Annotated in this window: 92 protein-coding genes (1 of these 92 cut by a window edge); 31 read left to right on the plus strand and 61 right to left on the minus strand. The window is 66.1% G+C overall.

The genetic code is table 11. The features are described 5' to 3' along the window. Positions 1-11 precede the first annotated feature (11 nt). From AC3WMU_RS25700 to AC3WMU_RS25715, 4 genes are all read right to left on the minus strand, one after another. Positions 12-1,022, minus strand: coding sequence for a 2Fe-2S iron-sulfur cluster-binding protein (locus tag AC3WMU_RS25700; RefSeq protein ID WP_492283145.1), 1,011 nt, complete (start codon positions 1,020-1,022; stop codon positions 12-14). Positions 1,023-1,034: 12 nt separating this feature from the next. Then, complete coding sequence (locus tag AC3WMU_RS25705) at positions 1,035-1,514, minus strand: GlcG/HbpS family heme-binding protein (RefSeq protein ID WP_006226812.1); 480 nt, start codon at positions 1,512-1,514, stop codon at positions 1,035-1,037. Positions 1,515-1,543: 29 nt separating this feature from the next. After that, a complete protein-coding gene (locus tag AC3WMU_RS25710; protein ID WP_006226811.1) occupies positions 1,544-2,977 on the minus strand; it encodes an aldehyde dehydrogenase family protein in 1,434 nt (477 codons plus the stop codon). Positions 2,978-3,174: 197 nt separating this feature from the next. Further along, positions 3,175-4,707, minus strand: a complete 1,533-nt coding sequence (locus AC3WMU_RS25715) for a hypothetical protein (protein WP_006226810.1) — start codon at positions 4,705-4,707, stop codon at positions 3,175-3,177. Positions 4,708-4,933: 226 nt separating this feature from the next. Here AC3WMU_RS25715 and AC3WMU_RS25720 point away from each other — a divergent pair, with 226 nt between their 5' ends. Further along, positions 4,934-5,677 (plus strand): sulfite exporter TauE/SafE family protein, encoded by a 744-nt coding sequence (locus AC3WMU_RS25720; protein ID WP_006226809.1) that lies wholly within the window; start codon positions 4,934-4,936, stop codon positions 5,675-5,677. Positions 5,678-5,756: 79 nt separating this feature from the next. Further along, entirely contained in the window at positions 5,757-6,470 is a 714-nt protein-coding gene (locus AC3WMU_RS25725) for a GntR family transcriptional regulator (RefSeq protein WP_035213942.1), read from the plus strand. Positions 6,471-6,506: 36 nt separating this feature from the next. Here the strand turns inward: AC3WMU_RS25725 and AC3WMU_RS25730 are convergent, their stop codons facing one another. From AC3WMU_RS25730 to AC3WMU_RS25745, 4 genes are all read right to left on the minus strand, one after another. Next, positions 6,507-6,857: a 2Fe-2S iron-sulfur cluster-binding protein gene (locus AC3WMU_RS25730; protein WP_315134838.1), complete on the minus strand. Its 351-nt coding sequence runs from the start codon at positions 6,855-6,857 to the stop codon at positions 6,507-6,509. After that, positions 6,854-7,180, minus strand: coding sequence for a hypothetical protein (locus tag AC3WMU_RS25735; protein ID WP_006226806.1), 327 nt, complete (start codon positions 7,178-7,180; stop codon positions 6,854-6,856). The genes AC3WMU_RS25730 and AC3WMU_RS25735 overlap by 4 nt, the downstream gene beginning before the upstream one ends. Before the next feature lie 5 nt (positions 7,181-7,185). Continuing rightward, positions 7,186-7,485, minus strand: a complete 300-nt coding sequence (locus AC3WMU_RS25740; protein WP_006226805.1) for a 2Fe-2S iron-sulfur cluster-binding protein — start codon at positions 7,483-7,485, stop codon at positions 7,186-7,188. Between the two features lie 71 nt (positions 7,486-7,556). Then, entirely contained in the window at positions 7,557-8,288 is a 732-nt protein-coding gene (locus AC3WMU_RS25745) for an iron-containing redox enzyme family protein (protein ID WP_006226804.1), read from the minus strand. 249 nt (positions 8,289-8,537) lie between these two features. Here AC3WMU_RS25745 and AC3WMU_RS25750 point away from each other — a divergent pair, with 249 nt between their 5' ends. Next, on the plus strand, positions 8,538-8,750 hold the full coding sequence (locus tag AC3WMU_RS25750; protein ID WP_006226803.1) for a hypothetical protein: 213 nt from the start codon (positions 8,538-8,540) through the stop codon (positions 8,748-8,750). Positions 8,751-8,799: 49 nt separating this feature from the next. Here AC3WMU_RS25750 and AC3WMU_RS25755 read toward each other — a convergent pair whose 3' ends face one another. Then, positions 8,800-9,231, minus strand: a complete 432-nt coding sequence (locus tag AC3WMU_RS25755) for a ribosomal maturation YjgA family protein (protein WP_052017925.1) — start codon at positions 9,229-9,231, stop codon at positions 8,800-8,802. Between the two features lie 736 nt (positions 9,232-9,967). Between AC3WMU_RS25755 and AC3WMU_RS25760 the strand changes: the two genes are divergently transcribed. Beyond that, positions 9,968-11,659: an MFS transporter gene (locus tag AC3WMU_RS25760; RefSeq protein WP_492283146.1), complete on the plus strand. Its 1,692-nt coding sequence runs from the start codon at positions 9,968-9,970 to the stop codon at positions 11,657-11,659. Positions 11,660-11,675: 16 nt separating this feature from the next. Beyond that, positions 11,676-13,778 carry a site-specific recombinase gene (locus tag AC3WMU_RS25765; RefSeq protein WP_492283147.1) on the plus strand — a complete coding sequence of 701 codons (2,103 nt, stop codon included), beginning with the start codon at positions 11,676-11,678 and terminating at the stop codon, positions 13,776-13,778. Here the strand turns inward: AC3WMU_RS25765 and AC3WMU_RS25770 are convergent. From AC3WMU_RS25770 to AC3WMU_RS25780, 3 genes are read right to left on the minus strand one after another with little or no spacing between them, the layout of a single operon-like run. After that, positions 13,775-14,512 carry a phosphoribosyltransferase gene (locus AC3WMU_RS25770; protein ID WP_088589648.1) on the minus strand — a complete coding sequence of 246 codons (738 nt, stop codon included), beginning with the start codon at positions 14,510-14,512 and terminating at the stop codon, positions 13,775-13,777. The two genes, AC3WMU_RS25765 and AC3WMU_RS25770, sit on opposite strands and share 4 nt — an antisense overlap. 19 nt (positions 14,513-14,531) lie before the next feature. Beyond that, a complete protein-coding gene (locus AC3WMU_RS25775) occupies positions 14,532-15,731 on the minus strand; it encodes a M20 aminoacylase family protein (RefSeq protein WP_492283148.1) in 1,200 nt (399 codons plus the stop codon). Between the two features lie 29 nt (positions 15,732-15,760). Further along, on the minus strand, positions 15,761-16,744 hold the full coding sequence (locus AC3WMU_RS25780) for a Bug family tripartite tricarboxylate transporter substrate binding protein (RefSeq protein ID WP_492283149.1): 984 nt from the start codon (positions 16,742-16,744) through the stop codon (positions 15,761-15,763). A 126-nt stretch (positions 16,745-16,870) separates the two neighbouring features. On the opposite strand from AC3WMU_RS25780, the gene AC3WMU_RS25785 reads away from it, so the two are divergent. Then, positions 16,871-17,812, plus strand: a complete 942-nt coding sequence (locus AC3WMU_RS25785) for a LysR family transcriptional regulator (RefSeq protein ID WP_424625633.1) — start codon at positions 16,871-16,873, stop codon at positions 17,810-17,812. Between the two features lie 7 nt (positions 17,813-17,819). Here AC3WMU_RS25785 and AC3WMU_RS25790 read toward each other — a convergent pair whose 3' ends face one another. From AC3WMU_RS25790 to AC3WMU_RS25805, 4 genes are read right to left on the minus strand one after another with little or no spacing between them, the layout of a single operon-like run. Next, a complete protein-coding gene (locus AC3WMU_RS25790; RefSeq protein WP_006226794.1) occupies positions 17,820-18,815 on the minus strand; it encodes a Csu type fimbrial protein in 996 nt (331 codons plus the stop codon). Further along, positions 18,812-21,157 (minus strand): fimbria/pilus outer membrane usher protein, encoded by a 2,346-nt coding sequence (locus AC3WMU_RS25795; protein ID WP_280027341.1) that lies wholly within the window; start codon positions 21,155-21,157, stop codon positions 18,812-18,814. Before AC3WMU_RS25795 ends, AC3WMU_RS25790 begins: the two co-directional genes overlap by 4 nt. Before the next feature lie 51 nt (positions 21,158-21,208). After that, positions 21,209-21,922, minus strand: a complete 714-nt coding sequence (locus AC3WMU_RS25800; RefSeq protein WP_035213916.1) for a fimbrial biogenesis chaperone — start codon at positions 21,920-21,922, stop codon at positions 21,209-21,211. Between the two features lie 9 nt (positions 21,923-21,931). Continuing rightward, positions 21,932-22,453, minus strand: coding sequence for a Csu type fimbrial protein (locus AC3WMU_RS25805; RefSeq protein ID WP_006226791.1), 522 nt, complete (start codon positions 22,451-22,453; stop codon positions 21,932-21,934). Between the two features lie 444 nt (positions 22,454-22,897). On the opposite strand from AC3WMU_RS25805, the gene AC3WMU_RS25810 reads away from it, so the two are divergent. Together AC3WMU_RS25810 and AC3WMU_RS25815 are read left to right on the plus strand one after the other, a co-directional pair. Further along, positions 22,898-24,277, plus strand: coding sequence for an MFS transporter (locus AC3WMU_RS25810; RefSeq protein WP_280027339.1), 1,380 nt, complete (start codon positions 22,898-22,900; stop codon positions 24,275-24,277). 151 nt (positions 24,278-24,428) lie between these two features. Beyond that, complete coding sequence (locus AC3WMU_RS25815) at positions 24,429-26,027, plus strand: methyl-accepting chemotaxis protein (protein WP_424625638.1); 1,599 nt, start codon at positions 24,429-24,431, stop codon at positions 26,025-26,027. A 6-nt stretch (positions 26,028-26,033) separates the two neighbouring features. On the opposite strand, the gene AC3WMU_RS25820 is transcribed toward AC3WMU_RS25815, so the two are convergent. The 8 genes from AC3WMU_RS25820 to hutC all read right to left on the minus strand — a co-directional run bounded on the left by AC3WMU_RS25820 (position 26,034) and on the right by hutC (position 36,071). After that, complete coding sequence (locus AC3WMU_RS25820; protein ID WP_280027337.1) at positions 26,034-26,798, minus strand: carbon-nitrogen hydrolase family protein; 765 nt, start codon at positions 26,796-26,798, stop codon at positions 26,034-26,036. Between the two features lie 141 nt (positions 26,799-26,939). Then, positions 26,940-28,157 carry an imidazolonepropionase gene (hutI, locus tag AC3WMU_RS25825; protein ID WP_006226787.1) on the minus strand — a complete coding sequence of 406 codons (1,218 nt, stop codon included), beginning with the start codon at positions 28,155-28,157 and terminating at the stop codon, positions 26,940-26,942. 22 nt (positions 28,158-28,179) lie between these two features. Next, on the minus strand, positions 28,180-29,610 hold the full coding sequence (locus AC3WMU_RS25830) for an amino acid permease (protein WP_006226786.1): 1,431 nt from the start codon (positions 29,608-29,610) through the stop codon (positions 28,180-28,182). A gap of 121 nt (positions 29,611-29,731) precedes the next feature. After that, positions 29,732-31,261, minus strand: coding sequence for a histidine ammonia-lyase (gene hutH, locus AC3WMU_RS25835; RefSeq protein WP_492283150.1), 1,530 nt, complete (start codon positions 31,259-31,261; stop codon positions 29,732-29,734). A gap of 44 nt (positions 31,262-31,305) precedes the next feature. Continuing rightward, a complete protein-coding gene (locus tag AC3WMU_RS25840) occupies positions 31,306-32,718 on the minus strand; it encodes a purine-cytosine permease family protein (RefSeq protein WP_492283151.1) in 1,413 nt (470 codons plus the stop codon). A gap of 118 nt (positions 32,719-32,836) precedes the next feature. Further along, positions 32,837-34,516, minus strand: coding sequence for a urocanate hydratase (gene hutU, locus AC3WMU_RS25845; RefSeq protein WP_006226782.1), 1,680 nt, complete (start codon positions 34,514-34,516; stop codon positions 32,837-32,839). A gap of 212 nt (positions 34,517-34,728) precedes the next feature. Beyond that, positions 34,729-35,331: a HutD/Ves family protein gene (locus AC3WMU_RS25850; protein ID WP_492283152.1), complete on the minus strand. Its 603-nt coding sequence runs from the start codon at positions 35,329-35,331 to the stop codon at positions 34,729-34,731. Next, on the minus strand, positions 35,328-36,071 hold the full coding sequence (hutC, locus tag AC3WMU_RS25855; RefSeq protein WP_175216767.1) for a histidine utilization transcriptional repressor HutC: 744 nt from the start codon (positions 36,069-36,071) through the stop codon (positions 35,328-35,330). Before hutC ends, AC3WMU_RS25850 begins: the two co-directional genes overlap by 4 nt. Before the next feature lie 162 nt (positions 36,072-36,233). Here hutC and AC3WMU_RS25860 point away from each other — a divergent pair, with 162 nt between their 5' ends. The 4 genes from AC3WMU_RS25860 (at position 36,234) to AC3WMU_RS25875 (ending at position 40,353) form a co-directional block, all read left to right on the plus strand. Continuing rightward, positions 36,234-36,524 carry a metal/formaldehyde-sensitive transcriptional repressor gene (locus tag AC3WMU_RS25860; protein WP_006226778.1) on the plus strand — a complete coding sequence of 97 codons (291 nt, stop codon included), beginning with the start codon at positions 36,234-36,236 and terminating at the stop codon, positions 36,522-36,524. A gap of 28 nt (positions 36,525-36,552) precedes the next feature. Next, positions 36,553-37,662: an S-(hydroxymethyl)glutathione dehydrogenase/class III alcohol dehydrogenase gene (locus tag AC3WMU_RS25865; protein ID WP_006226777.1), complete on the plus strand. Its 1,110-nt coding sequence runs from the start codon at positions 36,553-36,555 to the stop codon at positions 37,660-37,662. Positions 37,663-37,834: 172 nt separating this feature from the next. Next, the gene (locus AC3WMU_RS25870; protein WP_454676017.1) at positions 37,835-39,772 is read left to right on the plus strand and encodes a bifunctional metallophosphatase/5'-nucleotidase; all 1,938 of its coding nucleotides are present in this window, start codon (positions 37,835-37,837) and stop codon (positions 39,770-39,772) included. A gap of 98 nt (positions 39,773-39,870) precedes the next feature. Beyond that, on the plus strand, positions 39,871-40,353 hold the full coding sequence (locus tag AC3WMU_RS25875; RefSeq protein ID WP_006226775.1) for a DUF2165 family protein: 483 nt from the start codon (positions 39,871-39,873) through the stop codon (positions 40,351-40,353). A 31-nt stretch (positions 40,354-40,384) separates the two neighbouring features. Here AC3WMU_RS25875 and AC3WMU_RS25880 read toward each other — a convergent pair whose 3' ends face one another. The 4 genes from AC3WMU_RS25880 to AC3WMU_RS25895 all read right to left on the minus strand — a co-directional run bounded on the left by AC3WMU_RS25880 (position 40,385) and on the right by AC3WMU_RS25895 (position 45,110). Beyond that, positions 40,385-41,530 carry a glycosyltransferase family 4 protein gene (locus AC3WMU_RS25880; RefSeq protein WP_492283153.1) on the minus strand — a complete coding sequence of 382 codons (1,146 nt, stop codon included), beginning with the start codon at positions 41,528-41,530 and terminating at the stop codon, positions 40,385-40,387. Continuing rightward, the gene (locus AC3WMU_RS25885) at positions 41,527-42,540 is read right to left on the minus strand and encodes a WaaZ-like lipopolysaccharide core biosynthesis protein (RefSeq protein ID WP_492283154.1); all 1,014 of its coding nucleotides are present in this window, start codon (positions 42,538-42,540) and stop codon (positions 41,527-41,529) included. The genes AC3WMU_RS25880 and AC3WMU_RS25885 overlap by 4 nt, the downstream gene beginning before the upstream one ends. A 315-nt stretch (positions 42,541-42,855) precedes the next feature. Further along, positions 42,856-43,689 carry a phytanoyl-CoA dioxygenase family protein gene (locus AC3WMU_RS25890; RefSeq protein WP_424625645.1) on the minus strand — a complete coding sequence of 278 codons (834 nt, stop codon included), beginning with the start codon at positions 43,687-43,689 and terminating at the stop codon, positions 42,856-42,858. Between the two features lie 17 nt (positions 43,690-43,706). Continuing rightward, complete coding sequence (locus AC3WMU_RS25895; protein ID WP_492283155.1) at positions 43,707-45,110, minus strand: amino acid permease; 1,404 nt, start codon at positions 45,108-45,110, stop codon at positions 43,707-43,709. Between the two features lie 152 nt (positions 45,111-45,262). Between AC3WMU_RS25895 and AC3WMU_RS25900 the strand changes: the two genes are divergently transcribed. The 3 genes from AC3WMU_RS25900 (at position 45,263) to AC3WMU_RS25910 (ending at position 49,071) form a co-directional block, all read left to right on the plus strand. Further along, positions 45,263-46,372: a YcjF family protein gene (locus tag AC3WMU_RS25900; RefSeq protein WP_315134788.1), complete on the plus strand. Its 1,110-nt coding sequence runs from the start codon at positions 45,263-45,265 to the stop codon at positions 46,370-46,372. Positions 46,373-46,568: 196 nt separating this feature from the next. Further along, complete coding sequence (locus AC3WMU_RS25905; RefSeq protein WP_492283156.1) at positions 46,569-48,653, plus strand: putative bifunctional diguanylate cyclase/phosphodiesterase; 2,085 nt, start codon at positions 46,569-46,571, stop codon at positions 48,651-48,653. Positions 48,654-48,858: 205 nt separating this feature from the next. Continuing rightward, positions 48,859-49,071 carry a DUF1059 domain-containing protein gene (locus tag AC3WMU_RS25910; protein ID WP_006226768.1) on the plus strand — a complete coding sequence of 71 codons (213 nt, stop codon included), beginning with the start codon at positions 48,859-48,861 and terminating at the stop codon, positions 49,069-49,071. An 11-nt stretch (positions 49,072-49,082) separates the two neighbouring features. Here the strand turns inward: AC3WMU_RS25910 and AC3WMU_RS25915 are convergent, their stop codons facing one another. The 3 genes from AC3WMU_RS25915 to ocd all read right to left on the minus strand — a co-directional run bounded on the left by AC3WMU_RS25915 (position 49,083) and on the right by ocd (position 53,718). Then, complete coding sequence (locus AC3WMU_RS25915) at positions 49,083-50,963, minus strand: hypothetical protein (protein ID WP_131224908.1); 1,881 nt, start codon at positions 50,961-50,963, stop codon at positions 49,083-49,085. Positions 50,964-50,999: 36 nt separating this feature from the next. After that, positions 51,000-52,490, minus strand: a complete 1,491-nt coding sequence (locus AC3WMU_RS25920) for an EAL domain-containing protein (RefSeq protein WP_006226766.1) — start codon at positions 52,488-52,490, stop codon at positions 51,000-51,002. A gap of 175 nt (positions 52,491-52,665) precedes the next feature. Continuing rightward, complete coding sequence (gene ocd, locus AC3WMU_RS25925; protein ID WP_006226765.1) at positions 52,666-53,718, minus strand: ornithine cyclodeaminase; 1,053 nt, start codon at positions 53,716-53,718, stop codon at positions 52,666-52,668. A gap of 124 nt (positions 53,719-53,842) precedes the next feature. Between ocd and AC3WMU_RS25930 the strand changes: the two genes are divergently transcribed. The 3 genes from AC3WMU_RS25930 (at position 53,843) to AC3WMU_RS25940 (ending at position 57,044) form a co-directional block, all read left to right on the plus strand. Further along, a complete protein-coding gene (locus AC3WMU_RS25930; protein ID WP_006226764.1) occupies positions 53,843-54,268 on the plus strand; it encodes an Lrp/AsnC family transcriptional regulator in 426 nt (141 codons plus the stop codon). Between the two features lie 289 nt (positions 54,269-54,557). Then, positions 54,558-56,027, plus strand: coding sequence for a dihydropyrimidinase (hydA, locus tag AC3WMU_RS25935; RefSeq protein ID WP_006226763.1), 1,470 nt, complete (start codon positions 54,558-54,560; stop codon positions 56,025-56,027). Positions 56,028-56,111: 84 nt separating this feature from the next. Beyond that, complete coding sequence (locus AC3WMU_RS25940) at positions 56,112-57,044, plus strand: N-carbamoyl-D-amino-acid hydrolase (RefSeq protein ID WP_006226762.1); 933 nt, start codon at positions 56,112-56,114, stop codon at positions 57,042-57,044. On the opposite strand, the gene AC3WMU_RS25945 is transcribed toward AC3WMU_RS25940, so the two are convergent. Beyond that, positions 57,041-57,997, minus strand: a complete 957-nt coding sequence (locus AC3WMU_RS25945; protein ID WP_088589677.1) for a LysR family transcriptional regulator — start codon at positions 57,995-57,997, stop codon at positions 57,041-57,043. The two genes, AC3WMU_RS25940 and AC3WMU_RS25945, sit on opposite strands and share 4 nt — an antisense overlap. Before the next feature lie 78 nt (positions 57,998-58,075). On the opposite strand from AC3WMU_RS25945, the gene AC3WMU_RS25950 reads away from it, so the two are divergent. Then, positions 58,076-58,732: an aspartate/glutamate racemase family protein gene (locus AC3WMU_RS25950; RefSeq protein ID WP_035213932.1), complete on the plus strand. Its 657-nt coding sequence runs from the start codon at positions 58,076-58,078 to the stop codon at positions 58,730-58,732. A gap of 81 nt (positions 58,733-58,813) precedes the next feature. Here AC3WMU_RS25950 and AC3WMU_RS25955 read toward each other — a convergent pair whose 3' ends face one another. The 5 genes from AC3WMU_RS25955 to AC3WMU_RS25975 form a co-directional block, all read right to left on the minus strand. Next, positions 58,814-60,574, minus strand: coding sequence for an ABC transporter ATP-binding protein (locus tag AC3WMU_RS25955; RefSeq protein ID WP_006226758.1), 1,761 nt, complete (start codon positions 60,572-60,574; stop codon positions 58,814-58,816). A gap of 12 nt (positions 60,575-60,586) precedes the next feature. Beyond that, positions 60,587-62,041, minus strand: coding sequence for an amidohydrolase family protein (locus tag AC3WMU_RS25960; RefSeq protein WP_006226757.1), 1,455 nt, complete (start codon positions 62,039-62,041; stop codon positions 60,587-60,589). Between the two features lie 71 nt (positions 62,042-62,112). After that, the gene (locus tag AC3WMU_RS25965; RefSeq protein WP_280027313.1) at positions 62,113-63,690 is read right to left on the minus strand and encodes an ABC transporter substrate-binding protein; all 1,578 of its coding nucleotides are present in this window, start codon (positions 63,688-63,690) and stop codon (positions 62,113-62,115) included. A gap of 46 nt (positions 63,691-63,736) precedes the next feature. Then, positions 63,737-64,642: an ABC transporter permease gene (locus AC3WMU_RS25970; protein WP_234704841.1), complete on the minus strand. Its 906-nt coding sequence runs from the start codon at positions 64,640-64,642 to the stop codon at positions 63,737-63,739. Further along, positions 64,639-65,577 (minus strand): ABC transporter permease, encoded by a 939-nt coding sequence (locus tag AC3WMU_RS25975; RefSeq protein ID WP_424625654.1) that lies wholly within the window; start codon positions 65,575-65,577, stop codon positions 64,639-64,641. The genes AC3WMU_RS25970 and AC3WMU_RS25975 overlap by 4 nt, the downstream gene beginning before the upstream one ends. 402 nt (positions 65,578-65,979) lie before the next feature. Between AC3WMU_RS25975 and lhpI the strand changes: the two genes are divergently transcribed. Then, entirely contained in the window at positions 65,980-66,936 is a 957-nt protein-coding gene (gene lhpI, locus AC3WMU_RS25980) for a bifunctional Delta(1)-pyrroline-2-carboxylate/Delta(1)-piperideine-2-carboxylate reductase (protein ID WP_492283157.1), read from the plus strand. 207 nt (positions 66,937-67,143) lie between these two features. Here lhpI and AC3WMU_RS25985 read toward each other — a convergent pair whose 3' ends face one another. Beyond that, on the minus strand, positions 67,144-67,818 hold the full coding sequence (locus AC3WMU_RS25985; protein ID WP_424625656.1) for a hypothetical protein: 675 nt from the start codon (positions 67,816-67,818) through the stop codon (positions 67,144-67,146). 21 nt (positions 67,819-67,839) lie between these two features. Further along, positions 67,840-68,775, minus strand: coding sequence for a LysR family transcriptional regulator (locus AC3WMU_RS25990; RefSeq protein WP_424625657.1), 936 nt, complete (start codon positions 68,773-68,775; stop codon positions 67,840-67,842). 97 nt (positions 68,776-68,872) lie between these two features. Here AC3WMU_RS25990 and AC3WMU_RS25995 point away from each other — a divergent pair, with 97 nt between their 5' ends. Next, positions 68,873-70,093 carry an MFS transporter gene (locus tag AC3WMU_RS25995; RefSeq protein WP_492283158.1) on the plus strand — a complete coding sequence of 407 codons (1,221 nt, stop codon included), beginning with the start codon at positions 68,873-68,875 and terminating at the stop codon, positions 70,091-70,093. A 30-nt stretch (positions 70,094-70,123) separates the two neighbouring features. Here AC3WMU_RS25995 and AC3WMU_RS26000 read toward each other — a convergent pair whose 3' ends face one another. Beyond that, on the minus strand, positions 70,124-71,017 hold the full coding sequence (locus AC3WMU_RS26000) for a DUF4261 domain-containing protein (protein ID WP_006226749.1): 894 nt from the start codon (positions 71,015-71,017) through the stop codon (positions 70,124-70,126). Positions 71,018-71,101: 84 nt separating this feature from the next. Then, positions 71,102-72,016, minus strand: coding sequence for a LysR substrate-binding domain-containing protein (locus AC3WMU_RS26005; RefSeq protein ID WP_492283159.1), 915 nt, complete (start codon positions 72,014-72,016; stop codon positions 71,102-71,104). A 123-nt stretch (positions 72,017-72,139) separates the two neighbouring features. On the opposite strand from AC3WMU_RS26005, the gene dkgB reads away from it, so the two are divergent. The 6 genes from dkgB to AC3WMU_RS26035 all read left to right on the plus strand — a co-directional run bounded on the left by dkgB (position 72,140) and on the right by AC3WMU_RS26035 (position 79,670). Beyond that, positions 72,140-72,943, plus strand: coding sequence for a 2,5-didehydrogluconate reductase DkgB (dkgB, locus tag AC3WMU_RS26010; RefSeq protein ID WP_280027307.1), 804 nt, complete (start codon positions 72,140-72,142; stop codon positions 72,941-72,943). Positions 72,944-72,955: 12 nt separating this feature from the next. Then, a complete protein-coding gene (locus AC3WMU_RS26015) occupies positions 72,956-73,924 on the plus strand; it encodes a TIGR03571 family LLM class oxidoreductase (protein WP_492283160.1) in 969 nt (322 codons plus the stop codon). Then, positions 73,899-75,023, plus strand: a complete 1,125-nt coding sequence (locus tag AC3WMU_RS26020) for an alkene reductase (RefSeq protein WP_006226745.1) — start codon at positions 73,899-73,901, stop codon at positions 75,021-75,023. Before AC3WMU_RS26015 ends, AC3WMU_RS26020 begins: the two co-directional genes overlap by 26 nt. Then, positions 75,020-75,913 carry an NAD-dependent epimerase/dehydratase family protein gene (locus AC3WMU_RS26025; RefSeq protein WP_492283161.1) on the plus strand — a complete coding sequence of 298 codons (894 nt, stop codon included), beginning with the start codon at positions 75,020-75,022 and terminating at the stop codon, positions 75,911-75,913. The genes AC3WMU_RS26020 and AC3WMU_RS26025 overlap by 4 nt, the downstream gene beginning before the upstream one ends. Before the next feature lie 171 nt (positions 75,914-76,084). Further along, positions 76,085-77,392: a chloride channel protein gene (locus AC3WMU_RS26030; protein ID WP_492283162.1), complete on the plus strand. Its 1,308-nt coding sequence runs from the start codon at positions 76,085-76,087 to the stop codon at positions 77,390-77,392. A 7-nt stretch (positions 77,393-77,399) separates the two neighbouring features. Further along, positions 77,400-79,670, plus strand: coding sequence for an FdhF/YdeP family oxidoreductase (locus AC3WMU_RS26035; protein WP_492283257.1), 2,271 nt, complete (start codon positions 77,400-77,402; stop codon positions 79,668-79,670). A 19-nt stretch (positions 79,671-79,689) separates the two neighbouring features. On the opposite strand, the gene AC3WMU_RS26040 is transcribed toward AC3WMU_RS26035, so the two are convergent. Next, positions 79,690-80,466, minus strand: a complete 777-nt coding sequence (locus tag AC3WMU_RS26040) for a fused MFS/spermidine synthase (protein WP_492283163.1) — start codon at positions 80,464-80,466, stop codon at positions 79,690-79,692. Positions 80,467-80,651: 185 nt separating this feature from the next. Here AC3WMU_RS26040 and AC3WMU_RS26045 point away from each other — a divergent pair, with 185 nt between their 5' ends. Next, positions 80,652-86,825 (plus strand): autotransporter outer membrane beta-barrel domain-containing protein, encoded by a 6,174-nt coding sequence (locus AC3WMU_RS26045; protein ID WP_006226740.1) that lies wholly within the window; start codon positions 80,652-80,654, stop codon positions 86,823-86,825. A 23-nt stretch (positions 86,826-86,848) separates the two neighbouring features. Here the strand turns inward: AC3WMU_RS26045 and AC3WMU_RS26050 are convergent, their stop codons facing one another. The 6 genes from AC3WMU_RS26050 to AC3WMU_RS26075 form a co-directional block, all read right to left on the minus strand. Then, positions 86,849-88,369 (minus strand): serine hydrolase, encoded by a 1,521-nt coding sequence (locus AC3WMU_RS26050; protein WP_006226739.1) that lies wholly within the window; start codon positions 88,367-88,369, stop codon positions 86,849-86,851. A gap of 64 nt (positions 88,370-88,433) precedes the next feature. Then, positions 88,434-89,603 carry a hypothetical protein gene (locus AC3WMU_RS26055; protein WP_006226738.1) on the minus strand — a complete coding sequence of 390 codons (1,170 nt, stop codon included), beginning with the start codon at positions 89,601-89,603 and terminating at the stop codon, positions 88,434-88,436. Positions 89,604-89,626: 23 nt separating this feature from the next. Then, positions 89,627-90,772: a D-alanyl-D-alanine-carboxypeptidase/endopeptidase AmpH gene (gene ampH, locus AC3WMU_RS26060; protein ID WP_280027298.1), complete on the minus strand. Its 1,146-nt coding sequence runs from the start codon at positions 90,770-90,772 to the stop codon at positions 89,627-89,629. Between the two features lie 140 nt (positions 90,773-90,912). Next, entirely contained in the window at positions 90,913-91,830 is a 918-nt protein-coding gene (locus tag AC3WMU_RS26065; protein WP_488703428.1) for a GAF domain-containing DNA-binding protein, read from the minus strand. Between the two features lie 220 nt (positions 91,831-92,050). Continuing rightward, entirely contained in the window at positions 92,051-92,518 is a 468-nt protein-coding gene (locus AC3WMU_RS26070; RefSeq protein WP_006226734.1) for a bleomycin resistance protein, read from the minus strand. 26 nt (positions 92,519-92,544) lie between these two features. Further along, positions 92,545-93,501 carry an AraC family transcriptional regulator gene (locus tag AC3WMU_RS26075; protein ID WP_427939786.1) on the minus strand — a complete coding sequence of 319 codons (957 nt, stop codon included), beginning with the start codon at positions 93,499-93,501 and terminating at the stop codon, positions 92,545-92,547. 100 nt (positions 93,502-93,601) lie between these two features. Here AC3WMU_RS26075 and AC3WMU_RS26080 point away from each other — a divergent pair, with 100 nt between their 5' ends. Further along, complete coding sequence (locus tag AC3WMU_RS26080; RefSeq protein ID WP_424625665.1) at positions 93,602-94,852, plus strand: MFS transporter; 1,251 nt, start codon at positions 93,602-93,604, stop codon at positions 94,850-94,852. Between the two features lie 18 nt (positions 94,853-94,870). Here the strand turns inward: AC3WMU_RS26080 and AC3WMU_RS26085 are convergent, their stop codons facing one another. The 9 genes from AC3WMU_RS26085 to AC3WMU_RS26125 all read right to left on the minus strand — a co-directional run bounded on the left by AC3WMU_RS26085 (position 94,871) and on the right by AC3WMU_RS26125 (position 108,246). Beyond that, positions 94,871-96,061 (minus strand): pectate lyase family protein, encoded by a 1,191-nt coding sequence (locus AC3WMU_RS26085; RefSeq protein WP_424625666.1) that lies wholly within the window; start codon positions 96,059-96,061, stop codon positions 94,871-94,873. Positions 96,062-96,089: 28 nt separating this feature from the next. Beyond that, the gene (locus AC3WMU_RS26090) at positions 96,090-97,991 is read right to left on the minus strand and encodes a Vi polysaccharide transport protein VexE (protein WP_492283164.1); all 1,902 of its coding nucleotides are present in this window, start codon (positions 97,989-97,991) and stop codon (positions 96,090-96,092) included. Next, positions 97,984-99,033 carry a KpsE/RkpR family capsule polysaccharide export protein gene (locus AC3WMU_RS26095; RefSeq protein WP_427957440.1) on the minus strand — a complete coding sequence of 350 codons (1,050 nt, stop codon included), beginning with the start codon at positions 99,031-99,033 and terminating at the stop codon, positions 97,984-97,986. The genes AC3WMU_RS26090 and AC3WMU_RS26095 overlap by 8 nt, the downstream gene beginning before the upstream one ends. Before the next feature lie 103 nt (positions 99,034-99,136). Continuing rightward, complete coding sequence (locus tag AC3WMU_RS26100) at positions 99,137-99,853, minus strand: P-loop NTPase family protein (protein ID WP_088589703.1); 717 nt, start codon at positions 99,851-99,853, stop codon at positions 99,137-99,139. A 9-nt stretch (positions 99,854-99,862) separates the two neighbouring features. After that, the gene (locus AC3WMU_RS26105; protein WP_280027288.1) at positions 99,863-101,203 is read right to left on the minus strand and encodes an ABC transporter permease; all 1,341 of its coding nucleotides are present in this window, start codon (positions 101,201-101,203) and stop codon (positions 99,863-99,865) included. A gap of 7 nt (positions 101,204-101,210) precedes the next feature. Further along, on the minus strand, positions 101,211-102,365 hold the full coding sequence (locus AC3WMU_RS26110) for a polysaccharide biosynthesis/export family protein (protein ID WP_035213923.1): 1,155 nt from the start codon (positions 102,363-102,365) through the stop codon (positions 101,211-101,213). 41 nt (positions 102,366-102,406) lie between these two features. Beyond that, positions 102,407-104,470 carry a glycosyltransferase gene (locus AC3WMU_RS26115; RefSeq protein ID WP_006226725.1) on the minus strand — a complete coding sequence of 688 codons (2,064 nt, stop codon included), beginning with the start codon at positions 104,468-104,470 and terminating at the stop codon, positions 102,407-102,409. Next, the gene (locus AC3WMU_RS26120) at positions 104,467-106,947 is read right to left on the minus strand and encodes a hypothetical protein (RefSeq protein WP_492283165.1); all 2,481 of its coding nucleotides are present in this window, start codon (positions 106,945-106,947) and stop codon (positions 104,467-104,469) included. Before AC3WMU_RS26120 ends, AC3WMU_RS26115 begins: the two co-directional genes overlap by 4 nt. A 39-nt stretch (positions 106,948-106,986) precedes the next feature. Next, on the minus strand, positions 106,987-108,246 hold the full coding sequence (locus tag AC3WMU_RS26125; protein WP_280027283.1) for a nucleotide sugar dehydrogenase: 1,260 nt from the start codon (positions 108,244-108,246) through the stop codon (positions 106,987-106,989). A 724-nt stretch (positions 108,247-108,970) separates the two neighbouring features. Here AC3WMU_RS26125 and AC3WMU_RS26130 point away from each other — a divergent pair. Then, positions 108,971-109,561, plus strand: a complete 591-nt coding sequence (locus AC3WMU_RS26130; protein WP_492283166.1) for a hypothetical protein — start codon at positions 108,971-108,973, stop codon at positions 109,559-109,561. Positions 109,562-109,681: 120 nt separating this feature from the next. On the opposite strand, the gene glmS is transcribed toward AC3WMU_RS26130, so the two are convergent. Then, positions 109,682-111,514: a glutamine--fructose-6-phosphate transaminase (isomerizing) gene (gene glmS, locus AC3WMU_RS26135; protein ID WP_492283167.1), complete on the minus strand. Its 1,833-nt coding sequence runs from the start codon at positions 111,512-111,514 to the stop codon at positions 109,682-109,684. A gap of 150 nt (positions 111,515-111,664) precedes the next feature. Between glmS and AC3WMU_RS26140 the strand changes: the two genes are divergently transcribed. After that, entirely contained in the window at positions 111,665-112,153 is a 489-nt protein-coding gene (locus tag AC3WMU_RS26140) for an Lrp/AsnC family transcriptional regulator (RefSeq protein ID WP_006226720.1), read from the plus strand. Between the two features lie 18 nt (positions 112,154-112,171). Here AC3WMU_RS26140 and AC3WMU_RS26145 read toward each other — a convergent pair whose 3' ends face one another. From AC3WMU_RS26145 to AC3WMU_RS26155, 3 genes are all read right to left on the minus strand, one after another. Then, positions 112,172-113,230, minus strand: a complete 1,059-nt coding sequence (locus AC3WMU_RS26145) for a glycosyltransferase family 4 protein (protein ID WP_088589724.1) — start codon at positions 113,228-113,230, stop codon at positions 112,172-112,174. Then, positions 113,227-114,549 carry a UDP-glucose dehydrogenase family protein gene (locus AC3WMU_RS26150; RefSeq protein ID WP_006226718.1) on the minus strand — a complete coding sequence of 441 codons (1,323 nt, stop codon included), beginning with the start codon at positions 114,547-114,549 and terminating at the stop codon, positions 113,227-113,229. The genes AC3WMU_RS26145 and AC3WMU_RS26150 overlap by 4 nt, the downstream gene beginning before the upstream one ends. Positions 114,550-114,649: 100 nt before the next feature. Continuing rightward, on the minus strand, positions 114,650-115,343 hold the final stretch of the coding sequence (locus AC3WMU_RS26155) for an MFS transporter (protein ID WP_006226717.1). Its footprint extends 704 nt past the window's final position; the window shows 694 of its 1,398 coding nt (coding positions 705-1,398); its start codon lies off the right edge, out of view — the gene reads right to left on this strand; its stop codon occupies positions 114,650-114,652.

The raw sequence follows: 115,343 nt of genomic DNA on the forward strand, positions 1-115,343 counted from the left end.
GCGCCGCCGCGTCAGCCCGCGGCGGTCAGCGCGTGCTGGAAGGTGAAGCTGTCGGCGTACATGTGGTCCAGGCTGGCGCCGCGTCCGGCCAGCAGGTGCTTGGCCTGCTGGATCATGGCGGGCGCGCCGCACAGGTAGATGGCGTGCTCGGACAAGTCGTCGTGGTCTTCGAGGACGGCGTCCTGCACATGGCCGCGCCGGCCCTGCCAGCTTGCGCTGGCGCGCGACAGCACGGGCACGAAATTGAATTCGTACAGCCGCCCCGCCCAACCGGCGATCTCGTCTTTCAGATACAGGTCTTCCTCGGTGCGCATGCCCCAATACAGGCTGACGGGCGGGCAGTCCTCTTTATCCAGCAAGGATTCCAGGATCGCCTTGATCGGCGCGATGCCGGTGCCGGTCGCCATCATGATGAGCGGGCGCCAGTCTTCTTCGTGATAGCTGAATACGCCCAGCGGCGCTTCGATCGTGAGCGCCGCGCCGGCTTGCGCCTGCCCCAGCCAATGGTCGGTATAGCGGCCGCCCGGAATGCGCCGCACATGGAAATCTACCTGCTGGCCAGCCGATGCCGACGCCATGGAAAAGCTGCGTGTCTCGCCATCGGGCAGCAGCACGTTCATGTACTGACCCGGCACGAAGTCCAGCCCGGCATCCGGCAGCGCCAGCGTCAGATGAACGATGTCTTCGGTAACCGCTTCGATGCGCTGCACGGTGGCCGGCAGGCGGCGCGGTTCGGGAAACACCTGCCGGCTGCTGGCCACGCTGATGCACAGGTCGCTTTCGGGCCGCGCCTGGCAGGCCAGCGCATAGCCTTCAGCCGCCTCTTCCGGCGTCAGCGCCATGGGGAATTCCTCATAGCGCACGGTGCCTGAGGCCAGCTTGATGCGGCAGGTGCCGCAGCCGCCGAAGGTGCACTCGTGCGGCAGCTTGACGTCTGCGCGCCCGGCGGCCTCCAGCACCGATTCGTCGGCATCCACCTCGAAGGCGGCGCCGGTTTCCAGGATGTGCACGCGGTATGCCATGGCCGGCCTCGCTTATTTCTTGATGTCGGCCTGCACCAGCACTTTCATGCCGCGCGGCTCCAGCAGTTCGGCCAATGCCGCCAGCGCGGCGACGCCTGCCTGCGTGTCCTGTTCGCCGTTGCCGCCGCTCAGTCCGATACCGCCGATCACCTCGTCGTTCACCACGATGGGAAAGCCGCCGACGAACACGGCGAACTTGCCCTCGAAGCTCCACTGGATGCCGAAGGCTTCGTTACCGGGCAGCGCAGGGCCATTGGGCGGGGTGTTGAACAGATGGGTCGATCGCTTGTGCCCCGCTGCGGTGAACGCCTTGTTCCAGGCGATCTGCGGGCCGGTGATGCGCGCGCCGTCCATGCGTTCCAGGGCGATGGGGTAGCCGCCGTCGTCCACGATGCAGATGGATTCCAGCACGCCGATCGCTTCCGACTTGGCGATGGCCGCCCGCACCATGACGCGCGCTTCTTCCAGTTCCAGGCGATAAATCTGTTTCATAGGGATAGCCTCTTCGGTTGTCCGCGGCCTTAGCCGGCGCGGTAGACGGTCTTGATCTGCGTGTAGAACTCCAGGCCCACGCGGCCGGACTCACGGAACGTGGAGGTGCTGGAGTGCTTGAGCCCCCCGAAGGGCGCGTTGATCAGGTTACCGGTGGTGGTGCGGTTGATCTTCACGGTGCCTGCCTGAATGTCGCGGGCGAAGCGGTGCGCATAGCGCGCATCCGTGGTGGCGATGGCGGCCGACAGGCCGTACTCGGTGTCATTGGCCTTGGCAATGGCGTCGTCATAACCGTCGACTTCGATCAGTGCGATGACGGGGCCGAAGATCTCTTCGCGCGCGATGCGCATCTGCTGCGTCACGTCGGTAAAGAGCGCGGGCGTGACGTAGTAGCCGCGCTCGAAACCCGGGCCGGTCAGCACGTCGCCGCCGCACAGGTGGGTGGCCTCTTCCTTGCCCACCGCCACGTAGCTCAGCACGTTGTCCAGCTGCTTGCGCGTGGCTAGCGGGCCCAGGTCGAAGTTGCCGTCCAGCCCGTTGCCAAGCGTAAGCGTCTTGACCCGCGCCACCAGCTTGTCGGTGAACGCCTGGCGCACCTTCGCGTCCACCAGCACGCGGCTGGTGCCCGTGCAGGCCTGGCCGCTGAGCGAAAAACCGCCCTTCACGGCCAGGTCCACGGCGCGGTCCAGGTCGGCATCGGCCAGCACGATCAGCGGATTCTTGCCGCCCAGCTCCATCTGCGTGCGGGTGGTCAGGCCCGCTCCGCGGTGGATCTGTTCGCCTGCCGCGGTAGACCCGGTAAAGGAGATCGCGCGCACCGCGCGCGCGGTGGTGATGGCGGGCCCAACGGCGGCGGCGGGACCCACCACCAGATTCAGCACCCCCGCAGGCAGCCCCGCCTGCACGAACGCCTCGGTCAGCCGGTAGCCAGACAGTGGCGCGTCGGACGACGGCTTGAACACCACGGTGTTGCCAGTGATCAGCGCTGGCGCGATCTTGCGCGCCGGGATCGAAATGGGGAAGTTCCACGGCGAGATCACCGTGACCACCCCCAGCGGTTCGCGCTGGCTGTAGACGACCATGTCGGGATCGTCGTTGACGAAGGTCTCGCCAGTGAAGCTCTGGCCTTCCACCGCATAGAAGCGGATCGTCTGCGCCGATCGCAGCACTTCGTCTTTCGCCAGGTTCAGGCCCTTGCCCTCTTCCCGGGTCAGTTCGCGCGCGAAGGCGTCGGCGTGGTCTTCCAGGTATTGGGCGGCGCGGAAAAGGATGGCGGCCCGCTTGGAGATCGGCGTGTCGCGCCAGGCGGCGAACGCGGCATCGGCCGCCTCGACCGCGCGCCGGGCGTCTTCGGCGTCCGACACCGGGAAAAGCCCCACTACGTCGGACGTATCCGCCGGGTTGAGGTTGGGGGCAGTCCGGCCGGTGGCGCTGGGCACCCAGGCGCCGCCGATGTGGTTCATGAATGCTTGCTGCGAGAGATCGTCCACGGGTGCGCGTCCTTTACCTGTACGGGAATGGCCGGAAATCGGTCGTCTTAGATAGCTTCTGAACATTGTATACTTTAATCACTTTGTGACGATACGTGGAAACCCCAGGCTTTCGGCGTGAAAAGGGGCCCCGCAGGGCCCCTTCCGCAGGGTCCGGATCCATCCTGGGATCAACTCCAGATCAATACGGCGCAGATGGTGGAGACGAAGAGCGCCAGCAGCACGGGCAGCAGCAGCGCGCGCACCAGCGACAGCACGTTCACCCGGGCAAACCCCGCCACCGCGATCAGCGACGACCACGCGATCAGGGTGCCGCCCCCGGTCCAGACCGCGCCCATCTGGCCCACGGCGGCCAAGGTTGCCGGGTCCACGCCCACCACCGGGCCCAGGGCGCCGGAGAGCGTGCCGGTCAGCGGCAGTCCGGCAAAGCCCGAACCGTCGATACCGGTGATCATGCCCACCAGCAGCACGCCGAACGCCACCAGGAAATGGTTTTCGGGAATCAGGTGCTGGCCGGCGGAGATCACTTCGAACAGCAGGCCAGGCGCCTGCGCCTGGGGCACGCCCAGGATCTGCGCGGCGGTTTCATTGGCGCCCACGAAGAAGAAGCCGGCGATCGGCAGCACCGAACCCATGGCCTTGAAGGCGAAGACGAAGCCGTCCGTCACGTGCTCGGGGCACACGTCCAGCATCTTGCGCGGGCCCTCGGCGGCCAGCGTCACCAGCATCATCACCACGAAGGCCACGCCCCCGACCAGCGCCGCGGCGTCGCCGCCACGCAGGGCGGGCACCGACGGGAACAGGCGCGGCACCACCATCACGGCGATCACGGCCAGGAACGCCAGGGGCGTCACCACGGCAAACGTCTTGGACCAGCGCACGCGGCGGCGCTCTTCGTCGTCCAGCACGGGGCCTTGGGGCAGCGCCGGGTCCGCGCCCATGGTGCCGCGCGCCAGTTCCGCCTTGTCGAACGAGCCCGATTGTTCGATGCGCGCCAGGCTGCCGTCCTGGGCGCGGGCCTGCCACGCATCCAGCAACGCGGGGCTGGCAGGCACGATGTGCTTGCGGATCAGCAGGTAGGCCACCACCAGCGCCACGGCGCCGGTGATCAGCGACAGCACCAGCGCGCGGTCGGCCACCACGGCCGCGCTGACCGCCGCGCCCGCCGCCTTGGCGCTGATGCTGGGCGCCACGCCGATCACATAGTCCGACGACAGCGCCATGCCCTGGCCGGCGATGGCGATAGCCATGGCGCCGGCCAGCGGCGGCAGCCCGGCGGCGATGGCCGCGGGCAGCAGGATGGCCGACACCAGCGGCACGGCCGGCGTGGGCCAGAAGAACAGCGAAATGACATAGGTACAGAGGGCGATGATCACGAACGAGGAATGCCCGCCGCGCATGACACGCCGGAACGGCTGCACCATGCGCACGTCCGCCTGCAAGGTCTTCAAGGCGTTGAGCAAGGCAGTCATGAAGGTGATGACCAGGAAGATGTTGAACAGCTCTTTGGCTGCCACGAAGCTGGCCGAAAAGATGCCGATCAGCGCGCTGATCGGGTTGCCCGTGATGGCCAGCACCACGAGGAAAGTGCCGATTACCGATGGCACCACCACGTTGGCCCGCAAGATCATCGTCAGGATGATGGCGGCCACGCTGAGCAGGTACATCCAGTGAGCAGCGTTGAGCACGACGTCGGATTGCATGCGCGATTCCCCTTGTGACGTGGCTGTTAAGTCGCCACAATCGGTATACTATATTTCGTTTTGAGCCATACCAATCGAAATATGCACCGCCTAGGGAAACCGATAATTCTGAAAAACCCATGAATAACGGCGAAAAATCAGGGGGTTACCCTTGCATTTCCTGTTTTCACCGGAACCACCATGGTCACGGATTGACTATCGTATACATATAAGGCTACATATCCCCATGCTGCCCACCTTGCCGTTTCCGGATCTCTGGCACTACGCCGCCATGGCGCTGGTGGTGTTCGGCGCCGCGCTGGCGCAAGGGGTGGGGGGCATCGGCTTCGCGATGTTCGCCGCGCCCGTGGCCGCCATGTTCTTCCCGCAGTTGGCGCCCGGGCCGCTGCTGACGCTGGGCGGCTTCATCTCGCTGTTGACCGCGCTGCGCGAGCGCGCCTTCATTGACTGGTCTGCCGTGTCGTACGCGCTGGCCGGCCGCGTGGTGGGCACGCTGATCGCCATCTACGCCATGGCGCGCTTTGCGCCGCAGGCGCTGGGCGTGCTGTTCGCCTGCCTGATCCTGGCGGCCGTCGCGCTCAGCGTGGCGGGCCTGCGCTTTACCGCCACGCCCGGCCGCGTGTCGGGCGCCGGCGTGGCTTCCGGCATCATGGGCACGATGACGTCCGTCGGCGCGCCACCCATCGCCATCGTGCTGCAGCACACCGCGCCGCCGCGGCTGCGCGCCACCCTGGGCGTGGTGCTGTTCCTGGGATCGATCTTCTCGCTGGCCATGCTGGCGTTGGCCAACCGGTATACGGCTTACCACGCCGGGCTGGCGCTTAGTCTCGCTCCTTTCCTGCTGGCCGGTTTTGCGGTCTCCAACCGGCTGCGCACCCTGTTGCCGCCGCATGCCGTGCGCAGCGTATTGCTGGCGGTGTGCGCACTCGGCGCGGTGGGGGTGCTGGTCAAAGCCTTCTGGGGCGCCTGATGCGGCGCCTTCGCAACGGCACGCGGCTACACCCGGTAATACAATGGAGACTGTATCCATTAATCCATACATGCTCGCCATGACCACTTCGCCCGTCAGCCCGCAAGCCGTAGAGACGCAGTCTTCCGCTCCGCTGAAGATCGGCGAGCAGCATCCGCAGTTGTTCGCCGTCATCCGCGACAAGTTGCGCGAACGCATCCTCAGCGGCGAGTTCACACCGGGCGACCGCCTGGTCGAAGGCCGGCTGTCCGAGGAAATGGGCGTGTCGCGCATCCCGGTGCGCGAGGCGTTGCGCGCGCTGGCGGCCGAGGGGCTCGTCACCATCGAGCCGCGCCGCGGCGCCTCCGTGTCGGTGCTGTCCGACGCGGTGGCCTACGACATGGTGGAAGTGCGCGCCACGCTGGAAGGGCTGAACGCCAAGCTGGCGGCGCAACGGCGCGACGCGAAGACCGTCGAACGTCTGCAGGCCTTCCTGCGCGAAGGCACGGAAGCCGCGCGCAGCGAACAGCTGGACAAGTTCCTGGCGTTGAATTCGCAGTTCCACGAAATGCTGGCCACCATCGGCGGCAACGTGGTGCTGACCGACCTGATGCGTTCGCTGCGCGACCGCACGGCGCTGCTGTTCGCGCCCAGCAACATGCACCGCGCCAAGGCGAACTGGGACGAGCACTCACAGATCCTGAACGCCGTCATCGCGGGCAACGGCGACCTGGCCGCACTGCTGGCCAGCCAGCACGTGCACAACGCGGCCAAGGCCTATACCGACACCCAGCAGCACGCCTCGGCGGACTGACGCGGCAAAGGCCGGGCGGCATCGCCGCCCGCGCGCTCAGCTGGCGGCTTCGACGGGGTCGGACGCCGCGCCCACCACTACGCCCTTGCCGTTCTGCACCACCCACGAGACTTTCACGTCGCCATTCACGAACGTCTGGCACGCCATGCGGTAGCCGGCTTCGAAGTCTTCGGGACGCAGGTGCTTGCGCTCTTTCGGCTTGACCGCATCGGTGTTTTCAAGCCCTTCCTCGATGCGGCATTTGCAGGTGCCGCACAGGCCGCCCCCGCATTTGAACGGGATGCCGCCCTTTTCCTTCAGTGATACGCGCAGCAGATTGCTGTTCTCGGGCGCGGTCGCCACCTTGCCGCCGTTCGAGATGAAAGTGATCTGGACCATGTCGTTCAATGCTCCGCCACTGCGGTATCGGCCCGCAGCGTCAACGTGGATTCCATGCTGCCAAAGCGCGTGAGGTGGGCGAGTTCCTTGCGGGCCGCCTCGACCGAGGCGAACTTCTCCAGGAACTTGGACGGCACGCGGTTCACCACATAGGGCGGTGTCTCTTCCGTGACCACCAGCCGCGTGTCGCCATGCAGCCGGGCGATGCGAAACACCGCCAGCGCGCGCCCGTAGAACACGTAGTCATAGGTTTCGATGATGTCGACGTCCTTGCCCACCTCGGTGCGAAACACGCCGGGCTTGGTCGTCAGGATGACGTATACGGAGTCCATGGCTGCTAGGCCTCCATATCCTGAAGCAGTTCGATGTCGCTGCTCAACCACAACTGGCAGGCCAGCCGATAGCCTTGGTCGATGCGGTCGCCCAGCTGCTTTTTCTCTTTCCAGTTCACCGGCGGCAAATGCTCGGCGCCGGCCAGCACGCGGCACGCGCACTTGGCGCACTTGCCCATGCCGCATTCGTAGCGCAGGTGCGGATACGGAAACTGCTTGATGCCGGCCCGCACCACCAGATTGGTGTTGTCCTTCACCACGTCGGTGAAGGTCTGGCCGCCTTTATGGAATACAACGGTAGGCATGGGTCTGTCATCCAGAAGCTGCGGGCCGGCCGCGCCCGCCATGGCGCGCGGCCGGAAAAGCTGGGCAGGGGTCAGGCGGCCAGGCCGAGTTCGGGCAGCTTGATCTCGTGCTGCACGTAGTCGGTGTAGAGCGCCGTGGTGTACAGCAGCCGCATCTGAGCGCCGATCTCGCAGATCTTCAGGCAGCGCTGCTGCAGCTCGACGGTGTTGGCGTGCTCCAGCACGATCTGATAGCCGCGTTCGCCATGGATTTCGTCAGACACGATATGCAGGTCGAAGAATTCGACCTCTTCATCGGTAAAGCCGTACTTCTCGCGCAGCGTCGGCGTCTGCTTGCGGTAGATGGACGGCACCTGCGATTCCAGGCCGACGACCAGGCCCGCGACCGCCACGATGGGGTCTTCGCGCATGGCCACGGCGTAACACCAGCTTTGCAGCGCGCGCGTCGTGGGCGACATGTTGTCGGGGTTGGTAACCCGTTCGCGGGTGGTGCCGCAGGCTTCGGCAAAGCGGATCAGCAGATCGGTATGGCGGTCGCCGCCGATTTCCTCTTCATACATGTTGGCCAGCAGGAAGTCCTTGGCCTCGGTATAGGTATCCGGCGTGCGGGCATACAGGTAGCCCAGGTAGTCGGCGAACGGACCCACATAGTGATAGTGGTTCTCTGCCCACCGCGACAGGTGCTCGCGGCTGAGCTTGCCTTCAGCCCAGGCGATGGAAAAGGGCGAAGCGTTGGCGCTCTTGCCCTTGATCGCGTTTTCCAACGCGGTACGGAATTCATCTCGGTTCATCAGTTCTGCCATGACGCGCTCCAGTCCAGTAGGGAGGGGATTCCAGGCTGGTCTAGCCCGGCCATGAAGAACATTGTATACCGTCTACCGTTTTCAACTGCTAGGGCAATCCCGGAGAACCACGATCAGTCATTGCATAAAAGGGGCCAGACCCTTTGAGATCAAGCACTTGACCTGGCGAAAGGCCGGCGCAGGGCAGGGTGGACGAGGCAGGGTCCGCCTAGTACAATGAATACACTTTCAATGCAATACGGAAATACCATGAATACCCGCCACCCCCTGGGAGACGCCCCGATCGGTCAGCAACTGCTGACGCATTACGCCCGCCGCGACGCGGTGCGCCACGCCACGCCCCTGTTCCCGTCGTCCTGGGCCGAACTGTTCGCCCCCTTCCGCAACGCCCGCCTGCAACCGCTGCGCGCAAGCGCCCCCGCGGTCCGTCGCAACGACGACGAACCGATCTGCCAAGCCTGATCCTTCGGAAGACGCCGGGGCGCTTGCCCCGGCCTGGACACCCCGCCGCTTAACGGCGAGCGCGCAGACTCGCCCGCGCCCGGGCATCCCGCAACGCGGCATTGCGCGCACGGTGCGCATTGGCCAACGCCAGCACCAGCACCACCGCGAACCCCACGGTGTACGCCACCACATCCCACCAGTCCGGCACGCTGCCCAGCACCACGCGCAGCACCGGCTGCTCGATCTGCCACCCGTACTGCCGCGCTAGGTACTGGCCGAACTCCACCGCATACCCCGTCAACAGCGCCGCCACCGCCAGCACCCCGACGCTTGCGCGGATGAAGGTCCGGTACACCAGGTACACCCAGCCAACAGCCACCACATCGCCGACGAATCCGCGCAAGAACGGATAGGGCGCGCCATACAGGGCAATCAGCGCCAACAGGGCGGTCACGGCAAGCAGGGCGGCAAACGCGCGCCCATTGAACGTCAGGGTCATGGCAACAAACAACAAAGAGTGAAAGGGCGGACGCGCCAGGCACGTCCATCGCGCCCGCGACTCAGCACGGCCGGGGCAACGGGGCAGGGTACTAGAAATCCACGGGAAAACCCGATACCCCACGAGACACATGCGTCACCAAAGGTTATGCCCCCAAAGTTATCCCACCTTATCCACCGCCTATCCACCGGCTATCCACCCCCAATCCACCGACTTACCCACACCCTTATCCACCGCAAAACCCACGCGCCCTCCAAGCGCGCGCAAGCGCACCCCCTCCCACCCAGCACACCCCCATAAGCCAAAAAAGGCCGCCCGCGCGGCCGACTTTGGCGTCCCTGCACACTCGTTCCCACCCCGCCACCAGACAGCAAAATGCCAAGCACACCACCCGCCCCGGCGATGCCCGATTCCGATGCACCGCAGCTCGGCGTGGCGGGGGCACGGGGTGCGCGGGGAGTCGATGCGCCCGAGGGAATCTGAAGGGAAGGCCGCAGGCCTGGACGAAGATGACGACGGGGCAAGTCCGGAGCGAAGGCTCCGGACCGCAATCGTTGACCCGCGCACCCCGTGCCCCCGCCACGCCGTGCGGCCCAAGAACCCGACCCGCCGCGCCGCAGCCCCCCGGCAATCTCCCGACAAACCCAAACACACCCCAGCAACACAACAGGCGTACCATTACCCCACCCCAAACGCCCTCCCGGCACCCCAAAAAAGACGCCCCAGAGCCCTCCGTATGCTCACCCCCGTCTCCCCCTCCGCCGACCTCCCACCCGGCGCCCCCGCTGCGCCCGCTGCCCCTCTTACCGTCAGCACGCTTTCCCCCTTCGCCTTCCCCGCGTTCCGCATCATCTGGATCGCCAACCTGTTCGCCAACCTGGGCACCTGGGCGCAATCCGTCGCCGCCGCCTGGATCATCACCACCGAACAGAGCAGCCCCCTGATGGTCGCCATGATCCAGGTGGCCGCGGCCTTCCCGCTGGTAGCCCTGTCCATCCTGACCGGGGTGCTTGCCGACAACTATGACCGGCGCAAAGTCATGCTGACCGGCATGCTGCTGGAACTGACCGGCGGCGTCTTCATCACCATCCTGGCGTTCGCCGGCCTGCTGCACCCGATCACGCTGATCGCCTCCGTCTTCTGCATCGCCATCGGCAGCGCCATCGTCACCCCCGCCTGGCAGGCCGCCGTCGGCGAACAGGTCCCGCGCGCCCACGTCGGCAGCGCCGTCCTGCTCAACAGCGTCAACTACAACGTCGCCCGCGCCGTCGGCCCCGCCATCGGCGGCCTGCTGCTGGGCGCCATGGGCGCGCCCTGGGTCTTCCTGCTGAACTGCTTCTGCTATGGCGGGCTGATCTGGGCGATCTGGCGCTGGCAGCGCGACCTGCCCGAGCGTCGCCTGCCGCCCGAAGGCCTCTTCGAAGGCGTGGTCGCCGCGTTGCGCTACACCCAGCATTCCACCGTGACGCGCGTCGTCATGCTGCGCTCGTTCGCCTTCGGCCTGTCGGCCAGCGCCTTGTGGGCGTTGTTGCCGCTCCTGGCCCACGAGCAGGAGGAAGGCAGCGCCCTGCTGTACGGCTACATGCTGGGCGCGCTGGGGGTCGGCGCAATCCTGGGCAGCGCCTTCGTGCGCCGCGTGCAGGCCGCCTTGGGCGCGGGCGGGCTGGTCACCGTGGCCGCTGCGCTGCTGGCCGCCTGCCTGCTGGCGCTGGGCCTGACCAGCACTCTGTGGGTCGCGTTTCCGGCGCTGCTGATATCCGGTAGTTGCTGGATCGGCGTGCTGGCCACCTACAACACCACCGTCCAGATGCTGGTGCCCGACTGGGTCAAGGCGCGCGCGCTGGCGCTGTACCAGACCGCCATCTTCGGCGGCCTGGCGGCCGGTTCGTTCATGTGGGGCCACTTCGCCGGCACCATGGGCGTGTCCGGCGCGCTCAGCACCGCCGGCATCATGCTGGGCATCACCGTCGCCCTCTTGTACCGGTCGCGCCTGCCCGAACATGTGGACACCCAATCGCTCGCGCGCGTGGACAGCACAGAACCCGCGATGGCCGCGGCCGGTTTCAATACCCAGCACGGCTCGGTGCTGGTGGCCGTGGAATACCTGATTGAACGCGACAAGCTGTCGGCGCTGATCAGCGCCGCGCATCCGCTGCGGCTGCTGCGCCTGCGCAACGGCGCGCAGCAATGGCAGCTGTTCCGCGACCTGGAACGCGAAGGCGTATGGCGCGAAGTGTTCCTGGTCGAAAGCTGGATGCAATACCTGCGCATGATCGACCGCATGACGCTGGCTGACAAGATGGTGCTGGACGAAGTGCGCGCCCTGCACAACGGCGACAAGCCGCCGGTGGTGTCGCGCAACGTCAGCTACCTGGCCATGAACGAAGCGCAAGGCTTCTCCCTGCGCCGAGACCCCGAATCCCTGTGACCCGCGAGGCCCGCCCATGCTTACCTCTCTTTGGCGCAAGTGGCGGGCCTCGCGGCATGGCGGCCCGCAGCTGGACGTCATCCTCGCGAGCGCCGATCCCGACGCCCCGCTAGCCGAGCGCAACCTGTGGATGGTGGACCTGAGCCGGTGGCTGGACCGCCCCGGCCGGCCCGCCACGGCCACATCCACCGCACCCGGCACGCCCGCCCCCGACGCAGACGCCGTCCGCCATCCGCAGCACGCCCGCCTGCGCTACCTGCTGCAGGTGCTGGAAAACAACCCTGAACGCGCGGCGCCCGTCGCCGCCACGCTGCGTTCGCTGGTGGCGGACAACGATCCCACTTCGCTGCTGTGCGACACCGGCGTGGCCTCGCACCCCGGCTTCTGGGGCGAATTCTGGGACCGCGCGCAAGCCCGGATATTGCCGCCCCCACCCAACCGCAGCGACATGTTCGGCCTGTTCTCGCTGATCTTCCGCCGGGCCGGCGACGCGCAGTGGATCGAATCGCTGGACGACGACACCCTGGCCCGCATGCGCGCGCTGTACCGCCAGGGCGACGGCCTGGCACGCCTGGACCCCACCGCCCCCGAACCGCCCGCGCCGCGACTGGAAGCGGCGCTGACCAGCAGCATCCAGGTGCTGGTCAGCCAGGTGCGCGCGACGGGACTCGCCCAGGACATCCGGTCGCGCCTGCCGGGCCGCGTAGAGGACTCGCCATTCTTTGCGCTGGCCGGCGCCGCGGCCGAACTGTGCGACAGCGGACCCGATACGCCCCGCGAGGTCTTCGGCCGCCGCCTGAACATGTTCCGCGCCCTGCTGGACGGCTGCCGCGCCGCCACCCAAGGCGTCTACGACGAACTGGAGAAGAACGGGGTATCGGTTGAAGTGGTGTTCCAGATCGAACGCATGAAGCTGCGCCTGGACCGCATCGAACTGCTGCTGAGCGTCTGGGTGGACCCCACGCAGCGCCACAAGTACGTGCACCTGACGGCCGAACTGATCCGCTCCACCCAGGCCCGCAGCAGCATCCGGCACCTGGCGGCCTCGTCGTTCGCGCAGCTGGCGCGCCGGGTGATGGAACGCACCGCTGAAACCGGCGAACACTACATCGCGCGCGACGCCGCGGAATACCTGACGATGCTCAAGGCGTCGCTGGGTGGCGGCTTCATCATGGTGTTCACCGTCTACCTGAAATTCTTCATCGTCTCGCTGCACCTGGACAAGTTCATCGAAGGCCTGCTGGCCTCGCTGAACTACGCCGGCGGCTTCCTCGTGATCCACTTCGCGCACTTCACGCTGGCCACCAAGCAACCGGCCATGACGGGGCCGGCACTGGCCCATCGGCTGGACGACGCCTATACACCACAAGGCCGCGAAGCCTTCCTGGACGACACGCTGGCCATGATCCGTTCCAACGCGGCGGCCATCCTGGGCAATCTGGCGGTGGTCTTCCCCTTGGCGTGGGCCGTGCAATGGATCGCCCTGAACGGCCTGGACCGGCCGCTAATCAGTGCGGACAAGGCGCAGGAAACACTGGCCTCGTTCTCGGCCTGGGGGCCCACGCCCATCTATGCGGCCGCCACCGGCGTGTTGCTATGGCTGTCCAGCCTGATCGCCGGCTGGGCCGACAACTGGTTCGCGCTGCACCGCGTGCACGACGTGATGGCTTACAACCGGCGCGCCCGGCACCTGCTGGGCGAGCGCGGCGCAGTGCGCTGGGCCGGCTTCTGGCAGCGCAATATCTCGGGCATCGCGGGCAACGTGTCGCTGGGCCTGATGCTGGGCCTGGGCCCGGCCATCGTGAGCTTCTTCGGCCCGCATGTGGAAGTGCGCCACGTGACGCTCAGCGCCGGTCAGATCGGCACGGCGCTGGGCACGCTGGGATGGGAAGTCGTGCACACGCAAGCGTTCTGGATGGCCGTGGCCGGCACCGCGATAACGGGGCTGCTGAACGTGGTCGTGAGCTTCGCGCTGGCGTTCAATGTGGCGCTGCGCTCGCGCAACCTGCGCCGCGGCGACCGCGATTCTCTGTCGGCGGGCGTGCGCCAGCGCATCTGGCAGCGTCCGGCCACGCTGTTCTGGCCGGTCAAGCCCCGACCCGCGCCCGAGCGTCCTTAAGCGCCGGGCTCGGGCGCCCAGCCGTGCGCGACCCGCCGCAGGCGCGGCGACTCGAACGCGCAGGCCACTGGCAGCGGCACGCCTTGGGCGTCGACCAGCCGGCTGCGCCAGCGCGTGCCCTGGCACATGGCCACGACGATGCCCGCCACCTCGGCGCCGCAGCGCGCCAGCAATGTCAGCGCGGACACCATCGTCTGCCCGGTGCTGACGGCATCATCCACCACCAGCACGCGGCGACCGCGCAGGCTACCCGCCAGATTCGGGTCCACGTACAACAACTTTCCGGCCTCCGGCGTGGTCAGCGATTGCACCGGCACCGACAGGTTTTCGTCATACCAGTACTTGCGGGAATAACCGAAGGGCACGTAGCGCGTAAAGCCCAGCCCGCGCGCCACCAGCGGCGCGAACGCCAGGCCCAGCGTGGGCAGCCCCACGACCACGTCGGCCTGGAAGGCGCGCGCCCGGTCCGCCATGAACCCGGCCAGCGCCTCGACCACATCCAGGCTGGCATGGTTGGCGATCAGCGAGGCTACGCAACGGTCCGGGTCGCCGGGCACGCCCCGCAGCGGCAGCACCAGGTAGCGGCCATCCGGCAAGCGTGCCGGATAGCCGCGGGAATAGGGCGGTTCAACCGGCACGGGCAGCGCATCGGCGCTGACGATCTCTTGCCAGTAGCCAGTGGTGGCGTCGAAGGCTGATTCGTGAGCGGCGGGGGATACAGGGGAAGCAGTCATACGGAGCCTGAAGCGGCATTCAAAACGCAGGGGTATCGGCGGCCAGAAAGCGCTCGGCCAGTTTCACCCAGTAGCTGGCCGTGACCGGCAGGATGTCGTCGTTGAAATCGTAGTCGGGGTTGTGCACCATGCAGCCCCCTTCGCCCTCGCCATTGCCGACGATGAAGTAGCTGCCCGGCACGGCCTCCAGCATGAAGGCGAAGTCGTCGCTGGCCTGCAACGGCTGCAGGTCGGGGATCACCCGTTCCGCGCCCAGCCAGTCCTGCGCGACGGCGGCCGCGAATTGCGTCGCGCCGCGGTCGTTGACGACCGGCGGGTAGCGCCACCGGTAGTCGACCTGGACGGTGGCGCGGTGCACGGCGGCCTGCGCCGTAGCGATGGAGGTGATGCGTTCACGCAGCAGGGCGCGCGTTTCGGGGCGGCGGGCGCGCACGGTCAGGCGCAGTTCCACCGACTTCGGGATCACGTTGGGCGCATCGCCGCCATGGATGGCGCCGATGGTCACCACCGCCATGTCGTTGGGGTCCACTTCGCGCGACACGATGGTCTGCAGGGCCAGCACGATGCTGGCGGCCGCCACGATGGGGTCCACCGCCACGTGCGGCATCGCGCCATGGCCGCCCACGCCGCTGACCGTCAGCACCACGGTATCGGACGAGCTGTACATGACGCCGGCGCGGAACCCGAAATGCCCGGCCGGATAGCCCGGTTCGTTATGGAAGCTGTAGACGGCGTCGCACGGGAACCGGTCGAACAAGCCGTCGGCGATCATCTTCTGCGCGCCGCCGTGGCCTTCTTCGGCCGGCTGGAAGATCAGATGCACGGTGCCGTCGAACTGGCCGCGCTGCGCCAGCGCATGGGCCGCGGCCAGCAGGGTGGCCGTATGCCCGTCGTGCCCGCAGGCGTGCATCTTGCCCGGGTGCTGGCTGGCGTAGGGCAAGCCGGTGGTTTCATGGATGGGCAGGGCGTCCATGTCGGCGCGCAGCCCCAGCCGGCGCGCGCCCGTCCCGCGGCGCAAGGTGCCGACCACGCCGGTCACGCCCAGGCCGCGGTGCACCTCGTAGCCCCAGGCGGTCAGGCGTTCGGCCACGAGGTCGCCAGTGGCGACTTCCTGGTAGGCCAGTTCGGGATGCGCATGGATCTGATGGCGCAGCGCCACCATCTCTTGCTGAATGGCCTGGATTTCAGGCAGCACGGGACCAAGCGCGAAAGCGTTCATGTCGTTGGGCATCCTTGAGGTCAGCAGCCTTATTCCTGCTGGATGTTGGCGCTTTTCACGATGTGCGCGTACACGGCCTTTTCCTTCTTCAGGAAGGCGGCGAAATCTTCCGGCGTGCCTTCGCCCGCGATAGCCCCGCCTTCGGCCAGGCGCTTTTGCACGTCGTCCAGCTTCAGCACGGCATTCAAGGCCTGGTTCAGCTGCCGCACCACCTGCGGGTCCGTGCCAGTCGGCGCAAACACGCCCATCCAGGTGTTCAGTTCAAACCCTTTGAGCTCGGCGGTTTCGGCAAAGGCCTGCACGCCCGGCAAGGTGGCGACGCGCTCTGCGGAGGTCACGCCCAGCGCGCGCAGCTTGTTCTGCTGCACCAGCGGCGTGGCGCTGGTGGTGACCAGAAGCCCCAGGTCCACCTGGCCGCCCATCACGTCGTTGGTGATCTGCGCCCCGCCGCGATAAGGCACGTGGACCAGTTTCACCTTGGCCTGGTCCTGCATCACTTCCATCGACAGGTGCAGCACCGTGCCGACGCCCGAGGACGCATAGGTCAGTGTGTCCGGCTTGGCGCGGGCCAGCGCGATCAGCTCATCCATGTTGTTCACCGGCAGGCCAGGGCGGGCCAGCAGCACGACCGGCGCGGTCGTCACCAGCGCCACCGGCGTCAGGTCCTTCTCGGCGTCGTACTTCACGGCCGAATTGATCAGGCGGGCCACGCTGATGGGGCCGTCAAAGCCCATCACCAGCGTATAGCCATCAGGCGCGGCATGGGTGGCGCGGGCCACGCCCAGCACGCCGCCTGCGCCCGCCACGTTGTCCACGATGATCGATTGGTTCAACCGTTCGGCCAGCTTCTGCGCAACCAAACGCGCCGTGGTGTCCACGTTGCCGCCCGGGCTGAACGGCACGATCAGGGTCAGCGGCTTCGCGCCCGGCCAGGGCGTTTGGGCACAGGCGGCAGGGGCGATGCACAGCGCGGCCGCCAGCACGGACACGGACAGGAACAGGCGTTTGAACATGGTGAGGGCGATCAGGGCGGATACGCGCGCCCAGGCAGGGGCGCGCCGGAGGGCGACGGCGCCATCCTACGCAGCTCCGGGTAATAACTGAAATGGTATATTTTTATAGATTCATCAGGTAAATCTATGACTAAGCGCCCCGAGCCGGACCGCCCGGCCACGCCGCCGCGCCAACCCACCTTGCGCCAGTTGCGCGGCTTCAAGGAAGTGGCGCGCCATGCCAGCTTCAGCCGCGCCGCCCAGGCGCTGTCGCTAAGCCAGCCCGCCTTGTCATCCGCCATCCGTGAACTGGAAACGCTGATGGGCGTGGCGTTGTTCGAGCGCAGCACCCACCACGTGCGCCTGACCCCCGCGGGGCTTGCCGCCCGCGCCCAGATCGAATGGCTGCTCAATACCTACACCCAGGGCGCGGACGACCTGCAGCGCCTGCTGGATACGCAGGCCGCCACGGTGCGCATCGGCTGCATCCCGTCCACCATGCACCTGCTGGCGCCCGCCGTGGCGCAATGGCGCTTGCGCCATCCCGAAACCGTGCTGGTCTTGAGCGACCACCTGAACGACGAACTGATGGCCGCCCTGAACAACGGCGAACTGGACATCGGCCTGGGGCTGGATTTCGGCCTGATGCCCGGCGTGGCCGCCGCCTTCGTGGCCGAAGACGAACTGGTCGCGGTGCTGGCCGACACGCACAGGCTGTCGCGCCGCGCCGCGGTCACGTGGCAGGACCTGAAGCACGAACCGCTGGCCGTACTGTCACGCGGCAGCACCTACGAGATGATTGTGTCCACGCTGCGCCAGCAAGGCGCGGATTTGGCTGCGACCGACACGCTGAACTACACCGATACGCTCTACAGCCTGGTGCGCGCCGGGCTGCGGGTGGGATTGATCTCGCGCTTGTACACCCAGGGCCAGCGCGGTGACGGCCTGGCCATAGTGCCCGTGCAGCGCCCGCAGATGACGCGCCGCATCTGCCTGATGACCCGCGCCCCCGAAACGCAGGCACGCGCCGCAGTGCAGCGCTGCTACGCGGAACTGGCGGCCATGCTGCGGGACCGCACCGGACGTTAGGCAAGCCTCAGAAAGTGATGGTGGCGGTGACGACGTCCTTGTAGTCCCCCGGCCGCGGCGTCGTCTGTGCTGGCACGCGCCCATACACCGTGAACGTCTGATTGGAGCCAGTGCCCGTCCCCGTGCGCGGGCTGCCGCCCGAGGCGTCGCCCCAAATAGTGGCGTAGTTGCCGTCCTGATAGAGCTGATAGCCCACGGTATCGGCGGCGGTCGAGTGCTTCATTTTGCGGGCCAGCACATTGTTGGCGACGGCGCCTCCGTTCAAGGCCACCGAGAACGCATTGTTGTTGGTGCATTTGACGGTGATCGTGCTGGTACCCGTCGTCGCGGCGTTCAAGACGCCCCGGGGCGGGAACATCAGATCCGTGGCGTTGATCGTGCAATTCTTCTGCACCAGTGCCGTCACGGTAAGCGGGACAAGGATCCGTTGCGTCGGCGTCACCGGGCAGTTTGCCAACCCGCCCAGGCCGAACACCACATCCACCGTCGCGGTGGTCGCATAGTTTTCCGAGTATTGAGTGTTGGCGTTGTTTACCGTCGAGACCAACGGCTGGTTACCCGGCAACTTTCCGTAGAACCTGAAGGTCGTGGACACCGGCCCCCCGCCGACGACGAGCGGCCCGGTCAGCAGCACGGAGGTAGGGCCCGAACTGGTGGACGTGCCCCACACCTGGGAATGCGCCGCGTCCGTGTACAGGTTGTAGTTCATCCGGTTCGTGCCGGCGCCCAAGGTGCGCGGGTTGATCGAGGTGCTGGTGTCGCCCTGGCCCAGGTTGAAGCACACCCGCGCGAAAAGGCCGAGCAGGGTGAAAGTGCAAGTCACCGCGATTTGCCCGCCATCGCTGAAAGTGTCGGCAGGCAGCAGTGGATTGACGGTGCCGAAGTTCACCGTGTAAGTGGTGGCGGCGCCCAGCGCGCAGGAACTGGCCTCGGACGCGCCGGCATATCCCAACGACAGGGCCGTCAGCGCCTGCAGCGCAGGCCGGATCAGGCGCGTCCTCATGGTCCCCCCGCGCCAGGCGGCAGACAGGGGAAGGGCCCCAAGGTGGGCATGGGCCGGTTGGCCGCATGCGCATAGTCGAACGCCACCGCGCAGGAAACGCCCGCCCCCTTTATTCTCAGGTGATTGCGCGGCTGCAAGTCCTCGACGAACGTCAGTCCGTCGTAGCCCACGACAGAGTGCTTGCCGCTTTCGGCGTGCGCCACTTCCGCCCCCACGGGCACGAACCCGCCGTCCGGCATTGTCAGGATGACCGAGGCCGCCGCGTATTGCTCGACCTGGAACTTCGCCAGCACGCCAGCCCCCGCCTGCGGCACGACGACCACCTTGGTGGTGTCCAGCTTCACGTCCACGGGCAGGTCTTCGGGATCGATCGCGATGCGGTTCGACTGATAGGAATTCAGATCCGGCACCAGCAGATAACCGCTGCCGTTGGTCCGGCCCAGCTTGCGGTTTTCGTGCAGCACCGCCACATCGGGCGCGCCGTCCGTGGACACCAGCGCGAAACTGTCATTGATGCGGCGCGAGGGCAGCACCGTGCCGTCCATCAGCGTGATTGATCCCGACGCTTGCGCCGCGGCCATCGTCTTGCCGCCGTATTCCTGCACGATGCCGGCCAGCAGGCCGTACCGGCCAAGGTACTGCGCCTGCCCCTGGTTGTATTGCATGCCGCCCGACCGTCCGTTCTGCACCGCCCAGCCCCAGCCTCCCTCGTACGCCACGCTGCTTTGCGCACCGAGGCTGTACGCATCCTGCCCGCCTTGCCTGCTGACCGAGGCGGTGGCCTGCGTCCGGTCGCCCAGCATGAAGGACAAGCCCAGATAGACTCCGCGCGAATCGGATTGAGTGAAATCGTTGTAGGCGCTCAGCGTCATGACGACCCGGCTGTGCAGGTTGACGGTGTAGGACGCCGACCCCAACTTGGCTGCCGGCACATGCGGCATGCGGTAGCCGATATAGCTGAACGCCACGCTTTGCGACGCCGTCAGCGGCACGGACACGGTCACCCGTTCGGTCTGACGGGGCACGGGCGCGTCTTCGCGCGATCCCAGGTCACCGTAGTCGCCCAGCACGCGCGTGGCTTGCGCATCCACGCTGAATGCGGGCTGCACGTATTGGTAGCCCAGGCCGACCTGCCCGCCGTCATAGCGGCCCGCGCTGCCCGCCAGGGACCCGCTGACCACCCCAGCCTGACCCAATTTCACCAGGGCGCCGGCGCCGATGTTGTACAGGCCTGCCGTGGCTTCGCCATGCCCCTCCCACGTCAGGGTGTCGCTATAACCGTAGCGCCCCGATGCCGCCATCACCGGCTGGTTGTCGTAGTCGAAAGAGCGCACGCTGAACAGACGGCGCACGAATCCCGCCTCCACGGAATAGCTGGACAGCCCGGCAGCCAGCATGCGCGTATCGATATACAGCGGCACCGACGTGCTGACCGTGCGCCCCAGCGCGTCGCGCGTGACCAGCGTGGCCTGGCCCGCACCGGTAATGCCCGGGACCTGGTTCACCACGAACGGCCCCGGCGGCACGTTGCCGGAATACTGCTGCACGCCATTGACGTACAGCGCCACGGAGGACGGCACGACGGACGAGGCGCTCAGCGTGGACACCGGAAACGTGACCAGGTCCGGACGCAACGCAAAGTTCCTGCCCCACTGGATGCCCGCCACACGCACGGAACGCGACCAGTTCAAGGACGAGGTGATGGTGTCGCCCAAGCGCAGGGTCCGCATCGTCTCCTGGTCGGATCGCGCCCAATACGTGTCGTAGCGCACGTAGCGGTCGCCGGCGCCGCCCAGATACGACGTGCCGGTGTTGCTGAACGTGCCAAACCGGTCGAAGTAGCGCTGCTCGGTGAAGAGCGCCACCCGGTAGCGCGAATCGGTCTGCGTATAGGCGTCGTAGTTCAGCAGCAAACCACGCCCGGCCGTGGCCATCGGCGTCTTCGTCGCCCCCTGCGCGCCCAGTTCATAGGGCAGGCGCAAGGCATCGGGCAACACGATATCCACGGACTGGGCCGCCGGATTGTAGGCATACCGCAGGCCGGCGACCCCGTCCAATGCGATCTCGCCCGTATCCGGGATGTCGATTCGGGACAGGTCGACCCCTACTGACCGCAAGGCGCTGCCGCTGACGGACAAACGGCCCTGCGCATCCCGGAAACGCAGCAGCTGCGAAGTATTGACGCCGTTGATACTCACCTCCAGGAACACGTCGCGCTCGGCAAGATTGCCGAAGGTCAACAATAGGTCGGGCGGGTTCGCCGCCTGGGCCTGCGCACCCAGCAAACACAGTGCGAAGCACCAGGCGCGTCGCCCGCGAACACGGGAAGCGCGCACTGCCATGGCCTGCCTTCCTCTTGCTCGCCGGTCCGCACGAAGGCGGCCGGCACGCGATCAATCAACGCGTGGGGATACGGTGACGAGGTCACCGTTGATCAGGGCTTTGATCCGCACCGCTGCCGGTGCCTTTTGTTTTGCGGGGATGCGCCATTCGCGCGCGCGCTGTGCCAACGCGTATCCCAATAATCCATCGACATTCGCCACGGGCCTGCCCGCGGCATCCAGAATCTGCAGCGCCGCGACCTGCGCGTAACGCGTCCCGGTGTTTGACAGGCGCAGCACCCAGGCGTCGCCCGCCCGCTGCACTTGCCACGCCAGATCGGGCGCCGGAGAGGGAGCAGCCCCCGCGACGAAGACGGGCACGGAATAGCGCAGCCGCAACACCACTCCGTTGACGCCTGGCGAGGCCGGGTCGGGAATCTCGTCGATGATCAGACGGTAACTGCGCTCGACCGGAGCGAGTTCGCGGGACGCCCGGACCAGCCGCACCAATTGTTCGCCGCCCGGTGCAACCTGGATAATCGGCGGGCTGGCCTGGACTTCTTCGGTAGCAGTCAGGACATCATCGCCATCCGCCTGTTCCCAGCGATAGATGCGGACTTGCCCATAAATGGGTGTATTGCCGGGATTGCGCAACATAATGCCGCTGGCTGGCTGCTGCGGCGCCATCTCCACCAATACCGGTGATATTTGCAGCGCCGCCCCGAAGGCCAGGCCGGTCCACCCTGTGATGCACAACGCCAATATGGCCGCAAGGAGTGCTTGCATTCGCACGCCCTAGAAATAGACCGTGGCAGTGACCGTGGAAGAGTAATTATCGGGCGCCGGCGTCGTCTGGACGGGCACGGCGCCATTGACCACCAAAGGCTGCGCCGAGCCATTGCCGACCCCGCTGACGCGATCGGCCACTTGGGCGTCGCCCCAGACCACCGTCTGGCTGCCGGGCTGGTACAGCTGATAAGCCACCGTCTGGGTATTGCTGCCGGTGCCGCTCATGAACCGCGTCGTCCCTGTCGACCCCGTCCCGGTGCCGGCGCTCAATCCGACGGTATAGGGCGTGGTGTTGCTGCACGTGACGTTCAAGGTGGTATTGCCGGTAACCGCAGTGGCCAATACGCCGTGACTGCCGAATGCCAGATTATTGGCAGCGATCACGCAGTTCGCGGTGATGGTGAGGGTGACGTTGAAATTCGCCGTGGGGCCGGCTTGCGCCGCTGCCAGCCCCGGCGCGGCGCTGGCGCAAATCAATGACAAGACCGCTGCATGCAAGGACAAGCGTTTCATCGTGAAACCCTCCATCGAACGAGTTGCACCGCCGAATCTGATTGGAATAATCGTACGTCGAATAAATCGATCAGGCACCAAATAGTTTCATCTATTCATTTTTATTATTACGAAATCTTAATAATCTGCCCGCTCCCGGCCTGATTTTCAGTACCCGCTCCCTCTACAGCAGGGGGCTGACTACCGTCGTACAAGTCGTTGTATTTACGCTATTTTGTTAGTTTCAATTAGTGACACGATTCGATGCGAATTAATTACCGTCAATTAATGCATCGGATAATCACGCCCATTATTCGATGTGACCGAGCGGTCTCATTATGGAATTTTTGATTGCGCATCGGCGAAACGCCACTGGCGCATCGCGCCCAGGCTGACGAAGCGTTGAATCCCGATGCGGCATTAGAATCAGTCCTCCTGATTCCGGACGCTCCGTCCGGACGCCTCGCCCGCCGACGCCCCATGCTCTCGTTCTCCCGCAATACCGTCTATCCGGCTGGTGCCGGCTTGCCTGCTTCCGAACGCCTTGGCGCGCTGCTGGCCGTGATGCTGGCGGTCTGCATGGCCAGCCTGGACACGGCCATCGCCAACACCGCGTTGCCCACCATCGCGCGCGATCTGCAGGCCAGCGACGCGGGGTCGATCTGGGTCATCAGCGGCTATCAGCTGGCCATGGTGGCGGGACTGCTGCCCGCGGCCGCGCTGGGCGAGATCCTGGGCCACCGGCGCGTCTACATCGTAGGGCTGGTGATGTTCGTCGTGTCGTCGCTGGCCTGTGGCCTGGCGCCGTCGCTGCCGGCGCTGGTGGTGGCGCGGATCCTGCAAGGCCTGGGCGCGGCCGGCGTGATGAGCGTGAACGGGGCGCTGCTGCGCTTCATCTATCCCTCGCACATGCTGGGCCGCGGGCTGGGCCTGAACGCGATGGTGGTCGGCCTGTCGTTTGCGGCCGGCCCCACGGCGGCGTCCGCCATCCTGCTGCTGGGGTCCTGGCACTGGCTGTTCCTGATCAACGTGCCCATCGGTATCGTGGCCGCGGTGCTGGCCCTGCGCGGCCTGCCCGAGACGGCGCGCGCCCCCCACGGTTTCGACGGCATCGCCGCCTTGCTGTGTGCGCTGACGCTGGGCCTGTTCGTGCTGGGGTCCAATGAACTGGCGCACGGCGCGCCCTGGCCGCGCGTCACGCTCGAATGGGGCGGCGCCATCGCCAGCCTGTGGCTGCTGATGCGCCGCCAGGCCGGCCACCCCGCGCCGATCCTGGCCGTGGACCTGCTGCGCCGGCCCTTGTTCGCGCTGTCGGCCGCCACGGCGGTCTGCGCCTTCGCGGCACAGGCGCTGGCGTTCGTGTCGCTGCCCTTCCTGTTCCAGTCCGTGCTGGGCTACAGCCAGGTACACACGGGTTTCCTGATCACGCCCTGGCCGGTCGTGGTGGCCATCATGGCGCCCATCGCCGGGCGCATGTCCGACCACTATCCGGCCGGCATCCTGGGCGGCATCGGCCTGGCGCTGCTGGCCGTGGGGCTGGTGCTGCTGGCCCTGATGCCCGCCGCGCCGTCGGTCTGGGACATCTCGTGGCGCATGGCCATCTGCGGCGCGGGATTTGGCTTTTTCCAATCGCCCAACCTGCGCGCCATCATGACGTCGGCGCCCGCGTCGCGGGCCGGTGGCGCCAGCGGCATGATCGGCACCGTGCGCCTGTTGGGCCAGGCCAGCGGCGCGGCGCTGGTGGCCGCGTGCTTTCATGTGTCCTCGACGCATGGCGCAATCGCCGCCTTGTGGCTGGGCGGCTTGTGCGCCGGGCTGGCCTGCATCGCCAGCTTTTCCCGCTTGCGTTTCAACGCGTGAAAACGCTAACACGCAATATTGTTGCGTGATTTTTCGATATATTCTGCGATCGAGCCGATATATTCGTAAGTTGTGAAACAGCGGCTAAATATCGCCGAAGCCGGGTCGTTGTTGTCGATGCAGCACTCGCTGTATCGGGGGTACGACTCGCATGACACAGTTCTTGAAAGACATCACCATCCGCCGCATGATCCTGTGCACCCTGCTCATGATCAGCGCCTTGCTCACCGGCCTGTCGGCCATCAGCGTCAACGGCCTGCACAGCGCAGGCGAAGCGCTCGCTGCCAGCAACGAACTCCTGCACGAAGTCTCCGCCCTGTCCCGGGTCAACGATCAGGTCATGCGCGCGCGGCTGCGGCTGTCGCGCCAGCTGGAATATGCAAGCGCAGGCCAGACCGCCCAGGCGGCGGAAGAAGGCCGCAGCATCGACGCCGCGCTGGACGAAGCCCGGCGGCAGCAAACGGCGTTTGTGGCGCTGGCGCGCAAGGATGCCCCGGCCGCCCTCCTGGACCCCATGCAAGCCAGCTTCGACGCCCTGGTCACCGGCGGCATCGCGGTGCAGCGCCAGCATCTGGAAGCCGGTGACATTGCGCGCGCCCGCGCGCACGCCGCCAGCGCCGTCGTGACGGCGAGCCGCGCCTTCGGCAAGAGCATCGAGGACTACGAGGCCTACGCCAAGCAGCGTGAAACCCTGCTGTGGGACGACGCCGCCGCCAAGCGCCAGCATGCCTACATCGGCATGGGCATCGTGCTGGGCATCTGCCTGTTGCTGCTGGTGCTGGGCGACCGCTACGTCGTGACGTTCGTGCGGCAACCGCTGGAGACGATCAAGGACCATTTCCGCCGCATCGCCAGCGGCGACCTGACCACGCCCATCGCCTCCTATGGCCGCAACTGCGCCGGCCAACTCATTCCCTACCTGCAGGACATGCAAGCCAGCCTGGTGCGTACGGTCCACGCGGTGCGAGACGGCGTGGTCGAGATCAATGCCGGATCCAGCGAGATCGCCGCCGGCAACCAGGACCTGTCCAGCCGCACTGAACAGCAGGCGGCGTCCCTGGAGCAGACCGCGGCCAGCATGGAGCAACTGCTGTCCACCGTCACCAGCAACGCCGAAAACGCCCGCCAGGCCAACCAGATGGCCGCCGTTGCCAGCGATGTGGTGCAGCGCGGCGGCCACGCGGTGAAAGAAGCGGTCAGCACCATGCGCGAGATCGCGCAGGACGCCGGCCGCATCGAAGACATCGTCAGCGTCATCGACGGCATCGCCTTCCAGACCAACATCCTGGCGCTGAACGCCGCGGTGGAAGCGGCCCGGGCCGGTGAAGAGGGCAAGGGCTTCGCGGTAGTGGCCGCCGAAGTCCGCTCGCTGGCGCAGCGCAGCGCGGGTGCGGCCAAAGAGATCAAGCAATTGCTCAGCGCATCGGGCGCCACCGTGCAGGCCGGGTCGGCCCAGGTCGAAGCCGCCGGCCGCACGATGGAGGAGATTCTGGCGACCATCGAACGCCTGACGCTGCTGGTCAGCGAGATCGCGACCGCGTCGCAGGAACAGGTGACCGGCATCGACCAGGTGAACACGGCGGTGAACCAGATGGACCAGGTGACGCAGCAGAACGCCGCGCTGGTCGAAGAGGCCGCGGCGGCCGCGTCCTCGTTGGAGACGCAGGCGCAGCGGCTGCAGGGCGCCGTCAGCGCGTTCCGGTTGCCCTCGTTGGTGCAGGACCAGCGGGCGATCGCGATCGCAGCCTGAGCCGCGTCACTCCCGCACGTAGCACGGGTACAGCGCCTGCTGCGCCCGCGACCGGGCCGGATCCACGTCGATCACCACGATCGATTCGCTGTCGGTCGACTGCGCCAGCAGCTCGCCGTCGGGCAGGAAGGCGAAGGCGCGGCCGCCGAACACCTGTCCGTCGGCCGTGCGGCCCGCCCGGTTGGAACTGACCACATAGCAGCCCGACACCAGCGCCGCCATCGCGCCCGCCGTCATCCAGCGACCGATGGAGGCGCCGCTTGCGCGCGGCACCACGATCAGTTCAGCGCCCTCACGGCCATAACGGCGCGCGCGCTCGTTGAACATCAGCTCGGTGCACAACTGCACGCCCAGACGGATGCCGCCCACCTCGACAACGTCGAAGCCCGCCAGCGCGGGTTCAAACCACGTGGCTTCGAAAAAACCCGGTTCCTGCGGAAAGTACTGCTTGTGATGCAGCCGGGTGTAGCGTCCGCCCTGCAAGGCAAAGGCCTCGTTGGCCAGGCGGCCGCCGGCCGGCACCGGGCGCGAGGACACGATGGCGGGCACGTCCAGCGCCGCCAACGCCGCCAGCCCGGCCTCGTGGATGCGCACCGATTCGCCGGCCAGCGCCGGGTCATAGTCGGGCAGCGCCGCCAGCCAGGAGCCGAAGGGCATCTCGTTGGTGACCAGCAGGTCGGGCGCCAGTTCGCTGATGCGCTCGGCGATGCCCTCCCAGGTGGCGCCTTCCGGCGCCAGGTCTACCGGCCCCTCCATCATGCAGATCCGCATACGTGTTCCTCTACGCTGTCGTCTTCGCGCGTCCGCCATCGGACGGCTTCGCCCACATCGTAGAACGCCGCCACGCCAAACGGCGCCGCCGCATCGCATCTGGTCCGGATCGGACGCCTGTTGGTCCGAATCCGCCGCCGCTCAAGACAACGCGGCCACATCCACCACGGCGCCGTGCCGGACGATGCGCTTGGGCAGGTCCCCGCCGATCCAATACGCCAGCTCCGATGGATGCGCGACCTCCCACGCCACGAAGTCCGCCACCTTGTCCACGGCCAGCACGCCGTGGGTGGCCTGCAACCCCAAGGCACGGGCCGCATGCGTCGTGACGCCGGCCAGCGCCTCTTCGGGCGTCATCCGAAAGAGCGTGCAAGCCATGCTCAGCATCAGCCGCAAGGACAGCACGGGCGAGGTCCCGGGATTCAGGTCGGTAGAGATCGCAATAGGCACGCCGTGACGGCGCAGCAGGTCCAGCGGCGGCAATTGCGTTTCACGCAAAGCGTAGAAAGCGCCCGGCAACAGCACGGCCACCGTGCCGGCTCCGGCCATCGCCACCACGTCGCTTTCCGTGAGGTATTCCAGGTGGTCCGCCGACAGAGCGCCGTAGCGCGCCGCCAGCGTGGCCCCATGCAAGGAAGAAAGTTGCTCGGCATGCAGCTTGACCGGCAGGTCCAGATGCGCCGCGGCCTTGAACACGCGCTCTACTTGTTCGGGCGAGAACGCCAGATGCTCGCAGAACGCGTCGACCGCATCGACCAGCCCTTCTGCGGCCAGCACCGGCAGCATGCGGCGCGCGACTTCGTCGATGTAGTCGTCGGCGCGCCCCGCGTACTCGGGCGGCAAGGCGTGCGCGGCCAGACACGTGGCCTGCACCGTCAGCGGCAGCGTCTGGCCCAGGCGCCGCGCCACCCGCAGCATCTTGCGTTCGTTGGGCAGGTCCAGCCCGTAGCCGGATTTGACCTCCAGCGTGGTGACGCCGTCCGCCAACAGGTGCAAGGCCCGCCGGCGCGCACTGACGTAAAGCGCGTCTTCGGAGGCGTCGCGCGTGGCGCGCACGGTGCTGGCGATGCCGCCGCCCTGCGCCGCGATCGTGGCGTAGTCCACGCCTTGCAGGCGCTGCTCGAACTCCAGGCTGCGGTTGCCGCCGAACACCAGGTGCGTGTGGCAGTCGATCAGGCCCGGCGTGACCCAGGCGCCGCCCAGGTCGTGCTCATGCGCCGCGTCGGCGGCCGGCAAGTCCGCCTCGGGGCCGATCCATTCAATGCGATCGGCACGCGTCACGATGGCGGCCCGCTCGATCGCCGAGTAAGCGCCATCCGCCATCGTGGCGACATGGCAATTACGCCAGACCTGTCTCATCCCATTCTCCTGAAAACCGTAATCAATCGGACCCCTGCGCCACCGGCACCGGGAGGCCGCCATCGGGGCGGTTGGGGTACACCCACATGCGGTACGCCACGCACAGCAAGGCGATCCACACCACACCCACCGCCAGCGCCGCCTGCGTGCGGGGGAAGTAACCCAGCACCCCGAACACGAACAGCATGAACAAGATCGCCGCGATCGGCCCCGCCGGCCAGAACGGCACCGGGAATTTCAGCGCGGCGACGGCCTCCGGACTCATCTTGCGCCGCATCGCCACTTGCGACAACAGGATCATCAGCCAGACCCACACGGTGGCGAAGGTGGCGATCGAGGCGATCAACAAAAACACACCCTCGGGGATCAGGTAGTTCAGCACCACGCCCAGCAGCAGCGCCACCGACATCACCACGACGGTCATCCAGGGCACGCCGTTGCGGGATACCGCCGCAAAGCCGCGCGGCGCCTGGCCCTGCTGCGCCATGCCGTACAGCATGCGCCCCGCGCCGAAGATGTCGCTATTGATTGCCGACACCGCCGCCGAGATCACGACGATGTTGAGGATGGTGGCGGCCGAGCTGATTCCCAGGCTGTCGAAGATCTGCACGAACGGGCTGCCCTTGCTGCCGATCTGCGTCCAGGGGAAGATGGACATCAGCACGAACAGCGTCAGCACGTAGAACAGCAGGATGCGCAGGGGCACCGCATTGATGGCGCGCGGCAGGGTGCGGCCGGGATCTTTCGCTTCGCCCGCGGTAATGCCGATAATCTCGATGCCGCCAAACGCGAACACCACCACCGCCAGCGACGCGACCAGTCCGCCCACGCCGTTGGGCATGAAGCCGCCATGCGCCCACAGGTTATGCACACCCGTCGCCGCGCTGTCGGCGTTCAGCCCGAAGCCGAACAGCATGATGCCCAGCCCGCCGGCGATCATCGCGATGATGGCGCCCACCTTCAGCAGCGACAGCCAGAACTCCAGTTCGCCGAACACCTTGACCGAACACAGGTTGATCGCGCCGATGAAGCACACGATCGACAGCACCCAGATCCAGCGCGGCACGTCGGGATACCAGAAGCCCATGTACAGCCCGAACGCGGTGATGTCGGCCAGACAAACGATGATCATCTCGAAGGCATAGGTCCAGCCCGTCAGGAACCCGGCGACGGGTCCCAGATAGCTGGTGGCGTACTGGCCGAACGACCCCGACACGGGGTTGTGCACCGCCATTTCGCCCAATGCGCGCATCACCATGTAGACGGCCGCGCCTGCGATCAGGTAGGCAAGCAGCACGGACGGGCCGGCTTCCTGGATGGCCTTGGCCGAGCCGTAGAAAAGCCCCGTCCCGATCGCCGAGCCCAAGGCCATGAAGCGGATGTGCCGGGCATTGAGTCCGCGTTTAAGGTCCTGCGTCTTTACCTCGGGTTGTGCCTGTCTTTGTGCCTGCATTCCTGTCTCCGTACGCTTGTTATCCGCGAGCACCGTCAACCGCCCGGCGCGCGCCATCTGCGGGCGTCGTCACAAGGCGTGGATTCATCGCGGCCCCGGAAAGGGGCCGCATGATTCGAACTTAAAGGCTGGGCAAGAGGCCTGCCGGCATCAGGCCGTTCAGGACCTGCGCGGCGATCAGACCGCTGGCGGCGGCGATGTCCGGCGCGAAGAAGCGGTCTTCTTCGTAATGCGGCACCTGTTCGCGCAAGGCGCGGCGCGCCTGCTCAAGCTGGGGCGAGGTCTTCAGTCCTTCCCGGAAGTCCAGGCCCTGGCACGCGCCCAGCCATTCGATGGCCAGGATGTCGCGCACGTTCTCCGCCATGGCCCAGAGCCGCTTGCCGGCGTTGGGCGCCATGGACACGTGGTCTTCCTGGTTGGCCGAGGTGGGCATGCTGTCGACGCTGGCGGGATGCGCCAGCGCCTTGTTGTCGCTGGCCAGCGCCGCCGCGGTGACCTGCGCGATCATGAAGCCGGAGTTCACGCCGCCCTTGGCGACGAGGAACGGCGGCAGCTGCGACATGTGCTTGTCCATCATCAGCGCAATGCGGCGTTCCGACAGCGCGCCGATCTCGGCCAACGCCAGCGCCAGGTTGTCCGCCACCATCGCCACGGGCTCGGCATGGAAGTTGCCGCCCGAGATCACGTCGCCCTGGTCCACGAACACCAGCGGGTTGTCCGATACGGCGTTGGATTCGATCTGCAGCACCTCTGCGGCATGGCGGATCTGCGTCAGGCAGGCGCCCATCACCTGGGGCTGGCAGCGCAGGGAATAGGGGTCCTGCACCTTCTCGCAGTCCGCGTGCGAGTGGCCGACCTCGCTGTCGTTGCCCAGCAGCTCGCGGTACACCGCGGCCACGTCGATCTGCCCGATCTGGCCGCGCGCGGCGTGGATGCGGGCGTCGAACGGCACGCGCGAGCCCAGCATCGCTTCCACGCTGAGGCTGCCGCACACGAGGCCGGCGGCCATCATGTCTTCGGCTTCGAACAGGCCGCGCAAGGCGTAGGCGGTGGACACCTGCGTCCCGTTCAAGAGCGCCAGGCCTTCTTTGGCGGCCAGGGTCAGCGGCGTCAGGCCCGCGCGGGCCAGCGCCTCTTTCGCGGGCAGCCATTCACCCTGGTGGCGGGCGCGGCTTTCGCCCAGCAGCACCATCGACATATGGGCCAGCGGCGCCAGGTCGCCGGAGGCGCCCACCGAGCCCTTTAGCGGAATGTGCGGATAGACGCCGGCGTTCACCAGCGCGATCAGGCTGTCGATGACTTGACGGCGGATGCCGGAGTAACCGCGCGCCAGGCTGTTGATCTTCAGCACCATGATCAGGCGGACCATGGCGTCGTCCATTGCCGCGCCTACGCCGGCGGCATGCGAACGCACCAGCGAACTTTGCAGCGCCTCGAGGTCTTCGCGGGCAATCTTGGTGGACGCCAGCAACCCGAAACCCGTGTTGATGCCATAGACCGTGCGGCCTTCCGCGATGATGCGCTCGACCGTGGCCACGCTGGCATCGATGGCGCCGCCGGCGGCAGGGTCCAGCGTCACGCGGACCGGCTGCTGGTACACGCGCCGCAGATCCGACAAGGTCAACTGGCCGGGTTTCAAATGCAAATCCATTCTGGGTCTCCTGTGCCGGTTGCCGGCGTCATGCAAATTCGTTGTCACGCCGGCTTTCGCACCGGATCGTGGAGGGCGGGCCGCGTACCGCGGCGCGCGAACAGGTAGTAAAGGATGCTGGGGACGATCAAGCCGATGATCCACGAGATATCCACGCCGCCCAGCCGTTCGACCATCGGCCCCGTATAGAGCTTGGTCGAGATGAAGGGCATCTGCACCAGCACGCCGAAGGCGTAGACGAGGATGCCGGGCATGTTCCAGCGACCGTAGCGCCCGTTCGGATCCGACAGCGCCGCGACGTCATACTGGCCGCGGTTCACGAAGTAGTAGTCCACCAGGTTCACCGCGCTCCAGGGCACGAAAAACGCCAGCAGGAAAAGGATGAACGACTTGAACGCGTTCAGGAAAGAATGCTGGCCGATCAACGCCACGGCCGTCGCCGCCGCCACGATCAGCACCACGGCCACCGCCCGCTGCCGGTGCGTGATCTGCACCTGGCCCCGGAAGCCGCTGGCGATCGTGGCGATGCACATGAAGCTGCCGTAGGAATTCAACGTGGAGATCGTGATCTTGCCGAAGGCGATGCTGAAGTACAGCAGCGCCGCCATCGTGCCGGTGCCGCCCAGGCCTACGATGTAGGCGACTTCGCGCCCCGCGAACTGGCCGGCGGCCATGGCGGCGGCCAGCACCCCCAGCACCATCGCGATTTGCGCGCCCACCACCGACCCCAGCCCCACTGCCAGGAACGTCTTCGTGGAAGACGTGGCGCTGGGCAGATAGCGCGAGTAGTCCGCCACGTACGGGCCATAGGCGATCTGCCACGACGCCGCCAGCGACACCGCCAGCAGGAACGAGCTCCAGCTGAAGTGCCGGATCTGCAACAGCTGGCCCACGTCGCCCACCGCCATCACGCGGCTGAACAGGTACACGAACGCGATGATGCCCAGGATTGTGGCGATCCGTCCGATGATGTGGATCACGCGGTAGCCGAACAGGGTGGCGGCGATGATCACCGCCGCGAAGATCAGGATGCCCGTGGTGTCGCTGACGCCGAACAGCTGGCCCAGCGCCTGGCCCGACAGCACGGTGCCGGTGGCCGTGAAGCCCAGGTACATCAGGCACACCAGCACGATGGGAATCGCCGCGCCGTAGACGCCGAACTGCACCCGGCTGGAGATCATCTGCGGCAGGCCCAGCTTGGGGCCCTGCGCCGCATGCAGCGCCATCACCCCGCCGCCCAGGACCTGGCCCACGAACAATCCGATCAGCGACCAGAACACGTCGCCGCCCAGCACAACGGCCAAGGCGCCGGTGACGATGGCGGTGATCTGGAGGTTGGCGCCCATCCACAGCGTGAACTGGCTGTACAGCTTGCCGTGCCGTTCGGATTCGGGGATGTAGTCGATCGAACGCCGCTCGATCAGCGGCGCGGATACTGCTTCACTGTCCTGAGCCATCGCATTGCCTCGAAGGTGGCGGGAAGCGGCATCACGCCGCCGCGATTCCCGCGTGAAAGTATTGATTGGCGACATGCGGGCAGCGAGAACAGCCCTGCCCGCATGCCGGGTTGCCGACCTAACGCTTGCCGGTCACCATCGGCAGGTTCAGGCCCTGTTCCTTCGCGCATTCGATCGCGATCTCGTAGCCGGCATCCGCATGGCGCATGACGCCCGTGCCGGGGTCATTGGCCAGCACGCGGGCAATGCGCTCGGCGGCTTCGTCCGTGCCATCGCACACGATGACCATGCCGGAATGCTGCGAGAAGCCCATGCCCACGCCGCCGCCATGGTGCAGCGACACCCACGTCGCGCCGCTGGCAGTGTTCAGCAACGCGTTCAGCAACGGCCAGTCGGACACGGCGTCCGAACCGTCGCGCATGGATTCGGTTTCGCGGTTGGGGCTGGCGACGGACCCGGAATCCAGGTGGTCGCGGCCGATGACGATGGGCGCCGACAGTTCGCCGGAACGGACCATTTCATTGAACGCCAGGCCCAGCTTGGCACGCTGGCCCAGGCCCACCCAGCAGATGCGCGCCGGCAAGCCCTGGAAGCTGATGCGTTCGCGCGCCATGCTCAACCAGTGGTGCAGGTGCGCGTCGTCCGGGATCAGCTCCTTGACCTTGGCATCGGTCTTGTAGATGTCTTGCGGGTCGCCCGACAGCGCGGCCCAGCGGAACGGGCCCACGCCGCGGCAGAACAGCGGCCGGATGTAGGCGGGCACGAAGCCGGGGAAGTCGAACGCGTCCGCCACGCCTTCTTCCTTGGCCATCTGGCGGATGTTGTTGCCGTAGTCGAAGGTGGGGATGCCCTGGCGCTGGAACGCCAGCATGGCTTGCACGTGCACGGCCATCGATTGCTTGGCGGCCTTGATGACGGCAGCCGGTTCGCGCTTGGCGCGTTCGCGGTAATCCTGCCAGGTCCAGCCCGACGGCAGGTAGCCGTTCAGGGGGTCATGCGCGCTGGTCTGGTCGGTGACCATGTCCGGGCGCACGCCGCGGCGCACCAGTTCGGGCAGGATGTCGGCGGCATTGCCGCACAGCGCGATGGAAACGGCGCGACCTTCCTTGGTGTACTTGGCGATGCGCGCCAGCGCGTCGTCCAGGTCGTCGGCCTGCTCGTCCACGTAACGGGTGCGCAAGCGGAAATCGATGCTGGCCTGCTGGCATTCGATGTTCAGCGACGAAGCGCCTGCCAGCGTGGCGGCCAGCGGCTGCGCGCCACCCATGCCGCCCAGGCCGGCGGTCAACACCCAGCGGCCCGTGAGGTTACCGCCGTAGTGCTGGCGGCCGGCTTCGACGAAGGTTTCATACGTGCCTTGCACGATGCCCTGGCTACCGATGTAGATCCAGCTGCCGGCGGTCATCTGGCCGTACATGGCAAGACCCTTGGCGTCCAGTTCGTTGAAGTGTTCCCACGTGGCCCAGTGCGGTACCAGGTTCGAGTTGGCGATCAACACGCGCGGGGCGTTGGCATGGGTCTTGAACACGCCGACCGGCTTGCCCGATTGCACCAGCAGGGTCTCGTCGTCGTTCAGGTTGGTGAGCGATTCGACGATCTTGTCATAGCAGTCCCAATTGCGGGCGGCGCGGCCGATGCCGCCATAGACCACCAGTTCCTTGGGGTTCTCGGCCACGTCCGGGTCGAGGTTGTTCATCAGCATGCGCAAGGGGGCTTCGGTCAGCCAGCTCTTGGCCGTCAGTTTGTGGCCGCGCGGGGCACGGATGACGACATCGCGGTATCGGTTCGATTGGTCCAAGAGACTCTCCTTGATCGGTTCAGCTGCGCGCGTATCGAATGCGCGCCGGTTGCCTGCATCATAGGATGACTATGCTTGTATATACAAGATAGGTAGACCAGAATTTTGGTCAGGGATTTCCCTAGCGATGAAACCAAAATGGCAGGCGCCTGGCTGCGGACGGAGGGCGAAAAAAAGGGCCGCTCAAGGCGGCCTCAGACATATCAGGGTGTTCAAGCCCTTCGCGGCGACAGCTCGATCACGCAGGCGTCCAGCGGGGCCGCGCCTTCCAGCCGATATTCGGCCAGGCCTTCCTGCCCCTCGACGTGCAGGCAGTCGTAGCGCGACGGCAGCGTGTGCACCGCAGCATCAATGCCTACCGTGAGCGCCGCACCGGCGTTCAGTACCAGCACGCTCCGCGCGGCGCTATGGAAAGTCCACGGGCCAGCGCCCGTCACCCATTGCAGCCGGGCGTGGCAGCGTGCCGGCGCGTAGATCAGGTTGAAATCCCGGATCGGGCCGTCCAGCAAGCGGCACTGCACTTGCGCGTCGCCCGAAAACGCATAGGCCTGGCGCGGCGCCAGCGGCGCTTGTTCGCGGCCTTCCACGGTCAGCTGAATCCCCCGGCCTTCCAGCACGGTGATGATGCGCTGCAAGCCAGTGAAGGCTGAAAAGCCACCGTCCTGCGCCACGTCGGCGATGGACAGGCGCCAGTCGAAATCGGCGGCGCTGCCGCCGGGATTGCAGGCGACCTCCTGCGTGGTGCCGGCGCCGTTGCGCCACGGCATGCGCGGATAGTCGGCGGCGCGGTAGAGACGGACTTCGGCTTGCTTCATGTCGTGAACTTGCCTTCCAGACGGTGGCGCGAACCCGGGTGGATCAGACGGGCGAGCGTGACGGCGCGGTCGCCGGACCAGGTGCGGCGGCTGATCAGCAGACAGGGTTCCTCGCGTTCGATCTGTAGCAGCTGGCATTCCCGGGGCTTGGCCAGGATGGCCTCGACCACGTGTTCGCCTTCGCTCAGCGGGGCCACGCGCGTCAGGTATTCGTACGGCGTGCTTTGCGTGAAATCCTGCTTCAGGTAGTCGGGTGCAAGGCCCACATTCACATAGCGGTCTTCCAACTGGATGGGGACGTCGTCTTCGTAATGCACGATGACCGAGTGATAGACCGGTTGGCCGGCGCGGATCTCCAGCGCCTGCGCCTGCTCGGCGCCGGCCGGCTCTTCGGCCAGGCGCACCACGCGGCTGTGATGGCGATGGTTGCGCGCCGCGATCTCGTCGGCGATGTTGTTGACGGCAAAGAGCGCCGAGCGCGCCTTGGGCTGCGCCACGAAGGTGCCCACGCCCTGCATGCGTACCAGCAAGCCTTCGGAAGTCAGCTCGCGCAGCGCGCGGTTGATGGTCATGCGGCTGAACCCAAGTTCATCGACCAGCTCGCTTTCCGAGGGCACCCGGTAGTGCGCGGGCCACGCGCCGCTGCGGATCTGCTGCGCGATCATCTGCTTGACCTGCGCGTACAGCGGGGCGGGCAGGGCATTGGCCTGGACGGGCAATCTGGGAGGGGAAGAGGCCACGGGGAAATCCTGTTGGGCGCCGAAAGAATTCGCAAATCGTTCGGGATCAAGTATAGACAGGTACAGAGGTCTTGCGAACCGCAGTAGTGCGCCGCCCCCGCACTGGACGGCGGGCCGCCGCCTCATCTATACTCCCCCCCTGTATCGTTCTCGGAGCCTGCCGTGCCGCACTCGCCGGAAGAGAAAAAGCGTGTCGTTACCCGCCTGCGCCGCATCCAGGGGCAGGCGTTAGCATTGGAACGCGCGGTGAACGTTGGCACGGAGTGCGGCGCGTTGCTGCAACAGCTGGCCGCCTTGCGCGGCGCCGCCACCGGCCTGATGGCCGAAGTGCTGGAAAGCCATCTTCGGGAAACCTTTCTGCAATCCGCCCAGGGCGGGCCGCAAAACGCCGCGATCGACGCCGAAGCCGAAGTCGACCAGCTGATGCGCATCGTCCGTTCCTATCTGAAATAACCCCAGCCGACATTCGTGGAGTAAAGCTATGAAATCACGCGCAGCAGTCGCATTCGGACCCGGCAAGCCGCTGGAAATCGTTGAAATCGACGTCGCGCCCCCGCAGCGCGGCGAGGTGCTGGTGCAGATCACGCACACCGGCGTCTGCCACACCGACGCCTTCACCCTCAGCGGCGACGACCCCGAAGGCCTGTTCCCGGCCGTGCTGGGCCACGAAGGCGCAGGTATCGTGGTGGAAGTCGGCGAGGGCGTCACGTCGCTCAAGCCGGGCGACCACGTCATCCCGCTCTACACGGCCGAGTGCCGCGAGTGCAAGTTCTGCCTGTCCGGCAAGACCAACCTCTGCCAGAAGGTGCGCGCCACCCAGGGCAAGGGCGTCATGCCCGACGGCACGTCGCGCTTCAGCTACGAAGGCAAGCCGCTGTACCACTACATGGGCTGCTCGACGTTCAGCGAATACTCCGTGGTCAACGAGATCTCGCTGGCCAAGATTAACCCGGCCGCCCCCCACGAAAAGGTCTGCCTGCTGGGCTGCGGCGTGACGACCGGCCTGGGCGCCGTGCACAACACCGCCAAGGTCAAGGAAGGCGACACCGTCGCCGTGTTCGGCCTGGGCGGCATCGGCCTGGCCGTGATCCAGGGCGCAGTGCAGGCCAAGGCTGGCCGCATCATCGCCGTGGACACCAACCCGAACAAGTTCGTGCTGGCCAGCGCCATGGGCGCCACCGACTGCATCAACCCCAAGGATCACGACAAACCGATCCAGGACGTCATCGTCGAACTGACCGACGGCGGCGTGGACTTCTCGTTCGAGTGCATCGGCAATGTGCACGTGATGCGCGCCGCGCTGGAATGCTGCCACAAGGGCTGGGGCGAAAGCATCATCATCGGCGTGGCCGGCGCCGGCCAGGAGATCAGCACCCGCCCGTTCCAGCTGGTCACCGGCCGCGTCTGGCGCGGTTCGGCCTTCGGCGGCGTCAAGGGCCGCACGCAATTGCCGGGCATGGTGGAAGACGCCATGAGCGGCAAGATCGACCTGGATCCGTTCGTGACGCACACGCTGCCGCTGGAACGCATCAACGAAGCCTTCGACCTGATGCATGAAGGCAAGTCGATCCGCACCGTGATCCACTTCTAAGCCTTTCCCCCCTCGGCAGTCACTTGCAGGCCCGGTGCGTCAAGCGCCGGGCCTGCCTGTTTTCATGACATCGGCAAGACAGCGCCGCGCGCGTTGATGACAGCCCTGTCATTCATCTTCACGTCATCTTCGGCCGCAACCATTCGCCCTTCATAAATGAGGGATCACACGAATGATTACGTGGAAGAGGAATGCGGGCGCCGCGATGCTGAGCGCCTTATTGCTGGCCGGTTGCGGCGGCAGCGATGACGACGACAACGATACGTCCGCCCCGGCGCCGGAACAGCCCGCGCCGGAGCAGCCGGCGGCCAGCCGGCCGATGGAGCTGACGATCCTGCACATCAACGATCATCACTCCAATCTGGACAGCAGGAAGAAGGACCTGAAACTCAAGAACGCCGCCGGCACGCCGGTGGCGGTGAACGTGGAAGTGGGCGGCTTTCCGCGCGTGACCGGCGCCTTCAACGCGCTGTCGGCGCAGTCGGCCAACGTGCTGAAACTGCACGCGGGCGACGCCAACACCGGCACGCTGTACTTCAACCGCGCCGGTGAAGCCGGCGAGGCCGATGCGGCCATGATGAACACGGTCTGCTTTGACGCGATGACGCTCGGCAACCACGAGTTCGACAAGGGCGACAGCGGCCTGAAGCGCTTTATCGACCTGCTGCATGCCGGTGCGTGCCAGACCCCGCTGCTGAGCGCCAACGTCACGTTCGCCGCCGCCTCGGCGCTGAACCCGTCGCGCGCGCCCGGGCTCGTCAAGCCGTCCATCGTGCTGCAACGCGACGGCCAGCCCATCGGCATCGTCGGCCTGACGATCGCCAACAAGACGCAGCAATCGTCCAGCCCGGATGTCGGCACGCTGTTCTCTGACGAGACGGCAGCGGCGCAGTCACAGATCGATGCGCTGCGCGCGCAGGGCGTGAACAAGATCGTGGTGATGAGCCATATCGGCTACGACTACGACAAGCAGATCATCCCAAACTTGAGCGGCGTCGACGTGGTGGTGGGCGGTGATTCGCACACCTTGCTGGGCCCCGACACGATGACGGCCTACGGCGTGGGTTCGCCCGCGGGCGCCTACCCGACCGTGTTGCAGAACAAGGACGGCAAGCGCGTTTGCCTGGTTCAAGCCTGGGAATACTCGCAAGTGGTCGGCGAACTGAAGGTCAGCTTCGATGCCAATGGCGACGTGACGGCTTGCGCCGGGACGCCCCACGTGCTGATGGGCGACGCGTTCACGGTGGCCGGCGCCGCGCCCGCCCCCGCGGACAAGACCGCCATCCTGGCCGATGTGGCTGCCAGCGGTTTCTTGCGCATCCAGCAACCGGACGCGCAAGCCACAAGCGTGCTGCAGCCGTTCAAGGCAAAGGTCGACGCCTTCAGCGCCAGCCTGGTCGCCTCGGTGCCGCAGGAACTGTGCTCGCGCCGCGTGCCGGGCGGCCCGGGTTCGCGCGACTACAGCCGTTCGAGCGCGGCGTGCAACACTTTGGGCAGCGTCAGCCTGCGCGGCGGCGACATTCAGCAGCTGGTGGCGCAGGCCTATCTGGACGTGGCCAACGCCAACTACGGCGGCGCGGACATCTCGCTGCAAAGCGGCGGCGGCGTGCGCATGCCCCTGCTGGGCAACGTGACGGCGGCCAATGTGATCGAAGTGGTTCCGTTCGGCAACATGCTCTGGCGCCTGGAGGTCACGGGCGCCGAGGTCAAGAGCATGCTGGAAGACGGCATGCAGGCTGTCTACGGCCCCGGCGGCTCGACGGGCCCGTACCCGTACGCCGGCGGCCTGCGCTGGGACGTGAACGCCGCGCAAGCCCAGGGCAGTCGTTTGACGAACATCGAAGTGCGTGACGCCGCCAGCGGCAACTGGCTGCCGCTGGACGCTGCGCGCACGTACAAGCTGTTCGTGTTGAGCTTCAACGCCACCGGCGGCGACGGCTACAGGACGCTGGCCAACGTGCCCGCCGCGCGCCGCCAGGACATCGGCGTGCTGGACGCCGACGTGCTGCAAAGCTATATCGACAAGCAGGCCAAGGACCCCGTGTCCGGCCTGCCGGTGCTGAACCTGCTGCCCGTCAGCCTGTACAGCACCAAGACGTACAGCGAGTAAGCGCATCGGCCCTGACCTGGCGGCAGGGTCTTTATTGCATGAACTGGACGGCCCTCATATTATGCAAGATACTTCTTGCATAATATGAGGGCCGTCTTTTGAGTCCATCTACTGCCGTCTGGCTGTTCCTGTCCGTCCAGGCCCTCGGGCTGGCCCTGTGGCTGACGCTTGCCGCGCTGAACAACCGGCGAGATTTCGCCGGAGCCGCCGCTGCGGTCGGCGCCACCATGGCGATGCTGCCACTGACGCAGGAACCCCGCATCCCCACTCCCTTGCTTAGCCGTGCCCAGCGTTCGCCCAGCCTGCACCGCGCAGCCCTGGCCGTCGTACTGCTGCTTCAGGCGGCGGGCGCCGCCTTGGCGTGGGCAGGGTGCTACGCGCTGCTGATCCAGGGCGACCTGGCCGCGGCCAGGCCCTGGCTGAACGGCGCGCTGGCCGCCCTGTCCGCCTGCCTGCTGGCCATGCACTTGAGCGGCCTGTGGTTCGGGTATTGGATACGCCAGGACACGCTGCAACTGACGCACATCGCCTTGCTGCTGTGGTCATGCCTGATGTTCCTGGCCTTCAATCTGGTGGCGTGATCACCCGGCGGGGCCAGCGATGCCGGCCGCGCTACGACGTCAGCCGCAGGTGCCCACCCGAGCCCACGCGGCGTTCCAGGTAGACCTCTTCCGTGCGGCCCACGAACTGCGCCAGCGAAAATTCCCGCTGCGCCGTATTGCGCGCGTCGATGCCCATCTGCGCCACCACGTCGCGGTTCTTCAGGATCTCGCTGACGACCTTGACCACGCTGCTGACGGACCCCGGGGGCACCACCCAGCCATTGCGGCCATCCGTGACGTTCTCGGTCAGGCCCCCAATCTTGCTGACGATGACTGGCTTGCCAGACGCCATCATTTCGCGGCAGGCAAACGAGATCGTCTCCAACCGCGACGACAGCACGAAACCCACGTCCAGCGCGGCCAGGAAAGGGCCGACGTCTTCCAGCAGGCCGGTGAACACCACCTGATCGGCCATGCCCAGATCGGTCACGCGCTGGCGCTGCTGGTCGTCGGGCTCCTTGCCGGCGATCATGATCACGACCTGATCGCGCAGATAGTCGGGCAGCAGCGACACGGCCGTCACCATGTCCAGCCAGTTCTTGTAGCTGGCCGTGCCGGCATTGCTGCCGATCACGAGCCGGCGCTGCATGGCGGCAGGCAGCAGGGCGGCACGCGCCTGCGCCGCATCCTGGGCGCTGGCCGGCCGGAACTGCGCGGTGTCGACGCCGTTGTGCACCACCCGCAAGTCTTCGTTGCGGAAGACGGAATCCTTCATGCGGCGGAAGGTGTGGCCGCAGACGCAGATAACGCGGTTGGTGCCCCATTTGGCGCGCATGCGCACGCCCAGGCTATTGGTGGTGCGGTCAGTGTGCTGGGTGTAGACGATGAACGGGCGCTTGGCGCCCATGCCCATCGTGGCCAGCATGCAAAGGCGATGGTCGGCCGACCCGTTCACATGAATGACGTCGAAATGTTCCTTGCGCAGCAGCGCGCGCAAGCGGCGCAACGCGCTCAGTTGCTGGAACGGCCGCCCCTTGAATTCCAGGTCGATCGACTGCACGCCGGGCAAGGCGTCGGCCTCGGCCAGCAGACGGCTGCTGCGCGGCGCCGCAACGGTGATCTGGGCGCGCTGGCGCAGCATGCGCGCCAGCGACATGACGTAGGTGGTATGCCCGCCGCCGTCGCCTTGGTGAAAGTTGGTGTAGAGGATCTTCATGATGTCGGGCCCGAGAGCGGATGCGGGGAAGGCGGGGATTCCCCTTGATTGAGCAAACAGCTCCAATGGCATTTTTCGAACACGTCGTCGCCCAGGCGACTGCCGGCAGACAAGTTGTAGACCTTGACGCCGCGCGCGCTCAGCAGCCGGCTGGCCTGGCGGAACGCGGGTTCGATGTGGCCCGCGAATTGGCGGTCCAGCGCGGTGGCAAGCTGGGCGCCCGCGCTTTCGTAGAAACGCGGCCCGGCGCTGGCCGTCAGATCCAGTCCGTGCAGATACAGGGTGCGGGCGCCCATCCAGGCCAGCAACTGCAAGCCGGTATAGGCGACGGTTCCACCGCCGAACAGTCCGCGGGCGGGATTCAGGCTGAAGCCATGCGCGTGCTGTGGATTGCGCGCGTCGAACAGCACCAGTTCCGGGTCATTCGCCAACTGCGCTTCAAGCGCTTCAGGCGTGGCGCGCGCCTGCAGCGCACGCTGATGCACTTCTTCAAACAGAACAATGCGGCAGCGGATGTCGTCCGCGGCGAACAGGAACGCGATCCAGCGATACACCTCGGGCGTCACGAACAGCAGCAGGTCCTGCGACAGCACCTCGGCCACCAGGTCACGCCGGCGTTTGACGAATCCGGCATCCAGCATCGCGTAATAGTCAAAGCGCAGGGTGGGATGCTGCCGGCGCAGCGCGATGGACCCGTTGACGCCCATGACGGCGCCAAGCCGGCATTGCGCGTAGTCGATCTGGGCGACCGACGGCCCGCTCAGAATCAGGTGCGCGTCACCGGCGATGTCGCGCGGCACGTCGTCCATCGGCACCGTGCCGGGACCTTTCACGCCAAACAGATCGCATGCCACCAGCCGTTCGCTGCCCTCGCGCCGAACCTTCACCAAGGGCCACAGCGTCTCGTTGTGCCGATAGGCCCCAGCGCGCGTGTAGCGGTAAAGATATCGGAAGCCCTTGGTCAAGGGGCGCGAACAAAGCAAGCGGGGAACAAGGGCAAAACGCGGCATGAACAATGCCGCTGAAAGCGCGGCGAAACCTTACGAGCGGCTGATTCTACTCATGCGTTTTCGCCAAAAGCGCGTTCGAAACATTTGAGATGTAACAGCAATGGGGGGAGCTGTTCCCGCCCCTTTTTTGCCTGTTTACCCCCGCAAACAGGCGGCATCCCACATTCCGGAATAAAGCGGATCGACGCCCCGGAATCTGCACCATTACCGTGCAGAAACACCGGTTACCAGGCACCGCTGGTACGAGTGCAGCCCAAGCCGCGCTCGTACGTTCCATTACCTTTTGCGCTAAAGCGACAGGATATTGAAAGTGAATCAGGCGACGCGGCGGGGCCAAAGCTCCGGAAACAATGCATGCGCCAAGGGCGCGCCAGCCGGCAAGGCGTCGGCCAGGCCCGGGAACTCCGGCGACGTCCGCCACGGGCGCGGCGCGTGCCGCATGTCTTCGCCCAGGAAGCGCAGCGAAAACGCGCGCCGACGCCGGTTACCGCCTACGCCGCCCGCGGCGTGCAAGGTCAGCATATGAAAGAACACCGCGTCGCCCGGTTGCAGCTCCCAACCCAGGATGTTCCAGGCCGAGCGGTCTGATTCTATGTCCGGCAGATCCGCCAGGCTGCCTTCGGGAAACCACCTTGCCTGGCTGTCCAGGAACGTGCGCGGCATCAGCCACGGCCCCCGATGCGATCCGGCCACGAACTCCAGCGTGGACTCGCGTGCCACGGGATCCACCGGCATCCACATGCTGCAGTTCTGCTGGCCTTCCACGTTGTAATAGGGCTGGTCCTGATGCCACGGCGTCGGCTGGCGCGTGTTGGGTTCCTTGACCAGCAGATGATCGTGATACAGGCGCGCGCTTGGGCAGCCCATCAACTGCGCGGCGACCGACCCGACACAGCTGTCGAAGATGAATCGGCGGTAGTCTTCGTTCTCGGTCCAGTTGCAGAAATCCTCGAAGAACCAGCCGGGGTCGTCTGCCGTGCTGGCAACCTTGGCGCGCGGGCTGGGCGCAGCAAGATTAGATTCGATGCCGCGCGTCAACAGCGCGACTTCGTCAGGCGTGAACAACTGGCGCACGCAGACGGCGCCATCTTCCTGAAAGGCCTCGATCATCGAGGCGGGAAGTTCGAATTCATGACGGTTCGACAACATGGGTTCCTCCTGGAAAATCACGAACGCTGGAATGACGGCGGTTTGCCGCGGGAACGACCAGGCCGCCCCCACAACCAGTACGCCGCGCTCAGCAGGGCCAACCAGCCCACGCCGACAAAGAGCGCCAGGCGGGTTTCGGGAAACACGCCCAGAACGATGAATATGAAGAGCATGAAGACGATGGCGAAGGCCTGCCCGTAAGGCCAGAACGGCACCGGAAAATGCAGCGCGGCGGCTTCCGGGCCGCTCAGGCCGCGCCGCATGGCCACCTGCGACAGCAGGATCATCAACCACACCCACACGACCGAAAACGTGACCATCGATGCGAAGGCCATGAACAGCTTGTCGGGCAACAGATAGTTCAGCACCACCCCGCCCAGCAACGCCACGCCCATCACCACCACCGTCATCCACGGCACGCCAAAGCGCGACAACCGGGAGAACACCATGGGCGCCTGACCGTTGGCGGCCATGCCGTACAGCATGCGCCCCGTGGAGAAGATGTCGCTGTTGATAGCCGATATCACGGCCGATATGACGACCAGGTTCAACACCGACGCCGCAGAAGGCATTCCCAGCCCGCTGAAAATCTGCACGAAGGGGCTGCTCTCGCCGGTGATGCCGGGCCACGGGAAAATGGCCATCAGCACCGTCAAGGTCAGCACATAGAACAACAAGATGCGCACCGGCACCGAGTTGATGGCCCGGGGGATCATGCGTTGGGGATCGCGGGCCTCGCCGGCTGTCATGCCGATGACTTCGATACCGCCGAAGGCGAACATCACCACCGAAAACGACGCGATCATGCCCTGCACGCCGTTCGGGAAGAAGCCGCCGTGCCGCCACAAGTTGGAGAGGCCGGAGAAGTCCGCCGCCGTGGTGCCGCCCGTCCGCATGCCCGCCAGCAGCACGCCTAGCCCCGCCGCAATCATGGTGACGATGGCCACGACCTTCAGCAGCGACAGCCAGAACTCCAGTTCGCCGAACACCTTGACCGAACACAGGTTGATCGCGCAGATGAAGCACACGATCGACAGCACCCAGATCCAGCGTGGGGTGTCCGGGTACCAGAAGCTCATGTAGAGACCGAACACGGTGACGTCGGCCAGGCACACCATCAGCATCGAGAACGCGTAGCTCCAGCCGGTCAGGAAACCCAGGTAGGAGCCCAGATAGCGCGTGGCGTAGTGCCCGAACGACCCCGAAACCGGCGTCCTGACGGCCATTTCGCCTAATGCGCGCATCGTCAGGAAGATGGCGACGCCGCCGATCAGATAGGCCAGCAGCACCGAAGGACCCGCGCGCTGGATCGCACCCGCCGACCCGTAGAACAGCCCGGTGCCGATCGCCGACCCCAGCGCCATGAAACGAATATGCCGCGCGTTCAAACCGCGCCGCAATGGCGACGTCTCCTGGTTCATATGCCCCCCGCTTTATCGTTTTCTGAACAGCTTCTGCATCAATGTGCACCGGAATCTTCTCCCAGACCGCGCCCGAAATTCGATAAGCACGCGCAAATCGGACGCATCTGATATCGTTGCCCCGTAACCTCCCAGGCTCGCGCATCCCACTGATGAACCCCTTTCGCCCCGACTCTCCCGCCCTGCAGGACGCCATCGCCGATGCCATCAGCACCGCGACCCGTGGCGCCGGCCGCGTGAACATCCTGATCGCCGGCAAGACGGGCGTAGGCAAGAGCACGCTGATCAATGCGGTGTTCCGCGGCGAACTGGCCAAGACCGGCGCGGGCAAACCCGTTACCCAGTCCACCCAGGCCTACACCAAGCCCGGCCATCCGCTCACCATCATCGACACCCGCGGCCTGGAAGTCGGCGACTACGCGCGTTCGCGCCAGCAACTGACCGACCTGATCCAGGAACGCGCCGCGTCCGACGACCAGGACAAGCACCTGCACGTGGCCTGGCTCTGCATCCAGGACAGCAGCCATCGGGTGGAAGACGCCGAGATCGAGCTGTGCGACATGCTGGCCAACGCCGGCATTCCCGTCATCGCGGTGCTGACCAAGGCGCGCAAGAACAGCCCCTTCGTGGACGAAGCGCGCAAGCTGCTGCCGCGCGTCAAGGACGTCGTGGCGGTGCGCGCGCTGCCGGAATGGATCGAAGAGCTGGATGCCGAGCTGCCGCCGATGGGGCTGGACGCACTGATCGGGGTCACGGCCGAACTCATCCCCGAAGGCCAGCAGCGCGCTTACGCCAATGCCTTGTCGACCCGCAACAAGAAGGCCCTGGAAGTAAAAAAAAAGCGGGCTGAGATAGAGGTGAACATTGCAGCGGGCCTGGCCGCATCGGCCGCCGCCGCCCCCATCCCGTTCTCGGACGCGTTCGCCCTGGTGCCCATCCAGGTGGGCATGATCGCCAAGATCGGCATCACCTTCGGCATGGAGCTGGACACCACCGCAATCACGACGCTCGTCACCTCCACGCTGGGCGCATCGGCGGCCACGCTGATCGGCCGCTCGCTGGTGTCGGGCATGCTGAAATTCATCCCCGGCGCAGGCAGCGCGGTGGGCGGCACCATCGCCGCCACCACCGCAGGCGCCATCACCAAGCTGCTGGGCAACGCCTACGTGGCGGTGCTGTACGACTTCTGCCAGAAGAACCCCGGCAAGGACATCGATATCGGGATGATCGCGCAGGCGCTCAAGCAGCGCGTGAAGCTGTAAGGCGAAGCGGAGCGGCGGGCTCCGCAGTGCAACGAAATGAGTTTCTGCGACAACATTCGCAAGATTCGCGTTTTTTGCGCTAACGCGTTAAATATTGCGGTCCATCCGACGTAAAGCCGTATATCCCCAGTCTTTTCGCGGGACCGCCCTCGCGCGCTTACAAGCATGCGACGGACACGCCTGCCCGCCACATCCAATGATCATCGACAACTCCGACGTCATGTACCGGCACCTTGTGCAGGGTGTCGTCGACTATGCCATTTATATGCTTCATCCGGATGGCACGGTCGCCAACTGGAATGCCGGCGCGCAGCGCGCCAAGGGCTACTCGCAGGAAGAAATCGTAGGCCGGCACTTCTCGTGCTTCTACACGCCCGGCGACCAGGAAGCAGGGCTGCCGCAACAGGGGCTGGCCCGCGCCCGCGAACAGGGTCGCTTCGAAGCCGAGGGATGGCGCGTGCGCAAGGACGGCACGCTGTTCTGGGCGCACGTGGTGATCGACGCGATCCATGACGACCAGGGCGCCCTGATCGGCTTCGCGAAAGTCACGCGCGACAACACCGAGCGGCGCGAACGCGAACAGCAGGTGCTGCGCGCCAAGGAACTGGCCGAACACTACAACACCGAACTGACTTCGCTATCGAGCTTCCTGGACGCCGTGGTGTCGCACATCCCGTCTTGCGTGCTGGTGCAGGACGCCGTGTCGCGCACCATCCTGCTGGCCAACCGGCAGGCCGAAGCGATCTTCGGCGCCGACCGCGCGGCCATGATCGGCAAGACTGCGCAGCAATGCCTGCCGGCGGCCGTCTGCGAATTCTTCGACCGCCTGACCAACGAGGCGCTGCGCTCGGACGGCGCCCTGCGAGAAGCGGAAGAGGAACTGGCCACGGCGCGCGGCACGCGCACCTTGCGCACCAAGACCCTGGTTTTCCACAGCAACGATCCGCGGTCGCGCTACGTGCTGCTGATCTCGGATGACGTCACGGACGAAAACGCGGCTCATGCGCAGGTGCGCTACATGGCGCATCACGACACCCTGACCGGCATGCCCAACCGGCGGCTGTTCCGCGAACAGCTGCTCAAGGCGCTGAACAGCCGCAGCGCCGACCGCACGGCGGCGGTGCTGTGCCTGGACCTGGATAACTTCAAGAGCGTGAACGACACGCTGGGCCACCCGTACGGCGACGAACTGCTGCGCCTGCTGGCCAAGCGCCTGCCCAAAAGCCTGCGCGAGCAGGACACGCTGGCCCGGCTGGGCGGCGATGAATTCGCCATCGTGCTGCCCAGTATCGGACAACAGGAAGACGTACGCAGGATGGCGGAACGCCTGCTCGAAACCGTGCGCCAACCCTTCGAGATCGACGGCCATACCGTGCCCATCAGCGTCAGCATCGGCATCGCGCTGGCGGATACGCCCGACTGCTCGGCCGACCACCTGCTGCGCTACGCCGACATGGCCCTGTACGAGGCCAAGCGCAACGGCCGCAATTGCCTGGCCTTCTTCAAGCCGGAAATGGAGACCGCGGCGCTCAAGCGCCATGAAGTCGAGATGGACCTGCGCCAGGCTATCATGGGGCAGCAGCTCCAACTTCACTACCAGCCCATCATGGATGTCAGCCACGTGCGCGTGGTGGGCCGCGAAGCCCTGATGCGCTGGCAGCATCCGGTCAAGGGCCTGATCATGCCCAACGACTTCATCCCCATTGCTGAAGAGACCGGGCTGATCCATGAACTGGGCGCTTTCACCTTGCACGAAGCGTGCGCGGAGGCCAAGCGCTGGGACGACCACGAGACCGTGGCCGTCAACCTGTCGGCCAGCCAGTTCACCAACAGCGCGCTGGTGTCGCTGGTGGAATCCGCCTTGTCCAAGTCGGGGCTGCCGGCGCGCCGGCTGGAGCTGGAGATCACGGAATCGGTGCTGCTGGCAAATTCGGCCGCCAACCTGAATACGCTGAACCAGTTGAAAGCGCTGGGCGTGAAAGTGGCGCTGGACGATTTCGGCACCGGCTATTCCTCGCTGGGCTATCTGCGCTCGTTCGAATTCGACAAGATCAAGATCGACAAGTCGTTCACGCAGGACGTCGAATCCAGCAAGGAAGCGCTTGCCATCATCCGCGCCATCAACGGCATCGGGCGCAGCCTGGACATTCCCACCACCGCCGAAGGGGTGGAGACCGCGGCGCAGCTGGACCGCCTGACCGAAGAAGGGTGCTCGCACTTCCAGGGCTATCTGCTGGGGCGGCCGGTGTCGCACGAGACGCCTGCAGACGGCGCCGAATAGCCACCATCAATAGCCGCCTTCCATAGACGATTTCAAACAGGGGCCGACCCCGCATTCCAGGCCCCGTTCCTGCCCGCGCAGACCTATACTTTCTGCATCATCGGGTGCGCTGCGACGCGCCACCGGACCCGATGCCTTCCGCCCCGCGCGTCGAAGGTTCCATCACGCCAGCCGCCCCGAAAGCGCGCGGCGTAGGGAGAACGCCATGACCCGTAAATACATCGATTGCCGCGAATACCCGAGCGAGATGAATTGCTCGGTGGCGTTGGCGGCGGACACTGACGACGAACTGCTGGAAGCCGCCGTGCAGCACGCCACCACGGTGCACAAGCACACGGACTCGCCGGAGCTGCGCACGCAGCTCAAGGGCATGTTCCATGACGGCTCGCCGCCGGCGGAGGCGCCGCCTCGGGCGTGAAGACGCAGCCGCTACCAGGCCAGCGTCTGCGCGAATTGCGCTGCGCCCGAAGCCGCCCCATTGGCCGGCAACGGGGCGCGCAGGATGGTCCGGCTGTTGCCACGGTCCACCACCCAGAACACCATCTGGGCGGGCGGCGCGGCGGCCGGGCCACCCAGGTCGATCGTACGGCCGTCGTCCGGCTTGGCCTCGACCCGGAATGTCCACTTGCGCCCTTGCGGTTCGCCGTTAATGCCCGCCTGCGCAACGGGAGAAAACGCCGCCGTCTCCAGGTCCAGAATGCGCAGCCCCAGCTTGTCTTCGATGAATGCCCGCATGGATGCCTCCAGCGTTTCGTCCGGTAGCGCCGCGTTCTGGTCCACCGCCAGACCCAGCTGTTCGCCGGTCTTCAGATTGCGGTAGTAGAAGCGATTCGGGTCGATGGGCTCCAGACGGAAATCGCCCAAGCGCAGCGGCAACGACATGCCGGATTCGGCATTACGCAGCGCCGCGCCGTCCGCCGGCATCGACCAGGCCGGCCCGAGGCTGCCCACCCAATCCACGAACTGCCGGCTCAACGCCACCGCGTCCTGCGTGCGGCCCTGGCGGTAGGCGATGTCGGCCGCGACATCCAGCGCCGTCTGGTACAGCGTTTCGTCGTGATACGCCTTGCCGGCGTGCGCCCAGGCGGCCAGCGCCACATCCAGATCGCGGCGCGCGGTCGCCAAGTCATCGCGCCCGTAGGCCGCGCGGCCCGTCACGGTGTTCAACCGGGCGATCTCCAGCGGGAACGCCGCATCCGGCAAGGCGGCCTGCGCAAGCTTGGCCGCTTGCGGCCAGTCGCGCGCCATCGACCAATAGGACTCGATCTCGCGGCTTTGCTCGGCCATGGGCTTGTCGCGGAACAGGCGCACATCGCGATCCCACGCCATGGCGTCGAACAACGCGCGCAACTGCGCGACGGCCTCAGCCTGCTTGTCCTTCGCGAACGACGCCCGCACCTCCACTTGCCAGTCGCCGCGCACCGCGATCCACTGCGCTTCGACGCCGACGCCGCGGGGATACTCTGCCTGCTGCGCGCGCTTGGCCGCGATCGCGTCCTTGAATGGAAGATCCGGCAACGCGGGTTCCACGTCTGGCGCGGGCGTCTGGTCGCCGTCCGGCGTCTCCATCCGTTTGGCCAGGGCCTCGCGCCGCGCTGGCGCGTCCTTGGCGCGCAGGTCTTCGCGATAGGCGATCCACACGCGGGCGGTCACCGCGCGCCCGTCATCCAGCGTCTGCAGGTAGTCCAGTTGCGCGCGCTCGCCGCGCTGGTCCGCCGGCTTGAAACTGACCAGCGCCCAGCGGCCTACGGCCAGGGGCAGTCTCATGCCGGCCAGCGCATAGTCCAGCCGGTGCGCGGCGGCTTCGCGTGTCCACTGCCCGGGGTAGGCGTTGCCTTGCGCATAGACCTTTTCCTGCAAGCGCGCCACATCGGCGGCTTCGCCCGCTGCCGCGCCCTCGCGGATGGCCATGACCAGCAACTGCGAGATCGCATCCTGGCTGGCGTCGCGTTCGTCGAAGATGGCAATCTGCGCTTCGGCGGCGCGGCGCGCCTCGGCATAGCGCTGCTGCCGGTGCAGCAGGCTGACCACAGTGGCGACCGCGTCGAATTCTTCGTAGCTGTTCGCGTTCGCTCGGGCGGCCTCCAGTGCGCGGCCTGCCGCGACATCGGCGGCGGCCCAGTCCTTTTCCGCCATCAGGCGGTGCGCTTCCTGCATGTGGTGCAGGAACGGCGAGGGGGTTTCGGGGGAGGTTTCGGCAGGGGCGTCGGCTGCGGCGGTGGGCGTGGCCGCGACGCCCGTGGCGGGCCATAAGGCGGCCGTTGCAGACAGCAGCGAAACAGCCAGCAAAGTACGGGTCAGTGGCTTCATGGCGCCAGTATACGGGGCCGGATTGGCACCCCGCTGTCACGCCAGGGGGATGTCTTCCGCCCGCACCGCCCGCCCCAACAACCATCCCTGGCCCACGGCCGCGGGTTGGCGCGACGTCAGGTATTGCGCCTGGTCTTCGGTTTCGATGCCTTCGACGATCAGCCCCACTCCCAGCGCGCGCGAGATATCGATGACGTGGTCGATGATGAGCGTGCCCGCCGGTTCCGCGCCGATGGCCTGCGTGAAGCGGCGGTCCAGCTTGATGGTGTCGGCCTGCATTTCAGCCAGGTAGTTCAGGTTGGAATTGCCCGTGCCGAAATCGTCGATCAGGATCCGGAACCCCTGGGTGCGCAACGTGCGGATGATGCCACGCACGTGGCCGTCCGATAGCGGCGAGCCTTCGGTGATCTCCAGCGCCACGCGCGGCGGCGCAATGCCCTGCTCGTTCACCGTGCGCAGCAGAAAGTCGGGGTAGGCGTCGTCCTGAAGATCTTCCGCCGACACGTTGATGCTGACGTAGAAGCCGGTGGCGTCGCGCAGCCGGCCCGCCAGATCGTGCAAGGCGATCTGCGTCACCACGCGGGACAATTCGCGGCCCAGCCCCATCTCTTCGGCCAGCGGCACGAACAGCGCCGGTGGCACCGCCGACCCGTCGCGCCCGCGCCAGCGCGCCAGAGCCTCGACACCGACCAGGCGGCGCGTGGACAGTTCCCGCAGCGGCTGGTAGCGGACCTGCACGCCGCCGCGGCGGATGGCTTTGCGCAACGCGGCCCGCTCGCTCTTGGATTGCTGGTGCCACAGCACGCACAGGCCCGCCAGCAGGCCGCCCACGAGCGCACCCGTGCCTGCCAGGATCAGCGCCGGCAGCGTGAACCAGTCATGCGAGCTGACGCGCGACACCGCGCAGATGTCGGGCGCCGTGGGCGGAGCGCATTCCGCCACCAGGCGCTCGGCCCGCAGATTGTTGTCGGAAGGGCTCGCGCCCTCGAAAAACACCAGGCCGTCCGTGCGGCCGAAACGGCGGAAGACGTGCGCGCCATCGCGGGTCACCAGCTGGGAATCGATGCCTGAACCGGGTTCGGGGAACCCGTCGAAGGCGCCCGGCGCGGTGAATACCACCACGTTGTTGCGCGCCGCCATGTCGCCGATGATCCGGCGATCGATGATGTTGGCCGCCCCCACCCACAAGGTGGTGCCATGGCGCGTCGTGAAGGAGGCGGGCGGCAGGGGGTGGGGAAACGCCAGCACGCCCCAGGCCGCGGAACACACCAGCATGCCTTCGCGCAGGCGGCCGATGTCACGCAGGAACGTGGCATTGAACAACAGCACCCGCAACGTGGCGACGTCGGATTCCGAGCACAGGTCGGTGCTGTGCGTGGCGGCCTGGATCAAACGCTGGCTTTCCTGCGACACGCGCACGGCTTGCGCCAGCAAGCGGCTGTTGTGCCGGGAAAGCCTGTCGTCGACCTGGTTGACTTCGATCAGCCGACCCGCCGCCAGTCCCGCCAGGAGACCCAGCGTCGACATCGACAGGACTACAGCCGCAATTCGGAAACGTGACATCGGGGGCAAGAGGCTGGCTGCGCCTGCCGAGGAGAGGTCGGCGCGTAAGGCAATGTAACCGCAACCCTGCCTTCCGCCCAAAAGAAAAAACGCCCATCCTTCAGAATGGGCGTCTTTTTTTGGCGAAAACCGCGCGAGCCTATCCCTGCACCAGGGCGGACTGGCCGCTACGGGCCGTGCGCACCACGTTGAACAGGTTCTTGGGGTCCTGCAATTGCGGCGCCACTTCGATGCGGGTGCCGACGCCGTGCCGGGCCGCGCTGTCGCGCAACCAACGCAGGGCCGAGAAATCTTCCAGCGCGAAACCGACCGAGTCGAAGATGGTCACCTCCGCGGCGCGTTGGCGGCCGCCGTCCTGGCCCGTCAGGACGCGCCACAGTTCCGTCACGGCGAAATCGGCCGGCATCTGCTGCAGGTCGCCTTCGATCCGCGTCTGCGGCTCGTATTCGACGAAGACCGGGCCCATGCGCAACACGTCGGCATGCAGTTCCGTCTTGCCCGGGCAGTCGCCGCCCAGCGCATTGATGTGCATGCCCGGCTCGACCATGTCGGCGGTCAGGATGGTGGCGTAGGCCTTGTCGGCCGTGACCGTGGTGACGATGTCCACGCCCTTGACGGCCTGGGCCGTGCTTTCGAAACGCACGATGCGCAAGGACGGGGCCACGGTGGCCAGATTGCTTTCCAGCTTGCGGGTGGCGTCGGGGTCCACGTCATAGACGTGCAGCGTGTCGATGCCCAGCACGTAGTGGAAGGCCAGCGCCTGGAATTCGGCTTGGGCGCCGTTGCCGATCAGCGCCATGGTGCGCGAATCCGGCCGGGCCAGGGCGCGCGCGGCCAGGGCAGAGGTCACGGCGGTGCGCAGGGCGGTGGTCAGGGTCAGTTCGCTGATCAGCAGCGGTTCGCCCGTGCTGACTTGCGCCAGGGCGCCGAAAGCCATCACGGTGGACAGGCCGGCCTGCGGGTTGTCCGGGTGACCGTTCACGAACTTGAAGCTGTAGAGCTCGTTGTCGGCGGTGGGCATCAGTTCGATGACGCCGGTGGCGGAATGGCTGGCTACGCGTGCGCACTTGTCGAATTCCTGCCATCGCAGAAAGTCGGCCAGCACATAGTCCAGCAGGTCGGTAAAGACCTTGCGCGGGCCTTCCAAGGCCACGATATTGGCTACGTCCGAAGTCGTCAGCAGTGTCGTCAAAATTTTCTCCCCGAGTTATGGAACAGAAATTCTGGCGGACGGCCAAACCAATTCATAGTGACAACATTCAACACGAAACGCTAAGATTCTGGCATTACGACAGCCACAATTAGCATTTTTCACAATGGATACGCTAGATCAGAGCCTGCTGGGCCTGTTGCGCGCCAATGCCCGCTTGTCTGTCGCCACGCTGGCGAAGAAGCTGGATGTCTCGCGCGGCACCATCGACAACCGCATCCGCAAGCTGGAAGAGCGGGGCATCATCGTCGGCTACACCGTGCGGCTGCGCCCCGAAGTCGAAACCGAAGACATCGTGGCCTGGATGAGCATCGCCGTCGAAGGCCATGAAACCCGCAAGATCGTGAACCTGCTGATGGGCGAACCCAGCGTGGCCGGCCTGCACGACACCAACGGCCGCTGGGACCTGCTGGCCGAATTGCGCGTGCCCACCATCGAACAGCTGTCCGAAGTGCTGGACCGGTTGCGCACGCTCAAGGGCATCTCGGCCACGGAAACCAGCATCCACTTGAAGACGTTCAAAGCGTTCTGAGGCGCTTGCCGTCTGGGGCGCCCGCGCCGCAAAGCGCGGGGAAACCCGATATAAAAGTTTGCATAGCGTCCATGATCCAGCGTTATGCGTGGGGTCCAGCGCCGATGCCGACGCCCCCTGAATCCTCAATCCAATCAGTGTCTTAGCGGAAATTCCCGTGCGTACCGCCGCCTGCCGCGGTGCGCCGTCGCGCGGTATCGGATTTCCGCTCGCGCATGCATGCTTGCACCTTCAGCCGCACCCGCCGTCAGGCGCCTAGCGGCAAGCAACCCTTGCGTCCAGACACTCCATGACCGACTTCGACCTGACTCTGCACAACGGCCGCATCGTCACCGCGGATGCCGATTTCATTGGCGACATCGGCATCGTCGACGGCGTCATCGCCGCCATCTCGACCCGGCTTCCCGCTGGCAAGCGCGCCATCGACGCGACCGGCCGGCTGGTGATGCCGGGCGGCATCGACAGCCATTGCCACGTCGAACAGCTCTCCAGCATGGGCGTGCTGTGCGCCGACGACTGGTACAGCGCGTCCGTGTCCGCGGCCCATGGCGGCAACACCACCATCGTGCCGTTCGCCGCGCAGCACCGCGGGCAATCGCTGCGCCAGGTGGCGGACGAGTACGCCGCCTCGGCCGCGGCGAAATCGGTCATCGACTTCAGCTATCACCTGATCATCTCGGACCCCACGCCGCAGACGCTGAACCACGACTTGCCCGAGCTGATCCGCGCCGGCATCACGTCGTTCAAGGTCTTCATGACCTACGACAAGCTCAAGCTGGACGACAAGCAGCTACTGGACGTGTTTGCGATCGCCGCGCGCGAGGGCGCGCTGCCCATGGTGCACGCCGAAAACAACGACGTGATCAGCTGGATCGCGCGCCATCTGCTGGCCGCCGGCCACACCGCGCCGAAATACCACGCCGTCAGCCACGACCCCATCGCTGAAAACGAAGCCACGCAGCGCGCCATCAGCCTGGCGTCCGTGCTGGAGGTGCCGGTGCTGATCGTGCACGTGTCCACGCAGGGCGGCGCACAGGCCATCCACGCCGCGCAGACGCTGGGCGCGCCCGTCTATGGCGAGACCTGCCCGCACTACCTGTTGCTCACGGCCGAAGACATCGACATTCCCGGCGTTGAAGGCGCCAAGTTCTGCTGCAGCCCGCCGCCGCGCGACCCGGTGTCGCAACAGGCCCTGTGGCAGAGCCTGGACAGCGGCACGCTGGCGCTGCTGTCGTCCGACCACGCACCGTACCGCTACGACGAATCCGGCAAGCTGCCCGCGGGCGACGCCACCACGTTCAAGCAGATCGCCAATGGCCTGCCCGGCCTGGAAGTGCGCATGCCGCTGCTGTTCTCGGAAGGCGTGCGCAGCGGCCGCCTGACGCTGCAGCAATTCGTGGCGCTGACGTCCACCAACCACGCCCGCATGTACGGCCTGTACCCGAAGAAGGGCACGATTTCCGTGGGCGCGGACGCCGACATCGCCATCTGGGACCCCGAACGCGTCGTGACGCTGTCGGCCGCCACGCTGCACGACAACGTCGGCTACACGCCCTACGAAGGTCGCCAGGTCACGGGTTGGCCCACCACGGTAGTGAGCCGCGGCGAGGTCATCGTCGACGAGGGCGCGCTGCAGGCTGCGCGCGGCCGCGGCCGTTTCATCGCCCGCGGCCTGCCCGCCCCGCTGCAGAAGACGCGCGAGATCTCGCCGCGCGCCGCCTTGCTGCGCAAGATTTTCCCGAACGTGATCGAGCCGTGACCCCGCGGCGCCTTGCACTTGAACCCCGTTCGATAAGAACACCTGGAGATTGATATCGTGAGCAACGCAACCCCCTCCCGCAAAATGGGCCTGGCGGTCGCCCAGATGGGCGCCGTGAACCTGGCCGACACCCGCGCGGTAGTCGTGCGCCGCCTGGTCGAGATGATGCGCGAGGCCGCCGCCCGCAAGGCGGAATTCGTCGTGTTCCCGGAACTGGCGCTGACGACGTTCTTCCCGCGCTACTGGATGGAAGACGCGGAAGCCGTCGACCGCTACTTCGAAAAGACCATGCCGAACGCCGACGTGCAGCCGCTGTTCGACACGGCGCGCGAACTGGGCATCGGCTTCTACCTGGGATACGCAGAACTGACGCCGGAAGGCCGCCAGTTCAACACGGCCATCCTGGTGGACCGCAGCGCCAAGATCATCGGCAAATACCGCAAGATCCACTTGCCCGGCCACTCGGACCACAAGGTCGACGCGCCGTTCCAGCATCTGGAGAAGAAGTTCTTCGAAGTGGGCGACCTGGGCTTCGGCGTGTGGGACACCAACGACGTCAAGATCGGCATGTGCTTGTGCAACGACCGCCGCTGGCCCGAGACGTATCGCGTGATGTCGCTGCAAAGCGCCGAACTGATCGTGCTGGGCTACAACACGCCGTCCCTGAACATCCACTGGGACGAGCCCGCGCACTGGCGCACGACCACGCACGAGATCGTGCTGCAAGCCAGCGCCTACCAGAACGCGGTGTGGGTCGGCGCCGCCGCCAAGTGCGGCCATGAAGACGGCCACCACATGATCGGCAGCTCGATGATCGTGGCGCCGTCCGGCGAGATCGTGGCGCGTTCCAGCGGCGAAGAAGACGAAGTGATCACCGCGAAGATCGACCTGGGCATGGGCCAGACCTTCCGCGACCACGTCTTCAACTTCGCCAAGCACCGCAGCCCTCACCATTACAAGCTGATCACCGAACGCACCGGCGCCGGCGAACCGCTGCCCGTGCCGGAAGTGGTCTAAGCCCGGCTGATGATTGCCTGCGTCATCGCAGGCAATTCTTTCTTCACGATCTGGGAAAACTGGGTCAGGAACGCCTTGGCGATGGATGGCGGAGGTTCGATCCGGGAATGGGACACGTGCACCGACAACGAAATCGCTGGCTCGATACGACGCACCACGATGCCGTGCATCAGCGCATCCGTCAGGCCGTACGAGTCCACCAGGGCCACACCGACGCCCTGGCGCACGAACGAGCAGGCCGTCTGGGACGAACGCACCTCGATGGCCGGGGCGACCGCCTGCCCCAGCGGCTCGAGGTAGTTGAACAGGGTTTCGCCCAGCGGCGTGTCGCGCCCATAGCCCACCAGCATCTCGCCGGCCAGCATCGCCGGTTCGATGACGCTCTCGCGCGCCAGCCGGTGGCCGGCGGGCAGCACGCAGACGATCTCGCCCTGCGCGAGCTCGCTGGTGATCAGGTTGGGGTGTTCGGGCTTGAACGTGGAAATCGCGATGTCCGCGTGTCCCAGCAGCAACTGGGGCAGCAGCGCATCCATGCCCAGCGGCCGGTAGCGGATGCGCACGCCGGGGTTGCGGGCGCAGAACTTCGCCGTGGCCGCCGGGATCAGCCATTCGCCGAAGCTGGGACTGGACACCACGCTGACCAGGCCGCCGCCATGGCCCGCCAGGCCAGCCGCCATATCGTTCAGCCGGTTGACGCCCGCCTGAATGGATTCCACTTCCTGGAAAAGTTTGCGCGCTTCCTTGGTGGGATGCAGGCGGCCCTTGAACCGTTCAAACAGCGCATAGCCCAAGCGCAATTCTATCGACGCCAGCACCCGGCTGATGGCGGGCTGCGTCACATGCAGCAGCCGCCCGGCGGCGCTGAGCGAACCCGTGATCATGATGGCGTGAAACACCTCGATCTGCCGCAGGTTCAACGGGCCAGACCGGACCTTCCCGGGTAATTCCGACATGCTGCTTTTCTTTCCTCTTGACCTGGGCGCTGCGCGCACTGCGCGTGTCCGCCTCTTTTGCAGGGATTCTACTCAATCGTGCCCAACGCCCGCATCACCCTCGTAAACCCGAACTCGCTGACCAAGGTCACGGACGCCATCGCCCGCGCGGTCGCGCCGTTCGAGCGCCTGCCGCTGACGTTCCGCTGCCTGACCTCCACCGGCGGGCCGGCCGGCATCCAAACCCAGGCCGAAGCCGACGCCAGCATCGCGCCGATGGCGCAGCTGTTCCTGCAGGAAGCGGCCGAGACCGACGCCTTCATCGTGGCGTGCTTCAGCGACCCCGGGCTGCATGGCCTGCGCGACCTGGTGGCGGCGCCCGTGCTGGGCATCGGTGAGTGCTCGGTGCTGACGGCCATGAGCATGGCGACGCGCATTGGCGTGATCGCCATCGCGGGCGCATCCGTCCCGCGCCACCTGCGCTACTTCCGCCAGATGGGCGTGGCCGACCGCATTTGCGCGGAACTGGCGCTGGATATGAAAGTCAGCGACCTGGCCGACGCCGACCTGGCGTTTGCGCGCATGACGACCGTCGGCAAGACCTTGCGCGACGCGCATGGCGCCGAGGTGCTGATCATGGGATGCGCCGGCATGGCCGACCTGCGCGACCGGCTGGAAGACGCTTGCGGGCTGCCGGTAGTGGAACCGACGCAGGCCGCCGTGGCGATGGCGGCGGGGCGGCTGTTCAGTCGGTAGAAGACGGACGGGTCTTCCGTAGGAGGGGTGCAGCGCGCAGGGCGTCAGGCAAAAGCCCCGCCGCCCAACGCGCGCGACCCATCATGCCGCCTGTTGCACGAAATGCCCCGCGCCAACCTGCACCAATTGCGGCACCTGCGGGTTGTCGCCCACCTTGCGGATGGGGCTGGGGATGTCGCGCGCGGCGCGCACGGTGCGCTGATGACGGCGTGCCGGGTCGGGGATCGGCACCGCAGACAACAGGCGCTGCGTGTACGGATGGCGCGGCCGATGCAGCACTTCCTGCGTGGGCCCGATCTCGACGATCTGCCCCATCACCATCACGGCCACGCGGTGGCTGACCTTCTCCACCACCGCCATGTCGTGCGAAATGAACAGGTACGACAAGCCCATCTCGGCCTGCAGTTCCTTCATCAGTTCGATCACGCGCGCCTGCACCGACACGTCCAGCGCGGACACGGGCTCGTCCGCCACGATGATCTTGGGGTTCACCGACAGCGCTCGCGCGATGCACAGGCGCTGGCGCTGCCCGCCCGAGAACTGGTGCGCATAGCGGTCCAGGAATTCGCGCGGCAGGTTGACGCGCTCGAGCAGTTGCGCGGCGCGTTCACGGCGCTGTTCGCGCGTGAACCCGCCGTGAACCTTGAGCGGTTCGCTGACCAGGTCCCACGCGTGCAGGCGCGGGTTCAGCGACGCGTACGGATCCTGGAAGATCATCTGGATGTGCCGCCGCATGTCGCGCATCTTGTCGGGCGACATGTGCGTGACGTCCTGGCCCACCAGCCGGATCGCGCCCTCCGTGGGCTGCACGAGTTTCATCAGGAGGCGGCCCGTGGTCGACTTGCCCGAGCCGGATTCCCCCACCAGCGCCAGCGTTTCACCGGCGCGCAGGGTGAAGGACACGCCTTCGACTGCATGCACATTGGCCACCACCTTGCCGAACGCGCCCGCCTTCACGGGGAAACGCTTGGCCAGGCCCGTCACTTCCAGCACATTGGGCCTATCCTGCACCACGGCCTCGTCGGGCGAACCATCGCCCAGTTTGGGCACGGCGGCCAGCAGGTCGCGCGTGTAGGGTTGCTGCGGGGCGTCAAAGAGCGCCACGGTGGCGTTCTCTTCGACCTTGTCGCCATGGCGCATCACCACCACGCGGTCGGCAATCTCGGCCACCACGCCCATATCGTGCGTGATGAACAGCACGGCCATGCCGACTTCGCGCTGCAGGTCCCGGATCAGGTCGATGATCTCGGCCTGGACGGTGACGTCCAGCGCGGTCGTGGGTTCATCGGCGATCAGCAACTGCGGGCGGCACGCCAGGGCCATGGCGATCATCACGCGCTGGCGCATGCCGCCGGACAAGTCGCCAGGGTATTGCGTCATGCGGCGGTGGGGTTCCGACATCTTTACGGCCGCCAGCATGGCTTCGGCCTTCGTCCAGGCCTCCTCGCGCGAGATGTCCTGGTGCAGCAGATAGACTTCGGCCAATTGCTCGCCCACTGTCATCACCGGGTTCAGCGACGTCATGGGCTCCTGGAAGATCATCGAGATCTCGTTGCCGCGGATGCGGCGCAGGTCTGACTCGGGCAGCTTGAAGAGATCCACTTCCCGGCCGTCGCGTGGCACGAAGCGGGCGGCACCCGTGGCGATGCGGCCGCCGGCACGTTCGATCAGGCGCAGGATGGACAGCGCCGTCACCGATTTGCCCGAGCCCGATTCGCCCACCAGCGCCACCGTTTCACCGCGGCCAATGGTGAAGTCCAGCGACTTCACCGCGCGGTACGGTTTGGCGCGGGCGCCGAACTCCACGCTCAGGCCTTCAACCGCCAGTAGTGTCTCGTTCATCAAGGCTCTCCGTTACGCGCGGCTGGGGAACACGCGCGGCGACATCGCGTCGATGCTGCGGCCCGCGTAGTCGCGCTGCGACACCGTCGCGATCGTCTGCGCCTGGGCGCGTTCGACTTCCTGCATGCAGCGTTCGATATCAATGGTCAGCAGTTGTCCATTCCTGACGACCTGTTCACCGTCCACGTATACGTCGCGGATGGCGCGATCGCCGGCCGAATAGATCAGGCTGCGCAGCGGCTCGCGGCCGGGGCGCATGTAGGGATGCGACAGGTCGACCAGCGAGAAGTCGGCCTTGCCGCCGACCGCGATGCGGCCGATGTCTTCACGGCCCAGCATCTTGGCGCCGTTCACCGTGGCGGCGTTGAACACTTCCTCGGTGGAGGCGGCTCGGAAGTGGCCGGCCTGCAACCGGGCCACGTAGCAGGCCAGGCGCATCTCATCGAGCATGTTGTGCGGGAAGGTGTCTGTGCCGATGCCCACATTGATGCCGGCGCGCAAATAGCGGCCCAGGAAGCTCAGCGCGATGCCGCGACGCACGAACACCGTGGGACAGTGCGCCACGTGCGAGCCCGATCGCTGCAACAGGCCGAAGTCGTCGGCATGCGGCCAATACAGCGCGCGGTGGTCGTTCAGGAAGATGCCGTGGCCGATGATCAGGTCCTGGTCCAGCAGCCCTTGGTCATCCAGCCATTCGATGGGCGTGCGGCCGTGGCGGCGCGTCATCTCGGAGAATTCCACCACGCTTTGCGCGGCATGGATCTGCATCGGGATGCCCAGCCGGCGCGCAGCCGCCTGCGCTTCCTTCAGCAGTTCGGGCGAGCACGTGTCCACCTGCGACGGGCACAGCATGGCGCTCAGGCGGCCGCTGGGATGGTGGATGGCGCTGTCCACCACATCCAGCGCGGCTTCGAACGATTTGACGGCGCCGGCTTCGTCCCAGGTGTATTCCACCGAATGGCCGTCGGTCGTGCGCCAGGCGGCAGAACGGAACATGGGGCCCAGCACGCCGCGGATGCCGGTGCCGGCCACCACATCGGCCCAGCCCGGGCGCGGCAAGGACATGTCCACGAAGGTCGTCACGCCGGACAACAGCATCTCGGATACGGCGACCTGGTTGGCGTACTGCGCGGTTTCGATGCCCATGCGAAAGACGGGCATGTATTCGTACAGCGAGCTCTGGCCCAGCTTGTCGCTGCCCAGCTCTTCCAGCAAGCCGCGATTGCCGGGTTCCGACGACGGATGGGTGTGCACGTTGACCAGCCCCGGCATCGCCATCAGGCCGTTGCCCGGCACGACGCTGTCGGCGGGCCCCGCATAACCGGTGCCTGCGTGGATGACGGTGTTGCCGCGCATCACCAGGTCGGCGTTTTCGATGTAGACGTGCGAACCCAGGTCGGCGTCCCATGCCACCAGCGTGGACAGGTTCTTGAAATGGGTGATGCGGGCTTGATTGGTGTCGCTCACGGAAGGCTCTCTGTACGGCGTGAAAAAGGTGTAGCGGTGGCGCGGCAGGGGCCGCACCACCTTGTCGTGGCTTACTTGAAGGCGATATCCAGGCCCTTGTAGGCCGCCGCGCCGAAGATGCCGTGCGCGCGGAACGGCTTCATGCGCGGACCGCCCACCAGGTAGAGCGAGTCGTGGTACAGCGGAATCCACGCGGCGCCGTCCGAAATCTTGGTCAGGGCCTTGGACAAGATGGCGTCGCCCGCCGCGGCGTCCAGCGCCTCGCTGCCTTCGGCCAGCCACTGGTCGGTTTCGGCGTCCTTCCAGTTCATGCGGTTGGGCGTGGGCACGCTGTTGGACAGGAAGTAGCTGTTGAGCGCTTCGCCCGTGCTCATGTAGCCGAAGCTCATGCTGAATTCATCGAATTCCTGCGTGGCCAGCTTGCCCCAGGCGGACGTCGAATCGAACAGCTGCACGCGCAGGTCGACGCCGACCTTCTTCATGTCGCCCTGCACGGCTTCCATGATGTCTTTCCAGTAGCCGGTGATGCCGTAGTGCAGCAGCGACAGCTTCTGGCCGTCCTTGTACCGGTAGCCGTCGGATTGCTTCTTCCAGCCGGCTTCGTCCAGCAGCTTGTTGGCGGCGGCGGGGTCGTAGCGGAAGGCGTCATTGCTGCCGGCAGGCGTGGCTGTGGCCAGCATGCTGGTGGCGGGCTGCGCTTCGCCGAAGGTGATGGCTTCGGTCAACGCCTTGCGGTTGATGGCCAGGTTGATGGCGCGACGCACGTTGACGTCGGTCAGCATGGGTTTGTCGATCTTGAAGCCCAGGAAGAACGTCCAGTAGAAAGGATCGGCGCGGCTGACGAACAGGCGCTTGTCGCCCTTCAGGTCCTTGATGGCCCATTGCGGCAGGTAGCGCGACAGGTCGGCCTGGCCGCTTTGCAGCGCGGTCAGGCGCGTGCTTTCCTCGGGCACGATCTTCCAGACGATCTTGTCGACCTTGGGCGTGGGGTCCTTGTAGATGGACGGGCCCCAGTTATAGCCGGCGTGGCGGGTCAAGACCACTTCATTGCGCGGCGACCAGCTCTGGAAGCAGTACGGGCCCGTGCCGTCAAAGGCCTTCACGCCGTAGTCCGGGCCCAGCTCCTTGACCTGATCGATGTTGATGACCGAGTGCATGTAGTGCGCCATCTGCTGCAGCAGCTCGTTGTAGGGCTTTTTCAGCTTGTAGACCACGGTGACGTCGTCGGGCGCAGTGATGCTGTCCACCGGCCCCGCGCGCCAGCGCTCCAGGCCCTTGGTTTCCGGATTCAGCCAACGCTCGTAGCTGGCCACCACGTCCTTGGCCGTCATCTTCTTGCCGCTGCAGAACGAGACGTTGTCGCGCAGCGCGAAGGTGTAGGTCAGGCCGTCGGGCGACACCGTCCAGCTCTTGGCCAGCGCCGGCACCGGCGTCTTCATGTCGTAGTCCAGGCCCACCATGGTGTCGGCGGCCATGAACAGCACTTCCGCCGCGCCGCGCGCGGTGGTGCGGTGCGGATCGTACTTGTCGGTGTCCAGCTCGCGCAGGATCAGCACCGTCTTGTCGGATTGGGCGACGGCGTGCGTGGGCGCGGCCAGCAGGCAGGTCAGCGCCAGAGGCGCGAGGGCCAGGCCTTTGATGAGCGTCATGGTGGTGGTTTCCCCGTTGTGGTGTGTTGTGGTGGTCAGGCGCGATTCAGAAACGCAGCTTGGGATCCAGCGCATCGCGCAGGCTGTCGCCCAGCAGATTGAAGGCCAGCACGATGAAGAAGATCGTCATCGTGGGTATGGTGGAAATGTGCGGGAAGATCTGCAGGAACTTGCGGCCGTCGGCGGCCATGCTGCCCAGCTCGGCGAACGGCGGCTGCGGGCCCAGGCCCAGGAACGACAGCACCGAACCCAGCAGGATCGTGTGGCCCAGCTGCAGGGTCGCGTAGATCATCAGCATGGACGAACAGTTCGGCAGCAGGTAGCGCGTGATCAGGTAGAAGTTGCCGAAGCCCATGGCATGGCCCGCTTCCATGTATTCCTGCTTCATCACCACCATGGCGGAACCGCGCGCGATGCGCGCCATGCCCGGGATGGCCGACACGCCCAGCGCCAGCACCATCGACAAGGTGCCGGGCCCCAGCAGCGCCGACAGGCTCAGGCCGAACAGGATGGCCGGAAACGACAGCAGCACGTCCACGACGCGCATGATCACGCCTTCCAGCGGCCGGTAATACGCCGCCAGGATGCCCAGGACGGCGCCGATGCCCGAGCCGCCGATCACCGCCAGCACGCTCAGCATCAGGGTCGCGCGGATGCCATAGATGATGCGCGACAGGATGTCGCGGCCTTGCACGTCGGTGCCCAGCAGATAGGTGATGCCGTCGGACGACATCCAGCCCGGCAGCTTGCGCGCAATGGCCATGTTGGTGGCGTACGGGTCGTGCGGCGCCAGCCAGGGCGCGAACAGCGCGGTCAGCACGATGGCGATCACCGCCAGGAGCGACAGCAGCAGGATGGGATCGCGGCGCAGCCGTTCGGCGATGCGCGCCAGCGGGGTGGCCATGGCCTGGGGCGGCAATGCGCCCATGGAGGAGGTCGAGCCTGCGCTCATGATTTTTGTCCCCGCGGATCCAGGTAGCCGTAGAGCAGATCCACGATCAGGTTGATGAAGATGAAGCCCAGCGCCGTCACCAGGATCGCGCCCTGGGCCAGCGGGAAGTCGCCGGCGAAGATGGCGCCCACCGCCATGCGGCCCACGCCGGGCCACGAATAGATCTGTTCGGTCACCACTGCGCCGCCCAGCAGGTTGCCCACTTGCAGGCCCACCAGCGTCACGATCGGCAGCAGGGCGTTGCGCAGCGCATGGCGCAGCACCACGCGGGGTTCGCCCGCCCCCTTGGCGCGTGCGGTGCGCACGTAGTCGCCGCTAAGCGTTTCGATGACCGCGGTGCGCGTGATGCGCGCCACCGGCCCGATCAGCACCGACCCCAGCGTCAGCGCGGGCAGGGCGATGGACTCCAGCCCGGCCAGCGTCCACAAGGGGCCATTGCGGCCGATGTAGGGCAGGATGCCGGCGCCGCCCACGTGCTGGACCAGCAGCAGGCCCACCCAGAACACGGGTAGCGACACGCCGACGACGGACAGGGTCATGACGAAGCGGTCGATCAGCTTGCCGCGGCGGTAGGCGGCCAGCGTGCCCAGCAGGATCGCCAGCGGAATCGACCAGATCACGCTGGCCAGCATCAATTCGACCGTGGCCCCGATGGTGCCGCCGATCTCGTCGATCACCGGCACGTTCGAGATCATCGAGCGGCCCAGGTCCAGATGCGCCAGGCGCCACATGTAGCCGGTCAGCTGCACCAGCAGCGGCTGGTCCAGGCCCAGCTCCTGGCGCACCTGTGCCAGCTCGTCGGCGGTGGCGGTCGGACCGGCGATGACGGCAGCGGGATCGGCGGGGGCCACTTGCAGCAGCACAAAGCACACCACGATCACGCCCAACAGGACCGGCAAGGAAATGGTGAGGCGGTTGAGCAGTTGCCGGATCATGCGACGCGGGCTCCGGTCGCGGGATTCGGCCTGCCGGCGCAGCTGCCCGGTGCGGGCTGTGCGTGGGCAGGGGGAACGGATCTCGGCATAAAACAACCTCTCTTGGTGCGCCCGGGGGCTTACGGTGGTCGAAGAATGCCAGTGCGCCCGTGCCGCGTGGACCCAGGGAAATCCACTATGAAGCCATTTGGACGAAGCGCGACCGAAGCCCCGCAAGCGGTTGATTTCTAATGGATTTTCGGAATTTCCGGCGCCACCGGAAAGCGCATCCGATAACGGGGTGTTATGACGCCTGCGCAAAGATTGATAGCCGGGGAGCGGCCGCCCGGGACGGCCTCGCGAGTGCGCTGCTAGACTGCCTGCGGCCCTACGATTGATTGAACCCTTTCAGGCAGTGATCCCATGCGCTTCATCGACACGGAACAGACCCGGGACGCCCTGTCCTTCGACGCCGTCATCCCCGCCCTGCGCGACGCCTTCCGCGAGGGCGCCACGGTGCCCGGGCGGCACGTCCACGCCATCCAGTCCGGCACCGCCCACGGCACCTCGCTGATCATGCCGGCCTGGAGCGACCGCGGCTATTTCGGCGTGAAGATCATCAACATCTTTCCCGAGAACACCCACCTGGGCCTGCCCGGCCTGCACGCCACGTACAACCTGTACAGCGCCAAGACCGGCGTGCCGATCGCCCAGGTGGACGGCGACATCGTCACCGTCTACCGCACCGCCGGCGCCGCGGCGCTGGGTGCGGACTACCTGGCCCGCCAGGACGCCAGCACGCTCTTGATCGTGGGCTCGGGTCGCATCGCCGGCCTGGTCGCGCAGGCCATGCGCACCGTACGCCCGATCCAGCGCGTGCTGGTGTGGAACGTGCGGGCGGCGGGCGCCGAATCGCTGGCGGCAAGCTTGCGCGAACAAGGCTTTGACGCCCAAGCCACGACCGACCTGGAAGCGGCCACGCGCCAGGCGAACATCATCAGCTGCGCCACCTTGTCCACCGTGCCCCTGATCCACGGCGCCTGGCTGCGTCCCGGCACCCACCTGGACCTGATCGGCAGCTTCAAGCCGGAAATGCGCGAGACGGATGCCGCCTGTTTCGACGGCACGACGGTCTATGTGGACACCGACGAAGCGCCCACCAAGTCCGGCGACCTGCTGGCCGCCTTCGAGGCCGGCGTGCTGACGCGCGAAGCCATCCAGGGTGATTTGCACCAGCTGACGACGGGCCAACGCCCGGGCCGCCGCAATGCGCAGGAAATCACCGTGTTCAAGGCGGTAGGCAGCGCGCTGGAAGACCTGACGCTGGCCACGCTGGTCTATGAAGCGGTGCACGATTCGGACAAGATCGAAGCATCGTAGGATGGGTGAAGCGCGAGAGTCCAGGCGCAAGAAAGCTGACGCTCAGCGCGCGCAACCCATCAGGCAAGCTTGGCGTTGTGGATAAGGCTGCCTAGAAATCATCGCTACATGATGGGTTGCGCGCGCTTGGCGTCTTGTCTTTGCGTTGAACCTCTCGCGCTCCACCCATCCTACGACCGGCCTCGCAGACGCGGCTGATGTTCGGAATCAGGGCTGGCGGTCCGGGTGTTGATCCAGGTTCACGCCCATCATCATGCCGCCCCCGCCACCCTGACCACCCCCTTCGCCGCCTCCGCCTGATTTCGCGCCGCCGCCGCCGTCGCCTTTGCCGCGCGCGGTCGAAGATGGCCGCGCGGGGCCCTGCTTGGGGATCTCGAGCGTTGGGGATACCGGTTCCAGGTCCAGGACCTGGCGGATGAAATCGCGCAGCGACACCACCAGTTCGGCCGTGTGCACGGGGCGCCCCGCTACCAGGTCGGCCGCCGCCTTGGCCGCCAGCCGCACCTGCTCTTCCGTGCCCAGCAGAATGATGTCGGACAGCGCCGCTTCGGCTGCGTCGCGCATGCGGCGCGCGCGTTCGCCGCTGGGCCAGTCAGGCTCGGCGTCGCCCCCCGCCTGTGGCTCTCCCGCCGCCTGCCGTTTCACATCGCGCAGATGCCGCGGGTCTACCGCCAGGTTGCCGGTAAAGGACCCGCCCAGCGTCTTGTAGGCCGCGATCAAAGTGCGCAGCCGTTCGTTGATCTGCCGGTTCTCGCGCGCGCGGCGTTGCTGGATGGTCTGCATCACCAGCAAGCGGATGCCCACGCCGATCAGCGTGATCAGCGCCAAGCCCAGCAGTGTCGACAGCAGGCCCTGCCAGGAACTGAAATCCAGATTACGCATGCGATGGGCTCCCGGGTTGCGTCAACCGCCGGCCAATCCCGCCGGCAGGTGTTCGCGCATGATTTCGATGAATCGGCGCAGCCGCGCCGGCTGGAAACGCGACGGCGCATAGACCAGGGACACCGGCAGCGGATCCGCCTGCCACTGCGGCGCCAGATGCACCAGCCGGCCCGCGGCCAGGTCGTCCTGCATCGCCCAGGCCGACCCCAGCGCCACGCCCAGCCCCAGCACCGCGGCCTTGCGCAGCGCATGCAAACCGTCGGTGGACAGGCGGGGCTGGATGCCGAATCGTTCGGACTCGCCTGAACCGCAATGCGTCAGGCTCACTTCAGTACGGTAGAAGGTGCGCAGCGCCAGCCAGGGCAGGCGCGCCAGTTCGGCGGGCTGCTGCGGCACCGGCGCACCTTGCAGCAAGTCAGGTGACGCAATCACGATGCGCGGGACGTGGCCCAGTTTCACGGCGATCACCGAGGGATCCGTCACCGGCCCCACGCGGATCGCGCAATCGACGTTCTCGGCGATCAGGTCGGGCATGCGGTCATGCAGCAGCCATTCCACCCGCATGTTCGGATACTGCTGCAGGTACTTCGCCAACGGCTCGACGAACTGGTCCTGCCCGAACGCATGCGGCGCCACCACGCGCAAGGTGCCGATGGGCTCGTCGCCCGCGCCGCGCACCTCGCTTTCGAACGATTGCCACGTAGCGATCAGTTCCTTCGCGCGTTCATAGCAGCGCTGGCCGTCTTCCGTGAGCCGGATCGCGTGGGTGGACCGCTGCAGCAGCCGCACGCCCATCGTGCGTTCCAGCAATTGCAGGCGCCGGCTGACGGTGGGCTGCGTGCCGCCCATCTGCGCGGCGGCGGCCGACAAGCTGCCGGCCTCGACGATGCGTACGAACGTTTCGATCAAAAGGAGGCGGTCCGTGCCGGCCGCGGCGTTCAGGGCGGGGGTGCTCATACGTCTATCGTATAACGGATGTACCTCGGGATCGGCTACCAAAACCGTGGTGCGGCGCCCAGAATCTGCCCCGTACCTGATCCACCGGATAGCCATCATGTCATCTCGAACTTCCCCCACTACCCTGTCGCGCGGCTTGGTCCTGCTGCTTGCCGTCGGCGCAGGCCTGTCGGTTGCGTCCCTGTATTACAGCCAGCCCATGCTGGGCGTGCTGGGCGCCGACATCCACGCCAGCGCCGAAACGCTGGGCTGGATTCCCACCCTGACGCAGCTGGGCTATGCCTTCGGCATCCTGATGCTGGCGCCGCTGGGCGACCGCCACGACAGAAAGCGCATCATCCTGATCAAGGCCACCGTGCTGAGCCTGGCCCTGCTGTCGGCCGCCGTGTCGCCGTCCATCGGCGTGCTGCTGGCGGCCAGCTTCGTGGTGGGCCTGTCGGCCACGCTGGCGCAAGACATCGTGCCGGCGGCCGCCCATCTGGCGCCTGCTGAAGCCCGTGGCAAGATCGTCGGCACGGTCATGACCGGCCTGCTGCTGGGCATCCTGCTGTCGCGCGTGGTCAGCGGTTTCGTGGCCGAACAGTTCGGCTGGCGCGCGATGTTCGTGGCGGCTGCCGTGACCATCGTGGCGCTGGGCGTCGCGCTCTCGCGGGGACTGCCGCGTTTCGTGCCCTCGACGCAACTGGCGTACCGCGCCCTGCTGGGATCGCTGGCGACCTTGTGGCGCCAGCATCCCGGGCTGCGGCGCGCCGCCATGGCGCAAGGTCTGCTGTCCCTGGGCTTCAGTGCATTCTGGTCGACCCTGGCCGTGATGCTGCACGGCGCGCCCTTCCATCTGGGTGCGGGCGCGGCTGGCGCGTTTGGCCTGGCCGGTGCAGCCGGCGCCCTGGCCGCGCCGCTGGCGGGACGCGTCGCTGACACCCGTGGTCCGATGGCCGTCGCCAGCCTGGGCGCGGGGCTGACGATGGTGTCGTTTGCCGCCATGCTGTTTTTGCCGCTGCTGTCGCCGCATGCCGCGCTGTGGCTGATCGCGGGCAGCGCCGTCGGCTTCGACCTGGGCATCCAGACCTCGCTGATCGCGCACCAGAGCATCGTCTACGGCATCGATCCCGCTGCCCGCAGCCGGCTCAACGCCATCCTGATGACGGGCGTGTTCATCGGCATGGCCGCCGGCGGCGCGCTGGGCAGCCTGGCGCTGGCGCACTGGGGCTGGACCGGCGTCACGCTGGTCGCAGCCAGCGCGGCGGCCGGGGCGCTGATCCTGCGGTTGCGGCCCGGCGTCACCCGTAACGGCCACCCCAGCCACTACGCGGCATAGGCCCTAGGCCAGCCCGCGGCGGGTTGGCCGTTATTCCGGCTTGTTGATCTCGTCGGCCGTGATGATCTCGGCCACCAGCACCTGCCCGGGTCCGTCCAGGTAATACTCTTCCTTGGCCGGATCGCGCAGCTTCATGAAGGCGTTTTCGCCGATCTGCATGGTGTGGCCGGCGCCCAGCTCGGCGCCGCTCTCGCGCAGGTATCCCATGATGTTGTTGAACATGTTCGAGTAGGTCTCGCCTTCGTGGTGGCCGCGGGCCAATGCCGCGAAGTCCGGCAGGCCGAAAGCGTCGCCGCCGTACGTGCGCATCCACACGCCGTCCACGCCTTCGACCTCGTATTTCACGAAGCCGCAATACAACATGTTCAGCGGCAGCGTGCGCAACAGGTCAAGGCTTTCTTCGCCCAGCGATTCGGCGTCGAACACGCCAGCGGGCAGCGAGGTGTGCGCATGCTCGTTCAGCACGGCCATCGCCCCGAAGCCCGTCAACGCGCCCGCCACGGCGGCCAGCGCCACATATTGCTCCAGCGGGTCTTCTTCAAAGCCGGCGTAGTACAGGATGATGTGGCTGGCGTGGCCGCGGATCTCGTCTTTCACCGTGCCCGGGTAATGCGAGGGCGCCACGCAGGCTTCCAGCGAGTCGTTGGGATAGGGTGCGTTAAAGCCCACCATCCGCACGACATGCTTGTCCCAACCGACCAGGCCCAGGAACTCCGGCATGTCGGGCGCGATCTCGGCGCGCGCCTGGCCCATCGACGGGTGATAGGCGCGCAGCGCCGCCGTCAACGTGTCTTCGGCGATCGCCAGCGGCGCGGCGAACAGCACCTGCAAGCTCAGGGGATTCTCGATAGCGGGGTTGGCGGACAGCGCGCGGGCGTCAGCGGTTTCTTCGTTGCGGCCAAAGAAACGGGAGAAGATGCTCATGATTCGGGACCTGGAAAATAAACGGGGGCAGTATACGGTTGCCCCTTCGGTCCGCCACGCCACTGTCGCCAATGGACACATCTCTCACCGCGCGGCCGGCTCCAGGAAGCCATCCTTGCCGATCGTCTCTACCACGTAGTCGATGAAGGATTTGATGCGCGACGAGATCGCCGTATTGCGGTAGTACACCGCATTGATCGGCTGCCTGACGTCCTGCGTCTGCTTGACCAGCACCTGCTGCAGCGTGCCGCTGGCGCGGTCGCCACGCGTCATGAAATCCGACAGGCACACCACGCCGCCATCGTTCAGCGCCAACTGCCGCAGCGTTTCGCCGCTGAAGGCGCGCACGCCCGGCTTGACGTGCAAAGGCTGGCCATCGATATCCAGCAACGGCCATTCGTTCAGCGATTCCAGCTGCGAGAAACCCAGCAGCGTATGCGAAGCCAGGTCCGCCACGCGCTTGGGCGTGCCGCGCGCGGCCAGATACGCCGGGCTGGCCAGGACGCGCACCCGGCTTGCGCCCAGCGGCACCGCATGCAGCGACGAATCCTTCAGCCGCCCGATGCGGATGGCCAGGTCCGTGCGGCGTTCCAGCAGGTCGATGTTGCCTTCGTTGCTGTTGAGCTCAAGCTCCACCTGCGGATAGCGCTTGCGGTAGCCGGGCACCAGAGGCGCGATCACATGCAGCATGAAAGGCGACGCCGCGTCCACCCGCAGCAGCCCGGCGGGCTGGTTGCGGCGCACGTTCATCAGTTCTTCGGTTTCCTCCACCGACGCCACGATCCGCCGCACCTGCTCCAGGTACGTCTTGCCCTCTTCGGTCAGCTCCAGCCGACGCGTCGTGCGGCGCATCAGCGTGGTCTGCAGCTTCTCTTCCAGCCGGCTCATCGTGCGGCTGGTGGCGGAAATGGTCTGCCCCAGCACGTCGGCGGCGGCGGTGATGGACCCGCTGTCGACCACGGCGATAAAGACCTGCATTTCGTCGAGTGTGGTTTTCATAATTGACGTTATATCAAAAGTCTTTCGCCAATACAGGGCTTTTTCCGCAAGTATCGCGCGGGCACACTAGCTGCATTCCCGGGCAACACCGTCCGGCCCCGCATACCCACCATGGAGTTTTACATGAGCATTCCCGCATTTGGCGTCGGCACGTTCCGCCTGCAAGGCCAGGTTGTCATCGATTCGGTGCGCAACGCGCTGGACGTCGGCTACCGCGCCATCGATACCGCGCAGATCTACGAGAACGAAGCCGAGGTCGGCCAAGCCATCGCCGAGTCCGGCGTGGCCCGCGAAGACCTGTTCGTCACCACCAAGATCTGGGTGCCCAACTATGCCCAGGGCAAGCTCGTGCCCAGCCTGCAAGACAGCCTGGCCAAGCTGCGTACCGACTACGTCGACCTGACCCTGATTCACTGGCCGGCACCGGGCAATGGCGTGACCGTTGCGGAATTCATGACCGCGCTGGCTGAAGCCAAGGCCCAAGGCCTGACCCGGCAGATCGGCATTTCCAATTTCCCCATCGCCGAAACCCGCGCCGCCATCGCCGCCGTGGGCCGCGACGCGATCGCCACCAACCAGATCGAGCTCAGCCCTTACCTGCAGAACGCCGCGCTGACCGCCTTCCTGAAAGAGCAGGGCATCCACGTCACGTCCTACATGACGCTGGCCTACGGCAAGGTGCTGAAAGACCCCGTGATCAGCCAGATCGCCGAACGCCATGACGCCACGCCTGCGCAAGTCGCGCTGGCCTGGGCGCTGCAACTGGGCTATTCCGTGATCCCGTCGTCGACCAAACGCGAGAACCTGGCCAGCAACCTGCTTGCCCAGCAACTGCGGCTGACGGCGGATGACATGGCCGCGATCGCCGCGCTGGAACGCAACGGCCGCGAAGTCAGCCCGGAAGGCCTGGCCGCCGCCTGGGACTAAGAGGAAATCGCCATGACGACCGCATTGGACACCTTGACGGCGGGCGGCTTCAGCATCGGTCTTGAAGCCCCGCTGGACCATGACTGGACCCCCGCCGGCGAGGCGTCCCGGCGGCAGTCTGGCCGCCTGCCCGGCGAGCCGGATCTGCAGCAGCATGCGGATCTGGCGCGCCTGGCCGACCATCTGGGCTTTCGCGCGCTGTGGGTGCGCGATGTGCCCGTGTACGACCCCAACTTCGGCGACGCCGCCCAGGTCTTCGAAATCTTCAGCTACCTGGGGTATTTGGCAGGCATCACGCGCGACATCCTGCTGGGCACGGCGGCCGTGGTGCTGCCGCTGCGCGAACCGTTGCTGACGCTCAAGTCTGCCTCCACCCTCCAGCACCTGAGCGGCAACCGCCTGCTGCTGGGGGTAGCCAGCGGCGACCGTCCGGTGGAGTACCCGCTGTTCGGCCGCGACTTCGCGTCGCGCGGCGCGGCGTTCCGCGAGCAGATCGCCTTGCTGCGCGACAACGCGCGCGCTCAGTTGCCGCCGGGCCTGGCCATGCTGCCCCGCCCGCCGTCGCCGCTGCCGCTGCTGGTGGCGGGGCTGGCGCAACAGACGCCGGACTGGATCGGCGCCCACCTGGACGGCTGCCTGGCGTACCCCGGCGCGCCGGACGACCATCTACACCGCGCCGCGGCCTGGCGCCGCGTGGCCGGCGACAAGCCCTACATCAGCTTCATCCATCTGGACCTCGTTGAGGACGCCAACGCGCCGCTGCGCCGGTTCCGTTTCGGCGCCCAGGCCGGCCGCCGCGCATTGATCGAAGAACTACGCGCGCTGCATGCCTCGGGCGTGCACCACATCGGCCTGCACCTGCGCCGCAACACCCGGCCGCTCGCCGAAACGCTGCGCGAAATCGCAGAAGAAGTCCTGCCCCATTTCCATACCGAATCCCCCGAAGAGAGCCTCCATGAAGACACGCGATCCCTTGTTTGAGCCGCTGACGCTGGGTGGCCTGACCCTACCCAACCGCGTCGTGATGCCGCCCATGACCCGCTCGCGCGCCTCCCAGCCGGGCGACGAAGCCAACGCGCTGATGGCGCACTACTACGCCCAGCGCGCCGGCGCCGGGCTGATCGTCAGCGAAGGCACCTATATCTCGCCCATGGGCAAGGGTTATGCGGGCACGCCGGGGCTTTGCACCCCGGCGCAGGTGGCCGGCTGGCGCTGCGTGACCGACGCTGTGCATGCCGCCGGCGGCCGCATCTTCGCGCAGCTGTGGCACGTGGGGCGCCTGAGCCACACCAGCCTGCTGGGCGGCCGCGCGCCCGTGTCCTCGTCCGCAATCCAGGCCGATGGCGTCAACGTCTTCGTCGAGAACGCCGATGGCAGCCCGAGCTTTGTGCAGGCCTCCGTGCCGCGCGCGCTGTCCAAGGCTGAAATCCGCGCCATCGTCGAGGAATACGCCCAAGCCGCGCGCAACGCCATCGTTGCCGGTTTCGACGGCGTGGAACTGCATGCCGCCAACGGCTACCTGGTCAACCAGTTCCTGGACTCGCACGCCAATGTGCGCACCGACGAGTACGGCGGTTCGCTGGAGAACCGCATCCGGTTCCTGGACGAGGTGGCGCGCGCCCTGGTCGACGCCGTGGGCGATCCGTCCCGCGTCGGCATCCGGCTGGCGCCGCTGACCACCCTGAACGGCTGCGTGGATGCGGACCCGGTGACCACCTATACGGCCGCGGCACAACGCCTGGGCGAGATCGGCGTGGGCTACATCCACATCGCCGAGGCCGACTGGGACGATGCGCCGGACATGCCGGCGGCTTTCAAACAGGCGCTGCGCCGCGCTTACCCCGGCGTGCTGATCTACGCCGGCAAGTACACCGCCCTGCGCGCCCGCGATGCGCTGCAAGCCGGCTGGGCCGATCTGATCGCGTTTGGCCGACCGTTCGTCGCCAACCCCGATCTGCCGGAACGGCTGCGCAACGACGAACCGCTGGCCGAGCATGATCGCGCGACCCTCTTCGGCGGCGACGCCCGGGGGCTGACAGACTATCCGGCCTACCCGCACAACCAGGAGCAACCCTCATGAAGATCTTCATCACTGGCGCCAGCGGCTTCATCGGCGGCGCGGTCGCGGCCACCCTGGCAAAGGCCGGCCACGCGGTCAGGGGACTGATCCGCGATCCGTCGCGCGCGGACGAGCTACGCGCCTTCGGTATCGAACCCGTTCTTGGCACGCTGGACGATTCGGCGCTGCTGCAGGAAGAATCCCGTGCGGCCGTTGCCGTCATCAACGCCGCCGACAGCGACCACGGCGGCGCGGTCGACGCCATGCTTGAAGCGTTGCGCGGCAGCGGCAAGCGCTTTATCCACACCAGCGGCTCCAGCCTGGTCGCCGACAACGCCTTGGGCGAACCCTCAGAGGCGCGCTTTGACGAGACCACACCCATCACGCCGGTCCCGGAAAAGGCGGCCCGCATCGCGATCAACGACCGCATCCTGGCCGCAGCACCCGGCGTGCACGGCGTGGTGCTGTGCCATAGCCTGATCTACGGCAACGCGCTGGGACCACGCGCGCAAAGCGTGCAGATCCCGCCGCTGGTCGCGCAGGCGCAAGCCAGCGGCATCGCGCGGCACGTGGGCCGTGGCCTGAACCGCTGGTCGAACGTGCATATCGCAGACGTTGCGGCGCTCTATGTCTTGGCGCTGTCAGAGGCGCCGGCCGGCAGCTTCTACTTTGTCGAGAACGGCGAAGCGTCGTTCAGCGACCTCGTGGGCGCCATCGCCGACCGGCTTGGCCTGGGCGCGGCACAACCCTGGCCTGCCGCCGACGCGATCGCGCGCTGGGGCAAGGACCTGGGCGCCTACGCCCTGGGCTCCAACAGCCGCGTCAGCGCCGACAAGGCGCGCAAGGAACTGGGCTGGACGCCGCAGCACGCCAGCGTGCTCGACTGGATCGAGTGCGAGATGCGGCTCTGAGCTGCCCTCGGACCGTCTGTAAACGGGGCCGGACCATTCCGCCCCCGTCTGTCTGCGTACACGACGCCAACCGGTCCAATCACGTTTCGTTGACAATCTCCTGCATACACTGCCTGCTATAAAACGCCTGCAAGCCTTTGCTGGCGCGGGCCGGACAGGAGTGGTCGAGTGATGAATGAGGGTTCGGCGGACGATCCGCCACGATGGCGTGCGAGATTGTTTATTGCGGTCCTGCTGACCGGGGTCGTGGCCGGCCTGGGCGGCATGTTGCTGGGCATGCTGCTGCACGCGGTGCAGCACCTGGCCTACGGCTACAGCCTGGATCGCATCGTCAGCCACGAGTCCTTTCTGGAAGGCGTCGAAGCCGCTGGCGGCACGCGGCGCCTGCTGGTGCTGATCTTATGCGGGTTGGTCGCTGGCATCGGCTGGTGGCTGATCTACCGCTACGGGCGCCCGCTGGTCAGCGTGACCGAGGCCGTGCGGGATCCCGCCGCCCGCATGCCCGCCAAGACGACGTTGGCGCACGCGACCCTGCAGATCGTCACCGTAGCGCTGGGCTCGCCACTGGGCCGCGAAGTCGCGCCCCGCGAAGTGGGCGCGCTGGCGGCCAGCCGGCTATCGACGCTGTTGCGCCTGCCGCCCGACCAGCATCGCCTGATCGTGGCCTGCGGCGCGGGCGCGGGCCTGGCCGCCGTCTACAACGTGCCGCTGGGCGCCGCGCTCTTCGTGCTGGAAGTGCTGCTCGGCACTTTCGCGTGGCCCGCGGCCACCGCCGCGCTGGCTGCCAGCTGCATTGGCGCCGTCGTGGCCTGGATCGGCCTCGGCGACGAGATCCAGTACGCCCTGCCCGCCATGACGGTCAACGCGGGGCTTATCGCGTGGTCGGTGCTGGCGGGCCCGGTATTCGGCCTTGCGGCCTATGGCTTCGTCCGGCTGACGTCGGCCGCCCGCCGCCATGCCGCGCGCGGCTGGCGCCTGCCCGTGGCTGCGCTCATCAACTTCACCCTTATCGGCTGCCTGGCCATCGCGCTGCCGGCGCTGCTGGGCAACGGCAAGGGCGCCGCCCAATTGGGCTTCAGCAATGAACTGACCATCGGGATGGCGGCCACGCTGCTGGTATTGAAAGTCGCCATCACCAGCAGCTCGCTGCGCGCCGGGGCCTCGGGGGGCCTGCTGACGCCGGGTATCGCCATCGGCGCGCTGCTGGCCGTCGTCCTGGGCGGGCTGTGGAGCCTGGCCTGGCCGGGCGCACCGCTCGGCGCCTACGCCGTCGTCGGTGCGGCGGCGTTCCTCGCGTCCTCCATGAGCATGCCGCTGACGGCCATCGTGCTGATCGCCGAATTCACGCGTGTCGATCAGGGTTTTCTGGTGCCGATCATCCTGGCTGTGGCAGGCTCTACGGCAGCGCACCATTTTTTATCGTCCCGCGCCGCCCGATCCCCGGCGGCCGCCCAGGGGACGACGCGCAGCACCCCTTAAGAGATTAATCATGAAATCACGCAACCTGACCGGTATCCATCGTTACGACGCACCCGCAGGCGGCTGGGGCGCGCTCAAGGCGACCGCCCAGGCGGTGGCCGACCAGATGCGCCTGGCCGAAGCGCCCGTGCTGCTGTTGCGCACCAACAAACCCGACGGCTTCGATTGCCCCGGCTGCGCGTGGCCCGACAAGGCCCACACGTCCACCTTCCAGTTCTGCGAGAACGGCGCGAAAGCGGTCACGTGGGAAGCCACCAAAAAGCGCGTCACGCCGGAATTCTTCGCCGCGCATACGGTGACCGAGTTGCAGACCTGGTCGGACCACGACCTGGAAAACGCCGGCCGCCTGACGCACCCGCTGATCTACGACGCCGCCAGCGACACCTACCAGCCCATCGAATGGGACGCCGCGTTCGCGCGCATCGGCAGCGCCATGGCCAGCGTGCCCGAACCCGACATGGTCGAGTTCTACACGTCGGGCCGCGCCTCGAACGAAGCGGCCTTCCTGTTCAGCCTGTACGCGCGCGAATTCGGCACCAACAACTTCCCGGACTGCTCGAACATGTGCCACGAGGCCACGAGCGTCGGGCTGCCGCAGACGATCGGCTTCGGCAAAGGCACGGTGTCGCTGGACGACTTCGACGCCTGCGACCTGATCATCTCGATGGGACACAACCCCGGCACCAACCATCCGCGCATGATGGGCACCTTGCACGAATGCGCGCGCCGCGGCGTGCCCATCATCGTGTTCAACCCCTTGCGCGAACGGGCGCTCGAGCGCTTCGCCGACCCGCAGAACGCCATTGAAATGGGCACCCTGGGTTCCACACGTATCGCGTCCACCTATTACCAGGTGAAGGTCGGCGGCGACGCGGCCGCGCTCAAAGGCATCATGAAAGCGCTGCTGGCGGCCGACCGCCGCGCGCCCGGCGCAATCGACCACGCGTTCATCGCCGAACACACGAACGGCTTTGACGCCTACATCGAAGACCTGGACAACACGGCATGGGCCGACATCGAACAGGCCTGCGGCCTGACGCAGGCCGACCTTGAACAGGTCGCCGCTGCCTACGCCAACTCCAAAGCCGCCATCGTCACCTACGGGATGGGTATCACCCAACATGCACGCGGCACGCAGAACGTGCAGCAGATTGCCGCGCTGCTGCTGATGCGCGGCAACTTCGGCCGGCCCGGCGCCGGCATCTGCCCCCTGCGCGGACACTCCAATGTGCAAGGCAACCGGACCGTCGGCATTACCGAAAAGATCGATCCGGTGATGTTCGACAACATCGAAAAGACCTTCGGCTTCCGCCCGCCCGAACGCCACGGGCACGACGCGGTCGACGCCATGAAAGCGATGGTCAGCGGCTACACCCGCGTGCTGATCTGCCTGGGCGGCAACCTCGCCATGGCCTTGTCCGACACCAAGCAATGCGAAGCTGGCATGCGCCGGCTGGAACTTGCGGTGCACATGAACACCAAGCTGAACCGGTCGCACCTGATGATCGGGCGCGACGCGATCATCCTGCCGGTGCTGGGCCGCACCGAAAGCGACGTCCAGGCCACCGGCGCCCAGTCCGTCACGGTGGAAGACTCCATGTCCATGGTGCATGCCTCGCGCGGCAAGCTGGCGCCGGCCTCCGAACACCTGCGCTCGGAGCCCGCCATCATCGCCGGCATGGCCGCGGCCACGCTGCCCAATACGCGCGTCCAATGGCATTACCTGGTTGAAGACTACGGCCGCATCCGCGACCTGATCGAAAAGGTCTACCCCGATTTCCAGGGTTACAACGAACGCATCCTGAAGCCGGGTGGTTTCCGCCTGCCGTTGCCGCCCACCGAGCGCATCTGGAAAACGAAGTCGGGCAAGGCCGAATTCCTGCCCTTCAAGGGGTTGCAGGAAGACCCCGGCGCCGTCGAATCGGGCAGCCTGAAACTGACGACGCTGCGCAGCCACGACCAGTACAACACCACCATCTATGGCCTGGACGACCGCTACCGCGGCGTGTTCGGCCGGCGCGACGTGCTGTTCATGAATGCCGCCGACTTGGCGCGGCACGGCCTGGAGCATGGCGATGCGGTCGACATCAGCACCGGCCTGCCCGGCGAATCCCATCGCCGCCTGCGGCTCACCGCCATTGCCTACGACATCGCTCCCGGATCGGTCGGCGCGTACTACCCCGAGGCCAACAACCTTTGCCCGCTGGACTATCAGGACAAGCAAAGCGGCACGCCCAGCTACAAGTCCATCCCGGTCGTGATCAGAAAGGCCGCCTAGCGCACGCGGAGCTCGGGGATTACCTGAGCTCCAGCGTCGCCCCGATCACGCGCAAGGTCGGCATCAGTTGCCGCCAGGCGTCCTTGGCGATGGCGGCGGGGCGCTTGAGCTCGGCGGCGGCCGGGTCGTTCAGCAAATCGCCCTTACAGGCGAAGACGATGCTGTTGGTCATGTCGTCGTCCACCACTTCGAACATCGCGGACCCGAAGGCCGCGCGCACGCGGCCCAGGTAGTCATGGTGCATCGGGTGATTGACGTGGAAGTTGATGACGAGGATGCCGTCATCGCGCAACGCCCGGTGGCAATCTGCATAGAACGCCTCGGAGCACAGCGCATCGGGAATGCCACCCACGCCGAAGCCGTCCAGGAAGATCACGTCGGCGTAGTCCGACAGGCCACGCAGATGCGCCGCCGCATCGGCCTGGATCACCGAAAATCGTGCATCGTCCTGCGGCACCATGAAGGTGTCGCGCAACGCGATGACCGCCGGATCGATCTCGACCACTTCGATCGCCGCCCGGGGCAGATGCCGATAGCAGAACTTCGGCAGCGACCCGCCGCCCAGGCCCACCATCAGGATGCGGCCGGGCTCGGGGTTGAACAGCACGAAGCCCATCATCATCCGCGTGTACTCCAGCTCCAGCGCATCGGGATTGAGCACGGACATGCTGCTCTGGATTTCCTTCTGCGTGAAATGCAGCGTGCGGCGGGTGCCGTGGTTCTGGACGAATGGCCTGTGGATGGCCGCCGGCGCGTCTGGGTGCTGGGCGTCGGCGGAATGCGAAGTATCGGACATGGGCAGGGCGGGTAGAGAAAACAGGCACAAGATACCACCCGGTGCGGGGCAGGGGTCCAGCACGCGTGACAGGCGGCCGGCCGGCACTCGTCATACAGGATGGTTGATTCGTCATCTTGGCCTTGTCCGGCAAGCGCCGAACGGCGATTTTCTTATCTGCCCCGTTTTCACGTCGACGCGCCGCCATGACCTCGCTGCAAGATCTCCCAAAACCGGGCCGCCACGGCCTCCGGTTCCCCTGGCTTGCCGTCCTGCTGCAGGCCGGCTTATCGACGCTGTATGTGTTCGGCCGGCCGGGCTACGCCCAGTCGGAGCCGCTGTCCTACGTCAATCGCGGCGCGGACGGCACCTGCTGCTCTAGCGGCGATTACCCGAACAACGGCCACGACGGCCAATGGGCCCCCTCGGACTTCGTCCACCAGGACAGCAACCAGCGCATCAACGCGACGGCGCCCGGCCAGACCGGCATCCTTATCGATGTCAGCGGCGGCCGTGGCGGCAACGGACGGGATTCCGACCCGAATCATTGGGGCGGCAACGGCGGTGGCGGGCGGATTATCGATTACACCCTGGCGACCAGTTCCGTCACCGCCACGGGCCGCGGCATCGACCTGTATTCGGCCGGCGGCAACGGCGGCCTGTGGGGTAATGCCGACGGGCCGAACGGCGGCTATGGCATCGGCGGCGACGGGCACCGCGCTGGCGTCACGCTGAACAACGCCACCGTCATCGGCACCGGCTTCGGCGTCGCCGTCCAATCCTGGGGCGGCGCGGGGTCCGACAGCGGGATCGTCGGCGGGTTCGGCGGCGCGGACAACGCCGGCCACGGCGGCAGCGCGGGCGACGCGTACGTGACCTTGCAGGGCAGCACATCGATCACCGCGCGCGGCCCCGGGCCCGATGGCGTGAGCGCGGCCGTCGGCCTGATCTCATCGGGCGGCAGCGGTGGCACCGGCTCGCGCAGCGGCGACTTCGGCGGGCACGTCAATGCCGGACGGGGCGGGGACGCGTCGACCATCACGTTCGTATCGTCGGCGGGGTCATCGGTCACCGGCCAGGGCGATGGCGTGTATGGCGTGATCGCCCGTTCCATCGGCGGCAATGCGTCGACTGCGAACGACGTCAATACGCAAGCCGCGGCGGGCGGCAACGCCGGCCAGGTCAACATCACCAACGGCGGCACGATCACCACGACCGGCAACCGCGGAATCGGCGTCTACGCGCTGACGCAAGGCGGCAATGGCGGCAACGGCGGTGACGGCTCGTGGGCAGGCGGCCACAACGGCGCCGCGGGCGGCACGCCTGGCGCCATCACCATCACCAATACCGGAACGATCACAACGGGCGCGACCGGCACCGTCGGTGCAAAAGGCGTCGTGGCCAGCGTGCTGGGCGGCGAGGGAGGGCCTGGCGGTGCCAGCGGCACCTTCGGCCCAGGCGGCAACGGCGGCGCAGGCGCTGTCGCCGGCCAGGCAATCACCATCGCCAACGCGGGGACCATCAGCACCTTCGGCAACGACGCCGCGGCCGTCGTCGCCAATAGCGCGGGCGGCGGCGGCGGGATGGCGTCGTCCAGCAACGGCATCATCGGCGTGGGCGGTGGCCATGGCGGGGCGGGCGGCGCAGGCGGCGGCGTGGCGATGACGAATACCGGCGACATCGACACGTCCGGCGACCACAGCGCCGCCGTGATCCTGCAGAGCATCGGCGGCGGCGGCGGCATTGGCGGTGACGCCAACGCCACCGGCGTCATCGCCACCGTCGCGATCGGCGGCACGGGCGGCGCGGCCGGCAACGGCGGCCTGATCCAGTTCTCATCGCAAGGCAAGATCCTGACTCGCGCGGCCAATGCCGCCGGCGTCGTCCTCCAGAGCATCGGTGGCGGCGGCGGCAGCGGCGGGTCGGCCAATGCCGTGGGCGTCGGCGTCGGGCTGAACGTGACGGTGGCAACCGGCGGCCAGGGCGGCAATGGCGGTTCTGCGGGCACCGTGTCGTTCACGCAAGCCAGCCAGGGCGCGATCACGACGCTGGGCGCGCAGAGCAACGGCGTGCTGGCACAGAGCATCGGTGGTGGCGGCGGCAACGGCGGGGTGGCCAACTCTCGCGCCATCACGATCGCGCCGCAGGTAGGCGACAATCCCAGCGGTACCGTCACGCTGACGGTCTCCAACGGCGGCGCGGGGCAAGGGGCGGGCAACGGCGGCACGGTCGTCTTCGCCAACGATGGGACGATCAGCACAGCCGCCGCGCAGAGCAACGGCGTGGTGGCGCAAAGCATCGGCGGCAGCGGCGGCAACGGCGGCGGCGTCCTGGCGCCTGTCAAGACACCGACCATCGGCAACTCGCTGATCGACCTGCAGTTAAGCGTGCGACATGGCACCCAAGGCGGCAAGGGCGGCAATGGCGGTTGGGTGAATGCGGGCAATTCCGGCACTGGCATCATCGCCACGCTGGGCACGGGCTCGGCCGGCATCGTGGCGCAGAGCATTGGCGGTGGCGGCGGCAACGGCGGCATCGTCCAGGCACAAGACGCCAATTCCTTCAACGACATCCTGGGTTCGCCCGCCAATCTGGCCGGCCTGCTGGACAAGGCGGCCAGTTGGCTGGAGAGCGGTCCGCAAGTGGCGTTCAGCAAAGCCGTCAGCCTGTCCGTGGGCGTGACGACCGGCGGCAATGGCGGCGACGGCGGGGCGGCAAACGCCTTCACCGTCCGCAATGACGGCGCCATTACGACTAAAGGCGATCATGCGCCCGGCATCCTTGCGCAGAGTATCGGCGGCGGCGGCGGCAACGCCGGCATGATCGATTCGGCCGGGGCATCCAGCCTGCTGTCCAGTATCGACGCCCTGATCAAGGCCGCCGAATCGGGTGTGCAGAACGTCTTCACCGTTGCGCTCCCGCAAGCCAACATCACTCACCAGACCGGCGGCAGCGGCGGCGTCGGCGGTTCGGGTGGCGGCACGGCCTCCAGCCCGAGCCTCGTCGTGAACACCGGAACGATCGCCACGCAAGGCAAGGGTTCAGCGGGCATCGTGGCGCAGAGCATCGGCGGCGGCGGTGGCCGCAGCACGGCCAGCGGACAGGACCTGCAAGCGGTCGTGTCCGCCGCGGCTGGCGACACCAGCCCCGAGATCATCGACAAGATCACGCGCATCATCAATATCCTGGGCACCAAAGGCGGCTCGCTGCTGGGCTCCCTCATCAATGTGCGCAATGGCGGCCTGGACGGCGCGAACGGCGCGGGCGGCGTGGTCACGGTCGACGCCAGCGCCTCGAGCAGCCGGATCACCACGCAAGGCTTCCAGGCGCCCGGTATCCTGGCCCAGAGCGTGGGCGGAGGTGGCGGCCTATCGGTCGTCGACCAGCCGCTGTTCCTGTCCAGCGCCACCACCGCGACGATGGCGCTGGGGGTGGCGGGCGACCAAGGTCAAGGCGCCCAGCTGAGCATGGGCGGCGCCGTCAACGTCATCCATGGCGGCACGCTGGGCACCAACGCGGCGGGCTCCGCCGGGATCATCGCGCAAAGCGTCGGCGACGGCGGCGGCCTGGGCACACTTTCCCTGCGCAATGCCAGCCAGGCCGTGCTGACGCAGACTGCCACGCTGGCGATCACGCTTGGCAGCGAGCATCCGACGAACGGCTTCGGAGGATCGAACTTCTCGCTGGTGCCGGGCGGCGCCGTGAACGTCGCCAACAACACCGGCCGCATCGTGACCCAAGGGGCGTTCTCGCCGGGGATACTGGCGCAAAGCGTGGGCGGCGGCGGCGGGGTGGCCACGGTGTCCTCCAGCGCGTCGCTCGGCAGTGTCGACATCCAGCTGGGCAGCATCGCGACCAATACCTTCGGCCCCACGCCTACCACGGTCACCGGTGATGGCGGCAACGTCACCGTCGCCAACACCGGGGGCAGCATCGCCACCTACGGTGCCCTGTCCTTCGGCGTGCTGGCGCAGAGCATCGGCGGCGGCGGCGGCCTGGTCACGATCGACAACGGCGTCACGCCTGTGGCAAACGCCGCGAACGTCACCTTCGGCGCAAACTCGCCGATGCGGGGCGCCGCCGGCACGGTCACCGTCACGCAAGACGTCGGCGGCAGCCTGTACACGGCTGGCACGAATTCGCACGGCATCGTGGCGCAAAGCGTGGGCGGCGGCGGCGGCATCGCGGGGTTGGCCACCCAGCCCGGTCTGACGACGCTAAAGCCTGTGGCGTCTTCCACCGAAGATGGCGACGGCAACACCGTCAACCTGAGCATCCAGGGCACGGTCGCAACGTCGGGCAATGGCGCCGCCGGCATCCTGGCGCAAAGCGTGGGTGGCGGCGGCGGCTTGGCCGGCGACCAGTCCTCGGCGCTTTACACGACCAGCCTCATCCAGAGCGCCGGACTCACTGGCGGCATCGGCGTCGGCAGTGCCGTCAACGTGACCATCGGCGCAGGAGGCACCGTCCAGACCGCCGGCGCCAACGCACCCGCGATCCTGGCCATGAGCGTGGGCGGTGGTGGCGTCTTCAAGGATGGCACGCTGTACCAATACAGCACGCCCAACAACGCCGTGACGTACGGCGGGCCGGTAACCATCGATATCGGCCAGGCCGCGCACGTGGTCGCGACAGGCGCCAATTCGCCCGCCATCGTGGCCATCAGCAATGGCGCAAACGGCGGCGGCCGCCCGATTACGGTCAACGTGGGTCCGAGCGCGCTGCTCAGCGCCAACAGCACGTCCGGGACGGCCATTCTTGCCGTCGCCCCGTTGGCCAGCACCAGCATCACCAATGCCGGCACCATCCAGGCCAAGACCGCTATCGACACCTCGGGCCAGACCACCGTCAACAACACGGGAACCGTGGCGGGCGATGTGGTGATGGGCAGCGGCAGCACCTTCAACAACCAGGCCGGCGCCAGCCTGTACAGCGGCGCGCGCTTCCAGGGCGACTTGAACAACGCCGGCATTCTTAATCCTGGCGGGCCGGGCGTCTATACGGCGACGCGCATCACCGGCGCGCTGAACAACACGGGCACCTACCGGCCAGACCTGGACTTCGGCGGCCACAACAGCGATTTCATTTCCGTGTCGGGCGCATCGACCTTCGCAGGTACCGTCAAGCCGGTGTTGCGCAACCCCGTGAAGAACGTCTGGCTGGGCATCGGCCATTTCGATGCGCCGCAAACCAGCGTCCCGGCCACCGCCAGCGACAGCCCGCTGTTCCAGTATGCGATCAAGAACAACGGCGCCGGCGCCTTGCGTGACCCGCTGATTTCCGTCGACGCCAATTTCACGCCGTCGGCGCTGCCGATCAGCGCAGACCGCATCAGCATCGCGAACTCGCTGCAAGGGCTGTGGAACCAGGGCAATAGAAACACCGCGTCCCTGTTCGACAAATTCACCGGCATCCAGACGGCCGAACAATACCGCGACGCGCTGAACGGCGTCGCGCACGACGGGCAATTCGCCCGCGCCTCCAATCAGATGCATGCGTCGTACGCCTCGATGAACCGCATGATGAGCTGCCCGGGCTTTGTCGGCGAAAGCACGATCCTGCGCGAAGGCAATTGCGTGTGGTCGCGCCTGGACACGAACTGGACGCAGCGCGAAGGCACCTCGAATGACCAGGGGTATCGCATCCGGCAGACGGCGCTGACCCTTGGCGCACAGCGCGAGGTCGCCACCAACTGGTTCCTGGGGGGATCGCTCAGCTATACCTACGGCAAGACCACGTCGTCCTCCGACCTGTCCGGCAACAGCGACACCTTTGCCGGCGGCCTGGCCCTGAAGTACAACAACGCGCCGTGGCAGATCGCGCTCGCCGTGCATGGCGGCGTCGAGAAAGGCAGAATGTCGCGCGGGACGCTGGACGGCGTCGCCAAGAGCAAGCCCGATTCGTCCTTTCTTGCGGCGCGGTGGCGCACCGCCTATGAATTCAGCCAGCCGTCCTGGTACCTGCGCCCGTACGTGGATGTGGACGTGAACCACATCCGCCAGGACGGCTATCGAGAACAAGGCCCCAGCGTATTCAACCTGAAGGTACGCGGCAACGACACGACGTCGCTCATGATCTCTCCCATGATCGAAATCGGCGGGCGCCATGACCTGGACAACGGCTCGACCTTGCGATCCTATGCGGCCGCCGGGATGAGCTTTTTGAGTGGCGGCGACGTGGTGACGACCATGCAGCTAAGCGGGTTCAACACGACGCCGTTCTCGTTGAAGTCCGGCATGCCGAAAACCTACGGCAACCTGTCGGCCGGCCTGGAATACGTCACGCTCAAGGGCATGGAACTGAAGACGGAATACGCGCTGCGCGGCAACGGGCAATACCGTGACCAGTCGCTGACGCTGCGCGCCGCCTACCGCTTTTGACCGGACGGCAGGCGGGGCCGCGGCTACTTTCGGGTCCAGCGCCCCAAGCCGTTGTCGTCGTAGAACTTGATGTCGAAGCCGCTAGCCTTGCCCTGATCCGTCTTGAAGACGATGGACGCCAGCGAGTCGACCAGGTCCGCTTCGCCGGCCGGCGCGAAGGCGAAGGTATCGCCATCCCAGTGCTTGACCGGAAAACGCATGCCCTTGGGCCCCAGCACCAGGACCAGGCCGCCATCGGCTTGCTGGATATCGGCGGTGCCGTAGTACGGGTTTTCGAAGCGGCCCACGTACGCCGTCAATGCCTTCGCTGGCGCAGGTTTGGCGGGCCTGGCCTGTGCGGAAAGATCCGCTTGCGGTTCGAAGAAGCCCTTCATCGCGCCGTTATAGGCCGCGAACCAGTCGCGCGTCGGCTTGCCGTACAACGCCGTGTCGATGAACGACGCCGCAACGGATTCGGCCGCCCCCACGGGCGCGCCGTTCGTCAGCACCACGATGCCGATGCCGGCGGACGGCACGATCCTGAACGTCGTGCCCGTGCCCATCAGGAAGGCGCCCGAATGCCCCATGGACGGCCTCCCGCCCAACTCGGTGTTGACGTTGAAGCCATAGCCGTAAAAACCGGAACGCGAATTCAGGTCGTGCGCCCGCGCGGAAAAGGCTTGGGCGGTCAGCGCGGGCAGCAGGGCGCCGGCGGCGATCATCGGCTTGCCTTGATACTGGCCATCGGCAAGCAGCAGCTTGATCCATTGCGCCATATCGACCACCGTCGATGACGCGCCGCCGGCGGGCGCCTGTTGATCTGCGTCGCGCTGCCCCAGCGGCACGAACACGCCCTTCTGGTAGCCGTGCAGCACGGCGCGGTTGTCGCGCGCCATGAAATCGCTGAACCGATAGCTCGTCGCCGTCATCCCCAGCGGTTTGAACAGCAAATCATCGGCCAGCCCGTCCCAGGGGCGGCCCGCGGCGCGTGCCACGGCCTCGGCGCCGATCGTCGTGCTGAAGTTCGCGTAGTGATAGGAGGTCCGGAAGGCGTCCAGCGGCAAAAGGCGCAGGCGGGCAATGACGTCGCTGCGCGTAAAGCCCAGGTCTTCAAGGTCGTCGCCGGCCGTGCCCGGCAAGCCAGATCGATGCGCGAAGAAATCCCCGATGGTGGCGTGCTCCGACACATAGGCATTGCTCAGCCTGAAGTCCGGCAGATACCGCGCGACCGGGGCGTCCCAGGCCACGGTGCCCTTGGACACTTCAATCGCCGCCACCGTCGCCGACAGCGATTTGGAGATCGAGGCGATCTGGAATACGGTCTGCGCATCCACGGGCGCATCCTTGCCCGCCTCGCGCGTGCCGTAGCCTTGCGCCAGCACCGTCTTGCCGTCGATGACGACGGCGACGGCCATGCCGGGCACCTGGCTGCGCTTCATGATGTCTTCGACGATGCGAGGCAGGTCTTCGACCGCGCGCTCCTTGCTGCCCTTCGGGATCGCGACGGCGTCGGCCGGCGGATTCGGCGCGCTTTCAATGGCCACCGGCTGCGACCACGCCGTCATGGATGCGCCAAGCGCCAGAACGCATGCGCCGGCAATAAGTGATGGTTTGCTTGTCATGGTTCCCTCAGAATCCCGCTTGATAAGCGATGCGAAAAACACCCTGGTTGATGCGTGTGGTCTGGTCGCGCTGATGCGTCAGCCCCGCCTGCACGATGAAGCCGATCGGCGTCACGTAAGTGACCGCGCCTGAAAGCGCCCAATCCACGTCATCCTTGAGTCCGAACTGCGCCAGCTTCTGTTCGCTGCCCGATAGTTTGCGCACGGCGGCGGTCGCGGTCAGCTGCCAGCGGTCGCGCGAGAACGAGAGCGACGTCACGCCATTGCCGTTGGACACCGGCGCGCCCCGGAAGGCGCTGGAAAACGTCGCCTCGTTGAACCAGCCGAGGTTCCATGAATTGCCCAGGGGCGCGTCGTAGCGCAGCCGCGCAGACACCGTGTTGGCGCTTTCGCCCTGGTTCGGGTCCAGGTGCAGGCGGCCCGCATCCACCCCGCCCGACAAGCGCTCCAGCCCGGGCAGATCACGAAAATCGTATGACAGGATGAACGACTTCATCTGGTCGCTGAACGCGGGCGGCTGGTCCGGCCGGATGAAACCATCGTCCAGGCTCAGCCGGTGGTTCAAGCCGGTGTCGTCGTGCTTGAACAGCACTGCGGCGACCGAGTGCGTTCCCTGGCCTGCCGTATCGAAGGTATAGCGTCCGCCCACGCCGATCGATCCGCGGAACTCCGAGTTCTCGTTGAAGCCGCTATACAGGCCATCGATGACGTGCCAGGCGTCGCCGAAGCCCAGGTCCATCTTCCCGCCATACAGCGCGTAGTTGTCGGCGGTGTAGGCGGCAAACAGGTTATCCAGATCCGCGCCCAGGTCGGAAAACGCGTTGTCTTTCGTTTCGTTGGTCGACGAGTTGAACGTCGCCTTCGTGCGGATCGAGAATTCCCGCGTCAGCTGCAAGACCAGCGCGGCTTCCGCTGTCGGCTGCACGCTGCTCCAATGCGAACGCGGAATCTGGCCGTCGTCGTCCTGGATCCCGAAGAAACCGGTGTAACCCGTCATCAGCAGAAAACGGCCGTTCAAACGGGGATACGTGTCTTGTCCGTCGCCCAATTCGCTATAGGGCGTGAGAAAGATCTCCGTCTTGAAGATGTCCCTGGCCTCTTGCGCCGACGCGCCTTGCACGACGCATGCCGCCAAGACCGCGGCGCTGCAGAGCGATAGTCCGATACGCTTGCCCATGGCCGTCCACAAGCCTGACCCGATCACCGCGCCAGCTCGGCCGCCAGTTCGCGTACCTGGGAATGGATGTTGCCGAACATCGCGAAGTTCACGCGGCTGGCCACGACAAACACGCCCAGGTCACGGTTTGGCGACAACACGGCATAGCTCATGAAGCCGCCCAGGCCACCGCTCTTGCCCAGCAGCAGCGGCGAGCCGTTGCGCGGCAGCGTCACCACCCAGCCCAGTCCCATGCCGTCGGCGTCCGTCACTTCGGTGCCCACGACGGACTTCAGCCCGTCATACGGCAGCCACATCACATGGTCCAGCGCGAACGCCTCCTGCGCCTGCTTGGCGCCGTCCAGATGCCAACGCATCCAGCGCGCCATGTCCGAGGCTGTGGAATAGATGCCCGCGCTGGCGTACATCACGTCGGGCACCGTGGCGTTCGGGTCCGGCTTGCCGAACGGATCCAGGCCCGTCATCAGCCGCTTCTTTTGCGCGTCGTTCAGCACATTGGTGGTATCGGCCAGGCCCGCAGGCTTGATGACCTCGTTGGCCAGCACCGTCGAATAGTCCGCTCCCCCCGCCTTCGCCAGCGCATCGCCCAGCAGGCCAAAGCCCAGGTTCGAATAGAGCGTGGTGGTGCCGGGCACGTAGGCCGGCTTGTTGCCGCCGATCCATTTCCAGTAATAGGCGCGATCGAAGGCGGCGAAAGGGTTATCGGACGGCTTGGCGTCCGGGTCAGGCAATTCGCGCGGCAAGCCGGCCGAATGCGTGGCCAGGTCCAGCAGCGTGATCGGGCGGCCATTCGTCTCGACGCGGGCATTGTCGGGCGCGTATTTCGCCAGCGGATCGGTCAGTTTCAGCTTGCCCTTGGCGGCCAGCGAGGCCAGCACGTCTGCGGCGAAGACCTTCGACACCGACGCGATCCTGAAGATGGAATTCGCGTCCGGTTCGACGCCATTGCCGGGCGCCGTCTCGCCATACCCCTGGATCACGACCTGGTCGCCGCGCACCACGGCGATGATCACGGCGGGTGCGCCCGAGTTCAGGTAAAGCTGCATGCCGGCCATGGACACGGCATCCTGCAGGGCCAGGTCGGTCGCCCGCGCCGGGGACGCGCCCAGCATGCAGGCAGCCGACAACGCCAGAAGGGTAAAGCGGGAAAAAAGGCGGGAGGCCAGCATGCCGGTTCTCTCAGGGTGGCTCGCGGAACGGGGATTGCGCCGCATGCGAGATGATCCCAAGAACTGGGCGAACGGTCGCGCCCGCCAGGACGAAACAACATGCCGGCATGACGAATGACATGAAAGGGGGACCGCCGCCCTCAGATCCCCATGCGCTCGCGCAGCAGCTTGCGGTACGACCGCGACACCGGCCAGTTGCTGTCCACCGCGCGCATCCGGATCAGCCATTTGTCCACGCTGCGGCGGTCCACGTCCATGACATGCAATGCGTTTGCAATGGCGGTCCGGTGCACGCGGAAGAACGTCTTCTCGGGCAGCAAGGTCGACCACATGCCCAGCGCGCGGGAGTCCAGCACCATCGACCCGTCCTCAAGCCAGATCTCGCTGTAGTTTCCCGCCGAGCGCACGCCCACGATCGCCTCGGGCTGCACGCCTCGCACCACGCCGCGCATGCTCAGATAGATGACCGCCGTCGACCGTTCATAGTGCGCCGTCCGGCTGTGGTCCCGGCTGTTTGCGTACTTGGCCTGGCCGATCAGGTTGGCGCATTGGAACAGGGCCTGGACCTCGTCGGGCGACCAGGTCCTGTGCTTGACTGTGGTGTCGAAACCGATGATCCCGTAGAGCTTCTTCTCATGGAAGATGGGCACGCTCAGCACGCTCTTGTTGCCCTGGCGCTGGAACTCCACCTGGATCGCCCGCGCGGTCCGCGGCAGGTCGTTCACGTCGTGGATAGCCACGGCCTGGCCTTTCATCATGAACCGGTGCAGCCAGGCGATCAGCGTGGTCGGCACGTCCTGAAGCTCGGCCACGAACGGCTGCGTCTGGCCGCGGCACCACTCATGGGTATTGCGCAGGCGCAGCAGGTCGGGCCGGTATTCGATCATCCAGGACCGGTCCACGTCCGAGGTCTCGCCCATGAACGCCAGCAACTCCGATATCGCATCATCGGCCGGGCATTTCAGCAGGCTCATCGCGCAGTGGTACACCCAGTCCGACGACGGACTGGGTTCAAGTACGGTTGCGTCGTGCGTCTTGTACTGACCAGCATCCTTCACGTGCAATTCCCCCGGCGGCCGGATCGAGCATCGTCCAGGCGCTGGCTGCGCCGCGCGCCAAGCGGGGATTTTCCTCCCGGTAACGGGAAATGACAAGAACGCTGGAAAGTCCTGCCCGACCCAGGGGGCCGAGGTTACAAACTATCGTTTGTAAAACGCGAATACAGCCTGGCATTTGTATACCGGGCCGACCCCTCACGCCGCCCCGTCGACGCCGGTGTCACAGGGCAACGGGCTCCGGCGCCCCCTCCGCCGCAAACCGCAGCAGATAACCGTCCGGATCCTGCACCAGGAATTCCTTGCACGACGACCAGCCTGCACCGACCCGGTAGCGCTTTTCCTCGATGGGGCGAAAGAGCGGCCACTGGGCTTCGGTCAGCGCTTGCACGATGGGTTCCACGCGGTCCACCTGCATCTGGAAATTGATGCCGCGCCCAAAGGGGCGTTCAAGCGGGGCCGTGTCCCATTCATGGTTGAGTTCGCAGAGCATGATCTGAAGCGGACCGCGCTCCAGATACGCGAAACCGGCCTCGCGCCGCGCATAGGCGATCTCGAAGCCGAGCAGCCCGCACCAGAAATCAAGGCTGGCTTCCAGACGGGTGACGTCCAGTTCCGGCACCATGGCCGCGAAGCCGCCCGTGGGAGCACGTCCTTCGGAAGATGCGCCGTTGCGTTCTTGTTGATCCATTTCGCATGTCCTGTTTTGTTGGCAGGTCACCGCAGCTGTCGACTTGCGCCAGGCGGCAGACCGGTAATGCGCTTGAAAGCGCGGCTGAAGGCCGCTTGGGACGTATAGCCCAGTTGCTGGGCCACGACTTCGATCGAAAGCCTGTCTTGGGTAAGCCACTGGCTGGCAAGGCGCATCCTCAGCTCCGTGGCGTATCGTAAGGGCGGCGTGCCGATCGTTGCCTGGAAGCGGTCCGCAAAGACGGACCGCGAGATATGGCATTCCTCTGCCAGCTCTGCCACCGTCCAATCGCGTCCTGGCTGCCGATGCAGCGCCAGGATGGCCCGGGCCAGCCGGGGGTCGCGCAAGGCGGCCACCAGACCCGAAGCATTGTCACAGCCACACTCGACCCAACCGCGCACGATCATGGCGGCCACCACTTCGGCCAGGCGGGCCAGAATGCCCGCGAACCCCACCCGCCCGGAGCAGATTTCCCCTTTCATGGAAGTCAGGATGGGCATCAGGCCGGGATAGCGCTCGCCGGCCGCATCCACCTGCATGACACCGGGCATCAGCTTGCCAAGACCCTGCATGCCGCCCAGGTCGAATTCCATGCAGCCGTAAAACAGGATGACGCTGGGAATGGGATGCGTGCTGGGACACGCATCCACGGCGCTGACCGCATCCCCAAGAGGCGCCGCCACGAAGCTGTCGATATCCTGGACCGGCACGTCCGGCCCGGATAACAGTTGATGCGCGCCACCTTGAGGAATGAACACGGCATTGCCGGCCGACAACTCGTGCAAGCTGCCGTCGGCGGTGCGTAGTACGGCGGTGCCGACCGCCAGGTAATGGAAATAGCCATGCCCGGGCTTGGCCTCGAAGCTCAGGCCGAAGGTCGGCCCGGCCTGGATACGGCGGTACTGGACGCCGCGCAGACGCATGCCGGTCAACAGTTCGCTGATGAGGTCCGAAGAAAGGGAAAAATTGTCCGACGCATCCATTCCAGGAGTTTCGATCAAATATTCAAGACGTACCATCATAGATCATCCTGAAATTCAAACCTAGACTCTGGGCTGAGATTGTTTTCTGGGAAGGAATGTGATGAGTAACTGTATCAGTGACCCCTTGGCCAATACCCCGCGGGGCCATGCGGGCGACGCCGCGCCGACCTCCGCGGCCTGGATGGCGGTGTTCTCGTTGGCGATGGGGGTGTTCGGCCTGTTGACGGCGGAGTACCTTCCGGCCAGCCTGCTGACACCGATGGCCGCCGCCCTGAGCGTGTCGGAAGCCTTAGCCGGACAGGCAGTGACCGTGACGGCCGTCGTGGCGTTGTTTGCCGGATTACTGGTGCCGGGGCTGACGCGGGGCATTGACCGGCGCGTGGTCCTGCTTGGCTTTTCCACGCTGATGATCGCCTCCAACCTGTTGGTCGCCTTGTCCTCCAGCATGTGGGTGCTGCTCACGATGCGGGTGCTGCTGGGCATCGCGCTGGGGGGATTTTGGAGCATGGCCGCTGCCGTCGCGATGCGGCTGGTGCCGCCCGCGCTGCTGCCACGCGCCCTGTCGATCATTTTCAGCGGCATCGCGGTAGGCACCGTGGTGGCCGTGCCCCTTGGCAGTTACCTGGGCGGGAGGTATGGCTGGCGCAGCGCTTTCGTCGCGGCAGCCGCAGTTGGACTGATTACGTTGGCCTTCCAGTGGTTCACGCTGCCGCGGATGGCGCCGCGCCAGCCGGCACGGCTTAGAACGGTTCTGGATGTACTGCTGCGCCCGGGAATCGCCATCGGAATGTTGGGGTGTGTGCTTGCCCATACCGGCCATTTCGCACTCTTCACCTACATCCGGCCGTTCCTGGAAAGCACGACGGGCGTCGGCACGGACGGCCTCGCGTTAATGTTGCTGGGTTTCGGTATCGCGAATTTCGCAGGCACGATGCTGGCCGGGTGGCTGATGCAGCGCAGCCTGCACATGACGTTGGCAATAATGCCTGCGCTGGTGGGCGTGGCCGGGTTGGCCCTGGTGTTGATGCCGGCTTCGTTGGGGGGACAGGCGCTACTGGTGGCGTTCTGGGGCCTGGCCTTCGGCGGCGTGCCCGTGGCATGGTCGAACTGGGTGGCGCGCGCCGTGCCGGATCAGGCGGAAAGCGCGGGCGGAATGGTCGTGGCCTCGGTGCAATCCTCGATCGCAGCCGGTGCGGCTGCCGGCGGCGCGATGTTCAGCTTCAGTGGCATCGCGGGCGTATTCCTCGCTGGCGGCATCTTGATGCTGCTTGCTGCGCTACTGATCGCACTACGGGTCAGCGTCCGGCCCGCGCCGTCCGGGGCCGGGGCAAGCCCGGCACTGCATCTTTGAAGCCAACGCACCCGGCGCTCAGCAGCCCGACCCCACCTTTGTCGCAGGCAACGGCGTATCGCCCGCCGTGTTGCCGGCGAACTTGCGGATTTTCTCGGCCAGTTCCGGCGTGGCGCGCTCATAGCCGTAGCAATATGGCGGCGTCGGCGCCGCCTCGGGCCGGTAGTCCTGCAGTACCGGCTTCGCGTCGCCCAGGTACAGGTTGTCTTTCAAGCGCAAGAACGCCTTGTAGTCGCGCGTATAACCATGCTGCGCCTTCAGTTTTTCGTAGGCGCCGCGGTCGGATTCGCCGTTGTCCAATGCGCTGCGTTTGGACGCGACGGGAATGTAGCGGCAGTAATTCACGTTGATGCCTTCCACCGTGGGGAAGAATGCGGGCTCCACACATTTGCGCTGCGCATCGTTGCTGAAGATGTTCCCTTCGACAAACGCCTTGGCCTCCAGGCTGAAGCTCATGCCATAGAAATCCCAATTCTCCAGCAGGTTGTTGAACAGGTGGAACGTACCGAATTGCCCTCTTGGGTTGCGCTGCACGGTGTTGAAGAAATAGTTGTGGTGCAGCGTCACGCGCGCGATCGAATCGCGGTCGTAGTTCTCGAACAGGTTTTTCGAGGTGATGTTGTTCAGCAGCATCACCTTGTTCGAGTTATGGAACTTCGTCCATGACACCGTGACGTCGGTCGAGCCGTTCTTCACATTGAGCAGGCGGTCGGACATGCGCGACAGGTCAAGGTGGTCGACCCATACGTCGCTGCTGCCGTTGGCCACATTCACGGCCTGGGTCAGCCGCGTCAGGCGCCCGTCGATCGTCAGATGCGTCAGGATGACGTTCTTGCTGCCATACACGCCCAGCCCGTCGTCGATCAACGTGACCTGTTTGCCGCGCCCGTCGATCGTGACGTTCGACGGTACACGCAGCTGCGAGTTCAGCAGGATCGTCATGTCGGACGCAAAGCGAATCCACGTCGGCCCTTTCTTGGCTTGCTCCAGCGCGGCGCGCAGCGTTCCCGGGCCCGTGTCCTGGTCGGACGTGACCTCGACAAACCGGCCTCCCAATCCGCCGGTGGCGCGAGCGCCGTAGCCCTCGCGCTGGGAAAGCAGCGACGCGATGGACGGGCAGTGTTCATCGGGGCTTGCGCACGTTTCATTCGCGGCCGCTGCGCCGCCATGCAATACGGCCAAGGCCAACAGCCAACGCAGCGGCTTCATTGCTGATTTCATCGATGCTTACTCCCTGTCACTGCGCGGACCGGTCCGCGGACTGCACGTGGCGCCAGATTCCCCCGCTCAGGCGCAGGTTCTCCGGCGGGCCGGCCAGGTGTTCGCGAAGCCGTTCGAAATACGCCTTCTGCCAGCGCAGCGAATAGGCCTCGGCGTCCTCGCCCGGCTCCACGGCAGGCAACATTTCCAGCGTATACGCCACGTGGCCATTCTCCCAGCGCGGCGCGTAGAACACCGAGGGCACGCGAAGGCGATGCGCCAGGTGCGACGCGAAGCTGGAGTATGTGACTTCCTGCCCTTCGAAGGTCGTCCGCGGCGCAGCCGGATTCGCCGCGCCGTCGATCGCCAGACACAGCACGTAGCCCGATCCGATCGCGCGCATGCAGGCCTTGGCGACCTGCGCCTCGGTCTGGTCGGCCGTAGAGATCAAAGCCGCGGCATAGCTGCTCTGGGCAATGCTGGGCGCCGTCGCAAGCCAGCGCGAGGGAATGCCCAGCAACTCCAACGCCATGAGCCCGGCATACATGGGGCCGACATGCGCGGTGGCCACCACCACGCCGCGGCCCGCCGCCAGCAGCGGCGCGAAAAAGCGCTCGCCCGTGTCCAGCTCGCCCAACACCTGCATGGCCTCTTCGACGTTGTCCTCGCGGCATTCGAGCCAATCGAACAGAAGATGGTCCACCAGATGACCCCAGCGCGCCCGGCGCTCCCATTGCGCGCGATCGGCATCGGGATCGCCACGCAGCGACCACGCCCAGTCCAGGCGCGCCTGCGGGATCGGGGCGGTATGCAGGCGCTGCTCCAGCTGGTCCAAGGCCTCCTGGAAGGTCTTCGGCAGCGCCATGCCGCGCTTGGCCACATACTGGTCAAACAGCGCTCCGGCCTCCTGCTTGCGGCCCGCCTGCGACAGCGCACCAATGGCCGCTCGCTGCCAAAGCAGCTTGTCTGGGGATTTCTCGACCAGCTTCATCATCTGGTCGGCGGCATCGTCGTACTGCAGCGTATAGCGCAGCGCGCGTGCATACAGGGCCCGCGTCTGCTCCAGCTCGGGCGCCAGATCGATCGCCTGCGCAAGCGGCGCCACCGCTTCCTTGTATCGCCCGGCACGCAGCAAGGTCTCGCCATAGAGCGTCAGCAGCCTGACATCCGCCGGCGCCGCCTTCAGGCCCGCCTCGAAGTGCGCCAGCGCATGCACCTTGCGGTCGTCCTCGGAAGCACGCCGCAGGTGCGACATCCCCAGGGAGGCGCGCAATGCGGCACTATCATGGCCCGCGGCCAATGCCGCGTCGCCAAGCCGGATCGACGCCTCCACCCTGCCGTCTTCAAGCAGGGCGCGCACGGCCATCGTCGCCGCGCGTTCGTTGGGCAGATTGTCTGGCTCCAGCGCCGCGGCAATGCCCGCTGCTTCGGCGGCATCGCCGTTGCGCACGAAGGCAAGCAACCAGAAATACGCTTCGCCTGGGTCGCGCTGCGCCAGGCTGAGCGTCGCGCGCGCGACGTCGGCCGCGTCGGCCACGCGCCCGGCCTGCACACGCAATTGAATCCTTGCGGCATGCAGCGCGGCAGCGTCGGGCTCGATGCGGGCTGCGGCGTCCGCCTCGGCGATGGCGCGGTCCCACTGTTCCGTGCGCCCCAACAGGCTCGCCAGCATGCGGCGATCATCGGCGCGCAAGGGGTAGGCCGCCGCCAGGACTTCAAGCGCGGCAATCGCCGGCGCAAACCTGCCTTCTCGCACGAAGGGAGACACCAGCAAACGCCGAACGTCGCGCCAGCCGTCGCCGACCTGCGCCAGCGCCGGCGCCAGCCGGGCCATGTGTTGTTCCGGATCGGCCGCGGAATGAATGTCCTTGATGATCTCGCGCAGCCGGGCCGTGGCATCGGCCGCGGCACGACGGTTTTCGATCGCCGTATCAACCATGACGCAGCCCCCTCAACAACGCCATCCCCACCCGCGAGATGAACATCAGCACAAAGCCCAATGCCAGCGCTTGCAACAGCAGGATCCCCGTGCGCGGGCTGCTCGGCCGGTCGGTCGGCACCGGTTGCGCGATGATGGACAAATACCGCTGCAACCGCAGCGCGTCCGTCACGGCCTGCTGGTACGTCTGTTGCGCCAACGTCAGGTTCGAATCCGCGAACGCCTGGGTGTTCCTCAGCGTCTCGTAGGACTTGAGCTGCTTCGCTTCGGTATTGCCGTCGCCGCTCAGGCGACGGCGCAATGACGCGATGCGCTTTTGCAGCGCCGCGACCTGCAGCTCAGCAGGTTTGAGCATGAAATGGTCTTTGTTGCCCAGCGCGCGGATCTTGTCCAGATTGATCTGCGCGCTGCTGAGCTCGCCTTCAAGCTGGCTGGACAGGTTCAGCAGCATCGCCACCGTGGCGGACGGATCGATGTTGCCATGCGTGGTGCGCCACGCCGTCAGTGCCTCCCGGGCAGCAAACGCCTTCTGCTCGGCAAGCTTCACCGATTCCTCGCTGACCTTCAATTTGTCGGCGACGCCTTTTTCGTTCATCGAGCTGACGAAGTCCTCGGCCAGGCCGATCAGCGCCTTCGACAGCGTCGCGGCATCCGCAGGCGAGAACGCGCTGACGCGCAACACGTCGATCTGCTCCAGCGCATTGAACGACACCTGCACCGACGCCTGATAGGCGCGATACAGATCGTCTTCGCTCGAGTCTTCGGCAAGATGGTTTACCGGGTCCATGCCCGCACGGATCAGGTATTGGCGTAAACCTACCTTCTTGTCCAGCTGCTGCATGGCGTCGCGCGACTTCAGGAAATCCGCAACCGCCCAGCCGTCGACAAAGCCGCCCAGCATGCCGCCCATGTTGCCCGTGGTGAGCAGGCTTGCCGCGCCGCCTCCGCCGCCTTGCTGGCCCGACCCCGACTGCACGAAGAACCGCGACTCCGCCTCATAGCGCGGCGTCGCGATGCAAAGCACGTAGATCAGTGCGAACACTACCGGCGCAATAACGATGGCCGCATTGATCCAACGGTGGCGACGGCGCTCGCGCAGTGACGACTGCCGCTCGCGGCGGCGGCGTTCGATCTCGGACCCCCCCTCAGAGGCCGAGTTGCCCTTCCTCGAAGCCGCCTCCGAAGCCGTCGTCGCCTGTGCCGGATTCGCTCCTTGATCGTCGAGGGGGGAACTTGCTGATGCACTGGTCGAGGTCGTCTTCGATGCTGAGAGCGCTTCGTTCATAAATCAAGCCTTTTAGGCAGTAATCCGCCATCTGATTCTGGCGGTAACTGGAAAAAATGAGTGTCCGGCCAATCAGCCGCTCTTCGAACAGAGCCAGCCAAAGGCGGGTGAAACGGCAAGGTTCGAAAGGGATGGCCCCTTCGATCACGTAGACATCGAACGCCGGCGCCAGCGCCAGGGCGAACGAAAACTCCTGCCGGGCGTAGAGCGGCCAATGTTCCATGGGCTTGGCCAGGACTTTCGGGTCGCTGATCAGGTCCGCGACCAGTTCGTACGTGGCATCCACGTCGATCTCGTACATCTCGCACACGAAATCGATGATGCTCAGGCCGCTTGCCTTGCCGCGGATGAAGCCTTGCCGGCCAATCGCCCACGAGACGTTTCCGTCGTGCTTGACGAAGCCCTGGCGCGGCGGCCGCAGGCAGCACAACACGTCGACGATCTGGCGATGCAGCTCCGGCGAATGCGACAGCAAGGCATAGCGCCCGACAGGAATGTCGAGGTCGACATTGGCCAGCAGCGGTTGCCGGCTTCCGAATGCATAAGGTTCGTCAGTGACGCCATTGAGATGGATCATTCTCTTGCCTCACATCGGCTGGACGTTGGGACGGGCCAGACGCTCGGCCGCCAAGGCGAGCACCATCAGGAACACCAGCGACGTCAGGAAATAGCCCAGGCTCGCGTCATGCGACTCGTAGGCCTCGAAGTACGCCGAGCGCAGCAGTTGCATGCCGTGCGCGAAAGGCGACCACAGGATCCAGGGGCGCAGGTGCTCCGGCAGCTGCTCCGACACGAAGAAGACGCTCGAAAAGATCTGGAGAAACCGCTCGATCACCGGCGCCAGCCGCAGGTAGAAATGCCAGAAGGTCGCGATCGAACCGAACAACACGCCCATCGCCGCGCCGCAACATCCCATCAGCACGACGAAAAGAATGAACCCCGCCCAACTTTCCGGCAGCGTGATCAGGTCCAACGCATGTCCCGCGCTGATCAACACCGCGAACACCACCAGATACACCGATACATAAATCAGCGCCTGCACCAGCGCGCACATCAGTGGCGTCACGCCCTGGAAATTCAGCAGGCCCCGCGCGGATATGTACGCCGCGCTGCTTCGAAAGATGATCTGCCGGAACATGATCCAGGTCGTTGCGCCCAACAGCGAGAACGTCTGCACATCCATGCCCAGGATGTAGTGCGTGCCCATCAGGATGTACAACGACGAAATCAGCGTCAGCAACACCACCGGGCCGACCAGCGCCCACAGCAACGCGATCCGGCTTTCGCCATGTATCACGCGCAGCTGGTAGACGAACAACGCCAACAGCGTGCGCCCCACGGGCCGGACATTGCCGGCACCGTTTGCGGGATGTCCTTCATGCAAGGCCTGCAAGCGTTCACGCAAGATCGCAAGATCGCCCGCCTCGCTGTCGGGCAGTTCTATCTCCAGCGCAATGTCATTGCGGGAGGCATGGCGGCGCGCTTCGCGCGCCTCGTCCTGCTTGCGCCGCTCCACGCGCCGCGCATGTGCGGCGGCCAGTCGCGCGTCTTCCGCCACCAGCTTGGCCGGCATGTACCCCGGCCCGAACACCTCCACGCCCGCGCGGATATCCTGTTCCAGCAGGCGCACGATGAGACGCAGGCGCCGCCGTGAAAAATCGGCCAGCGTCTCGTCGACCGCGCTGCTTGCGATCTCCGCGTCCAACTCCGCCTGCACGGCCTCGTACACCGCCCGGCGGGCAGCCACCGAGTCGTGCGGCTCGCCCTGCAGGCGGGCGAGCAACGGCTTGAACAAAACCGCCGGCGTGGCGTTTGCTTCAAACAGGGCGGCAGGATCCAGGCGCCAGGCCGCGACGCCCGCTCCCACCGCGTAGTTGCTGTCTTTGCGGCGCGAGCGCCAGCCCTTGATCCGGTCCTCGTTACTCATCGACACGCTATTGGGACACGCCGGAACTGGAGCCCGAATCGCTGTCAATGGCTCGCGTGGCGCTGAAGCCGGCACTCATGGTGACGCGGAAGGCCGACAAGACCTTCTGCACCTGCGTGAACGGCGCATCCGAGATATAGATGGCCTGGCCTTCATGCACGCTGAATTCACGCGCCAGCGCCACCTGCTCCGGCCGGGTCAGGTCGAACTGATAGACGACCGGCAGCAAGTCCGGCTTGCCCTCGGCCCCGGCCTTGGCAGGCGTGAACAGGAACACGGAACGCGGATCCGCGGTCTTGTCGTCAAGCCCCTTGGAATCGGCCAGCGCATCCAGCACCGTGTAGTTGCGCTTGCTGATGGCCACACGCCCTTGATTTCCCGCCGCGCCCAGGACGGTCAGGTACTCTTTCGAGTCATAGGCGGTAATGACATCCCCCGGCCGCAGCAGGATGTCGTTGTTCTGGTTGCGGTAGATATCCGACAACCGCACCGACGCCACCTGGTTGTCGCGCCGCAGGCTGATGACGAGCTGCTCGGGGTTGGTCTGCACGGGAGCTGCCTGCGCCAGCGCGCTGCTCAGGCGTTGCGCGGTCTGCGTGATCGGGAACATGCCGGGCTTGGTCAGGTTGCCCTGCACCGTCACCATTTGCCCGCGCGCGTCAGCAGCGCGCGTGACACTGACGTCGGCGCCGACGACAAGCTTGGCCAGACGCGCAACAATGGCGTCATGCAGCTTGCCCAGCGTCAGGCCCTCGGCGTGGAATTTCCCCAGGATGGGAAAACTGACGTTCCCCGCCCGGTCTATCTCCTGGTTGCCCAGGTCGCTCACGCCCGACGGGTCCGCGGCGAACACGCCCAGGCCGCCGCGCTCCCACACCTTCACGTTGATGCCGTCACCGGGCACCAGGCTGTCGAATCCGGCCTGCGTCAGGTCCCGGTAGCGCACGGGAAAGTCCGCAACCTCCGGCACCCGGCTTGCCTGCGCAAGCTCACGCGACACGGGCATCACGATGACATCCTTCTCGTCGTGAGCCCCCGTCATCTCGCTCAACATCGGACCGGAACGCGGCAGCTGGCATCCCGAGAGTGAAAGTGCGGCAAGCAGCACCATGGTCAAGCCTGCCTTGCGCCGCAGGCCCGAGGCCGGGACGTTCATTTGCATAAAACCCTTTATTTTCAGAACACCGAAAGACACGCCGGCAATCAGGCCGTCATCCGGCACAGCGGCGCGGCATCCATGCGTTCATCGTTCTCGGACATGCCCATGACCGGCATGCACAGGCCCAGAAACTTGGTCAGCATCGCGTCAAGCGAAAACAGCTTCTGCGCCCGCTCACGGCTTTGCTGTCGAAGTTGCGCATTGCTGCGCACCCGATCCACCATCGACGCGACCTTCTCGCAAGCCTCGTGCAGATCCGGGTGATCGACGTCGCTCAGCAGATGACCCGTCTCGTCCTCCACGAAACACTCGCCCGCGCCGCCGGCCGGCGTCGAGATCACCGGCACGCCCAGCAGCTGGGCTTCGATCAAGACGTTCGGCAACCCTTCGTAGCGCGAGAGCAGCACGCTGGCATCCATTTGCGAATACCAATAGCCGACGTGGTTCGACAGACCGACGAGCAATAGCCGGTCCGTCACGCTCAGCTCTAGCGCCAGCGCCTCGATGATGTCGCGCAGGCGCCCGTCGCCGACGATGACAAAGCGGGCTTGCGGGCGTTCCTTCAGATACAGCGCCGCCAGCTTGATCCACAATTGCGGCCGCTTGTCCGGTTCCAGCCGGAACACACCGCCGATCGTCTCGGTGGCGTCGGTCGTGCTCTCCTGGAAGGCCTTCCACTTTTCCTGGTCGGCGGGCGACGCGTCGGTCGCCAGATCCGGTACGCCGTTGTACAGGATGTGAAAGCGCATGATCGGGATGTCGAGCCATTCCGAATACGCTTCCGCAGCCTTGCGGCTGTTGCTGACGAAAACCACGCCCGGCACCTGCGCCAGGGCCTGGTACAGCTCGGGATACTCTTCGCGGAAACGGTCCTTGCGGATATTCGGCGGCAGCCCGCGGAAGACCAGATGGATGGTCGGCGCGCCGGCCAGCAACGCGGCCAAGGCACCGAACAGGCACGTTCCGTCCTGCCACAGGCTCACCACGTCGAACGAGTTGGCGCGCAACACCGGCGCTAGGCGCGTCACACCGTAGTGAACGGGAGGAGGCAACTGCTCAAGCAGCCGGCCCAGGCTGCCTTCGGGAACGGTTTGATGAGACACCGAGATGGCGGGCAGTTTGTTGATTTCCGTGACCGGGATCTGCGCCTTGACCAGCACGGGCAGGAAGAAATCCAGCTCCTGCTTCTTCTTCGCGGAGCCAGACGGGTCGGTGTGCTGCTTCACCAGCACTTCCACCTTCTTCGGCTTCATCAGCACGTCGGCCAGCTGCAAGTCGGGCGACTCCGCCCAACGCGTCAGTTCGCCGGCCAGCCGCGTCAGCTGCCGCTCAGCGCCGCCCGGCCCAAGACTGCCGGTCACCAGCGCGACCGATACGGGCTTTTCCGGAGGATTCTCGGCAATCTGCCGGTCGCGGAAGTGCAGGATCGCATGCTTCATCGACACGATCCTGATGTCCTTTCCCGCCAACGCTTCTTCGGTTTCAAAGCGCTGGTAGAAGGCGTAGTCGCTTGCCAATCCGTCGGCCAGCTCCGCTGCCTTGCTGCCCGGCGCCAGGTGTTTCGCAACCGGCGCGATCGCCTCGAAGGCGTCGGCCAGCAGGCCGCGCTTGCGCAGGCGCTTGGCAAACTCGACCCGCATGTTGCGGTCCGTGTATTGCGTGATCAGCCGGCGAAACAGCGCGTCCGATTGCTCGTGCGCGCGGATGTCGCTCAGCAGCTTGGCCCGCGCAAACAGGCGATCAGGGCTTTCCGCCGACTCGGGAAGGTGGCGGTCGACGAGCGACAGGGCCTCGTCGACATGCCGCTCCTTCACGAGACGGGTCGCGCAGTAGCGGACGATCTGAAGATCGTCCGGGCACTCTTGCAAGAGCGTGGCCCACTGCTCGGCCATGCCCTCGTTCAAGCCCGCAGACTCCTGCAGCCTGAGCAGAAGAAAGCGGACTTTCGAATCTTGCATGTGATCCCGGGCCAGCACCTTCGCCCGAGGCAGGTTCTCCTGCGCCACCTGAACCCGCCCCGAAGCGGCGACGATCTCCTCCAATTGCGCTTGGACCCATTGAAGATCGGACTTGGCGTCCGCCCGTTCGGTTATCAGTGGCGGATTCATGCGGCCTTTCTCCGGTTGATCTTTTCGATCCACACCTGGCAGCGTTCGATGTAGTGGTCAAACTGCGCCGGATTCTCGGAACGTTCCTGCAGCTTTCGCCAGTAAGGCAGGGCCTGCTCGAAGCGATGCAGACGCATGGCGCCCACCGCGGCCAGACGCAGGCCGATGGGATCCTCGGGCACGAGCTGCACGATCTTTTCGCCCAGCGCCAGGCGCTCGGTGGTGCTGGTGGGTTCCAGCGCGCGCGCTTCGGCGTACAGGACGGTGAGGATGCGCCGCTTTTCGTGGTCGACTTCCGACATTCCCGGCCACGACTGGGCCACGCGGTCCAGCAGCTGCCACGCCTTCAGCGGGTCGCCGGCAGAGAGGATCTCGCGGGCGCCACGGATGGCGCGGGGGCCGAGCCTGCCCAGCTGGCGCTCGGCTTCTTCCTTGGCGCTCTCATCGGCCGACGAATGAGCCAGCACCGACTTGTAGGCGTCGATCGCTTCGCCGAACCAGCCGCCGTTGAATGCCACCCGGGCGAAATACAGCTGCGTGCTGAGCGGAGCGGATTCGCCCGCGGCCGCCTGTTCCAGATGTCGCATGGCGGTTTGCTTGTCGCCCAGCGCATCCGCGGCGCGGCCGCGCATGGCGTCCAGCTCGGGGAAATCGACTTGCGTGTCGATGGCGATGTCCGTCAGGTCGATCACTTCCTTGTGGTTGCCCGCCACCAGCGCGGCGCGCACACCCAGACGCATCGCACGTTCGAACGCCCGCTGCGCACGCGCTCCGGCCAGGGCATTGGGGTTGAGCAGGCGATGCGCGCAGATGCGTTCCGCCGCATCGCGCAGGCGTCCTTCTTCCAGGGCGCGATTGCCTTCCTCGGCCCACGCCGTCGACTGCGCAAGCAGCCACGCGCGAATGTCCTCTTGCTCGCTGTTGGCCAGGTCGCACGACACGGCAAGCGCCGCCGCCGCCATGATGCAACCGCGCCACGACGCTTCCTTCACGAGCTCCAGCGCGTCCACGTCCTCCAGCGCGGGGGACTCGGAGGCCAGGGCGCGCAGTCCGGCGCGGTCGCTGGCCAGCAGCCGGTCGCGCCACAGCACCGCGAAGCCTCGGCCATACGTGGGGATGGCCGCACGGACTTCATGCACCCAGCGAATGGCAGATTCCATGTCGCCGCTTGCCTGCAGCAGCGACAGCACCGTGTCCGCCGCTTCCACGGCGCCTGCCTCGTCCGGCGAGGAAATGCGGAACAGTTGTTTCCAGTTGCCCAGGGACTCGTCGCCGTGGCCCAATTGGCCCGCCGACACCGCGGCGATCCGGACAATCTCCGGCGTCTCGATCTCATCGCCCAGCAGGCCAGCCGCCAGCGAGTAAGCCACGTCATGGCGTCCCAGCTTGAACTGGTTGCGCATCAGGATCTGCTCGGCCTTGCTGCCGGAAGCCAGTGCGCCGTCGGCGCTGCCCAGAAGCGCCAGCGATCCTTCGTAATCGCCCAGCTCTTCCTGGATCTTCGCGAACAGCAGCATGTGGTCGGGCAGTCCGGGATGGCGGCGCAGCACCTCGCGCACTCGGCGCGAGGCCTCGCGCAGTTCGCCCGAATCCCACAGCTTTTCAATGCGTTCGACGCTTTCGTCGGCGCTGAGCTTGGGCACGGCCAGCTGCGGCGTGGACGCGCTCATTCTCGGGCGCATGAAATTCTTGAACCAGTCGACGTACAGGCGCTCGGCAAAGACCGACGTGTAGTGCGTCAGGTCCAGGCCGCCGTCTTCCATCGCATCGGCTTGCCCGATCTTGTTCATCAGCGGCGTCGGGTCGTAGCACGGCACGCCGATGCGCTGCGCGCTGGCGGTGATCGTGGCGATCAACTGCTCGCGCTGTTCGATCGGCACATTGTCCGGCGTCAGGGCGTTGACGTGCGTGACGAACACCACCTTGTCGCGGCCCAGCAGTTCGACCAGCTGGCGCATCTCCGTCTCGATCTCTTCATCGGTCTGGTCGCGTTTGACGATGCGCGAAAGCAGGTCGCGGTCATCCGAAGACAGGCTCTTGAACACGGGGTCCTGGTCCAGCAATGCGCGCCGTTCGGCAAGCTTGTCGGCGTGGGCCAGCGACCAGAACATGCGGGTGCGCGTGCGGTCGGCGAAGAATTCGCTGAAGTAGCGCACCAGATAGTTGGATTGGATGGGATAGCCATCGACGGTCAGCAGCTTGCGCGAGGACAGTTCGACCATGTACAGGTCTGCCGGCTTGTGCGTGCCGCGGCGCGCCTGCTCGCCGTTCGAGGGCCGGAAGATCACGCGTTGCACGGCGGCGGGAATGTCGGCCTGCCCGAACATGAAGCGCGCCTGCTGTAGCGCTTCGGCGGTGGTATGCACGAAACCGTAGTTACGGCCCAGTTGCAGCTTGATCGGGTAGCGGCCCACGGCATCGCGCAGCGGCGTATGGATGCGGCAGGTTCCAATCGGAGCGGTAGTGAATGCGGTCATTGAGGGTCTCTCCTGTAGAGATGGATCGCGAGACCGAACTTAGAGAGTCCAGTACAAGAGGTCGGATTGCAGACGTTTGCTGTCAAGCACGGACTTCAGGTCGCACACCATGCCCCCGCTCTTGACCAGCTGCGGCATGTCTTCCCAGATGGAGTCCATGGTTTCGCGGTGCGGGACTGCCAGAATCAGCACATCCATGTCCCGGAATTCGTCGCGCTTCACAAGCTTGATGCCGTACTCGTGTTCCATCTGGTCGGCGTCGGCCATCGGATCGCACGCCACCGGCGTAATGCCGTATTTGCCCAGGGCGTTGTATAGATCCACGACCTTCGAATTGCGGATGTCGGGGACGTTCTCCTTGAACGTCATCCCCAGGATGCCGACACGCGTCGACGCGTTCAGGCGGCCGTTGCGAGCCAGGGTCTGGACCACGCGCGAGGCGACGTGGGTCGCCATGCCATCGTTGATGCGGCGGCCCGACAGGATGACCTCGGGGTGGTAGCCCAATTCCTGCGCCTTGGACGTCAGGTAGTAGGGATCCACGCCGATGCAGTGCCCGCCCACGAGCCCGGGGGTGAACTTCAGGAAGTTCCACTTGGTGCCTGCGGCGGCCAGCACTTCCGACGTGCGGATGCCGACCAGATCGCAGATCTTCGACATTTCGTTCATCAACGCGATGTTGATGTCGCGCTGGGTGTTCTCAAGCACCTTCGCCGCTTCGGCCACCTTGATGGACGAGGCGCGGTGCACGCCCGCGTCGATGATCTTTTCGTAGACTCCGGCGATGACTTCCAGAGATGCCTCATCCTGGCCGGACACGATCTTGACGATCTTCTCCAGCGGATGTTCGCGATCGCCCGGGTTGATCCGTTCGGGGCTGTAGCCCAGTTTGAAGTCGATGCCGCAGCGCAGGCCGGATACCTTTTCCAGTTCCGGTCCGCAAATTTCCTCGGTGGCGCCTGGGTGGACGGTGGATTCGAAAACCACGATGCATCCCGGGCGCAGCACGGGGCCGATCGAGCGGCACGCCCGGACCAGCAAAGAAAAATCGGGGTTGTTTTTCTCGTCGACCGGCGTGGGCACGGCGACGACGAAAAAGTCGCAGCCTTCCAGTTCCGTCACCTGGTCGGTGAACTGCATCGGGGAAGCCAGCAATACGTCGCGTTCGATCTCGCCTGTCCAGTCATCACCCTCTTTCAGTCGTGCGATTCGCCGCTTGTCCACATCGAAACCGATGACATCAAAGCGCTTGGAAAATGCGACGGCTACGGGCAGGCCGACATATCCAAGGCCACACACTGCGATTCTCTTTACCACGGGGGACCTCACTGTCTTCATCGTGTCGCAGACACTAGAAATTGACGCCCAGCGACAAGTTATCGACGTGAAATCGAAATAACTTTGTGCTATTTGGGCGGACGTATTGCTTAAGAATAATTACAGCTCGATACCCCTTAATACGTGGGGCGAGACGAGCCAACGAATGGTAGAGGTCCCCGACAGCAAACTTTTTTCTAAAAATTTTTATTGCTGTGGAAATAAATCAGAGATGCCCGTAATAAACCCGGGATTTCCCTCAAATAATTACATTCATTACACAAACGGCAACACAACCAGGCGGCTGAGTTGTTAGTAAATATGAAAAAGCGTTTTTCTTGTTTTTGTTTAACCAAACTGAAAAGACATAATACCCTACCGCGCATTATTTATTAATTACCCGGGGGTATAGCGGCGTAAATGACCGGGATCTCCCCGCATTATTCGCCTTGTGCCGCGCAAATCGGAACCGATCCTGGGCCGCAAGGCAATCCGCATTTGAGCGCCACGCCCGGGATCGCCTCGTAATTTGAAACATCGATCAACCTTATGTTTAATAGCGGCCAATCGCGCCCCCTGAAATTCGCTAGCATGCACCCGCGAAGCCAATCTAGGGGGCTGACCAACCCGTGGCAGGCAACCCACCCTCTAACCCGACACCTAGGATTCCCATGAGACCGGCAGTACAAAAAGAAAGGCCGGCCCCGTGAGCGAGGCGTGGACGATCGGCAAATCGCGCTTCAAGCGTCCGATCCAGGCCGCGCTTGCCGCGGCGGCGCTGCTGTACGCCTCCTGGCTGAGCTTTGACGCGGCGGACGGTCTCATCCTGCCTCCTGACCCGGCGTCCCTGCACAGCGTAACGATGCAGGTGGACAAGGTCGCCGAATGCCCGTATTCAGACCGGATCCGGGTCGGCAGCCAGACCAGTTGGCGCAGTCCGCGCTGCCTCTATTCCAACGCGTACCCCGATGCGGCATTGGAGGTGCGCGGCGCGGCCGCCCGCTACACATTCGAACCGCCCATCCGCCTGGACCTGCTGATCGATCGCGACCCGGCGGCCAACCTCGCCAACGAATACCACGGGAAGATGGCCAGCGTGTTCACGCGGATCGGGGTCTACGGCCTGCGGCAGGACGGCACATGGCTGGCGGACCCGACTGCCCAGTACCAGAGTGTCCTGGCCAACAAGCAGGGCAAAAAACGCAACGGCTGGCTGTTGATCCTGGCGGCGCTGGGCGCCTTGGCCTATGCCTACCGGCAGGCCAGGAAGGTGTTCAAAGACAACCCCTACCTGTGAGTTTCCCCCACATCCAGAATCATCAAAACCAGAAGGGCCGCGATAGCGGCCCTTCTGTGAACTAGAGGCGGAACTCAGGCCAGGCGTGGCGGCACACGCCGCCGGCCGGCCCCGGCACCATCACTCCACCGTCACGCTCTTGGCCAGGTTGCGCGGCTTGTCCACGTCGGTGCCGCGTGCGCATGCCGTGTGGTACGACAGCAGTTGCAGCGGGATCGTGTGCAGGATCGGCGACAGCTTGCCGTAGTTCTCCGGCATGCGGATCACGTGCATGCCTTCGGCGCTTTGGATCTTGCTGTCGGCGTCGGCAAAGACGTAGAGCTCGCCGCCGCGCGCGCGCACTTCCTGCATGTTGGACTTCAGCTTTTCCAGCAGCTCGTCCTTGGGCGCGATGGTCACAACGGGCATGTGCTCCGTCACCAGGGCCAGCGGGCCGTGCTTCAGTTCGCCGGCCGGATAGGCTTCGGCGTGGATGTAGCTGATTTCCTTCAGCTTCAGCGCGCCTTCCAGCGCGATCGGATAGTGCATGCCGCGGCCCAGGAACAACGCGTTTTCCTTGGAGGCGAAGCGGTCGGCCCACGCCATGATCTGCGGTTCCAGCGCCAGCACCGAACCGATGGCCACCGGCAGGTGACGCAGCGCCTTCAGGTGCTCGGCTTCCTGCTCGTCGGTCAGGCGGCCGCGCACTTGCGCCAGCGTCAGCGTCAAGAGGAACAGGGCGGTCAGCTGCGTGGTGAAGGCCTTGGTCGACGCCACGCCGATCTCAACGCCGGCACGCGTGATGTAAGACAGCTTGCACTCGCGCACCATCGCGCTGGTGGACACGTTGCAGATGGTCAGCGTGTTTTCCATGCCCAGCGAGCGGGCGTGCTTCAGCGCTGCCAGCGTATCGGCCGTTTCACCGGACTGCGAAATGGTCACGACCAGCGAACGCGGGTTGGGCACGCTGTCGCGGTAGCGGTATTCGCTGGCGATTTCGACGGCGACGGGGATCTTGGCGATGGACTCGATCCAGTACTTGGCGGTCAGGCCCGCGTAGTAGCTGGTGCCGCAAGCCAGGATCAGGAGCGAATCGATGCCCTTGAAAATCTTGAAGGCATCATCGCCGAACAGTTCAGGCGTGATGGCTTCGATGTCTTGCAGCGTATCGCCTACGGCGCGCGGCTGCTCGAAGATTTCCTTCTGCATGTAGTGGCGGTACGGGCCGAGTTCGGCGGCGCCGGTGTGCACGTGCACCGTGTGGACTTCGCGGTCCACGTTCTTGCCGTTGGCGTCCACGATCCACACACGCGACAGCTGCAGGTCGACGACGTCGCCGTCTTCCAGGTAGATGATCTGGTCGGTCGTGCCGGCCAGGGCCAGCGCGTCGGAGGCCAGGAAATTCTCGTTCTGGCCCACGCCCACCACCAGCGGCGAGCCTTGGCGCGCACCGACCACGCGGTGCGGTTCGTCGCGGCAGAACACGGCGATGGCGTAGGCGCCATGCAGGCGGCGCACGGCGTTTTGCACGGCTTCGAACAGGTCGCCGGCGTACAGGTGGTTCACCAGGTGCGCGATGACTTCGGTGTCGGTCTGGCTTTCAAACACGTAGCCCACGGCCTGCAGCTCGGCGCGCAGTTCGTCGTGGTTTTCGATGATGCCGTTGTGGACCAGCGCAATGCGCGGCTCGTCGTTGCCCAGGCGCGAGAAATGCGGATGGGCGTTGTGCGTGGCCGGCACGCCGTGCGTGGCCCAGCGGGTGTGGGCGATGCCGGTGAAGCCTTGGACCTTGTCCTCGGCAACCTGCTCGGCCAATTCAGCCACGCGCTGCGTGCTGCGCGTGCGGCGCAGATGGCCGTCGGCGTAGACGGCGACGCCGCAGGAGTCGTAGCCACGGTATTCCAGCCGCTTCAGGCCTTCAACCAGGATCGGGGTGATGTCGCGCTGGGCGACGGCGCCAACAATGCCGCACATAGGAGAGACTCCGCTAAGTTCGTGTACCGACGCATTGTGCGCGACCCGCCAAGAAATTTGATTTCTTTATGTGGCTAAAAATGGAAGTTAATTCACTTACATAATTGTGATTAAATAATCTTTCTTCCAGACAACGATTTTGAATTAATCATGCAAAACATGCCGATTTCGCTACCGGAACTGGATGATCTGGACCGGCGCATTCTTGAACAGTTACAAGAAGACAGCGCGCTGACCAATCAGGATCTGGCCGCGCGCGTGCATGCGTCGCCCCCGACCTGCCTGCGGCGCGTGCGGCGGCTGGTGGACGAGGGCGTGATCGACCGGCAGGTCGCCATCCTGGCGGCCGAGAAACTGGGCAGCACGCTGACGGCGATCGTGGAGATCACGCTGGACGTACAGGCGGCGGAAAGCCTGGATGCGTTCGAGCAAAGCATGCTGGCCGAACCCGCGGTGCTGCAGTGCTACCGGGTGTCGCCGGGGCCGGATTTCGTGGTGATCGCGCAGGTCAAGGACATGCCGGCCTATCACGCGCTGGTGCACCGGGCCTTTACCGCCCAGGCCAATGTGCGCAACGTGCGCACGTTCTTTTCGGTGCACCGCGCCAAGTTCGAGACGCGGATCGACGTGCGGGGGTGATGCCGCGGCGGGTGGCGCCTACTGGCGGCCCAGCAGGCGCTGGAACTGCGCCAGGTAACGGTTGCCCATTTCCTGGACGTCGTGCTCGCTCTTCACGTACGCATAGGCGCGCTCGGTGACCTCGTGGCGGAAGGCCGCATCGTCCAGGCAGCGGGCCATGCCGGCCGCCATGGCCTGGTGGTCGCCCACCGCAACCAGCACGCCGCGGCCGTCGGCCAGGCTTTCCTTCAAGCCGCCCGCGTCGGTGGAGACCACCGGCACGCGTTGCAGGAAGGCGTCCAGCACGCTGCTGCCCAGCGCTTCTTCCTCTGAGCTCATGACGAACACGTCGAGGATGCTGTAGAAGTCTTCTACGCCCTTGCGGAACCCGGCGAAACGGTAAACGTCTTCGATGCCTAGCTTTTTCGCCTCGTCCTTGGCCTGCTGCTCGCGGTCGCCGCCGGCGCCGAAGTGCAGGAAGACGAAGTCGCGGCGCGTCTTGGCCAGTTCCCCCACCGCACGCACCAGCGTCACGGGGTCCTTGTCGCGGATCAGCGCGGCAGACGTTGCCATGACCTTCTTGCCGGCCAGATCGAACTCGCGCACCAGGTTGGCAACGTTATCGGCGTTGATCTCGTGCGGCTCGACGGCGCTGCGGATGATGACCGGTTCGATGCCCAGCCGGCGCGGTTCGCTCGCTGCCATCTCGCTGATGGCCACGAACAGGTTCGCGTGGCGCCACTTGAAACCGGTCTTCCATTCGTCGCCCGGCTTGACCACGAACGACGTGCGGCGCGAGAACGCCACCGGGCTGCGGTGCAGCCATTTGGTCAGGACAGCCCAGGTGATGGTGTTGGCGGTCTGCGCGTGAATGATGTCGTAGCGGCTGGCGCCCGCCAGGAATGCCAGCTGCCCCGGCACGTTGCGGCAGGTGTGGGCCACAAAGCCCTCCTGGCGCGCGCGTTCGGCCAGCGGCGCGCCCTCGCGGCACATCACTTCGACGTCATGGCCCGCCTTGCGGAATGCGCGCATGCAATACAGCGTCTGCCGTTCGCCGCCGCGCCAGCCTTTCTCGAAGTTCAGTTGCAGGATCTTCATGCGCGCCCGATGCCGGAATATTCGAAGCCCAGGCCGCGCACGTCGGCCGGCGTGTACAGGTTGCGGCCGTCGATGATCAGCGGCGTCTTCAGCAAGGCCTTCACGCGGTCGAAGTCCGGCGCGCGGAAGACCTTCCATTCGGTGGCGATCAAGAGCGCGTCGGCGCCGTCCAGCGCGTCGTACATGTCGGTGGCGAAGCTGATGCCCGGCTGGCCGACCAGCACGCGGGCGGCCTCGTGCATGGCCACGGGGTCATAGGCCCGCACGTCGGCGCCACGGCGCGTCAGTTCGGCGATGACCGTCAGGCTGGGGGCCTCGCGCATATCGTCGGTGTTGGGCTTGAACGACAAGCCCCACAGCGCGATCTTGCGGCCGCGCAGGTCTTCGCCGTAGCGTTGCACCAGCTTTTCCGACAAGCGGAACTTCTGCGCGTGGTTGGCGGCTTCGGCGGCTTCGATCACCCGCATGGGCAGGGAATTTTCGGCAGCGGTATTGACCAGTGCCTGCACGTCCTTGGGGAAGCAGGAACCGCCGTAACCCGCGCCGGGGTACAGGAAGTGGTAGCCGATGCGGGGATCGGCGCCGATGCCACGGCGCACCTGCTCGATGTCCGCTCCCAGCGCTTCGGCCAGGTTCGCCATCTCGTTCATGAACGAGATGCGCGTGGCCAGCATGGCGTTCGCGGCGTACTTCGTCAGTTCTGCCGAGCGCACGTCCATCACCATCAGGCGGTCGTGCGTGCGCTGGAACGGTTCGTAGATGCGGCGCATCACGCCGACGGTGTAGTCGTCGTCGGCGCCGACGACCACGCGGTCCGGGCTCATGAAGTCATTGATGGCGGCCCCTTCCTTCAGGAATTCGGGGTTGGAGGCCACGCTGAACGGGATCTCGACGCCGCGCGCGGCCAGTTCCTTGTTCACCACCGCGCGCACTTTGTCGGCCGTGCCGACGGGCACGGTGGACTTGTCCACGATCAGCTTGCGGGACGTCATGTGCCGCGCGATGTTCTGGGCGGCGGCCAACACGTACTTCAGGTCGGCAGAGCCGTCTTCGCCCGGCGGCGTACCCACGGCGATGAACTGCACGTCGCCGAAGGCCACGCTTTGCGCCACGTCGTCGGTGAAATGCAGGCGGCCCGCCTGCACGTTGCGGCGGACCAGGTCTTCCAGACCGGGCTCGTAGATGGGGATGCCGCCCTGGCGCAACAGGGCGATCTTCGCCGCGTCCACGTCCAGACACATGACGTCGTTGCCCATGTCGGCCAGGCACGCTCCCGACACCAACCCCACGTAACCGGTACCCACGACCGTGATTTTCATGCCTGCACGCCTTCAAAATAGGGAATCTTGCGCGCCTGGCCTCAGGACCAGGCGCCGGCCGCCATTATAGAAGCGGCCGCAAGCCAGGGGCGGAACCGCCCTAGACCCGCAGTTTGTTGAACCGGACGGTGTTGACGACCACCGCCAGGGCGGCGCAAACCGTCCCCAACACCAGCGCCAGTCCGGGGCCATGCGCCACACTGACGCTGAAGGCGATGGCCACCAACGCCGTGCCGAAGCTCTGGCCGAAGACCCGGGTGGTGGCCTGCAAGCCGCCTGCCGCGCCGCTGCGCGAGCGGGGCGCGGCCGACAGCATGGCGCGGTTGTTCGGCGTCTGGAAAAAGCCGAAGCCCACCCCCGCCACGAACATGCCCGCCACGATGGGCCAGTTGGACACCGAAGACGGCAGCAGCGCCAGCCACAGCATGCCGGCCACCATGGTCGCCGCCCCCACGCCGCTCAGGGTGGCGGCGGAATAGCGGTCGGACAGGCGGCCCGCCAGCGGGGCGATAATGGCCGTGCCCACGGGCCAGGCGCCCATCAGCATGCCGACCTCCAGATACGGCCGGCCCAGCACCTGCTGGAAATAGAAGGGCAGCGACACGTAAGACGCCATCTGCGCCGCGAAGGTGCAGGCCGACGCGCCCACGGCAAACGCCAGCGGACGGATGCGCAGCAGGTCCACCGGCACCAGCGGCGCCGGTTGCTTGCTGACGCGGCGCACCAGCACCAGGCCTGCCACAGACGCAATCGCCACTAGCCCGATACCGCGCAGCAGGTCCTGGCCCATCATG

It is taken from the genome of Achromobacter sp. FW305-C-13 (genome assembly GCF_058783475.1).

Bases quoted from the DNA above. Each gene is read 5' to 3' on its own strand.
- AC3WMU_RS25810 (WP_280027339.1), top strand. From the start codon at position 22,898: ATGCTCTCGTTCTCCCGCAATACCGTCTATCCGGCTGGTGCCGGCTTG.
- AC3WMU_RS25840 (WP_492283151.1), bottom strand. From the start codon at position 32,718: ATGGCTCAGGACAGTGAAGCAGTATCCGCGCCGCTGATCGAGCGGCGT.
- AC3WMU_RS25800 (WP_035213916.1), bottom strand. From the start codon at position 21,922: ATGCAAGCACTCCTTGCGGCCATATTGGCGTTGTGCATCACAGGGTGG.
- AC3WMU_RS25725 (WP_035213942.1), top strand. From the start codon at position 5,757: ATGACCACTTCGCCCGTCAGCCCGCAAGCCGTAGAGACGCAGTCTTCC.
- AC3WMU_RS26080 (WP_424625665.1), top strand. From the start codon at position 93,602: ATGAGTAACTGTATCAGTGACCCCTTGGCCAATACCCCGCGGGGCCAT.
- glmS (WP_492283167.1), bottom strand. From the start codon at position 111,514: ATGTGCGGCATTGTTGGCGCCGTCGCCCAGCGCGACATCACCCCGATC.
- AC3WMU_RS26145 (WP_088589724.1), bottom strand. From the start codon at position 113,230: ATGAAGATCCTGCAACTGAACTTCGAGAAAGGCTGGCGCGGCGGCGAA.
- dkgB (WP_280027307.1), top strand. From the start codon at position 72,140: ATGAGCATTCCCGCATTTGGCGTCGGCACGTTCCGCCTGCAAGGCCAG.
- AC3WMU_RS26025 (WP_492283161.1), top strand. From the start codon at position 75,020: ATGAAGATCTTCATCACTGGCGCCAGCGGCTTCATCGGCGGCGCGGTC.
- AC3WMU_RS26090 (WP_492283164.1), bottom strand. From the start codon at position 97,991: ATGGTTGATACGGCGATCGAAAACCGTCGTGCCGCGGCCGATGCCACG.
- AC3WMU_RS25895 (WP_492283155.1), bottom strand. From the start codon at position 45,110: ATGAACCAGGAGACGTCGCCATTGCGGCGCGGTTTGAACGCGCGGCAT.
- AC3WMU_RS25880 (WP_492283153.1), bottom strand. From the start codon at position 41,530: ATGAAGATCCTCTACACCAACTTTCACCAAGGCGACGGCGGCGGGCAT.
- AC3WMU_RS26085 (WP_424625666.1), bottom strand. From the start codon at position 96,061: ATGAAGCCGCTGCGTTGGCTGTTGGCCTTGGCCGTATTGCATGGCGGC.
- AC3WMU_RS25820 (WP_280027337.1), bottom strand. From the start codon at position 26,798: ATGCGGATCTGCATGATGGAGGGGCCGGTAGACCTGGCGCCGGAAGGC.
- AC3WMU_RS26030 (WP_492283162.1), top strand. From the start codon at position 76,085: ATGAATGAGGGTTCGGCGGACGATCCGCCACGATGGCGTGCGAGATTG.
- AC3WMU_RS25910 (WP_006226768.1), top strand. From the start codon at position 48,859: ATGACCCGTAAATACATCGATTGCCGCGAATACCCGAGCGAGATGAAT.
- hydA (WP_006226763.1), top strand. From the start codon at position 54,558: ATGACCGACTTCGACCTGACTCTGCACAACGGCCGCATCGTCACCGCG.
- AC3WMU_RS25900 (WP_315134788.1), top strand. From the start codon at position 45,263: ATGAACCCCTTTCGCCCCGACTCTCCCGCCCTGCAGGACGCCATCGCC.
- AC3WMU_RS26050 (WP_006226739.1), bottom strand. From the start codon at position 88,369: ATGACGGCGTGGTCGCAGCCGGTGGCCATTGAAAGCGCGCCGAATCCG.
- AC3WMU_RS25865 (WP_006226777.1), top strand. From the start codon at position 36,553: ATGAAATCACGCGCAGCAGTCGCATTCGGACCCGGCAAGCCGCTGGAA.
- AC3WMU_RS25955 (WP_006226758.1), bottom strand. From the start codon at position 60,574: ATGAACGAGACACTACTGGCGGTTGAAGGCCTGAGCGTGGAGTTCGGC.
- AC3WMU_RS25850 (WP_492283152.1), bottom strand. From the start codon at position 35,331: ATGAAGCAAGCCGAAGTCCGTCTCTACCGCGCCGCCGACTATCCGCGC.
- AC3WMU_RS25780 (WP_492283149.1), bottom strand. From the start codon at position 16,744: ATGTTCAAACGCCTGTTCCTGTCCGTGTCCGTGCTGGCGGCCGCGCTG.
- AC3WMU_RS25705 (WP_006226812.1), bottom strand. From the start codon at position 1,514: ATGAAACAGATTTATCGCCTGGAACTGGAAGAAGCGCGCGTCATGGTG.
- AC3WMU_RS26055 (WP_006226738.1), bottom strand. From the start codon at position 89,603: ATGGGCAAGCGTATCGGACTATCGCTCTGCAGCGCCGCGGTCTTGGCG.
- hutI (WP_006226787.1), bottom strand. From the start codon at position 28,157: ATGAGACAGGTCTGGCGTAATTGCCATGTCGCCACGATGGCGGATGGC.
- AC3WMU_RS25805 (WP_006226791.1), bottom strand. From the start codon at position 22,453: ATGGAGGGTTTCACGATGAAACGCTTGTCCTTGCATGCAGCGGTCTTG.
- AC3WMU_RS25710 (WP_006226811.1), bottom strand. From the start codon at position 2,977: ATGAACCACATCGGCGGCGCCTGGGTGCCCAGCGCCACCGGCCGGACT.
- AC3WMU_RS26075 (WP_427939786.1), bottom strand. From the start codon at position 93,501: ATGGATGCGTCGGACAATTTTTCCCTTTCTTCGGACCTCATCAGCGAA.
- AC3WMU_RS25760 (WP_492283146.1), top strand. From the start codon at position 9,968: ATGCTCACCCCCGTCTCCCCCTCCGCCGACCTCCCACCCGGCGCCCCC.
- AC3WMU_RS25830 (WP_006226786.1), bottom strand. From the start codon at position 29,610: ATGCAGGCACAAAGACAGGCACAACCCGAGGTAAAGACGCAGGACCTT.
- AC3WMU_RS25745 (WP_006226804.1), bottom strand. From the start codon at position 8,288: ATGGCAGAACTGATGAACCGAGATGAATTCCGTACCGCGTTGGAAAAC.
- AC3WMU_RS25945 (WP_088589677.1), bottom strand. From the start codon at position 57,997: ATGTCGGAATTACCCGGGAAGGTCCGGTCTGGCCCGTTGAACCTGCGG.
- AC3WMU_RS25750 (WP_006226803.1), top strand. From the start codon at position 8,538: ATGAATACCCGCCACCCCCTGGGAGACGCCCCGATCGGTCAGCAACTG.
- AC3WMU_RS25995 (WP_492283158.1), top strand. From the start codon at position 68,873: ATGTCATCTCGAACTTCCCCCACTACCCTGTCGCGCGGCTTGGTCCTG.
- hutH (WP_492283150.1), bottom strand. From the start codon at position 31,261: ATGGATTTGCATTTGAAACCCGGCCAGTTGACCTTGTCGGATCTGCGG.
- AC3WMU_RS25975 (WP_424625654.1), bottom strand. From the start codon at position 65,577: ATGATCCGGCAACTGCTCAACCGCCTCACCATTTCCTTGCCGGTCCTG.
- AC3WMU_RS25795 (WP_280027341.1), bottom strand. From the start codon at position 21,157: ATGGCAGTGCGCGCTTCCCGTGTTCGCGGGCGACGCGCCTGGTGCTTC.
- AC3WMU_RS25985 (WP_424625656.1), bottom strand. From the start codon at position 67,818: ATGCGTAATCTGGATTTCAGTTCCTGGCAGGGCCTGCTGTCGACACTG.
- AC3WMU_RS26020 (WP_006226745.1), top strand. From the start codon at position 73,899: ATGAAGACACGCGATCCCTTGTTTGAGCCGCTGACGCTGGGTGGCCTG.
- AC3WMU_RS26045 (WP_006226740.1), top strand. From the start codon at position 80,652: ATGACCTCGCTGCAAGATCTCCCAAAACCGGGCCGCCACGGCCTCCGG.
- AC3WMU_RS25735 (WP_006226806.1), bottom strand. From the start codon at position 7,180: ATGGACTCCGTATACGTCATCCTGACGACCAAGCCCGGCGTGTTTCGC.
- AC3WMU_RS26005 (WP_492283159.1), bottom strand. From the start codon at position 72,016: ATGAAAACCACACTCGACGAAATGCAGGTCTTTATCGCCGTGGTCGAC.
- AC3WMU_RS26140 (WP_006226720.1), top strand. From the start codon at position 111,665: ATGCAAAACATGCCGATTTCGCTACCGGAACTGGATGATCTGGACCGG.
- AC3WMU_RS26105 (WP_280027288.1), bottom strand. From the start codon at position 101,203: ATGAGTAACGAGGACCGGATCAAGGGCTGGCGCTCGCGCCGCAAAGAC.
- AC3WMU_RS26040 (WP_492283163.1), bottom strand. From the start codon at position 80,466: ATGTCCGATACTTCGCATTCCGCCGACGCCCAGCACCCAGACGCGCCG.
- AC3WMU_RS25970 (WP_234704841.1), bottom strand. From the start codon at position 64,642: ATGAGCGCAGGCTCGACCTCCTCCATGGGCGCATTGCCGCCCCAGGCC.
- AC3WMU_RS26110 (WP_035213923.1), bottom strand. From the start codon at position 102,365: ATGCAAATGAACGTCCCGGCCTCGGGCCTGCGGCGCAAGGCAGGCTTG.
- AC3WMU_RS25790 (WP_006226794.1), bottom strand. From the start codon at position 18,815: ATGAGGACGCGCCTGATCCGGCCTGCGCTGCAGGCGCTGACGGCCCTG.
- AC3WMU_RS25815 (WP_424625638.1), top strand. From the start codon at position 24,429: ATGACACAGTTCTTGAAAGACATCACCATCCGCCGCATGATCCTGTGC.
- AC3WMU_RS26115 (WP_006226725.1), bottom strand. From the start codon at position 104,470: ATGAATCCGCCACTGATAACCGAACGGGCGGACGCCAAGTCCGATCTT.
- ampH (WP_280027298.1), bottom strand. From the start codon at position 90,772: ATGCTGGCCTCCCGCCTTTTTTCCCGCTTTACCCTTCTGGCGTTGTCG.
- AC3WMU_RS25720 (WP_006226809.1), top strand. From the start codon at position 4,934: ATGCTGCCCACCTTGCCGTTTCCGGATCTCTGGCACTACGCCGCCATG.
- AC3WMU_RS25715 (WP_006226810.1), bottom strand. From the start codon at position 4,707: ATGCAATCCGACGTCGTGCTCAACGCTGCTCACTGGATGTACCTGCTC.
- AC3WMU_RS25770 (WP_088589648.1), bottom strand. From the start codon at position 14,512: ATGACTGCTTCCCCTGTATCCCCCGCCGCTCACGAATCAGCCTTCGAC.
- AC3WMU_RS25965 (WP_280027313.1), bottom strand. From the start codon at position 63,690: ATGACGCTCATCAAAGGCCTGGCCCTCGCGCCTCTGGCGCTGACCTGC.
- AC3WMU_RS25870 (WP_454676017.1), top strand. From the start codon at position 37,835: ATGATTACGTGGAAGAGGAATGCGGGCGCCGCGATGCTGAGCGCCTTA.
- AC3WMU_RS25775 (WP_492283148.1), bottom strand. From the start codon at position 15,731: ATGAACGCTTTCGCGCTTGGTCCCGTGCTGCCTGAAATCCAGGCCATT.
- AC3WMU_RS26100 (WP_088589703.1), bottom strand. From the start codon at position 99,853: ATGATCCATCTCAATGGCGTCACTGACGAACCTTATGCATTCGGAAGC.
- AC3WMU_RS25915 (WP_131224908.1), bottom strand. From the start codon at position 50,963: ATGAAGCCACTGACCCGTACTTTGCTGGCTGTTTCGCTGCTGTCTGCA.
- AC3WMU_RS25930 (WP_006226764.1), top strand. From the start codon at position 53,843: ATGGATACGCTAGATCAGAGCCTGCTGGGCCTGTTGCGCGCCAATGCC.
- AC3WMU_RS25885 (WP_492283154.1), bottom strand. From the start codon at position 42,540: ATGCCGCGTTTTGCCCTTGTTCCCCGCTTGCTTTGTTCGCGCCCCTTG.
- AC3WMU_RS25890 (WP_424625645.1), bottom strand. From the start codon at position 43,689: ATGTTGTCGAACCGTCATGAATTCGAACTTCCCGCCTCGATGATCGAG.
- AC3WMU_RS26015 (WP_492283160.1), top strand. From the start codon at position 72,956: ATGACGACCGCATTGGACACCTTGACGGCGGGCGGCTTCAGCATCGGT.
- AC3WMU_RS26150 (WP_006226718.1), bottom strand. From the start codon at position 114,549: ATGAAAATCACGGTCGTGGGTACCGGTTACGTGGGGTTGGTGTCGGGA.
- AC3WMU_RS26070 (WP_006226734.1), bottom strand. From the start codon at position 92,518: ATGGATCAACAAGAACGCAACGGCGCATCTTCCGAAGGACGTGCTCCC.
- AC3WMU_RS25785 (WP_424625633.1), top strand. From the start codon at position 16,871: ATGACTAAGCGCCCCGAGCCGGACCGCCCGGCCACGCCGCCGCGCCAA.
- AC3WMU_RS26000 (WP_006226749.1), bottom strand. From the start codon at position 71,017: ATGAGCATCTTCTCCCGTTTCTTTGGCCGCAACGAAGAAACCGCTGAC.
- AC3WMU_RS25740 (WP_006226805.1), bottom strand. From the start codon at position 7,485: ATGCCTACCGTTGTATTCCATAAAGGCGGCCAGACCTTCACCGACGTG.
- AC3WMU_RS25765 (WP_492283147.1), top strand. From the start codon at position 11,676: ATGCTTACCTCTCTTTGGCGCAAGTGGCGGGCCTCGCGGCATGGCGGC.
- lhpI (WP_492283157.1), top strand. From the start codon at position 65,980: ATGCGCTTCATCGACACGGAACAGACCCGGGACGCCCTGTCCTTCGAC.
- AC3WMU_RS25920 (WP_006226766.1), bottom strand. From the start codon at position 52,490: ATGTCGACGCTGGGTCTCCTGGCGGGACTGGCGGCGGGTCGGCTGATC.
- AC3WMU_RS25940 (WP_006226762.1), top strand. From the start codon at position 56,112: ATGGGCCTGGCGGTCGCCCAGATGGGCGCCGTGAACCTGGCCGACACC.
- AC3WMU_RS26120 (WP_492283165.1), bottom strand. From the start codon at position 106,947: ATGACCGCATTCACTACCGCTCCGATTGGAACCTGCCGCATCCATACG.
- AC3WMU_RS25990 (WP_424625657.1), bottom strand. From the start codon at position 68,775: ATGAGCACCCCCGCCCTGAACGCCGCGGCCGGCACGGACCGCCTCCTT.
- AC3WMU_RS25905 (WP_492283156.1), top strand. From the start codon at position 46,569: ATGATCATCGACAACTCCGACGTCATGTACCGGCACCTTGTGCAGGGT.
- AC3WMU_RS25700 (WP_492283145.1), bottom strand. From the start codon at position 1,022: ATGGCATACCGCGTGCACATCCTGGAAACCGGCGCCGCCTTCGAGGTG.
- AC3WMU_RS25755 (WP_052017925.1), bottom strand. From the start codon at position 9,231: ATGACCCTGACGTTCAATGGGCGCGCGTTTGCCGCCCTGCTTGCCGTG.